94 protein-coding genes (1 of these 94 only partly in view) are annotated in these 115,343 nt (G+C 72.0%); 47 read left to right on the top strand and 47 right to left on the bottom strand.

Annotation, left to right across the window (positions count from 1 at the left end; genetic code table 11):
* The 12 genes from NAEX_RS25495 to NAEX_RS25440 all read left to right on the top strand — a co-directional run.
* Window positions 1–2,708, top strand: the 3' portion of a protein-coding gene (locus NAEX_RS25495; protein ID WP_211302474.1) for a 4Fe-4S dicluster domain-containing protein. The gene continues 88 nt to the left of window position 1, outside the view; 2,708 of the gene's 2,796 nt are visible here — the last part of the coding sequence; its start codon lies off the left edge, out of view; it ends in the stop codon at window positions 2,706–2,708.
* Between the two features lies 1 nt (window position 2,709).
* The gene (nrfD, locus tag NAEX_RS25490) at window positions 2,710–4,068 is read left to right on the top strand and encodes an NrfD/PsrC family molybdoenzyme membrane anchor subunit (protein WP_211302473.1); all 1,359 of its coding nucleotides are present in this window, start codon (window positions 2,710–2,712) and stop codon (window positions 4,066–4,068) included.
* On the top strand, window positions 4,065–4,592 hold the full coding sequence (locus NAEX_RS25485) for a DUF3341 domain-containing protein (RefSeq protein WP_096330083.1): 528 nt from the start codon (window positions 4,065–4,067) through the stop codon (window positions 4,590–4,592). Before nrfD ends, NAEX_RS25485 begins: the two co-directional genes overlap by 4 nt.
* Window positions 4,579–5,145: a c-type cytochrome gene (locus NAEX_RS25480; protein WP_096330082.1), complete on the top strand. Its 567-nt coding sequence runs from the start codon at window positions 4,579–4,581 to the stop codon at window positions 5,143–5,145. The genes NAEX_RS25485 and NAEX_RS25480 overlap by 14 nt, the downstream gene beginning before the upstream one ends.
* A complete protein-coding gene (locus tag NAEX_RS25475; protein WP_096330081.1) occupies window positions 5,142–6,209 on the top strand; it encodes a hypothetical protein in 1,068 nt (355 codons plus the stop codon). The genes NAEX_RS25480 and NAEX_RS25475 overlap by 4 nt, the downstream gene beginning before the upstream one ends.
* Window positions 6,202–6,564: a hypothetical protein gene (locus tag NAEX_RS25470; protein ID WP_096330080.1), complete on the top strand. Its 363-nt coding sequence runs from the start codon at window positions 6,202–6,204 to the stop codon at window positions 6,562–6,564. Before NAEX_RS25475 ends, NAEX_RS25470 begins: the two co-directional genes overlap by 8 nt.
* The gene (gene coxB, locus NAEX_RS25465; protein WP_096330079.1) at window positions 6,561–7,532 is read left to right on the top strand and encodes a cytochrome c oxidase subunit II; all 972 of its coding nucleotides are present in this window, start codon (window positions 6,561–6,563) and stop codon (window positions 7,530–7,532) included. Before NAEX_RS25470 ends, coxB begins: the two co-directional genes overlap by 4 nt.
* Window positions 7,529–9,109, top strand: a complete 1,581-nt coding sequence (locus NAEX_RS25460) for a cytochrome c oxidase subunit I (protein WP_096330078.1) — start codon at window positions 7,529–7,531, stop codon at window positions 9,107–9,109. Before coxB ends, NAEX_RS25460 begins: the two co-directional genes overlap by 4 nt.
* Window positions 9,102–9,782, top strand: a complete 681-nt coding sequence (locus NAEX_RS25455) for a cytochrome c oxidase subunit 3 (RefSeq protein ID WP_096330077.1) — start codon at window positions 9,102–9,104, stop codon at window positions 9,780–9,782. Before NAEX_RS25460 ends, NAEX_RS25455 begins: the two co-directional genes overlap by 8 nt.
* Entirely contained in the window at window positions 9,779–10,078 is a 300-nt protein-coding gene (locus NAEX_RS25450) for a cytochrome C oxidase subunit IV family protein (protein WP_170136003.1), read from the top strand. Before NAEX_RS25455 ends, NAEX_RS25450 begins: the two co-directional genes overlap by 4 nt.
* A 245-nt stretch (window positions 10,079–10,323) precedes the next feature.
* On the top strand, window positions 10,324–11,016 hold the full coding sequence (locus NAEX_RS25445) for a TetR/AcrR family transcriptional regulator (RefSeq protein WP_096330075.1): 693 nt from the start codon (window positions 10,324–10,326) through the stop codon (window positions 11,014–11,016).
* Entirely contained in the window at window positions 11,013–12,215 is a 1,203-nt protein-coding gene (locus NAEX_RS25440; protein WP_096330074.1) for a cytochrome P450, read from the top strand. Before NAEX_RS25445 ends, NAEX_RS25440 begins: the two co-directional genes overlap by 4 nt.
* A 109-nt stretch (window positions 12,216–12,324) precedes the next feature.
* On the opposite strand, the gene NAEX_RS25435 is transcribed toward NAEX_RS25440, so the two are convergent.
* The 5 genes from NAEX_RS25435 to NAEX_RS25420 all read right to left on the bottom strand — a co-directional run bounded on the left by NAEX_RS25435 (window position 12,325) and on the right by NAEX_RS25420 (window position 16,109).
* The gene (locus tag NAEX_RS25435; protein WP_096330073.1) at window positions 12,325–13,986 is read right to left on the bottom strand and encodes a fibrinogen-like YCDxxxxGGGW domain-containing protein; all 1,662 of its coding nucleotides are present in this window, start codon (window positions 13,984–13,986) and stop codon (window positions 12,325–12,327) included.
* A 298-nt stretch (window positions 13,987–14,284) separates the two neighbouring features.
* The gene (locus tag NAEX_RS53915; RefSeq protein ID WP_256254023.1) at window positions 14,285–14,413 is read right to left on the bottom strand and encodes a hypothetical protein; all 129 of its coding nucleotides are present in this window, start codon (window positions 14,411–14,413) and stop codon (window positions 14,285–14,287) included.
* A 153-nt stretch (window positions 14,414–14,566) separates the two neighbouring features.
* A complete protein-coding gene (locus NAEX_RS25430; protein ID WP_096330072.1) occupies window positions 14,567–15,232 on the bottom strand; it encodes a TetR/AcrR family transcriptional regulator in 666 nt (221 codons plus the stop codon).
* Window positions 15,233–15,273: 41 nt separating this feature from the next.
* Window positions 15,274–15,909: an NAD(P)-dependent oxidoreductase gene (locus NAEX_RS25425; RefSeq protein WP_096330071.1), complete on the bottom strand. Its 636-nt coding sequence runs from the start codon at window positions 15,907–15,909 to the stop codon at window positions 15,274–15,276.
* The gene (locus tag NAEX_RS25420; RefSeq protein WP_096330070.1) at window positions 15,909–16,109 is read right to left on the bottom strand and encodes a hypothetical protein; all 201 of its coding nucleotides are present in this window, start codon (window positions 16,107–16,109) and stop codon (window positions 15,909–15,911) included. Before NAEX_RS25420 ends, NAEX_RS25425 begins: the two co-directional genes overlap by 1 nt.
* Window positions 16,110–16,594: 485 nt before the next feature.
* Here NAEX_RS25420 and NAEX_RS25415 point away from each other — a divergent pair, with 485 nt between their 5' ends.
* The 5 genes from NAEX_RS25415 to NAEX_RS25395 all read left to right on the top strand — a co-directional run bounded on the left by NAEX_RS25415 (window position 16,595) and on the right by NAEX_RS25395 (window position 23,696).
* Window positions 16,595–17,494, top strand: coding sequence for an ABC transporter ATP-binding protein (locus tag NAEX_RS25415; protein WP_096330069.1), 900 nt, complete (start codon window positions 16,595–16,597; stop codon window positions 17,492–17,494).
* Complete coding sequence (locus NAEX_RS25410) at window positions 17,491–21,075, top strand: ABC transporter permease/M1 family aminopeptidase (protein WP_096330068.1); 3,585 nt, start codon at window positions 17,491–17,493, stop codon at window positions 21,073–21,075. Before NAEX_RS25415 ends, NAEX_RS25410 begins: the two co-directional genes overlap by 4 nt.
* Before the next feature lie 167 nt (window positions 21,076–21,242).
* Window positions 21,243–21,560 (top strand): ArsR/SmtB family transcription factor, encoded by a 318-nt coding sequence (locus NAEX_RS25405; protein WP_096330067.1) that lies wholly within the window; start codon window positions 21,243–21,245, stop codon window positions 21,558–21,560.
* A gap of 11 nt (window positions 21,561–21,571) precedes the next feature.
* Window positions 21,572–22,594 carry an SRPBCC family protein gene (locus tag NAEX_RS25400; RefSeq protein WP_096330066.1) on the top strand — a complete coding sequence of 341 codons (1,023 nt, stop codon included), beginning with the start codon at window positions 21,572–21,574 and terminating at the stop codon, window positions 22,592–22,594.
* 184 nt (window positions 22,595–22,778) lie between these two features.
* The gene (locus NAEX_RS25395; protein WP_096330065.1) at window positions 22,779–23,696 is read left to right on the top strand and encodes a hypothetical protein; all 918 of its coding nucleotides are present in this window, start codon (window positions 22,779–22,781) and stop codon (window positions 23,694–23,696) included.
* Window positions 23,697–23,926: 230 nt separating this feature from the next.
* Here NAEX_RS25395 and NAEX_RS25390 read toward each other — a convergent pair whose 3' ends face one another.
* The 3 genes from NAEX_RS25390 to NAEX_RS25380 all read right to left on the bottom strand — a co-directional run bounded on the left by NAEX_RS25390 (window position 23,927) and on the right by NAEX_RS25380 (window position 26,734).
* On the bottom strand, window positions 23,927–25,237 hold the full coding sequence (locus tag NAEX_RS25390; RefSeq protein WP_096330064.1) for a tetratricopeptide repeat protein: 1,311 nt from the start codon (window positions 25,235–25,237) through the stop codon (window positions 23,927–23,929).
* 72 nt (window positions 25,238–25,309) lie between these two features.
* Window positions 25,310–26,092, bottom strand: a complete 783-nt coding sequence (locus NAEX_RS48260; protein ID WP_100792793.1) for a DUF4331 family protein — start codon at window positions 26,090–26,092, stop codon at window positions 25,310–25,312.
* A 9-nt stretch (window positions 26,093–26,101) separates the two neighbouring features.
* Window positions 26,102–26,734: a DUF4331 family protein gene (locus NAEX_RS25380; protein WP_170136002.1), complete on the bottom strand. Its 633-nt coding sequence runs from the start codon at window positions 26,732–26,734 to the stop codon at window positions 26,102–26,104.
* Window positions 26,735–27,166: 432 nt separating this feature from the next.
* Here NAEX_RS25380 and NAEX_RS25375 point away from each other — a divergent pair, with 432 nt between their 5' ends.
* Complete coding sequence (locus NAEX_RS25375) at window positions 27,167–27,931, top strand: hypothetical protein (RefSeq protein WP_143140278.1); 765 nt, start codon at window positions 27,167–27,169, stop codon at window positions 27,929–27,931.
* Window positions 27,932–27,991: 60 nt separating this feature from the next.
* Here the strand turns inward: NAEX_RS25375 and NAEX_RS25370 are convergent, their stop codons facing one another.
* Window positions 27,992–28,561 (bottom strand): hypothetical protein, encoded by a 570-nt coding sequence (locus tag NAEX_RS25370; protein WP_096330061.1) that lies wholly within the window; start codon window positions 28,559–28,561, stop codon window positions 27,992–27,994.
* Between the two features lie 379 nt (window positions 28,562–28,940).
* On the opposite strand from NAEX_RS25370, the gene NAEX_RS25365 reads away from it, so the two are divergent.
* Window positions 28,941–30,629, top strand: coding sequence for an IgGFc-binding protein (locus NAEX_RS25365; RefSeq protein ID WP_096330060.1), 1,689 nt, complete (start codon window positions 28,941–28,943; stop codon window positions 30,627–30,629).
* Window positions 30,630–30,696: 67 nt separating this feature from the next.
* Window positions 30,697–31,086 carry a hypothetical protein gene (locus tag NAEX_RS25360; protein WP_096330059.1) on the top strand — a complete coding sequence of 130 codons (390 nt, stop codon included), beginning with the start codon at window positions 30,697–30,699 and terminating at the stop codon, window positions 31,084–31,086.
* Window positions 31,087–31,122: 36 nt separating this feature from the next.
* Here NAEX_RS25360 and NAEX_RS53910 read toward each other — a convergent pair whose 3' ends face one another.
* The 3 genes from NAEX_RS53910 to NAEX_RS25345 all read right to left on the bottom strand — a co-directional run bounded on the left by NAEX_RS53910 (window position 31,123) and on the right by NAEX_RS25345 (window position 34,582).
* Window positions 31,123–32,142: a YdcF family protein gene (locus NAEX_RS53910; protein ID WP_096330058.1), complete on the bottom strand. Its 1,020-nt coding sequence runs from the start codon at window positions 32,140–32,142 to the stop codon at window positions 31,123–31,125.
* A gap of 169 nt (window positions 32,143–32,311) precedes the next feature.
* Window positions 32,312–33,439, bottom strand: coding sequence for a hypothetical protein (locus NAEX_RS25350; protein WP_096330057.1), 1,128 nt, complete (start codon window positions 33,437–33,439; stop codon window positions 32,312–32,314).
* A gap of 93 nt (window positions 33,440–33,532) precedes the next feature.
* Window positions 33,533–34,582, bottom strand: coding sequence for a hypothetical protein (locus tag NAEX_RS25345; protein ID WP_143140277.1), 1,050 nt, complete (start codon window positions 34,580–34,582; stop codon window positions 33,533–33,535).
* 363 nt (window positions 34,583–34,945) lie between these two features.
* On the opposite strand from NAEX_RS25345, the gene NAEX_RS25340 reads away from it, so the two are divergent.
* Window positions 34,946–35,431, top strand: coding sequence for a hypothetical protein (locus NAEX_RS25340; protein WP_096330055.1), 486 nt, complete (start codon window positions 34,946–34,948; stop codon window positions 35,429–35,431).
* Between the two features lie 63 nt (window positions 35,432–35,494).
* Here the strand turns inward: NAEX_RS25340 and NAEX_RS25335 are convergent, their stop codons facing one another.
* The 4 genes from NAEX_RS25335 to NAEX_RS25320 form a co-directional block, all read right to left on the bottom strand.
* Entirely contained in the window at window positions 35,495–36,811 is a 1,317-nt protein-coding gene (locus tag NAEX_RS25335) for a hypothetical protein (RefSeq protein ID WP_096330054.1), read from the bottom strand.
* A complete protein-coding gene (locus tag NAEX_RS25330) occupies window positions 36,808–37,626 on the bottom strand; it encodes a Kazal-type serine protease inhibitor family protein (RefSeq protein WP_096330053.1) in 819 nt (272 codons plus the stop codon). Before NAEX_RS25330 ends, NAEX_RS25335 begins: the two co-directional genes overlap by 4 nt.
* A 33-nt stretch (window positions 37,627–37,659) precedes the next feature.
* Window positions 37,660–39,654 carry a hypothetical protein gene (locus NAEX_RS25325; RefSeq protein WP_096333729.1) on the bottom strand — a complete coding sequence of 665 codons (1,995 nt, stop codon included), beginning with the start codon at window positions 39,652–39,654 and terminating at the stop codon, window positions 37,660–37,662.
* Between the two features lie 289 nt (window positions 39,655–39,943).
* Entirely contained in the window at window positions 39,944–40,357 is a 414-nt protein-coding gene (locus NAEX_RS25320) for a sporulation protein (RefSeq protein WP_096330052.1), read from the bottom strand.
* 148 nt (window positions 40,358–40,505) lie between these two features.
* Between NAEX_RS25320 and NAEX_RS25315 the strand changes: the two genes are divergently transcribed.
* Both NAEX_RS25315 and NAEX_RS25310 read left to right on the top strand, forming a co-directional pair.
* Window positions 40,506–42,071 carry a SulP family inorganic anion transporter gene (locus tag NAEX_RS25315; RefSeq protein ID WP_211302472.1) on the top strand — a complete coding sequence of 522 codons (1,566 nt, stop codon included), beginning with the start codon at window positions 40,506–40,508 and terminating at the stop codon, window positions 42,069–42,071.
* Window positions 42,068–42,679 carry a carbonic anhydrase gene (locus tag NAEX_RS25310; RefSeq protein WP_096330050.1) on the top strand — a complete coding sequence of 204 codons (612 nt, stop codon included), beginning with the start codon at window positions 42,068–42,070 and terminating at the stop codon, window positions 42,677–42,679. The genes NAEX_RS25315 and NAEX_RS25310 overlap by 4 nt, the downstream gene beginning before the upstream one ends.
* A gap of 305 nt (window positions 42,680–42,984) precedes the next feature.
* Here NAEX_RS25310 and NAEX_RS25305 read toward each other — a convergent pair whose 3' ends face one another.
* Window positions 42,985–46,491, bottom strand: coding sequence for a tetratricopeptide repeat protein (locus NAEX_RS25305; RefSeq protein WP_170136001.1), 3,507 nt, complete (start codon window positions 46,489–46,491; stop codon window positions 42,985–42,987).
* Window positions 46,492–47,084: 593 nt separating this feature from the next.
* On the opposite strand from NAEX_RS25305, the gene NAEX_RS25300 reads away from it, so the two are divergent.
* Window positions 47,085–47,729 (top strand): hypothetical protein, encoded by a 645-nt coding sequence (locus NAEX_RS25300; RefSeq protein WP_143140275.1) that lies wholly within the window; start codon window positions 47,085–47,087, stop codon window positions 47,727–47,729.
* A 97-nt stretch (window positions 47,730–47,826) separates the two neighbouring features.
* Here NAEX_RS25300 and NAEX_RS25295 read toward each other — a convergent pair whose 3' ends face one another.
* Together NAEX_RS25295 and NAEX_RS48255 are read right to left on the bottom strand one after the other, a co-directional pair.
* The gene (locus tag NAEX_RS25295) at window positions 47,827–48,381 is read right to left on the bottom strand and encodes an SET domain-containing protein (protein WP_096330047.1); all 555 of its coding nucleotides are present in this window, start codon (window positions 48,379–48,381) and stop codon (window positions 47,827–47,829) included.
* A gap of 191 nt (window positions 48,382–48,572) precedes the next feature.
* Window positions 48,573–49,793, bottom strand: coding sequence for an RCC1 domain-containing protein (locus NAEX_RS48255; protein ID WP_170136000.1), 1,221 nt, complete (start codon window positions 49,791–49,793; stop codon window positions 48,573–48,575).
* A gap of 64 nt (window positions 49,794–49,857) precedes the next feature.
* On the opposite strand from NAEX_RS48255, the gene NAEX_RS25280 reads away from it, so the two are divergent.
* On the top strand, window positions 49,858–50,517 hold the full coding sequence (locus tag NAEX_RS25280) for a DUF1707 SHOCT-like domain-containing protein (RefSeq protein ID WP_170135999.1): 660 nt from the start codon (window positions 49,858–49,860) through the stop codon (window positions 50,515–50,517).
* Between the two features lie 107 nt (window positions 50,518–50,624).
* Here the strand turns inward: NAEX_RS25280 and NAEX_RS25275 are convergent, their stop codons facing one another.
* Window positions 50,625–51,194: a hypothetical protein gene (locus NAEX_RS25275; RefSeq protein ID WP_096330045.1), complete on the bottom strand. Its 570-nt coding sequence runs from the start codon at window positions 51,192–51,194 to the stop codon at window positions 50,625–50,627.
* A gap of 264 nt (window positions 51,195–51,458) precedes the next feature.
* On the opposite strand from NAEX_RS25275, the gene NAEX_RS25265 reads away from it, so the two are divergent.
* Both NAEX_RS25265 and NAEX_RS50675 read left to right on the top strand, forming a co-directional pair.
* Window positions 51,459–52,604 (top strand): hypothetical protein, encoded by a 1,146-nt coding sequence (locus tag NAEX_RS25265; RefSeq protein ID WP_170135998.1) that lies wholly within the window; start codon window positions 51,459–51,461, stop codon window positions 52,602–52,604.
* 82 nt (window positions 52,605–52,686) lie between these two features.
* Window positions 52,687–53,745 (top strand): hypothetical protein, encoded by a 1,059-nt coding sequence (locus tag NAEX_RS50675; protein WP_096330042.1) that lies wholly within the window; start codon window positions 52,687–52,689, stop codon window positions 53,743–53,745.
* 1 nt (window position 53,746) lies between these two features.
* Here the strand turns inward: NAEX_RS50675 and NAEX_RS25255 are convergent, their stop codons facing one another.
* Both NAEX_RS25255 and NAEX_RS25250 read right to left on the bottom strand, forming a co-directional pair.
* The gene (locus NAEX_RS25255; protein ID WP_096330041.1) at window positions 53,747–54,361 is read right to left on the bottom strand and encodes a class I SAM-dependent methyltransferase; all 615 of its coding nucleotides are present in this window, start codon (window positions 54,359–54,361) and stop codon (window positions 53,747–53,749) included.
* A complete protein-coding gene (locus NAEX_RS25250) occupies window positions 54,358–55,482 on the bottom strand; it encodes a DUF3419 family protein (protein ID WP_096330040.1) in 1,125 nt (374 codons plus the stop codon). Before NAEX_RS25250 ends, NAEX_RS25255 begins: the two co-directional genes overlap by 4 nt.
* A gap of 94 nt (window positions 55,483–55,576) precedes the next feature.
* Between NAEX_RS25250 and NAEX_RS25245 the strand changes: the two genes are divergently transcribed.
* From NAEX_RS25245 to NAEX_RS25235, 3 genes are all read left to right on the top strand, one after another.
* Entirely contained in the window at window positions 55,577–56,869 is a 1,293-nt protein-coding gene (locus tag NAEX_RS25245) for a glycosyltransferase (protein WP_143140273.1), read from the top strand.
* Complete coding sequence (locus NAEX_RS25240; RefSeq protein WP_211302471.1) at window positions 56,866–58,182, top strand: DUF6938 domain-containing protein; 1,317 nt, start codon at window positions 56,866–56,868, stop codon at window positions 58,180–58,182. Before NAEX_RS25245 ends, NAEX_RS25240 begins: the two co-directional genes overlap by 4 nt.
* A 73-nt stretch (window positions 58,183–58,255) precedes the next feature.
* Window positions 58,256–58,741: a YbhB/YbcL family Raf kinase inhibitor-like protein gene (locus NAEX_RS25235; RefSeq protein ID WP_096330038.1), complete on the top strand. Its 486-nt coding sequence runs from the start codon at window positions 58,256–58,258 to the stop codon at window positions 58,739–58,741.
* Between the two features lie 6 nt (window positions 58,742–58,747).
* On the opposite strand, the gene NAEX_RS25230 is transcribed toward NAEX_RS25235, so the two are convergent.
* The 4 genes from NAEX_RS25230 to NAEX_RS25215 all read right to left on the bottom strand — a co-directional run bounded on the left by NAEX_RS25230 (window position 58,748) and on the right by NAEX_RS25215 (window position 64,028).
* Complete coding sequence (locus NAEX_RS25230; RefSeq protein WP_170135997.1) at window positions 58,748–60,328, bottom strand: outer membrane protein assembly factor BamB family protein; 1,581 nt, start codon at window positions 60,326–60,328, stop codon at window positions 58,748–58,750.
* A 288-nt stretch (window positions 60,329–60,616) separates the two neighbouring features.
* Complete coding sequence (locus tag NAEX_RS25225; RefSeq protein WP_096330036.1) at window positions 60,617–60,892, bottom strand: PAAR domain-containing protein; 276 nt, start codon at window positions 60,890–60,892, stop codon at window positions 60,617–60,619.
* 11 nt (window positions 60,893–60,903) lie between these two features.
* Window positions 60,904–63,042: a type VI secretion system Vgr family protein gene (locus tag NAEX_RS25220; protein ID WP_170135996.1), complete on the bottom strand. Its 2,139-nt coding sequence runs from the start codon at window positions 63,040–63,042 to the stop codon at window positions 60,904–60,906.
* A 185-nt stretch (window positions 63,043–63,227) separates the two neighbouring features.
* A complete protein-coding gene (locus NAEX_RS25215; protein WP_096330034.1) occupies window positions 63,228–64,028 on the bottom strand; it encodes a helix-turn-helix domain-containing protein in 801 nt (266 codons plus the stop codon).
* Window positions 64,029–64,135: 107 nt separating this feature from the next.
* On the opposite strand from NAEX_RS25215, the gene NAEX_RS25210 reads away from it, so the two are divergent.
* From NAEX_RS25210 to NAEX_RS25190, 5 genes are all read left to right on the top strand, one after another.
* Complete coding sequence (locus NAEX_RS25210) at window positions 64,136–64,888, top strand: SDR family oxidoreductase (protein ID WP_096330033.1); 753 nt, start codon at window positions 64,136–64,138, stop codon at window positions 64,886–64,888.
* A 265-nt stretch (window positions 64,889–65,153) separates the two neighbouring features.
* Window positions 65,154–67,001: a HEAT repeat domain-containing protein gene (locus NAEX_RS25205; RefSeq protein WP_143140271.1), complete on the top strand. Its 1,848-nt coding sequence runs from the start codon at window positions 65,154–65,156 to the stop codon at window positions 66,999–67,001.
* Window positions 67,002–67,132: 131 nt separating this feature from the next.
* Complete coding sequence (locus tag NAEX_RS25200; RefSeq protein ID WP_096330031.1) at window positions 67,133–67,588, top strand: hypothetical protein; 456 nt, start codon at window positions 67,133–67,135, stop codon at window positions 67,586–67,588.
* A gap of 27 nt (window positions 67,589–67,615) precedes the next feature.
* A complete protein-coding gene (locus NAEX_RS25195) occupies window positions 67,616–68,194 on the top strand; it encodes a Uma2 family endonuclease (protein ID WP_096330030.1) in 579 nt (192 codons plus the stop codon).
* 133 nt (window positions 68,195–68,327) lie between these two features.
* Complete coding sequence (locus NAEX_RS25190; protein WP_096330029.1) at window positions 68,328–70,568, top strand: polysaccharide biosynthesis tyrosine autokinase; 2,241 nt, start codon at window positions 68,328–68,330, stop codon at window positions 70,566–70,568.
* Between the two features lie 217 nt (window positions 70,569–70,785).
* Here the strand turns inward: NAEX_RS25190 and NAEX_RS25185 are convergent, their stop codons facing one another.
* The gene (locus tag NAEX_RS25185; protein ID WP_096330028.1) at window positions 70,786–71,454 is read right to left on the bottom strand and encodes a DUF3592 domain-containing protein; all 669 of its coding nucleotides are present in this window, start codon (window positions 71,452–71,454) and stop codon (window positions 70,786–70,788) included.
* A 348-nt stretch (window positions 71,455–71,802) separates the two neighbouring features.
* Here NAEX_RS25185 and NAEX_RS52230 point away from each other — a divergent pair, with 348 nt between their 5' ends.
* On the top strand, window positions 71,803–72,831 hold the full coding sequence (locus NAEX_RS52230; RefSeq protein WP_177325878.1) for an endo alpha-1,4 polygalactosaminidase: 1,029 nt from the start codon (window positions 71,803–71,805) through the stop codon (window positions 72,829–72,831).
* A 44-nt stretch (window positions 72,832–72,875) separates the two neighbouring features.
* On the opposite strand, the gene NAEX_RS25175 is transcribed toward NAEX_RS52230, so the two are convergent.
* On the bottom strand, window positions 72,876–74,723 hold the full coding sequence (locus NAEX_RS25175; RefSeq protein ID WP_096330027.1) for a peptidoglycan-binding protein: 1,848 nt from the start codon (window positions 74,721–74,723) through the stop codon (window positions 72,876–72,878).
* Window positions 74,724–74,732: 9 nt separating this feature from the next.
* On the bottom strand, window positions 74,733–76,148 hold the full coding sequence (gene ltrA, locus NAEX_RS25170) for a group II intron reverse transcriptase/maturase (protein WP_096330026.1): 1,416 nt from the start codon (window positions 76,146–76,148) through the stop codon (window positions 74,733–74,735).
* Window positions 76,149–77,324: 1,176 nt separating this feature from the next.
* Between ltrA and NAEX_RS25165 the strand changes: the two genes are divergently transcribed.
* A complete protein-coding gene (locus tag NAEX_RS25165; RefSeq protein WP_143825619.1) occupies window positions 77,325–79,712 on the top strand; it encodes a tetratricopeptide repeat protein in 2,388 nt (795 codons plus the stop codon).
* Window positions 79,713–79,718: 6 nt separating this feature from the next.
* On the opposite strand, the gene NAEX_RS25160 is transcribed toward NAEX_RS25165, so the two are convergent.
* The 12 genes from NAEX_RS25160 to coaD form a co-directional block, all read right to left on the bottom strand.
* Window positions 79,719–79,982 carry a hypothetical protein gene (locus NAEX_RS25160; RefSeq protein WP_096330024.1) on the bottom strand — a complete coding sequence of 88 codons (264 nt, stop codon included), beginning with the start codon at window positions 79,980–79,982 and terminating at the stop codon, window positions 79,719–79,721.
* Between the two features lie 200 nt (window positions 79,983–80,182).
* A complete protein-coding gene (gene fusA, locus NAEX_RS25155; RefSeq protein WP_096330023.1) occupies window positions 80,183–82,282 on the bottom strand; it encodes an elongation factor G in 2,100 nt (699 codons plus the stop codon).
* Between the two features lie 302 nt (window positions 82,283–82,584).
* Window positions 82,585–84,603, bottom strand: coding sequence for a transketolase (gene tkt / locus NAEX_RS25150; RefSeq protein WP_096330022.1), 2,019 nt, complete (start codon window positions 84,601–84,603; stop codon window positions 82,585–82,587).
* Between the two features lie 252 nt (window positions 84,604–84,855).
* Window positions 84,856–85,434 carry a hypothetical protein gene (locus NAEX_RS25145; RefSeq protein WP_143141388.1) on the bottom strand — a complete coding sequence of 193 codons (579 nt, stop codon included), beginning with the start codon at window positions 85,432–85,434 and terminating at the stop codon, window positions 84,856–84,858.
* A 773-nt stretch (window positions 85,435–86,207) separates the two neighbouring features.
* Window positions 86,208–87,548 (bottom strand): adenosylhomocysteinase, encoded by a 1,341-nt coding sequence (ahcY, locus tag NAEX_RS25140; RefSeq protein WP_096330020.1) that lies wholly within the window; start codon window positions 87,546–87,548, stop codon window positions 86,208–86,210.
* 40 nt (window positions 87,549–87,588) lie between these two features.
* Window positions 87,589–88,056, bottom strand: coding sequence for a 1,2-dihydroxy-3-keto-5-methylthiopentene dioxygenase (locus NAEX_RS25135; protein WP_096330019.1), 468 nt, complete (start codon window positions 88,054–88,056; stop codon window positions 87,589–87,591).
* 18 nt (window positions 88,057–88,074) lie between these two features.
* Window positions 88,075–88,755, bottom strand: coding sequence for a methylthioribulose 1-phosphate dehydratase (gene mtnB, locus NAEX_RS25130; protein WP_096330018.1), 681 nt, complete (start codon window positions 88,753–88,755; stop codon window positions 88,075–88,077).
* A 1,002-nt stretch (window positions 88,756–89,757) separates the two neighbouring features.
* A complete protein-coding gene (locus NAEX_RS25125; RefSeq protein WP_143141389.1) occupies window positions 89,758–90,942 on the bottom strand; it encodes an MYXO-CTERM sorting domain-containing protein in 1,185 nt (394 codons plus the stop codon).
* Window positions 90,943–90,994: 52 nt separating this feature from the next.
* Window positions 90,995–92,257: a hypothetical protein gene (locus NAEX_RS25120; protein WP_143141390.1), complete on the bottom strand. Its 1,263-nt coding sequence runs from the start codon at window positions 92,255–92,257 to the stop codon at window positions 90,995–90,997.
* Between the two features lie 10 nt (window positions 92,258–92,267).
* The gene (locus NAEX_RS25115) at window positions 92,268–92,468 is read right to left on the bottom strand and encodes a hypothetical protein (protein ID WP_096330015.1); all 201 of its coding nucleotides are present in this window, start codon (window positions 92,466–92,468) and stop codon (window positions 92,268–92,270) included.
* Entirely contained in the window at window positions 92,465–93,088 is a 624-nt protein-coding gene (locus NAEX_RS25110; RefSeq protein WP_100793498.1) for a hypothetical protein, read from the bottom strand. Before NAEX_RS25110 ends, NAEX_RS25115 begins: the two co-directional genes overlap by 4 nt.
* 16 nt (window positions 93,089–93,104) lie before the next feature.
* Entirely contained in the window at window positions 93,105–93,629 is a 525-nt protein-coding gene (gene coaD / locus NAEX_RS25105) for a pantetheine-phosphate adenylyltransferase (RefSeq protein WP_096330013.1), read from the bottom strand.
* 21 nt (window positions 93,630–93,650) lie between these two features.
* Here coaD and NAEX_RS25100 point away from each other — a divergent pair, with 21 nt between their 5' ends.
* Window positions 93,651–94,505 carry a tetratricopeptide repeat protein gene (locus NAEX_RS25100; protein ID WP_096330012.1) on the top strand — a complete coding sequence of 285 codons (855 nt, stop codon included), beginning with the start codon at window positions 93,651–93,653 and terminating at the stop codon, window positions 94,503–94,505.
* 84 nt (window positions 94,506–94,589) lie between these two features.
* Window positions 94,590–97,859, top strand: coding sequence for a serine/threonine protein kinase (locus NAEX_RS25095; RefSeq protein ID WP_096330011.1), 3,270 nt, complete (start codon window positions 94,590–94,592; stop codon window positions 97,857–97,859).
* Here the strand turns inward: NAEX_RS25095 and NAEX_RS25090 are convergent.
* From NAEX_RS25090 to NAEX_RS25070, 6 genes are all read right to left on the bottom strand, one after another.
* A complete protein-coding gene (locus NAEX_RS25090) occupies window positions 97,856–98,488 on the bottom strand; it encodes a nucleotidyl transferase AbiEii/AbiGii toxin family protein (protein WP_256254119.1) in 633 nt (210 codons plus the stop codon). The two genes, NAEX_RS25095 and NAEX_RS25090, sit on opposite strands and share 4 nt — an antisense overlap.
* 17 nt (window positions 98,489–98,505) lie before the next feature.
* Window positions 98,506–98,607 carry a nucleotidyl transferase AbiEii/AbiGii toxin family protein gene (locus tag NAEX_RS54625; RefSeq protein WP_256254121.1) on the bottom strand — a complete coding sequence of 34 codons (102 nt, stop codon included), beginning with the start codon at window positions 98,605–98,607 and terminating at the stop codon, window positions 98,506–98,508.
* Window positions 98,608–98,875: 268 nt separating this feature from the next.
* Entirely contained in the window at window positions 98,876–99,475 is a 600-nt protein-coding gene (locus NAEX_RS25085; protein WP_245913794.1) for a type IV toxin-antitoxin system AbiEi family antitoxin domain-containing protein, read from the bottom strand.
* Between the two features lie 24 nt (window positions 99,476–99,499).
* Window positions 99,500–100,555: a phosphotransferase enzyme family protein gene (locus NAEX_RS25080; RefSeq protein ID WP_096330010.1), complete on the bottom strand. Its 1,056-nt coding sequence runs from the start codon at window positions 100,553–100,555 to the stop codon at window positions 99,500–99,502.
* The gene (locus tag NAEX_RS25075; protein ID WP_096330009.1) at window positions 100,552–102,285 is read right to left on the bottom strand and encodes a peptide MFS transporter; all 1,734 of its coding nucleotides are present in this window, start codon (window positions 102,283–102,285) and stop codon (window positions 100,552–100,554) included. The genes NAEX_RS25080 and NAEX_RS25075 overlap by 4 nt, the downstream gene beginning before the upstream one ends.
* Window positions 102,286–102,956: 671 nt before the next feature.
* The gene (locus NAEX_RS25070) at window positions 102,957–103,715 is read right to left on the bottom strand and encodes a tetratricopeptide repeat protein (protein ID WP_143141391.1); all 759 of its coding nucleotides are present in this window, start codon (window positions 103,713–103,715) and stop codon (window positions 102,957–102,959) included.
* A gap of 30 nt (window positions 103,716–103,745) precedes the next feature.
* On the opposite strand from NAEX_RS25070, the gene NAEX_RS25065 reads away from it, so the two are divergent.
* The 8 genes from NAEX_RS25065 to NAEX_RS25030 all read left to right on the top strand — a co-directional run bounded on the left by NAEX_RS25065 (window position 103,746) and on the right by NAEX_RS25030 (window position 114,950).
* Window positions 103,746–104,486 (top strand): hypothetical protein, encoded by a 741-nt coding sequence (locus NAEX_RS25065; RefSeq protein ID WP_096330007.1) that lies wholly within the window; start codon window positions 103,746–103,748, stop codon window positions 104,484–104,486.
* 397 nt (window positions 104,487–104,883) lie between these two features.
* Window positions 104,884–105,732: a hypothetical protein gene (locus NAEX_RS50670; RefSeq protein ID WP_170135995.1), complete on the top strand. Its 849-nt coding sequence runs from the start codon at window positions 104,884–104,886 to the stop codon at window positions 105,730–105,732.
* Between the two features lie 214 nt (window positions 105,733–105,946).
* Window positions 105,947–107,068: an ankyrin repeat domain-containing protein gene (locus NAEX_RS25055; RefSeq protein ID WP_170135994.1), complete on the top strand. Its 1,122-nt coding sequence runs from the start codon at window positions 105,947–105,949 to the stop codon at window positions 107,066–107,068.
* A 395-nt stretch (window positions 107,069–107,463) separates the two neighbouring features.
* Entirely contained in the window at window positions 107,464–109,002 is a 1,539-nt protein-coding gene (locus tag NAEX_RS25050; RefSeq protein ID WP_143141393.1) for a trypsin-like serine peptidase, read from the top strand.
* A gap of 53 nt (window positions 109,003–109,055) precedes the next feature.
* Window positions 109,056–109,730, top strand: coding sequence for a hypothetical protein (locus NAEX_RS25045; RefSeq protein ID WP_143141394.1), 675 nt, complete (start codon window positions 109,056–109,058; stop codon window positions 109,728–109,730).
* Between the two features lie 165 nt (window positions 109,731–109,895).
* Window positions 109,896–110,627 (top strand): hypothetical protein, encoded by a 732-nt coding sequence (locus NAEX_RS25040; RefSeq protein WP_143141395.1) that lies wholly within the window; start codon window positions 109,896–109,898, stop codon window positions 110,625–110,627.
* A gap of 43 nt (window positions 110,628–110,670) precedes the next feature.
* Window positions 110,671–111,312: an RNA polymerase sigma factor gene (locus tag NAEX_RS25035; RefSeq protein WP_170135993.1), complete on the top strand. Its 642-nt coding sequence runs from the start codon at window positions 110,671–110,673 to the stop codon at window positions 111,310–111,312.
* 83 nt (window positions 111,313–111,395) lie between these two features.
* Window positions 111,396–114,950, top strand: a complete 3,555-nt coding sequence (locus NAEX_RS25030; RefSeq protein WP_096330000.1) for a serine/threonine-protein kinase — start codon at window positions 111,396–111,398, stop codon at window positions 114,948–114,950.
* Window positions 114,951–115,343: the final 393 nt, after the last annotated feature.

The following is a 115,343-nucleotide window of genomic DNA, read 5'->3' as shown; positions in this document are numbered from 1 at the left end:
ACCGCGACCCCCCGGAGCGGATCGTCCCTTACGCGCGCCAGCCCGAGTACGTCGTCCCCGGCGTCCCGTTGTTCTTCGCCTCCGCCTTCACCCGCGACGCCTACGCCTACGGGATCCTCGTCGAGACCCACGAGGGCCGCCCGACCAAGATTGAGGGCCACCCCGAGCACCGCGCCAGCCTCGGCGCGACATGTCCTTTCGGTCAGGCCATGGTGCGCGAGCTGTACGACCCGCGGCGCTCGACCGGCGTGCGCCGCGGTCACGAGCCGAGCAGCTGGCCGGCGTTCTTGCGCGAGGCCCGGGGTTGGTTCGGCGGCGGTCGCCGCGTCGCGCTGCTGACCGGGCCGACCACCTCGCGCATGCTCGAGGGCGGCGTCGCCCGCCTCGCCGAGCGCTGCCCCGGCCTGCGGTGGTTCGCGTGGAGCCCGGTCGGCCGCGACGACCTCCACGCCGGTCTGCGGCGGCTGTTCGGCGGCCCGCTCGCCTGTCACTACCGCCTCGACCGCGCCCGCGTGGTGCTGAGCCTCGACGACGATTTCCTGTTCACCGACCCCGGCCGCTTGCGCCACGCTCGCGCGCTCGCGCAGCGTCGGCGGGCCGAGCTCGCCTCCGCCGAGGCGCTGCGGCTGTACGCGATCGAGAGCTTCCCCGGCCTCACCGGCGCCGCCGCCGATCACCGCCTCGCCGCCCGCGTCGGCGATCTTCCCCGCCTCGCCCGCGACGTCCTGCGCGGCGTCCTCGGCGACGCCGTCGACGACCCGTGGCTCGCCACCGCGGTCGCCGACCTCAAGTCCGCCGGCCCGACCGGCCTCGTCGTCGCCGGCCCGCACCAGCCGCCGCAGGTCCACGCCATGGCCCACGCGGCCAATCATTTGCTCGGCGCCGCCGGCCGCACCGTCGTCTACACCGAGCGGCTCGAGCGCCAGCCCGACGGCCCCGAGCACTCGCTGCCGGCGCTCGTCACCGCGATCGCGCGGCGCGAGCTCGACGCGCTGCTGATCCTCGACGACAACCCCGTGTTCACCGCCCCGGCCGACCTCGGCTTCGCCGACGCTCTGGCCGCCGTCCCGTTCACCGCCCACCTCGGCCTCTGGCGCGACGAGACCGGCGAGCGCTGCCGCTGGCACCTGCCGCTGGCGCACCCGCTCGAGGCCTGGGCCGACGCCGCCGCCGACGACGGCGAGGTCACCCTGTCGCAGCCGACCATCCGCCCGCTGTACGACGGCCTCAGCGCGCCCGAGCTGCTGGCCGCGCTCGTCGACGACCCCGCGCGCGGGCGCGACCTGCTCGAAAGGACATGGAGCGACCGCGCCCCAGCCGCCGCCGACCTCGCCCAGTGGTGGCGCGCCGCGATCCACGACGGCCGCCTGCCCTCGCCGGCGACCGCCGTGTCCACCGCGATCCGCGGCGACGTCCTGGCGACATTGCTCTCCGAACATGTCCCCTCGGACATCTCCTCCCCGGACCTCGCGCTCGCCTTCCGCCCCGACCCCGCCGCCTGGGACGGCCGCTATTCGCTCGACCCGTGGTTGCAGGAGCTGCCGCGGCCGATCACCCGCCTCATGTGGGGCAACGCCGCCTTCGTCGCCCCCGAGACCGCGCGCGCCCGCGGCCTCGAGCACGACGCCTGCGTGCGCCTGCGCGTCGGCGACCGCAGCCTCGACGCCGCGGTCTTCGTCCTCGCCGGTCACCCGCCCGACCAGATCACCGTCCACCTCGGGCACGGCCGCCGCGCCCCCGCGGCCGGCCCCGGCTTCGACGCCTATCGCCTGCGCAGCGCCGGCGCCCCGTGGTCGGCGGCGGTCGTCGCCGAGCCGCTCGCGCGGGCCGGGCAGCTCATCGTCGATCGTCACCGCGGCGGCGAGCACGAGCACGGCGACGAGCACGCTCGCTGGTCGCGCCGCGGCGAGCCGGCCCGCCTGCCCCCGCCCGGGCTGCGCCCCGCCTCGCTGCACCCGACCCGCGCCTACGACGAACACGCGTGGGCCATGGCGATCGACCTCAACGCCTGCATCGGCTGCAACGCCTGCGTGGTCGCCTGCCAGGCCGAGAACAACATCCCCAGCGTCGGCCCGGTCGAGGCCGCGCGCGACCGGACGCTGCACTGGATCCGCATCGACACCTACGCCGACGACCGCGGCGAGGGCCCGCGCTGGCGGTTCCAGCCGGTGCCCTGCATGCAATGCGAGCACGCCCCGTGCGAGGTCGTGTGCCCCACCGGCGCCACCCAGCACAGCCACGACGGCCTCAACGACATGACCTACAACCGCTGCTTCGGCACGCGGTACTGCGCCAACAATTGCCCCTACAAGGTCCGGCGCTTCAACTTCTTCGCCTACGCCGCCCGCGACGTCGTCACCCTCCCCCTCCAGCGCAACCCCGACGTCACCGTGCGGACGCGCGGGGTCATGGAGAAGTGTACGTATTGTGTGCAGCGGATCCGCGGCGCCGAGATCGCCGCGCACCGCGAGGGCCGAACCATGCATCCCGGCGCCGTCGTCACCGCCTGCCAGGGCGCCTGCCCATCGCGGGCGATCGAGTTCGGCGACCTCGCGCAGCCCGACGATCCGGTGGTCGCCCTGCGCCGGGACGGCCGCGCCTACGCGCTCTTGCCCGAGCTCGGCACCCGCCCGCGGACCAGCTACCTCGCGCGCCTGGTCCACCCCAACCCTGCCCTGCGCGCCGCGGCGCCGCCCGAGGAGGATTGACGTGATCCGCCGCATCGATCGAACCGGGCGATGGGTCGACGGCGAGCCCGACCTCGCCGCCGTCGACGACCTCGTCGCCGGCGCCGTGCGATCGCCGCGGACGCGGCGGAGCTGGCTCGTCGCGGCCGCGCTGGCCGGCCTCGGCGTGCTCGCTCTGGCCCTCGCCGTGTTCGGCGTGTTCTGGTGGTACGTCGGGATCTGGGGCGTCGACACGCCGGTCTACTGGGGCATCGCCATCACCAGCTTCGTCTGGTGGGTCGGCATCGCCCACGCCGGCACGCTGATCAGCGCGATCCTCCTGCTCGCCGAGCAGCCGTGGCGGCGCTCGATCAACCGCTTCGCCGAGGCGATGACCCTGTTTGCGATCGCCTGCGCCGGCATGTACCCGCTCCTCCACCTCGGCCGGCCCGAGCTCTTCTACTGGCTCCTCCCCTATCCCAACACCTACGGCTACTGGCCGCAATTCCTCAGCCCGCTGGTGTGGGACTTCTTCGCCATCGCCACCTACGGCACCGTCTCGTTGATGTTCTGGTACGTCGGCCTGGTCCCCGACCTCGCCACCATGCGCGACCGCTCGACCGGCCTGCGCGCGCGCGTCTACGGCCTGTTCGCGCTCGGCTGGCGCGGCTCGGCGCGCCACTGGGAGCGCCACCAGACCGCCTATTTGTTGCTCGCCGGCCTCGCCACCACCCTCGTCGTCTCGGTCCACACCATCGTCAGCTTCGACTTCGCGGTCGCGCAATTGCCCGGCTGGCACACCACCGTGTTCCCGCCCTATTTCGTGGCCGGCGCGATCTTCAGCGGCTTCGCCATGGTGCTGACCTTGCTGATCCCCGTGCGCGCGTGGCTCGGCTTGCAATCATTCGTCACCGCGCGCCACCTCGACTACTGCGCCCGGCTCATGCTCACCGCCGGCCTGGTCGTCGCCTACGGCTACGCCGCCGAGCTGTTCTTCGGCTGGTACAGCGGCGACCCGCACGAGCGCGAGCTCGTCGCCAGCCACCTCCACGGCCGCTCCGCCCCGCTGTTCTGGCTGATCGTCGGCCTCAACGTGGTCCTCCCGCAGTCGCTGTGGTGGCGGGGCGCGCGGCGCAGCACCGCCTGGCTGTTCGGGCTGTCGATCGCCGTCAACCTCGGCATGTGGCTCGAGCGCTGGCTCATCGTCATCAGCTCGCTCGAGCACGGCCTCTTGCCCACGACCGGCGGCGACTACTGGCCGACCTTCTGGGACTGGCTCACGCTGGTCGGCACCCTCGGCTTCTTCGCCTTCTTCATGCTGCTGTTCCTCCGCTTCGTCCCGGCGATCGCCCTGTACGAGCTGCGCGAGCTCGTCGCCGATCGCCCCCGGAGGGGCGCATGAGCGGCCTGCGCGGCCTTTTGGCCGAGTTCGTCGGCGCGGGCGACGTCCTCGCCGCCACGCGCGCGGCCCGGCGCGCCGGCTACGTCGCCCTCGACGTGTTCAGCCCCTACCCGGTCGCCGGCGTGGCCGAGGCGCTGGCGTTTCGTTCGCGGCTTTCGCGGGTCACCTTCGTCGCCGGCCTGCTCGGCGGCGCGGCGATGTTCCTGTTTCAGGGGTGGGTCCACGCGATCGACTGGCAGCTCGACATCGGCGGTCGGCGGCCCTTCGCCGCCCCGGCGTTCATCGTCCCGACCTTCGAGGTCACCATCCTCGCCGCCGCGCTCGCCACCGTGTTCGCCATGTTCATACGCAACGGCCTGCCGCGCCTGCACCACCCATTGTTTTCGGTGCCCGCGTTCGAGCGCGCCAGCCGGGACCGCTTCTTTCTGTTCATCGGCGCCGACGACCCCAAGTTCGCCGCGCCGGCGGTGCGCACGTTCCTCGCGTCGCTCGCCCCGCTGGAGGTCCACGATGTCCCGCGCTGACGCCGTCGCCCTGCTCCTCGCGCTCGCCGCCTGCGAGCAGGAGATGCGCGACCAGGCGCGGCTCGACCCGCTCGAGCCGGCCGCGTTCTTCGCCGACGACATGGAGGCCCGCACGTTGCCCGCGGGCGTGGTCCCGCGCGGCCAGGCGCGCCTCGATCGGCACCTGTGGGAGGGCCGCGCCGCCGACGGCCTGTTCGTCGGCACCTATCCGTTCACCATCACCCGGGCCGACCTCGCGCGCGGCGAGCAGCGCTACGCCATTCATTGCACCCCGTGCCACGGCCGGCTCGGCGCGGGCGACGGCGTCGCCGTGCGGCGCGGCTATCCTGCCCCGATCGCCTTCACCGCCGCGCGGCTGCAGGGCGTCCCGGTCGGCCATTTGTTCGACGTCGTCACCCACGGTCGGGCCACCATGCCCGACTATGACCATATCGACGTCCACGATCGCTGGCGGATCGTCGCCTGGGTGCAGGTGCTGCAATTGAGCCAGCACGCGCCGGCCGCGGTGCTCGGCGCCGACGACCGCGCGCACCTCGTGGAGGCGGATCGATGACCCTCGTGCTCGGCGCCACCCTCGTGCTCACCGCGCTCGCGGCCGCGGCCGGCCGCGCCTCGCCGGCGTTCCTGCACGCGTGGCTGCTCGCCTGGCTGCTGTGGCTCGGCGTCGCCCTCGGCGCCTTCGTCTTCCTGTGCATCCACCACCTCGTGCGCGGCCGCTGGGGCGACATCGTCCGCCCCTTGCTCGCCGCCATGACGCGCACGCTCCCCCTGCTCGCGCTCTTGTTCCTGCCGATCGCCCTCGACCTCGACGTCCTCTACCCGTGGACCGACCGCGAATGGCTGCAGGCCGGGCCGCTGCGCGCCGCCAAGGCCGCCTACCTCGATCCGTCCTTCTTCCTCGCCCGCGCCGTCGTCATCCTCGTCGCCTGGAGCGCCCTCGCGTCGCGGCTCGCGCGGCCGGGGCGGCGGCCGGGGCTGGCCGCGCTCGCGCTCGTCGTCTTCTTCGTCACCATCACGATCGCCGCCGTCGACTGGGTGCTCTCGCTCGACCCCGACATGAGCACCAGCGCCTTCGGCCTCGCGCTCGCCACCGGCGACGCCGTGGCCGGCTGGAGCGTCGTCGTGATCGCAGTCGCCCTGGTCCACGGCCGCAGCGCCCGCGCCCGGCTCGTCGTCCCCGAGCGCGCGCAGCAGCTCGGGACCCTGCTGTTCGCCGCCCTGATGCTGTGGGCGTACATCGCCTTCACGCAATTCCTGCTCGTGTGGGGCGCCGACCTCCCGCGCGAGGTCGGGTGGTTCCTGCCGCGGATCCACGGCGACTGGGGCGGCGTCGCCTGGGCGCTGGTCGGCCTGCACTTCGCCGTGCCGTTCGTCCTGCTGCTCCAGCGGCCGATCAAGCGCGCCCTGCCGCGCCTCGCCGCGGTGGCCACATGGCTGCTCTTGATGCACGCCGTCGAATTGCTGTGGCTGGTCGTGCCGTCGCGCGCCCTGCCGCTCGGCTGGCTCGACCTCGCCGTGCCGCCCGGCCTCGGCGCATTGTGGGTGCTCGCCGTCGTGGCGTTGCTCGGGCGCGGGCCGCTCGTCGGCGTGGCGGAGGAGGACATCGATCATGGCTGATCGTGCCTACGAGCGCGAAGATCTCGCCGACCATCGCCGCGGCTTGCGGGTCGCCGGCGCGATCGTCGGCGGACTCTTGATCGGCGGCTTCAGCGTCGCCGGCCTGGCCGCGCGGGTGTTCGGCCCGGCGCCGGGCGAGGGCACCGAGGGCGCGGTGCCGACCGACGCGCTCCGGCAATTGCGAGCCACCGCCGAGGCCGAGTGGGCCGCGCGCGCCGCCGCCTGGGAGTGGCTCGATCCGCGCAACGGGGTCGCGCGGATCCCCGTCGCGCGGGCCGTCGAGCTCTCGCTCGCGCGCGGCTTCCCGACCCGCCGCGACCCGCCGCGACCCGTCACCGCGAGGACGCTGCGATGATCCTCGGCATCCCCTTCGAGCTGCTGCCCGCGGCCGCCAGCGCCACCAGCGGCGCCGTCGACGTCGCGGTCTTCCTCGTGTTCGCGGTGATCGGCGTCGTCAGCCTCGGCGTCGTCGCGGCGATGGTCTACATCGTCGTCCGTTATCGTCGGCGGCCCGGCAACCTCACCGGTCGCGGCCACGACCCTGCCACCATTTGGCGGACCGAGCTCGGCTGGTGCGCGCTGACGGCGACCGTGTTCCTCGGGCTGTTCACGGTCGGCGCCGCCTTCTTCGACCGCATCGAGCGAGTGCCCGCCGACGCCGACGCGCTCGACGTCGCCGTCACTGCCAAGCGGTGGATGTGGTCCTTTCACCACCCGAACGGCCGCCGCGAGCTCTCGCAATTGCACGTCCCCGCCGGGCGCGTCGTCCGCCTCCACCTCGCCAGCGAGGACGTCATTCACAGCTTCTACGTCCCGGCCTTTCGCCTCAAGCACGACGTCGTACCCGGCTGGCTGCGCACCGCCTGGTTCCGCGCCACCGCGCCGGGCACCTACGCGCTCGCGTGCGCCGAGTACTGCGGCACCGAGCACGCGGTCATGCGCGCCGACGTCGTGGTGATGGAGCCGCACGCCTATGACCGGTGGCTGGCGCAGGGCGACGATTCGCGCCCGCCGCTGGCGGCCGCCGGCCGGGCGCTGTTTCAGCGGCTCGACTGCGGCGCCTGCCACGAGTCCCACCGGCGCCGCCGCGCCCCGCCGCTGGAGGGCCTCTACGGCCGCCCCGTGGCCCTGCGCGACGGCAGCAGCGTCATCGCCGACGACGACTACATCCGCCGCAGCATCCTCCGGCCCGACGCCGACGTCGTCGCCGACTACCAGGGCGGCGTCATGCCGACCTACGCCGGCCTCGTCGACGACGACGAGCTGCTCTTGCTGGTCGCCTACATCCGCTCGCTCGCCGACGCCGAGGGGGTGAGCCCATGAGGTCATGGCTGACCACCACCGATCACAAGCGGATCGCCCTGCTCTACCTCGGGACGATGACGCTCTTCTTCACCCTCGGCGGCCTCCTCGCCACCGTCATTCGCGTCGAGCTGGCCACCGCCGCCTCCGACCTCGTCACCGCCGAGACCTACAATCGCCTGTTCACGCTGCACGGCGTGATCATGGTGTTCTTCTTCTTGATTCCGTCGATCCCGACCTTCCTCGGCAACTATCTGCTGCCGTTGATGCTCGGCGCGCCCGACCTCGCGTTCCCGCGGCTCAACCTCGCCAGCTGGTACGTGTTCGTCGCCGGCGGCCTGCTCACCTTGACGGCGATGGTCGCCGGCGGCCTCGACACCGGCTGGACCTTCTACACCCCCTATTCGACCACCTTCAGCGACTCGCACGTGGTCCTCGCGGTGCTCGGGGTGTTCCTCGCCGGGCTGTCGTCGGTGTTCACCGGCATCAACTTCATCGTCACGATCCACCGCCTGCGCGCGCCGGGGCTGACCTGGCTGCGGCTGCCGCTGTTCGTGTGGTCGCACTACGCGACCTCGCTGATCCTGGTGCTGGCGACCCCGGTGCTGGCGATGACGCTGCTGCTGGTGGCGATCGAGCGCGGCCTTTCGATCGGCATCTTCGACCCGGAGGCCGGCGGCAGCCCGCTGCTGTTCCAGCACTTCTTTTGGTTCTACTCGCACCCGGCCGTCTACATCATGATCTTGCCGGGCATGGGCGTCGTCAGCGAGCTCATCCCCTGCTTCTCGCGCAACCGCCCGTTCGGCTACGAGTTCGTGGCCGCCTCGAGCCTGGCGATCGCCGTGTTCGGCTTCCTCGTGTGGGGCCACCACATGTTCGTCGCCGGCCAGTCGTACTTCGCCAGCGTGGTGTTCTCGTTCCTGTCGTTTTCGGTGGCGGTGCCGAGCGGCGTCAAGGTGTTCAGCTGGCTGGGCACGATGCACCGCGGCTCGGTCTGGCTGACCACGCCGATGATCTACGCGCTCGGCTTCGTCGCCCTGTTCACGATCGGCGGCGGCACCGGCCTCGCGCTGGCGATGCTCGCCGTCGACGTCCACCTCCACGACACCTACTTCGTCGTCGCCCATTTTCATACGATCATGGTCGGCGGCATGCTCATGGCCTACCTCGGCGGCCTGCACTTCTGGTGGCCGAAGATCTCCGGCCGCCTCTACTCCGAGCGCTGGGGCCGGATCGCCGCCTACACCCTGTTCATCGGCTTCCTGCTGACGTTCCTGCCGCAATTCGTGCTCGGCACCCAGGGCCTGCCGCGGCGCACCGCCTCGTATCCGCCGGAGTATCAATTCTTGCAGGCGCTGTCGTCCGCCGGAGCGACGATCCTCGCCGTCGGCTACGTGCTGCCGGGCATCTACTTGCTCGCGTCGCTGGTCCGCGGCCGACCCGCCGGCGACAACCCGTGGGGCGCGACCGGGCTCGAGTGGCGCACCAGCTCGCCGCCGCCTCCCCACAATTTCAATAAAGCACCGGTCGTCACGGAGGACCCCTACGATTATCCACGCGCGCCGCAACCCACCTTCATCGGAGCCGGCGATGTCTGAGCGCGCGCCGCGGCCCGCCCGCATCGCGCCGGCGATGTCCGAGGCGGTGCGCGAGCCGTTCGCCGACCCGGCCCACCAGCGCGACGCGGTCGCGCTCGGCATGTGGGCGTTCCTCGGCCAGGAGGTGCTGTTCTTCGGCGTGCTGTTCGTGTTCTACACCCACCTGCGCGTGCGCCACCCCGAGCTGTTCGCGGCCTTCGCCCCGCGCCTCGACTGGCGCCTGGCGACGGCGATGACCGTCGCGCTGCTGCTCAGCAGTTTTACCATGGCGCTGGCGGTCCGCTTCGCGTTCGTGCGCATGCGCGGGAAGCTGCTGTCGTCCTTGCTGGCGACGACGGCGCTCGGGGCCGCGTTCCTGGCGATGAAGGGCTGGGAGTACGCGCACCACGTCGCGCGCGGCGAGTCGCCGATCGTCGACCTCGCCGACGAGCTCGGCCCCGGCCCCGGCCTCTCGACCTTCTTCGGCCTCTACTTCGTGCTGACCGGCTTCCACGCGCTGCACGTGCTCGGCGGCCTCGTCGCGCTCGGCTGGCTCGTCATCGTCGCATGGCGCACGACGGCCGAGGACCTGCGCGGCTCGCCGGTCATGGCGGTCGGCCTCTACTGGCACTTCGTCGACATCGTGTGGCTGTTCCTGTTCCCGGCGCTGTACCTCGCGGGGAGGCCCGCATGAATCATCGGGATGGCAGCTCCCCCGCCCCGAGCGTCGGCGCCGCGCTCGTGGTGCTGTCGGCATTGCTGATCCTCACCGCCACGACGGTCGGCCTCGCGTTCCTCGAGCTCCCCCCGGCGGTGCACGTCGGCCTGGCGTTGACGATCGCCGCGATCAAGGCCGCGCTGGTCGCCGCCGTGTTCATGCACCTGCTGCGTGAAGCCCCAGCGACCCGCCTGGTCGCGCTGATGGCGGCAGTGCTGCTGGCGATCTTCATGCTCATGGTCACCGTCGACGTGCGCCACCTCGGCGGCTGAGCTGTTATGATTCGGGCCGGTGACATCCGCCGCATGGCGACCCGATGACCTCGGCGCACCGCGCATGGCGTGCCGTACCGTCCCCTCAGCCGCTCTGCGCGGTATCGCGCTAGCGCATCTGCCGCGCGTCCGCGGCCGAATTTTTTAAAAGTTTTGTTGCGAGGCCGCAGGCGGGGTGCCATGGTTCTTTGACTTGTTGACCGGATTCGAAATCCGGTCACGAGACCCAGAGGAGAGCTCTCGAGGTGACCGACCGCCCCCAGGACAGCGCCACTCGCGCAGACCGCATTCTCGATGCCGCCGGGGAGCTGCTCCTGCGGCTCGGCTATCGCAAGGTGACGATCGACGACGTCGCGAAGCAGGCCGATGTCGGCAAGGGCACCGTCTATCTGCACTGGCGCAGCAAGGAGCAGCTGTTCACCGCGCTGGTGATCCGGACCTCGCTCGAGCTGACGGAGGAGCTGCTGGCCCTGCTGCGCGCCGATCCGATGGAAGTGCTGCCGCACCGATTCATACGTTCGTCGTTCCTCGCGGCGATGCGGCGGCCGGTGATGTTCGCGCTCTTGACCGGCGACACCGAGCTGCTCGGCAAGCTCGGCCAGGGGCCGCTGCGCCGGCTCAAGGCCCAATCCGGCCAGCAATATTCGCGGATGATGATCGAGCGCGGGCTCTTGCGCGGCGACGTCCCGCAGCTCGACTACGCGATCCGGTCCGCGATCCTCGGTTTTTTCCTGCTCGAGAACCTCGACCGCGAGGCCACCCATTTCGCCGCGGCGGCCAAGGCCGACGCGCTCGCGCACGTCGTCCGGCACGCGTTCGAGCCGGCCGGCGCGCCCGATCCGGCGGTCGTCGCCGACGCGGCGGCCCAGCTCGCGGCCCAGCTCGAGGCATTCCTCGCCAGCAGTCGCGCGTGGATCTACGAAGGAAGGCTACCATGACGAATGTCGCTGATACGTGGGGCATCAACCCCCAACAATTCTGGCTGCGCGGGCAACGACCGGAGCGGCCCGTGGCTTTCGATCCGGCCACCGGCATGTGGAACGTGTACGGCTACCCCGAGACCGTTCACATCCTGGGCAACCCCGCCACCTTCTCGTCCGACACCCTGCGCGTCATGCCCGAGAGCATCGTGCGCCGCGGCAAGGACCTGCGCGAGGGCAACCTCGTGCAGATGGACGAGCCGGACCACAGGAAGCTGCGCCGGCTCGTCAGCGAGGCGTTCACGCCGAAGGTCGTCGCCGACCTCGAGCCGCGGATCGCCGCGCTCACGCACGAGCTGCTCGACGTCGCGGCGCAGCGCGGGCGCATGGAGCTGGTGGCCGACCTGGCCTACCCGCTGCCGGTGATCGTGATCGCCGAGCTGCTCGGGGTGCCGAGCAGCGACCGCCACCTGTTCAAGCAATGGGTCGACAAGATGCTCGAGTACTCCGGCCAGTTCTCGCTGGTGAAGCAGAGCGCGGAGCAGGACCGGGCGATGGACGTCGCGTTCGAGCAGCGGCAGCACCTCCTCGATTACCTCGAGGGCCACGCCAAGGAGCGGCTGCAGCGGCCGCGCGAGGACCTGCTGACGAAGCTGGTCCAGGCCGAGGTCGACGGCGAGCGCCTCACCACCACCGAGGTGGTCAATTTCGCCAACATCCTGCTGCTCGCCGGTCACATCACGACGACGATGCTGCTCGGCAACACCGTGCTGTGCCTCGACGCGCATCCCGAGCACATGGCCCGCGTCCGCGCCGATCGCCGGACGCTGCCGGGGGCGATCGAGGAGTCGCTGCGCTTCCTCAGCCCGTTCGCGGCGATCGGCCGCGCGACCACGGTCGAGACCGAGCTCGGCGGCGAGCGGATCCCCGCCGACAAGGTGCTGATGGTGTGGATCGCGGCGGCCAACCGCGACGAGCGGCAGTTCGCTCGCCCCGACGAGTTCGACCCGACCCGCGACCCGAACCCGCACGTCGCCTTCGGCCGCGGGATCCACTTCTGCCTCGGCGCCCCGCTGGCCCGGCTCGAAGGCCGCGTCGCGCTCGACATCCTGCTCGATCGCTTCCCCGAGCTGCGCACCGACCCCGACGAGCCGCCGCAGTTCATCCCCAGCCCGAACATGACCGGCGTGCGCAAGCTGCCGCTGCTGCTCGCGTAAGCCCCGCTCGCGTCGCCCCGCCTTGCCGGCTGGCGCGGCAATGCTCCGACATGCCCCGCGGGACAGACGCGCGTCGAACACCGCCTGTCCCTCAGGACATGTCACCGATTCAGCGCACCATCACCCAGCGGGCCGCGCCCGCCTTGTGGCAGTCGTGGACCGGGCCCACCGCGTCGATGGTGTTGGGGTCGCTGGCGAACGTGTCGGCCGAGGGCGAGACCACCGCCGCGCCCTTCCACGGGTAGTTGTTCAGGCCGCAGCCGTACTGGTTCTGCGCGACCTCGTCGATGTGCCACGCCCCGGCGCAGCCCTCGGAGGTGCCGACGTGCCAGGTGCAGATCGTCTTGTTCTGCACGAAGTTGCCCTTGAGGCTGGCCTCCTTGTACAGCACCTGCGTCCAGTTGAAGCAGCTGTTCGGCCCGCCCTGCCCGTTGAACAGGTTGGTCGCCGCGGTCAGCAGATAATCGCTCCCGCGGCAGTCGATGCGCATGTCGGTCGACAGGTCGCGCAGCACCGTCATCGTCGCCTTGGTGAGGCGGTGGCGGGCGTCGGCGGGGTCGGCCGCGTTGACCGGGACGTCGTTGTAAAGCGCCTTGCCGATCGTCTGCGCGCCGAACGGGCTGCGCTCGAGCAGGGTCCAGCCGCCGCCGGCGGTGACCATGTCGCAGAACACGGGGAAGCCCGGCTGGCCGCCGACGCCGTCGGGGTCGATCGTGTACACGTCGCTCGGCAGCAGCGGCAGCGCGGCGTGCAGATCTTCGCAGGTCTGAGGCACAATGCAGACGCTGGTGCAGCCGTCGCCGTCGACCATGTTGCCGTCGTCGCACGCCTCGACGCCGACGTGCAGCACGCCGTCGCCGCACTTCGCCGCGGTGCAGTCCGTGAGGCAGGCGTCGCCGTCCTCGGCGTTGCCGTCGTCGCACGCCTCGACGCCCGCCTGCACGTGCCCGTCGCCGCACTTCGCCGCGGTGCAGTCGTCGAGGCAGGCGTCGGTCTGCTCGTCGTTGCCGTCGTCGCACGCCTCGACGCCCGCCTGCACGTGCCCGTCGCCGCAGCTGGCCGCCGAGCAGCTGGTGAGGCAGGCGTCGGTGTCGTCCTGGTTGTTGTCGTCGCACGCCTCGACGCCCGCCTGCACGTGACCGTCGCCGCAGGTCGCCGGCAGGCAGGTGCCGAGGCACGCGTCGCTGTCGTCCAGGTTGCCGTCGTCGCACTCCTCGCCGCGCTGCAGCTTGCCGTCGCCGCAGCTCGCCAGCGCGCAGGCGTTGGTACATTCGTCGTCGTCGATCGCGTCGCCGTCGTCGCACGCCTCGACGCCCGCCTGCACGAGCCCGTCGCCGCACACCGCCTCGGCGCAGGCCAGCGTGCACGCGCCGTCGTCCGCGTTGTCCGGGCCGGCGTCGCAGGCCTCGCCGTCGTCGACGTTGCCGTCGCCGCAGATCGGCGCCGGGCCGGTGCTCGTGCCCGGCTCGGTCGTCTCCGCCTCGGTCGTCGCCGCCTCGGTCGTCGCCGCCTCGGTCGTGCTCGTGGTCGTCGTGCCGTCGGTGCCCGTCGTCACCTCGCTCGCGCTGCCGGTGCCGTCGCTGGTCTCGCTCGTCGTCGGCGCGCCGGTCGTCGGCGCCGGCTCGCTCGTGCTGCCGCCGCTGGTCGTCGCCTGCGTCGTCTCCGGCTCGGTCATCGTCTCGGTCGTCGCCGCGCCGCCGCTGTCCCCGCATCCAGCGGCGACGAGCATCGCCGCGAACGCGCCCCTTCCACCCCAAGAACAAAGATTCATGCGGCAGGATGGTAAGCAGATCGTGCAGCGTCCGGCGAGCCGTCGAAGATCGCGGAGGCCGGCGCTCCCGTCGCGCCCGTCGCGAGTCGGCGATCGAGCTCGGGTCGTTGCTGCAAACTCATTCGGCGCGCCCCGGTGCGAGCGCGACCTCCGGCGAAAAATTTCGCCCGTCGCGCGCGCTCGCTCGAACTCGCTCCGCGCCGCGAGCGAACGGTCACGCACTCCACACAATGGCCACCGGGCCCCGCGACGGTGGCGCTGCCGGACCCGCGCGGTCCGGCAGCGGAGGCGCCCCTCGTCACTCGTTGACGATCAGCTCCCACGTCATGAACGCCGGCACCGTCGGGCAGCCGGGGTTGTCCTCCTTCGGCGCCGCCTCGAGCGAGAACAAGAAGGTCCCGGCCATCGTCGGCGTACCGGCGCGCACGAAACACTTCCTGACACCTCGCCTCTCCGCACGCACCGCATCGCCCACCGCAGCCGCGCGTCGCTCGAGCAAGGCTCGGCGATCGCGGCTCGATCGCCTCACGCCCCCGGCATCACCCCACGGACCTCGCCGCAGCCGCGCGCTCGTCGCAGCTCACCCTCGCTTCTTCTTCGTCGGCTTGCGCCCCGCCGCGTCGTCGCGCAGGAGCGCCGACGCCAGCATCTCCGCCAACCACTCCTGCCAGCGATCGGCCGACCAGCCGCGCTCGAGCACCAGCAGACGGAACAGCTCGCGACCGGTCATCGCCCACAGCACGTCGCGCGCCGCCTCGACGTCGAGATCCTCGCGCAGCTGCCCCGCCTCGGCCAGCGCCTCGACGACCACGCGCTGGGCCTCGCGGCGGTCGAGCTCGCCCTCGCGCTCGAGCGCCGCCAGCTCCGGCGCCACCACCCCGACCCCGCGCAGCAGCTCCATCTCGGCGCGCTCGCCCTCGTAGACGGTGCGGGCGATCTTCGCCGCGAATGCCAGCCGCTGCGCCGGCTCTGCGGTCGACAGCGCCGCCGTCACCGCCGTCTCGTACGCCGGCCCGAACCGCCCCTGATTGATCAGCTCCGCCACGATCCCGCGCTTCGAGCCGAACGCCGCGTACACCGTCGGCGCGGCCACGCCTGCGGCGCGGGCGATCGCGTCGATCGTCGTGCCCTCGTAGCCGTGCGCCGCCAGCAGCGTGCGCGCGGCCGCGAGGATCTGCTGGCGCGTCGCGTCGGCCTGGCGGCGGCGCGCGGGCGAGTGATACGGACGGGCTTCGGGCTTCGCCATCGCGTCGTCTCGGGCGCGGCCACCATACCGCAGCCGCGGCGTCAGTACGCGACCTCGACCACCGCGCGTACGGTCGCCCGGTCGTCGAGGTGCGCCAGCATGGAGTCGGCGAGGTCCGCGCGAGAGATCGTCGTCGCCCGCGCCAGCGGCGTGTCGATCGCGTAACGATAGCGACCGAGCCGCCGCCCGTTCGTCAGCCGCGGCGGCCGCACGATCGTCCACTCGAGCGAGCTCGAGCGCAGCCTCGCCTCCATCGCCCGCAGGTCGTCGAACGGGTGGCGCAGCAGCGGCTGCAGCACGTGGCGCATGAACAGCCGCGCCGGCCACGACTGCAGCGCGCCGTCGCCGAGCGCGAGCGACGAGACGCAGCTGATCCGCCGCACCCCGCAGCGCTCCATCGCCGCCAGCATGTGGCCCACCGCATCCCGGCAGATCGTCGTCGGCGCGCGCGCGCTGCGAGGCCCGAGCGCCGACAGCACCGCGTCGTGACCCGCGATCGCCGCCTCGACGTCGCCCGCGTCGAGCACGTCGCCGCGGCGCACCGTGAGCCGCGCGTGCTGCAGCTTCACCGCCTCCGGCCGGCGCACCACCGCCGTCACGGCGTGCCCGGCCTGCAGCGCCTGCTCGACCAATTGCTCGCCGGTGCCACCCGTCGCGCCGAACACCGCGAGCCGCATCACGATCCTCCTTGCGGCCGCAGCGGCCCGCTCGGCACCCCCGCCACGCCGCGCAGAACCCGTTCGAACATGCGCAACACCGCCGCCTCGTCGGCGGCCGCCACCTCGGTCTCGGTCATCGCAACCTCCTCGCTGCAGGCCGACAGGCACATCACGACCGCGAGCGCCTGCAGCCTGTCGGGCGTGGTGAAGCTGAGCATGCGAAACAATATTCAATATTGTCGACTAAAGTCAAATGTCCGATTTCGCTCGTGTGGCGCTCGTTTCCGCGCCTCGCACCTCGCCGAAACGCCTGTCTTTTCGAACATGTCTCGAAGCGCATCATGTCGCCCGCGCGACTCCCTGAACCCGGTCAGCGCCGGGCCCAGACCCAGCTCACCGCCACAGCGCGACCACGCTGGCCAGCACCCGCGGGCCCCTCGCCGGCATCGTCGAGTCTTCCATGCGTTGAGCCTTGGCGCGGCCCGCGTGGACGCTCGCACGGTGCCGCGCAGGCGCACGAGGTCGAGCACGCCTGTCCTTCGGGACATTGTCGTGACGACAGGGTGTCGACATTCGAATGTCGACACCACGCATCATTCGTTCAGGGGCCGGCCGGGATCGCCCGCGGCGAGTGCGCCGCCCCAGGTCGCCATCCATCGTCATGGCGCGGGAACCACCGCGAGTGCGCGCTGTCAGGACCGCGATGGCTCCCGATGGTTCTCGACTGACAGTCCGCGATCTCTGTAAGACCTATCCCAACGGCGTACGCGCGCTGAAAAACGTCAACTTGGCGATCTCCGCCGGCATGTTCGGCCTGCTCGGACCGAACGGCGCCGGCAAGTCGACGCTGATGCGCACGCTCGCCACGCTCCAGGACCCCGACAGCGGCGCCGTCGAATTCGGCGCCCTCGACGTCTTGAAGCACAAGGAGCGCCTGCGCGAGGTCCTCGGCTACCTCCCGCAGGAGTTCGGCCTCTACCCCAACCTCTCCGCCGAGACGATCCTCGACCACTTCGCCGTGCTGAAGGGCGTGATCGACCGCCGCGAGCGCGCCGCCCAGGTCGGCGCCCTGCTCGAGCAGACCAACCTCGCCCCGGTCCGCAAGCAGGCCGTGGGCGGCTTCTCGGGCGGCATGAAGCAGCGCCTGGGGATCGCCATCGCCCTGCTCGGCCGCCCGCGCCTCGTGATCGTCGACGAGCCGACCGCCGGCCTCGACCCGACCGAGCGCCACCGCTTCCTCGACCTGCTGGGCGAGATCGGTCAGGACATCGTCGTCATCCTCAGCACGCACATCGTCGAGGACGTGCACGAGCTGTGCAGCCAGTTCGCGATCATCAGCCACGGCGAGGTGCTGTACGCCGGCTCGCCGGCGGCGGCGGTCGCCGGGCTGCGCGGGCAGATCTGGCGCCGCGTCACCACCCGAACCGAGCTGCCGGAGCTGCAGCGCGACCTGCACGTGATCGCGACCCGCCTCGTCGCCGGTCGTCCCCTCGTCCACGTCCACCACCCCGAGTCGCCCGGCCCCGGCTTCGAGCCGATCGAGCCCGACCTCGAGGACGTGTACTTCTTCCACATCACCGGCCGGACGCGGAGGGCGCCGTGACCCAGCTCCTGAGCTTCGCCCGCCACGAGCTGGCGTATCACCTGCAGCGGCCCGTCACCTACTTCTACATGCTGGCGGTGCTGCTGCTGGCGTTCCTGTTCACGGCCACCGGCTTCGCCAGCATGGTCTTCGGCGGCGCCGTGAACCTCGACGCGCCGTGGCTGCTGAACCGCAGCGTCGCGCACGTCACCCTGATCGGCTCGGTCCTCGTGTCCGCGATCGCCGGCACCGCCGTCCTCCGCGACTTCGAGTTCAAGACCCACGAGCTGCTGTTCACCACCCGCCTGCGCAAGTCGAGCTTCGTGTTCGGCCGCTTCCTCGGCGCCTACGTCGTCAACCTCCTGGTGTTCTCCTGCAGCGTGATCGGCCTGTGGCTCGGCGCGCACATGCCGTGGCTCGACCCCGACAAGCTCGGGCCGTACGTCCCGGGCGCCTACCTGGTCCCGCTCGTCTTCTACGTCGTGCCCAACACCTTCCTGCTGTCCGCGCTGTACTTCGCCGTCGGCGTGCTGACCCGCAGCTACATGGCCGTGTACGTGCAGGGCGTAATGTTCTTCCTCGGCTACTCGATCGCCACGGAGTCGCTGAGCAAGCTCGACAACGAGCTCTTCGCCGGCCTGCTCGACCCGTTCGGCCTCGCCACCACCGACCTCGCCGAGCGCTACTGGACCATCGTCGAGAAGAACACCCTCGTCACCGCGCTCGAGGGCCTCCTGCTCTACAACCGCCTGCTGTGGATCGGCCTCGCCCTGCTGGCGCTCCTCGCGGCCCACGCGGTGTTCCGCATGGACGCCGCTCGCGGCATCCGCGGCCGCAAGCCGCGGCGCTGGCTGGAGCTCGAAGGCGTCGCACGCCGGCCCGCGCCGCTGCCGGTCGTCACCCCGCGCCGGGGCCTCGCCGTCGACCTCACGCGCCTGCTCGCGCAGGTCCGCTTCTACTACCTCGGCCTCGTGCGCGACCGGACCTTCCTCGCCTTCGCCGCGGTCGGCGTGCTGTTCACCGTCCACGGCTCGAGCTACGCCGACGTCTTGTGGGGCACCCCCACCTGGCCGGTCACGTACGCGATGATCGACGTGATCCGCAACCACGCCCGCCTGTTCTTCATCATCCTCGTCCCGCTCTACGCCGGCGAGTTGATGTGGCGCGAGCGAGCGCTCCGCAGCGACCAGCTGCTCGACGTCACCCCGACCTCGCCGACCGCCGTCCTGGTCGCCAAGCTCGTCTGCCTCGCCCTCGTGTACGCCACCCTGATCGCGGTGATGATCGCCGGCGGCGTCCTGGTCCAGACGATGAAGGGCTATCATCATTACGAGCCGGGCGTCTACCTCGGCGTCCTCTACGGCTTCTACTGGCCCGAGCTGGTGCTGCTCAGCATGCTCGGGGTGTTCTTCCAGGTCGTCGCCGACCACAAGTACCTCGGCCTGCTGCTGGCGTTCGTCTACTGGGTCCTGGTCCAGGCCTTCGGCGCCTGGGGCATCGACCACAACCTCCTGCGCTTCGCCTGGTCCCCGCAGGTCGAATACTCGGCGATGAACGAATACGGCCCGCACGTCGCCGCCGCGGCATGGTTCAACCTCTATCACTTCGCCTCTGCGGTGCTGCTGCTGGTCCTGGCCCGCCCGTGGCTCGTGCACGGCACCCCGGCCGGCCTGCGCGACCGCGTCCGGCTGGCGCGCGCGCGGATGAACCGCCGCTGGGCCGCCGCCCTCGCCCTCGCCTGCGCCGCCTGGCTCGGCGTCGGCGGCTACGTCTACTGGAACACCAACGTCCGCAACATCTACCGCAGCAGCGAAGACGAGGACGCGCTGCGGGCCGAGTACGAGCGCAAATACAGCCTGTACCAGGGCTCGCCCCAGCCGCACGTCGAGGCCATCGACGTCCGCGTCGACATCTTCCCCGAGCGCGGCCACGCCACCGCCGTCGGCCGCTTCAGGCTCGTCAACCGCCACGCCGCCCCGATCGAGACCGTCCACGTGCTGCTCCCCCACGAGCTCGAGATCCGGGCGCTCGAGTTCGACCGCCCCGCGACCCTCACGGAGGCGGACGAGCGCATCCGCTACCGGATCTATCGCCTCGCCGAGCCGCTGGCGCCGGGCGCCGAGATGAGCCTGCGCTTCGACATCGCCGACCTGCGCGAGGGCTTCGGCAACCTCGGCCGCAACACCGCCCTCGTCGCCAACGGCAGCTTCTTCACCCAATTCGCCTTGCTGCCGAGCTTGGGCTACCAGAGATCGCGGGAGCTCGACGACGACGACCGGCGCAAGGAGCAGGGCCTGCCCGAGCGCCCGCGGCTGCCGTCGATCGACGACCCGCGCGCGCGCGACGGCTTCGCCAACGAGCCCGCCACCGACTGGATCGAGTACACCGGGACCGTGTGTACCGCCGGCGACCAGATCGCCGTCACCGCGGGCGAGCTGCAGCGCGAGTGGACCGAGGGCGACCGGCGCTGCTTCGCCTACGCGCCCGACAGCAAGATCCGCGCCTCCCTGCCGTTCCTCTCGGCCCGCTACGAGGTCCTGCGCGACGCCCACGACGGCGTCGCGATCGAGGTCTACTACCAGAAGGGCCACGAATACAACCTCGCCGCCATGGTCGAGTCGGTCAAGCGCTCGCTCGACTATTGCAAGCAGAACTTCGGCCCCTACCCGCACCGCCACTTCCGGATCCTCGAGTTCCCGCGCTACGAGAAATTCGCCCTGGCCACCCCGGGCACCATCCCGTACTCCGAGAGCATCGGCTTCATCGCCCGCGTCCGCGCCGACGACCCCGAAGACCTCGATTATCCGTACTTCGTCACCGCCCACGAGGTCGCTCACCAGTGGTGGGCCTACCAGGTCGCCGGCGGCCACGCCCAGGGCATGTCGATGCTGACCGAGTCGCTGGCCGAGTACACCGCCCTGATGGTCATGGAGAAGCGCTACGGCCCGCAGGCGATGAAGCGGTTCCTCGCCCACGAGCTGCGCGGCTACCTCACCGGCCGCGCCGGCGAGAGCAAGGCCGAGATGCCGCTCGCCCTCAACGAGTTCCAGATGTACATCCACTATCAGAAGGGCTCGCTGGTGTTCTACGCGCTGCGCGAGTACATCGGCGAGGAGCGGGTCAACGCCGCCCTGGCCGCCTTCCGCGACGAGTTCGCCTACAAGCCGCCGCCGCTCCCGACCGCGCGCGACCTGGTCGCCCGCCTCCGCGAGCAGACCCCGCCCGAATACGCGTACCTGATCGAGGACCTGTTCGAGACGATCACGCTCTATGACAACAGGGTCCTCGAGGCCACCAGCGAGCCGCTCGCGGGCGGCAAGCACCGCGTCCGCTTCAAGGTCGCGGCCCGCAAGCTGCGGGCCGACGGCCTCGGCGTCGAGACCGAGGTCCCGCTGGCCGACTACATCGACGTCGGCGTGTTCGCGGCCCCGGGTCCGCGCGACTACGAGATCGGCGCGCCGCTGTGGCAAGAGCGGCGGAAGTTCACCGCCGGCGAGATGGAGCTCGACGTCGTCGTCGAGGGGGCGCCCCACCGCGTCGGTATCGACGGGCGCAACCTCCTGATCGACCGCAACCCGAAGGACAACACCGCGGCCCTGTGACCGCCCGCCGAGCAGGCCCGAAGACCATGTCTTCAGGGACAGCTTCGGCCTTGCTCGCGACCTGCGCATTTCCGCGCATTCACCGCCACGCGGGCTCCTGGGCCCCCCTGGGGCCCGCACGATTTCGCGCTTGCAACATTCACCCAAATGGGTGAACATCTTCGCGCATGAGCCTCGACCACACCCTGTCGGCGCTGGCCGACCCGACGCGACGGGCCATCTTTCAGCGGCTGAGCGGGGGCGAGGCGCGGGTCACCGACGTCGCGGAGCGGTTCCCGATCTCGCTCAACAGCGTCTCGAAGCACATCCGCGTGCTCGAGCGCGCCGGCCTCGTGCGCCGGCGCGTGGCAGGCCGCGAGCACCTCCTCACCGCCGACCGCAGGCCCCTCGACGAGCTGGCGGCATGGGTCGAACAGACGCGCGCGTTCTGGTCCAGCAGGCTCGACGCGCTCGAGGCCCTGCTCGCCGAAGACGACCCCGATTGAAAGGAGCGACGATGAACGACCACGGACAGATCCTCGAACCCGGCACCGTACGCCTCGAGCGGGTGCTCCCCGGCCCCATCGAGCGGGTCTGGCGCTACATCACCGAGTCCGACAAACGCGCCCGCTGGCTCGCCGCCGGCGAGTTCGAGCTGCGGGCCGGCGGTCGCGCCGAGCTCCGCTTCGACCACGCCTCGCTCTCACACGAGAAGGCCTACCCCGAGCGCTACAAGAGCGCCGAGGGGGCGCACGGCGTCGAGACGGTGCTCGCCTGTGACGCGCCGCGGCTGCTCAAGCTCACCTGGGGCGGCGCCGCCGAGGTGTCCTTCGAGCTCACCCCGGTCGACGACAAGGTGCGCCTCCTCGTGACCTCCCGGCGCCTGGCCACCCGCGACGACCTCGTCGGCACCGCCTCCGGCTGGCACGCCCACCTGGCGCTCCTCGACGACGTGCTGGCGGACCAGCCGCCGCGCGGCTTCTGGTCGACGCACGAGGTCGCCGAGCGGGACTACGCCCAGCGCATGGACGTCATGGACGAGTACTTCCGCTGGTCGGCGAGCACCGGCCGCGAGCTCCGCGATCACGGCAGCTCGTGGTCGTCGCTGCTGCGCCGCCGCCTCGACGCGCCGATCGAGCGCGTGTGGGCGGCCTGGACCGACCCCGCGGTGATCCCGAAGTGGTTCGGCAAGCCGAGCGGCGCCTTCGCGGTCGGCGGCACCGTCGTCCTCGACCTGTCGCAGCCGCACCCCACGACTTGCAAGATCCTCGCGTGCGAGGCCCCGACCCTCCTGCGCACCACCTGGCGCTACGGCGACTGCGGCGAGAGCGAGGTCGAGCTCCGCCTCGCGCGCGACGGCGCGGGCACCCTGCTCGAGCTCGAGCACTTCGCCTGTCGCACCGCCGACGAGGCCCGCGGCACCGGCAGCGGCTGGGAGGTCGCCATCCTCTACCTCGACAACTTCCTCCGCGACCTCGCCCAGCCGAGCGACATCATGTTCCCGGCGATGGACCACGTGTGGACCACGGTGCCCGGGTGAACTGCCCGGACGAGCATTGTTGGGAGAATGCGGGCGAGCGGCGGCCTCATGCCCTCGCCCGGTCCTCGGACAATATCACGACATGTCCCATCGGACATGTTCGTGGCCGACGCGCAGGCTCGCGCGCCGTCCGCTGCAGCCGCTTGCGCGCCGCGCCGGGCGCCGGCTATCGTTTCGCCTCGAAATGTCTCCCCTGAGCGACGAGGAGCTGGAGCGGCAGATCGCTGCTGCCATCGAGGCCGAGGAGCCGGCGGCGCTGCTGGCGATCGACCGGGCGCACGCCCTCACGCTCCCGCAGCTCGAGCGGCTCGGCCAGGCGCTCGTCGACCTCAACGACGAGCTCGGCATCGACGACGACGACCCCGGGCCCCTGCTCGTGCGTGCCGCCATCCTCCGCCACGGCCGCGCCGTCCCGTGGACCTTCACCCGCGGCCGCGCCAGCTACACCCTCAACGGCGAGCAGCCGTGGTCGATCCTCGACGCGATCGCCTTCGGCGAGGCCTGGGACGAGGGCCTCGAGCTGACCGCGCCGGCCACCGCTCGACTCCCGTGGCCGAAGGAGCTGGCCGCCCGGCTCGCGCTCGACTACACCGCCGACCTGCTGCGCGACCTGTGCGGCGCCTGCGACGACGACACGCGCAACCTCCTGCTCGCGCGCCTGGCCGACTTCCGCGGCGCGCTCGCCGGCGACGACGTCGAGCGCCAGCGACAGATCGCGCAGGAGGTCCGCGAGCTCGCCAAGAGAGCCGAGCGGATCGCCGAGCGCTGCGCCGACGCGGCCGAGGCGGCCGACACCGACCCCGCGCTCAACGAGCGCGCCTACGCGTGGGAGGGCGCGCGGCTCGCCTGCCTCGCCGTGCAGAGCTGCATCGCCGGCCCGCACGAGGCCCTGGGCGAGCTGTTCGAGCTGCGGCGCCAGGCGATCTATCCGATCCACGCGGCCGAGCACGACCGCGACCGCTGGTACTCGCGGGCGATGGCCGAGTACGATCAATTGCTTTACGGCGACGAGCTCGTCCCGCACGCGCTCGCGCGCATCGGCCAGCTCTTGCGCGCCGCCCTCGACGACTACATCGCCGCGCTGCCGCTCGCCCCCGCCTGACTTCAAGGGCGCTCCCCTCGGCCGCGTGCCAGGCAGTCCTTTCGGACATGCCCGTTGGGACAGGCTCGATCGCGACCGCCCAGGTCGCAGCCGCAGGCGAGGAGCGGGACCGGGCGGAGCGACGCGATCAACTCATCAGCCCATCGACGCCGGGCGCGCGCTCGCGTGTACGCTCGTGCGAGCTCGCGCGACGGGTGCGGGAGATCTCGCTGCGGCCGCGCGCGGCCGCGTCAGTGCGAGTGGTCGTCGCTCGAGTAGCGCGGGTTCATCGCCAGCAGCAGCGCCGTCTGCTCCTCGGCCGCCTGCGTGTGGCCCAGCATCGCGTGGGCCTTCGCCGCGACGTCGTGCAGCCGGGGCGTGCGGTACGGCGAGGCGAGCGCTCGCTCCGCCACGGCCAGAGCCTCGGCCGGCTGGCCCATGTTCAAGAGTGCATGCGCGAGGGACACCTGCGCGTCGCCGCCCGGGCGGTTCGCGTGGTTCGCCCGCGCCAGCTCGAGGGCTCGCTCCGGCGGGCCGAATTGCAGGTAGTGGTGCAGCGCGTGGCCCATCGCCGACTCGGGGAAGCTCGCGAGCTGCTGCTCCCAGCGCGCGGCTGCTCGCGCGATCAGCTCCTCGGCCCGCTGTGACTCGCCGGTGTGGCGGTACAGCGACGCGAGCGCGTCCATGTGCTGCGGCAGGTCGGCCGTGCGGACCAGCTCTTCGTAGATCTCGATCGCCCGCGCGTGGTCGTCGCGACGATTGTGGATCTCGGCGATGTGCTCCTGCACCAGCCACCAGCCGGTGAGCTCGGCGTCGGCGTCCTGCAGGTGCTTCAGCCCGAGCCGCAGATCGCCGCGCTCCATCGCCACGATCCCGAGCTGCAGCTTCATCCACGCCCGTCGCCGCGGGTCGTTGGCGCCGGTCGCCTCCAGCGCCTCGGCCAGCAGCGCCTCCGCCTGCGCCGGATCGCCGGTCTTCGCGTGGTACAGCGCGAGCTCGGCGGTCGCCGCCACCGGCGCGGCCGCGGCGACCGCGGACAGCTCCGCGAACGCGGCCTCGTACTGGCCGCGCTGCACCGCGATCTCTGCGCGCAGCACTCGCGCGCTCGTCTGCTCGTCGCGCCGGGGCACCGCGCGGCGGTCCATCATGTCGAGGTATTTCTCGGCCTCGCCGAGGCGATGGATCGAGAAGTTGAAGCGGGCCGCCAGCAACAGCGGACCGCTGCCCGGCGGCGCCATCGAGAACGCGTCGTCGAGGACCGCCTGGACGCGGGCGAAGTCGTGGACCTGATGGGTCAGCCCGGCGCGCTCGAGCAGCGCCGAGCCGAGGTGCATCCGCGTCAACCAGTCGCCGGGGCGGCCGTTCGCGCGCTTTTGCAGGCCGTCGATGCGCCGGTCGATCGCGTCGAGCAGCGCCGCATAGCTCGGACCCGCCGACGCGGCGCGCGCTTGCGTGGCGACGACCGACGGCGCCGACGTCCCGCCGCGGAAGACGAGCTGTGAGACGAGCGCCGAGGCAGCGAACGCGAGGACGGCCGAGACGAAAATCGTTTTGCGGTCCATGACTGTCGCTTCGAGGCCGCGAAAGGCTCCCCGGGAGGTTGGCACACCCGGGGAGCGGTCGACAAACGCCGGCTACGGCGCGGGGTGCGGCGGGGCCAGGAACGGGAACTCGGCCTTGAACGGCACGTCGTTCTCCGGCGGGTTCAGCGGCAGGTCGGCGAACAGCGTCAGCGGCTGGTCGGGACCGAGCTTGAGCAGCACGGCGGCGAGGGTGATGTCGACGACCGGGTCCGTGAGCGCGCGGCCGTTCGGGTAGCCGGTCGGCATGCTCGGGTCGTACTTGATCGTGTCGGGCACGATGACCGGCCCGGCCTGCGCGACCGTCTCGTCGATGGTCGCGGGCACCAGGCCCAGCGCCATCAGGTCGTCGTCGAACGAGTCGTGGAAGAACTGCACGCTCATGGCGATCTCGGACAGCCACATGCCCGCGGCGTCCTCGACCGGGTTGCTGGCGTTGTAGTCGTCGCGGATCGAGAGGTCCCCGCCGCCCAGGCCCAGGCCCAGCGCCGCGGCGATGCCGGCCGTACCGGCCTCGACCGCGCCGTGGCGGTCGATCTGCGTGTAGGCGTCGAACGGCTCGGTCGGGAACACGAACCCGTCGTCGCCGGTGTCGGTCGTGCCGTCGGTGGTCGTCGGCGACGTGGTCGTCGGCGCCGTCGTCGTCGTCTCGTCCTGCGTCGTCTCGGTGCCCGTCGTCGGCCCGGTGGTGTCGGTCGTCGGCGCCGTGGTGTCGGTCGTCTCGGCCGTCCCGGCGGTCGCGTCGGTGTCGGTGCTGGCGCCGCCGTTGTCGCCGCACGCGGCCGCGAAGAGCAGCGCCGCCGTGAGGACTGCGTGGATGGATCCGTGGTTCTTCATGGTGGCCTCCTACTCCTTCCTCGCGGAGGTGGCCCACACCTGGATCGGGTTCCCGCCGGTGAGCACGTCCGTGTCGATCTCGATCGCCGCCGCGGTGACGTTGTACCCGGCCAGGAAGTCGCGGTTGTTCATGAAGCCCACCATCCCGCTGTCGAGCGCCTCGAGGTAGCCCTGAGCGTCGAAGAAGAACGGGTCGTCGGCGTGGCCCGTCCACACGCGGGCGAACTGGCCGGCGTCGAAGACCGTCTCCACCGGACCGACCGCCGGCGCGTCCGTGCCGGGGATGCCCGTCCACTGGATGCCGATCTCGTCCTTCGCGTTGGTCCCGTAGCGCCAGTAGAAGGTGAGGTCCGCCTCGTTGTCGCCGTCGTTGTCGACTTTGATGGCGTAGAGGGCGTTGCCGTCGTACAGCGCCGAGTCGTCCGGCTGCGGGCGGCTGTCGTTGAAGCCGGCCCAACAGACGATGATCGTCGTCTTGTTGTCGCCGCTCTCGAAGACATACACGTCGGTGAGGTCCTGCGCGGCGTCCATCTTCACCAGCGGCGACTCGTCGTGGTCGGACGCGCGGACGTTGGAGGTCCACCAGCTCCCCCCGCAGATCGCAGCCACGGCGACGACCGCCAGCCCCGTTTTCGCTCTCAAGTTCTTGTACATCGAGCCTCCTCGTCCGGCCGGGCCCGCCAGAGCCGCGACCGTCGTCAAGTCGAGAGCATCCTACTCCTCTGCGAGTGCTTTGGATCTCCGGCCGGCGCGACGCCTGTGAAATTCTCTCGGGCGACGACGCGCTTCGGCTCAATCGCGCGACGCGACCGCGCAATCGGCCGCGCCCGCGCCGAGTCCGCCTGCGTCGGCCGATGCGGGCCAACATGGGAGTACGAACGTGACGGCCGAACGGATCGGTAGCAGGCTCAACAAAATTTTTGCCGGTACCCACCGGCCGAATACGAGCATTCGATCGCACATTCGTAAACCTTGCGAAGCGCAAGCGCGCGGCCGACGGGCCGGTTCGGAGCGTGTAACGTCCGGCGCCTCGTTACGATATCCTCCCCGACACACCTACGAAGGATGCTCCTGATGCGAAAGGCAGCTTGGATTTTCATCTCCCCGCTGATTCTCGGCCTCGTCGCCTGCGGCGACAGCGGGAACGCAACCACCGAGTCCACCACAGACGGCACGACGCAGCCGGCCACCATGGGGACGACGGACACGACCACGGACGACACCGCGACGACCACCACCGGCACGGACACCACGAATCCGACGACCGGGCCGGACACGACGACGACGTCCCCGACGACGACCATGACGGCGACGACCGACGACACGACGACCGACACGACGACGACCGGCGGCGAGCTCACCTGCGAGGCGTACTGCGGGATCTACATCGACGCGTGCGTCGACTTCGCCGAGTACGACAACATGCAGGCCTGCCTCGACCAGTGCGGCCAGTGGCCGGTCGGCACGCCCGCCGACACCGCCGGTGACACGCTCGGCTGCCGCCTCTACCACGTGACGGTCGCCAGCACCGTCGACGCCAACGAGCACTGCCCGCACGCCAGCCCGAACGGCGCCGGCGTGTGCGTCGACGCGGCCGCGCCGACCTGCGAGGAGTACTGCACCGAGTACTTCGCCAACTGCACCAACGACCTCAACCTCTACAACGACGAGGCCGACTGCCTCGATCAGTGCAGCCACTGGTACCCGGGCACCACCGCCGACACCGCCGGCGACACCGTCGGCTGCCGTCTGTACCACGCCGGCGTCGCGGAGACCGACGACGCGACCCACTGCCCGCACGCCGGCCCGGGCGGCGCCGGGGTGTGCGTCATCCAGTGATCGCCGCGCGACGACGATGAATGACGCGAGCGCGACGACGAGGTCGTCGCGCTCGTTTTTTTAATGGGGCCGATTGCCCACACCCGATCGCGGAGTGTGGTCAATCGATGACGAGGCCGCCACTACGGCTCTGGCGCGGCCGACGACGATGGAGCGAGAGGCCACCAGCCACCACAGCAGCACATCATCATAATTCCAGTTCGTCGCCGCCGCCGCCGCGACGTGGAGCGAGCGTGCGGCGCATGTACGCCAGCTTGAAGATCGCCAGGCCTCGTCGCCGACCTGCGGCAGCCCGGTGACGTCGCGGTATCCGTGGGTCCACACCTCGTCGGCGATCCCGATCTTCCCGGCCAGGTCGCTGAGCGCGTGCAGCATGCCGCCGGCGACGACGGTCATCGCCCCGCCGACGACGTCGCCGACGCGGCGCAGCGGCTCGAGCCATTGCGAGCGAGCGGCCGGCGGCGCGTCGCCGTCGCACGCCGGCGTCGACGGCCGCGGCCCACTCGCCAGCCGCTCCGCCGCCACGAGCTCGAAGAAGTGCTCCGGCGGAGGGATCGCCGCGTCGGCGCCGGCCAGCGCGCACGGCCACGCGCGCGCCGCCCTGGCCTCCCAGTCGCCGGCCGCCGGCACCCCCGTGAGCGCGGCGCGGTAGCACGCCGCAGCCTGCGCATGCCGCCCCTGCAGGAAGTACGCGTCGCCGAGCAGCGCGGCGGTGTGACCGCTCGCGTCGTCCTCGGCGCAGCCGCACAGGAGCGCCTCGGCGCCGGCGTCGTCGCGGCCGCGGAGCCGGGCCGGGGCCTCCGTCGTCAGAAGCGATCGGGCCCGTTCGTCGACGGCTCGGGTTGCGCCATCGAGTCTTCCACGCCGAAGCGGCGACGAGGGCTAACCACGCCGCCTCTACCGGCGAAATCCCGACGCCCGCGCTCGCCCGCGCGCATGACCGTTCGGCCAGGTCCGAAACCACTCGCGGGCGATCGCATCGAGACGATGTTCGGCCTACCATCTGCACATGCGCCGCAGCTTACCCCTTGGCCTCCACGTCCTCGTCTGTGCCTGCGCCGCTGCGCCCCCCGCCACCACCGAGGGCGGCACGACGACCGGCACGACCTCGCTCCCCGCCACCACCGACACGACCACGAGCCCGGCCACCACCGAGGCGTCGACCTCGACCTCGACCGTGAGCCCGCCCACCACCTCGACCACCGCCGAGCCGACCTCCACCAGCACCACCGGCAGCGGCGCCAAGTTCGACCTCGGGGCCATGCCCGACATCAACGACACCGGGCCCGTCGACGAGAGCACCTGCGAGCTCGCGGCGATGAACCTGACCAGCGCCGGCTGCCTGTTCGCGCCGACCGTGGGCGACAGCGACACCGACCTGCCGTGGGCCGTCGTCGCCGCCAACACCAGCGGCAACGTCGACGCCAACGTCACCCTCTACGGCGCCGCCGGCGAGGTGATCGAGGCCGCCGTGGTCGCGCCGAAGCAGCTTCACACCTTCATCCTCCCGGCGCTGTCGGCCGCGCTGACGCAGCACGCGATGCCGGTGCAGACGGGGATCCTCAAGCAGGTCCTGCGGCTCGAGAGCGACGTGCCGGTGGTCGCCTATCAATTCAGCCCGTACTCGTCGTCGCAGGTGGCGACCGCCGACGCCTCGCTGCTGCTCCCCGCGCACGCGTGGGGCCAGGACTACCTGGTGCCGAGCTATCACAACAGCGACTTCTCGGCGAGCTGGGTCAGCATCATCAGCATGGTCGACGGCAATCAGGTGACCGTCGAGATGCCGGCGACGATGCAGGGCGGGACGGAGGGCGGCGGCGGCGTCCCGGGCCTCGGCGGCGGCGGCAGCACCACGCACACCGTCGACGCCCAGCAGGCGCTGCGGATCGTCTCGCCGAGCGGCAGCGTCGCCGACTTCACCGGCATGCGCGTCAGCAGCACCGCGCCGGTCGCCGTCATGACCGGCTCGCCGGCGATGAGCCTGCCCGGCCCCGGCATGAATTATTATAAAGACTACCTCGAGGAGCAGGTGCCGCCGCGCACCGCGTGGGGCAAGGACTACGCGGTGGTCAAGTTTCGCCCGCGCAGCGACGAGCCCGACCTCTACCGCTTCATCGCCGACAAGGACGGCACCGTCCTCACCTTCACCGGCGACCACCAGGGCGAGGTCACCCTCGACGAGGGCCAGTTCCACGAGCTGCTCACGCCCGCCTCGTTCCGCGTCGAGGGCACCGAGGCGTTCATGGTCGCCCACTACATGCTGAGCCAGGACCAGTCGAGCGGGCCCAAGAACGACGCCGAGTACCCCGGCGCCTTCATCTCGAAGAACTGCGACATCCCCTCGCAGGACACCACCGAGCTCGGCGACCCCGCGATCACCTTCATCCCGCCGACCGCCCAGTACCGCAACAACTACACCTTCCTCACCCCCGAGACCTACGGCTGGGACATGCTCACGGTGGTCGCCCCCGAGGCCGGCTGGGACACGCTCGAGCTCGACGGCGCCGCGCTGCCGGCCCCGACCCCGCTCGGCGTCGGCGACCTCGCCTACGCGCGCTTTCTGATCCCCGACGGCCCGCACGACATCCGCAGCCAGTCGGTCAAGTTCGGCATCGAGGTCTACGGCTACGATTGCCGGATCAGCTACGCCTACCCCGGCGGCCTCAGCCTCGGCGAGATCAACCAGCCGCCGGGTTGACGCCGATCGGCCGCGCGCGAAAGATCTTCGCGACCGGCGTCCGCCCGGGCGGGCGCTACACTGAGACATGCTCCCGCCCGCCCTCAGCCCGCGCTGGCTCGTCGTCCTCCTCGTCACCGCCGCGCTCTGGACCGGTCTGGCGATGCTGGCCGCCTACCTCAACACCGGCCAGCCGCCCACGCTCGAGACCCTGCGCGGCGCCTCGCTGTCGCTGCTGCTGATCGCCGGGCCGCCCGCGCTCCTCGGCTTCCTCGGCGCGCGCATGGGCTTTTTGTTCGCGCAGATCGGCCTGCTGATCGGCTACCTGCTCCTGCTGCGCGCCTTCGCCGGGCCCAACACCGGCGGCTTCGAGGACCTGGCGGCCGTCGCCACGTTCCTGATGCTCGGCGCGATCGGCCTCGGCCTCGGGACGGTCCTCGACATCGGCCGCTGGTTCGTCGGCAAGCGGCGCCCGTGATCCCGCCGCGATCGCCGATGGTCCTCCGCGCCCCGTCTACCGCCCCGGCAGGAACGGCGCCAGCCAGGCCGCATAGTACGCCAGCACCTCGCGGCCGACGAACCACGGCTCCTTGAGCAAGCGCCGGCTCATCGTCGCCGGCACCGTGTATGCCAGCACGCCGGCGCGCTCGAACAGCAGCTTCACGCGCGGCTGATGATAATAGTGGCTGACGGCGAGCACCCGCCGGACCCCGCGCTGCTGCAGCCATTCGGCCGTCTGTTCGACCGTCGCCGCCGTGTCGACCCCGAGCTCGTCGAGCACGATCGCCGACGCCGGCACCCCCGCCGCGACCGCGCGGGCCTTCATCGCCTCCGGCTCCGAGGCCCCGTGGCCCTCGTCGATCGCCCCGCTCATGATCACGACCGGCGCCAGCCCGCGGTGGTACAGCCGGATGCCCTCGTCGACGCGGTCGGCCAGCGCGAGCGACGGCGTGCCGTCCGAGTAGACCCGCGCGCCGAACACCACGATCGCGTCGGCCTCGCGGGCGTAGCGGGTCGGGCCGAACGTCAGCATCAGCAGCAGCGGCAGCGCCAGGGCCACCGCCGCCGCCGTCGCCAGGCCGCGCGCCACCTGTCCCGAAGACCATACCCGAGGCGGCCCCGGCCGCGCCGCCGCGCGGGCCAGCGCCAGCGACAGCGCCAGCACCAGCACCGAGCTCGGGAACGGCAGCGGCGTGGCGATCCGCCCGCCCACCAGCAGCGCGAAGTAGACCGCCGTGTCCCACGCCGCCGCCGCCGCGACCGCCAGCAGCGTCGCGACCGCGAGCACCCGGACCGAGCGCCGGCGCAGCGGCCCGAGCCCGCGGGCGATCAGGAGCGCCGCCAACATGGCCTTGAAGACAGATGAACCTGTCCCCTCGGGCAGGCTGATCCACGCCCCCGTGACGTCGAAACGCGGCCCCGCGACCAGCGACCCGAGCGCGTTGAGGCCGACGAACACGCCGAGCGCCAGCGCGACGTCGGGCAGCCACGCGCGGGCGCGAGCGCGGGGGCCGTCTCGGTCGTCGGGGCGCATCGTCGTCCCCTACCACGCGCCGGCGCGCGCCGACATTCCCGGCGCGGCGGCGATCGGGTGAATCTCCTCGTCTGCGCCGGCCGGCTGTCGAGATCTGCGCAGGCCGGGCGGCAAGCGCGCCTCCTCATTGTCTCTCAAGACACGCTTGAAAAGATATTGAGGCCCCAACTCACGGCGGGAGTGGGCGGAATTCTAGCTTCAAGTTCGCGATCATCCCCGGCTCGGCGGCGTCCGCCGGGAGACCTACTCGTAGTAGATGACGACCAGGGCCCAATCGATTGATACCTGGAACTCCGTCGCTGACGAGGATGTTTCCAGACTCCGTCCCGACGCAACCATCGAGTACGGCGAAAATTCCCGCCGTCTCGCTCGTCACCGTGCTGGCCGTGAGCGTGTAAATTCCAGCCTCCGGCACGTCGAGCACGAAGTCCTTCCACCGGCTGGGGACCCCTTCTACGAGCCCCTCGCTCCAGAAGAAGCCGTCTCCGCAGGAGCCACGCAGCGTTACCTCCAGATCGCCTGGGTCCGGCCATGGAACCTCCTCGCCGTCGCAGTACCATGGGAATTGCCCGGTAATCGGCTGCAGTTCCATCTCCATCAACGCCGAGCCAAGATTTTCCCCCAAGGCTCGCTGATAGGCCGCCGTGAATTCCTGTAAACGCGCGTCCCACGGCACCTCCTTCCGGAGGCGTTTGAAGCCATCCACTCCGTGCTTCTGGATCACAGAGCCCACGAAATGCATGGCGAGCCCGTACTGGGTAATCCCCTCCTCGAGCATTGCCGAGAATTTCTCGGCAAAGCCGTCCAGAGTGCTCGTGCCCATGCTCGCACTTGTGCGGCTCAAGTACTCCGCCAGTCCTTCGGCGAAAATGGAATGGCCACGACCCAGACCTGCGTTATCCACGGCATGCACGAATTCATGGAACGTCGTTTGCACCCCGAACGGTAGGGTCGAAGGAATGTACCCGTTGCTCGAGATTGTGGTATAACAAGCAGTGTCGGATGAACAGGGCCAATCCTCCTCCTCGGGTAGGATCGGATACCATACATAGACGATCGGCTCGGCGGGTACGGCGACCTCGAGGAACTCGGCGGTCTCCTCGATGAAGCGATCCATCTCTGCCAGCTTCTCGCTCATGCATACCTGCGAGGGCTCGGCCCAGGTGCCGTATTCGATGTATTTGCTGGTCGCTACGATCTCGGGCAACGGCCACGGCGACGCGTCTGGCTCCCGGCAAGCACCGGTGACGCTCGCGACGAGCGCGAGGACGAAGGCGTGCGTGAGGCTCCGGGTCAAGGATCTTTTTGTGCCAGGATGATGCGACGAGGTCAAGCCTCCGGGTGCGTCGGGAGCACCCGGGCGGCTGGCGTGGGGCGTTTTTGGCGACTGCTACGGGGCGAACTCGGCATGCACACTGAAGTCGACCAGCGAGTGCTCGCCTTCGGCCGAGAAGGTCAGCCCGCCGTCGAGCGTCCCGAACACGTATCCACGGACGATGTGCTCCTCCAGGTAGCTCCCATTCTCCCCGGCAACCTCGGTACCCGACACGCTGCCCGTCACGGTGAACACCAGTGAATCGGGCGGGAAGATCGCATACTCGAAGTTCGGCAACCAAATTCCCAGCGTCGGCTGCTTGAGGTGGATCTCAACGTCACTGAAGGTTTTCGTGACGGTCCCAGCGCCGGGCACCGCGATCGTCGCCGAGAACGCCGAGGCTGCCGACAGATCGAGTTGCGCGAGGTAGATGGGACACGCGACCTCGCCAACCCCGCAAAGCGGCGCCGTGTAGGCGGCCTCGCCGGTCAGAGCTCGGGTCGTCGGGGCGGTCTGGGCGTTGCCCAGCACCGTGACGGAGGACGCCGAGGGCACGGTCTCGAGCAACGTGTCCGCCGTGTACCGCACGGTGGGGGTCGGCGGAGTACTAAGTGCATCTTGGACTTCAAGACTGAAGAAGTCGAAGCAGTCCTCCCACAAGTCGCACGACAGTGCCGATGCATCGTTGGCAGCGAGGGTTCCCAGCTCCTGTTCGACCACCAGCATGTTCAGTGTATCCGGAGCTGTACATGTCTGGGGCCCGGGCTCCTCGTCCACGCCGGACCAGTTCTCCTGCTTGCACACGTATCCCTCCTCGGAGATGTTCTTGCAGCGTGCGACGCATGCGTCTTTGGCCTCGGTTTCCCAGCCAACAGCCGGATCGACGTAGGCACAGCCGTTGTACCAATCCGGCTGTTGTGCAATCCCACCGATCACATGATAATTCTTGTTCGGACCTTCATTCCAACAGCGGAAGTTGTAGATCGCCGGAGGGCAGAGTGAAAAATTTGTTTTACAGCTCTCCACCGGCTCGGGTTCGGCCGTGTCGCTCGTCTTTGGGCCACCACCCCCGCAATTACAAAGTCCGACCACCATTACCCCAAGAACCACCATATTCGACTTCATGTTCCTCCGATCATCCTCGCCATCGCGGGCGCTCCGACGACCACTGCCGTCGTGTTCCGCGAAAGCGGGCTACCAGCGATCGAGCCGGAAGCGATAGCTCGATACGAATTGACAACATGCATTTTCTCACAGCCTCCGAAGGCCACGCATTTAGCCCATTGCCGATCTCACCGCGTTGGCGAAATGAAGGCACTTCACTTCCTGTGTATCGCCTTCTCCGGATTTTTCCTTGCCCAATCATCCGCGGCCCCCCAGCTTGACGGCTGAGAGGGACTCGCGCGACCACGGATGCCTATTCTCTAACAACCTAAGCCTACTAAAACACGAAGATGGACCGCCGTAGGTCGCCAGTTTGCCCCCCGTGTGTATGAGTGCCTCGACTCGATCAACCACGTGATCGCGTGGACGTCGATGATGGACAACACCAGCACGTTCCAGCACAGCTACGCCAGCGCGGTCGCGGGGATGGACAACACCAAGATCACGGTCACGCCGAGCACGGTCACCGCCGCCGGCCCGGGCGTGCCGGCCGGGCAGCCGGGCGTGCCGTTCGAGCTCACCCTCAACGAGGGCGAGGTGCCCTCGACGTGGATCAACGATGTCGGGGTGTTCACCCGCGAGGCCGGCGCCACCGTCACCATCGACGGCGTGCCGATCCCCGACGCCCAGTGGAACCCGGTGGCCGACAGCAACTACGAGGTCGCCCGCGTCCCGCTCGGCGACGGCGTCCACGTCCTCGACGGCGGCGACGTCCCGTTCAGCGTCATCATCATCGGCTGGGACCAGCACGACAGCTACTCGTACCTCGGCGGCACCGGCACGAAGATCGTCAACCCGACCACGATGTGACTTTAAGACATGTCCTGAAAGGCATGGCGCATCGGCCATGCCCTTCAGGACATGCTCTTTCGCTCAGCCTCCCGACAGGCGGCCCAGCCACGGCCGGGAGCTGCTGCCGTCCTCGCCGAGGAAGCTGCCGCTGACGACGACGGCGCCGCTGCTGGTGAACGCCGCGGTGTGGCCGCCGCCCCAGCTGAACGGCGGGCCGAATTCGTGCTCGAAGCTCCACAGCAGCGCCCCGTCGGCTCCCATCAGCCCGACCCACAGGTCGCGCCGCTGGCCCCACTCGTTGTCGGGCTGGGGCGGCTTGTCGGTACCGCCGACCAGCAGCAGCGCCCCGTCGCAGCGGAGCGCGCCGCCGAAGCGGATGTCGTCGGTGCTCTCGACCGGCAGCGGCTGGCTCCACTCGACCGCGCCGTCGCCGGCGAACTTGCGCAGCGAGAACGTGAGGCCCGGGTTCGCGTCGAGCGACCCGGTCAGGTAGGCCGCGCCGCCCGGGACGGCGAACACCGAGCCCGGCTTGAGCTCGTCGCCCTCGAACTCGACCGACCAGGCCGGGGCCCCGTGGGCATCGAAGCGGCCGACCCACAGGCGTTCGGGGCTCTCGAGGGTGTCGGCGAGCACCGCCGAGCCGTCGGCGCCGACATCGAAGCGGACGCGGTAGCTGAGGAAGTCCGGCGTCGCCAGCGGCACCTCGGCTTGCAGGTTGCCGAACGCGTCGAGCCGGACGTGCTGGACCGGCTGGTTGTGGGCCCACTCGACCACGACGATCGACTCGCCGTCGGCCGCCAGCCTGCCCTCCGGGAAGTACGTGCCCCACGGCTCGACGGGCGCGCGCTCGCGCTCCCAGCGCCACACGTGCGCGCCGTCGGGCGCGTAGCGCAGCACCACCAAGCGGGCGTCGAACGTGCCCATCGTCTCGGCGACGACGTTGAGGATCACCTCGCGCACCAGCACGTGGACGAACCCTTCCGGGTCGACCGCCACGTCGAGCAGGTCGTCGTCGTGGCCGTGGGCGCCGGCGTAGACGTCGCTCCACACCTTCGCCCCCTGGGCGTCGCGCAGCTCGACGAACGCGTCGTCCGTCGTCGTGCCGCCGGCGAGCACCACCGAATCTTCCGGCCCGGCCGCCAGCGCCGGGAGGAAGCCCGGCAGCATCGCGGCCGACTGCGACCACTCGAGCGCGTCGCCGAGGTCGCCGGGCTCGCAGGCCGGCGCCGGCTCGCCGGTGCTGCTCTCGCCGTCGGTGCTCGTCGGCGCGCCGCTGCTGCCGTCGGTCTCGGAGCCGCCGCTGCTCGTGCTGCCGTCGTCGGTCTCGGACTCGCCGCCCCCGCCGCCGCAGGCGAGCAGGAGCGACACGGAGAGCGCCGCGTATTTCGCCGACGTCATGACCGCAGCCTCCGCCGCCGCGCCGCCAGCACGAGCAGCAGCGCCAGCGCCGGCGCGCCCGCGGCGTCCTGTCCCAAAGAGCAGCCCGACTTGCGCTGGTGCTCGCCGTCGTGCCCGTCCGACTCGGAACCGGACCCGCTCGAGCTGCCCGGCTGCTCGCCGCTCGAGTCACCGCCGCTCGACTCGCCGCCCGTCGAATCGCCGCCCGTCGAGTCGCCCGGGCCGGTGCTGGTGCCCGCGTCGGGCCAGTCGCTCGTGGTCTCCTCGGCCTTGCACACGCCCTCGTGCGCGATCGCCACGTTCGCGCACGTCTCGGCGTAGCAGGCGTTGCCGTAGGTCTTGCCGTCGACGCCGCAGACCGGCGCGTACTCGTCGCCGCAGCCGCAGTACTCCGGCTGGATCCGCGCGCACTCCTCGGCCGTCAGGCCGCTCTGGGCGATCCACCCCGACAGGGCCGGGTGGGTCATGGCGAGCAGGCGGGCGTTGTTCTCGCGCTCGGCGATCTCGCCGGCCACCTCGGCGAAGCCCGACTCGATGACCAGGTGCCCGACGGCGCACGCGACCCCGTCCTCGTCGATGAAGAACGGCACCCGCTCGCCGATGAAGTCGGGGTTCTTCGGGAACAGCCCGCCCAGGCGATACGCGTGCAGGCGGTCGAGGTTGCGCGCGCGCTCGGCCTGCAGCGCGGGCGGCAGGTGCGACGTGTCGCGCGCCCGCAGCTCCGTCTCGACCGTCTCGAGGTGTTTTTGGATACGCGCCCGGTCGGCGTCGACCTGGCCCGTGACTTCAAGTACCAAAAAAATCAATCCAAGCATTCCGCCACAGCGAAGCACCCCGGGGCGGGCGCGTCAAGGCGGGGGCGCGCCGGCGCCCTCGAGCGCGGCCTCGGTGGCGCGCAGCAGCGGCTCGGCGGCCACCGGCGCACCGGTCGCTTGCGTCATCCACAGGTCGGGCGTCAGCGCCCCGAGCGAGGCCATGCGCTCGAACTCGGGGCCGAGCTTGCCGGACTTCTGGATGTGCTCCTCGATCTGGAACGCGATCAGGTGGCCGAGCGGGTAGTCGGACAAATACAGCGGATACGAGATCATGTGGCTGTAGATGCCGAGCAGCGGCGTGCCGGGGCTGCCGAGCACCGGCGCGTAGTAGCGGTCCCACACGTCCTGGGCGATCTTCACCACCGCCTCGCGCAGCTCGGCCGGGGTCGCCTCGGGGTGGTCGTACATCCAGTGCCAGGCGGCGACGTCGACCAGGGCGACGCCGGCGATCTCGAAGGTCGCCCAGAAGTCGGCGAGCACGCGCTCGCGCTCGCTCGCCGGGTCGGGCTTGCCGACGCCGAGCAGCTCGAGGTCGCGGGCCTGGAACACGAACGCGAGCGCCTCGGTGAACGCGTTGTTCGGCACGCCGGCGAGCAGCGTGTGGTCGACCGAGTACAGCGAGAACACCTGCTCGACGTTGTGGCCGAGCTCGTGGACGGCGATGTTGTAGCCCTTGTAGTCCATGCCGCCGGCGCCGACGCGGGTGCGCAGGTGGGGGAAGTCGCCGCGGCGCAGCGACTGCAGCGCGTGCCCGGCCCCGCGCGACGGGTCGACGAGGATGTGCTCGGCGAGGAACTTGGCCTTCGCCGGCGCGAACCCGAGGCCCTGGAGGAGCCGCGGCATGTCGCGGGCGAACGCCTCCGCGGTCGGGTAGCGGGCCTTCGTCCGCTCGTCGAGCTCGGCCTCGGCGTGGGCCGCGTTGCCGCGGAAGCCGGCGTACCACAGGTCCTGCGGCCCGAGCTCGCGGCCGAGGCGCTGCTTCATCAGCGCGGCCGTGCGGGCCACCAGCGGCGACGTCAGCACCTGCTCGAGCAGCGCCCTGACGCGGGCCTCCGGCAGCTCGCGGCCGAGCTCGAAGCTGCGGGCGATCGCCGTCGGGGCGATCGGCACGTACTTGTCCTCGTGGCGGGCCGCGTGGAAGTTGGCGAGCAGCTTGCGGTAGCGGACGTCGTCCTCGCGCGCGCCGTCGAGGACCACCGCGCGCGGCGGGGCGTCGGCCTCGACCTCGCTCGCGGGCGCGGCGCTGACGGCGTTGGTGAACGGGTCCCAGTCGACGTGCGGGTTGTCGATCACCGCCGCGGGGATCGTCTGGGTCACGATCCGCTCCATCACCTTGACGATCATCTGCTGCTTCTTCAGCCCGTCGGGGTCGGCGTAGCGGCCCTTGAGCTCGTCGCGCAGGTTCCAGTGGCTGATCAGGCGCAGGCCGGACGGGAACGGGCGCGCACCTGTCTCATCGACCAGGTGGTGCATCCAGATGTTGTACTGCGAGATGTACAGGTCGGCGTCGGCGGTGGCGCGGGTGACGGCCTGGCGCACCTCGGCGGGGACGCGGCGGCCGAAGCGGGACCCGAGGCGGACCTCGGCCCACTGCTGGCGGCTGTACTTCGGGCCATGTTCGCTGCGCTCGGCCAGGGTCGTCAGCGGGAAGTTGAGCAGGACGACGAAGCCGACCTTGGCCTGGAACAGGTCCTCGGTGACGTGGGCGAACGGGTCGTAGGTGGCGAGCAGCGGGTCGACCGCCAGCAGCGGGCCGGTGTCGACGTCGGTCGCGCGGCGGACCTCGCGGCCGACCTCGTGGGTGTGGCCGTCGATCTGCTCGAACACCGACTCGAGGCGGGCGAACGTGGCCGCCAGCGCGACCGGCTCGCTGATGAAGTGCTCGCGCACGAACGCCGCCAGGTCGCCGTCCTCCGGGCGCCACAGCGCTGCCACTTGCGACAGGCCGCGCTCGATCCGCGCGCGCTGGCCCTCCCCGTGCTGGCGCAGCAACTCGGACGTCAGGGCCGTGAGGTCGGGCGGGGTCATCGGCGGGCTCTCCGGCGCCGCGGGGGTGGCCTCCGGCGCCGCGGCGACGGGCGGCGGGGGGGCGGCCGGCTCCGACTTCGCCGGCGGCGGACCCGCCGCGGGCCCGCGGTCGCACGCGAGCGCGAGCACGAGCGGGGCCAGGGACCGGAAATTGCAGCGACGAAAGGGAGCGGGGGCGGACACGACCGGGCGAGTGTATCCAACCGGGCGCGTCTCGGACCTGTCCGAAGAGACAGACCTGCAGCGAACGGCCGGCGAGCTCGAGCGGGCGGCGCGGCCGCGGAGAACTTCAGGCGACCACGTCGACCAGGGCGCTGGCCTTGGGGTGGCGGCCGGAGGCCTGCAGTTTGGCGGTGACGCGGTAGCGGCGGTGGGTGGCGGAGGGCTCGAGGTCGGGGGGCAGGCGGAGCACCACCGGCACTTGCAGACGCTCGCCGGGGGCGAGGGAGCGGCCGAGGGGGATGGTGACGGCGGCGGCCTCGCGCCAGAAGTCGAAGTCGCCGTGCCTGGGGTTGTCGTAGATGAGGCGCTCCTCATCGAGGCGGAGGAGCACGCCCTCGAGGTTGACGTCATGCTCGCCGCCGACCAGCTCGAGGGTGCCGCGGAGGTCCTCGCCGGCGCGAACAGCGGTCTGCAGGTCACGGAGGGCGATCCCTTCCCCGTTGCCGACGATCGCGTGCTTGATCCGGTCGATGAAACTCATGGCTACCCATGGCTCTGTAGCACCGCATGATGCATCCTTCATCTGAACCTATCTTCCTGTATTTCTTATCGGTGGACTCTTCTCCGGATTCTTGCCATCACATTCGCCCTCGCCGCCGATTAAGCCGACTTCATCCTCGATGCCGCCCTTGACTCCAGACAAACAGCCCTGGCACACGCACCTGGCCGCCGACATTCCGGCCTCGCTCGTCGTCTTTCTCGTCGCTCTGCCGCTGTGCCTGGGGATCGCCCTGGCGTCGGGTGCGCCGCTCCTCGCGGGGCTGTTCGCCGGGTTCGTCGGCGGGCTCGTCGTCGGCACGCTGAGCGGCTCGCCGCTGAGCGTCAGCGGGCCGGCCGCCGGCCTCACCGTGGTGGTCGCGGCCGGCATCGCCGAGCTCGGCGCCTACTCGGCCTTCATCCTCGCGGTCGTGCTCGCGGGGGTCATGCAGCTCGGCTTCGGCCTGCTGCGGGCCGGCGCGGTGGCCCACTTCGTCCCGGTCGCGGTGGTCCACGGCATGTTGGCGGCGATCGGCTGCATCCTCGTGCTCAAGCAGGTGCCGCACGCGCTCGGCTACGACGTCGACTTCGAGGGCGACGAGAGCTTCGTCGGCCAGGGCGGCGGCAACACCTTCACCGACATCGTCGCGGCCGTGCAGAACGCCGACCTCGGCGCCTTCATCATCTTCGTCGCGGCGCTGGGGGCCCTGCTGCTGTGGCAGAAGGTCGGCAAGAAGATGGTCGGCTCGTGGATGCCGCCGGCGCTGGTGGCGGTGATCGTCGGCGCGCTCACCAACGAGCTGTTCAGGCTCTACGCCCCGGACCTGCACCTCACCGACGCCACGCACCTCGTCACCATCCCCGACCTCAGCGGCCTGTCCGGCATCCTGTTCGCGCTGCCGTTCCCCGACTTCTCGCGCATCGGCGACCCGGCGGTGTGGCGGGTCGCCGCCACCATCGCCGTCATCGCCAGCGTCGAGTCGCTGCTGTCAGTCGGCGCCTGCGACAAGCTCGACCCGTTCCACCGGATCACCCCGACCGACCGCGAGCTCAAGGCGCAGGGCGCGGGCAACATCGTCTCGGGCCTGCTCGGCGGCCTGCCGATCACCGCCGTCATCGTCCGCTCGTCGGCCAACATCGACGCCGGCGCGCGCACGCGCGTGTCGGCGATCCTCCACGGCGTGCTGCTCCTGCTCAGCGTGCTGGTGCTGGCGCCGATCCTCAACCACATCCCGCTGTCGGCGCTGGCCGCGGTGCTGATCGTGATGGGCCTGCGGCTGGCCAGCGTGCGGGTGTTCCACGCGCAGTACCAGCGCGGCAAGGGCCAGTTCGTGCCGTTCTTGATCACCCTGGGGGCGATCCTGTTCACCGACCTGCTGGTCGGCGTCGCCATCGGCGTCGGCGTCGGCATCTTCTACGTCATCCGCAGCAACTTCAGGTCGGCGATCGTCGTCGCCCACGAGGACCACGAGTACCTGATCCGGTTCGCCAAGGACGTCTCGTTCCTCAACAAGCCGGCGCTGCTGCGCGCCTTCTCGGCGATCCCGAACGGCTCCGCCGTGCTGATCGACGGCACCCGGGCCCAGTTCATCGACCCGGACATCGTCGACGCGATCGACGACTTCCTGCTGTCGGCCAAGGCCCGCAACATCACGGTGGAGCTGCGCCGCAGCGCCACCAGCCTCAACACCCACTTCAAGCAGGAGGCCGCCGCATGAACCCCGCCCGCCGCTTGCTCCTCGCCAACAAGTCGTGGGCGCAGGAGCGACGCGCCATCGATCCCGAGTTCTTCCAGCGCCTGGCCGCCGGCCAGCAGCCCGAGTTCCTGTGGATCTCCTGCTCCGACAGCCGGGTGCCCGAGACCCAGCTGACCGTCACCGACGCCGGCGAGCTGTTCGTCCACCGCAACGTCGCCAACCTCGTCCGCGCCGACGACGCCAACGTGCTGTGCGTGCTCCAGTACGCGATCGAGGCGCTCAAGGTGCACCACGTGATCGTCTGCGGCCACTACGGCTGCGGCGGCGTCAAGGCGGCGATGAACGGGGCCCCGCCCGGCCGCCTCAGCCAGTGGCTGGCGCCGGTCGCCGACATCTACCAGCGCCACCGCCAGCAGCTCGACCTGCTGAGCGAGGACGAGCGCTGGGCCAAGCTCGTCGAGCTCAACACCGTCGACCAGGTCCACCGCCTGGCCGAGACCGACGTCATCCGCAACGCCTGGGCCAAGGACGTGTACCCGTACCTGCACGCGTGGGTCTACTCGCTGCCGGAGGGCCTGATCCAGCCGCTGCTGACGCTGAGCCCCAAGGGCCCGCAGAAGCTGCTGTGAGGGGCTGGTGTCTCGGAAGACATGCTTCGTAAAGCATGTCCTCCGAGACATCTTTCTATTTGGCGAAGCCGTCTCGCCCCGGCTCGGGCCGCAGGCGTCCTTCGACGATTCGCCTGCATCGTCGGCGCCGGCCGAACCCGGGCGAGCCGGCGCCCGAGGGCTGGCTGCCGCCGTGGACGCCGGACATGGGCGACGCCGAGGCGCCCGCGCGCCCGCGCTGACGCTCGCTACCGGTGCGCTTCCGGCTGTCCTTCGGGACATGCGATGATTCACCCGCCGCGCCGGCGCCCGCTTCGACCTGTCCTTCAGGGCAGCTTGTGCGCCGCCAGCCAGGCCGTCACCTCGGCCCGGCGCACCCGCACCTGCGGGTCGCCGTCGTCGATCGTCGCCGCGGCCTGCGCGGCCTCGCGGAGGGCGCGGGCCCGGTCGTCGCGCCCGCCGAGCTGCCACAGCGCCTGCGCCAGCAGGAAGCGGGCCTCGCCGGCGCGGCTCGGCCGGTCGTTCGCGGTCCACAGCGCGAGCGCCCGCTCGAGCGACGGCGCGGCCTCGCGGGCGCGTCGCTGCAGCAGCAGGGTGCGGCCGAGCCACAGGTGTTCGGTCGCGTTCTCGACGTGGTCCGCGCCGACGCCGGCGGTGGTCAGCGCGAGCGCGCGGCGGAACAGCGCCTCCGCGCGGGGCAGGTCGCCGGCCGCCAGCACCGCGGTGCCGAGCCCGTGGACCGGGAACGCCACGTCGTAGCGGTCGGGCCCCAGCGTCTTCTCGTAGATCGCCACGCTGCGCTCGAACAGCGGCAGCGCCTCGGCCTCGCGCCGGGCCTTGCCCAGCACGCTGGCCAGGTTGTTGAGCCCGAGCGCGGTGCGCGGGTGATCGGGGCCGAACTCGCGCTCGAAGATTTCGACGGCCTTGCGCGCCGACGCCTCGGCGCGCGCCAGGTCCCGCTTGTCGACGTAGATGTCGCTGAGGTTGTTGTAGACGAACCCGGCCGCCGCCGCGTCCGGGCCGATCGAGCCCTCGATCAGGCGGATCGCCTCGAGGTAGGCCGCCTCCGATTCGTCGATCCGGCCGAGGTCCTCGAGCACCGCGCCGAGGTTGTGCGAGGCGTGGGCCAGCATCGGGTGGTTGTCGCCGAGCCGGGCGCGGAAGATCTCGCGGGCGCGCGCGTAGTCGCGGTGGGCCTCGGCGAACAGCTCGTAGTTGCGGCGGATCCGCCCGGCCGCCCCGAGCACCTCGGGGATCAGCAGATCGTCGGGCGCGACGATCCGCTCGGCCAGCGCGACCGCCTCGTCGCTCAGCCGCAGCGCCTCGTCGCGGTCCTCCTCGAGCAAAGCGAGCTGGGCCATCCCGGTGCGCAGGGCCACCCCGTCGCGCGTGTCCTCGCCGCCGAGACGGCGCACCAGCGCCCGGGCCTGCCCGCGCCACAGCGCGCCGTCCCTGGCGTCGGCCAGCTCGTCGGCCGCGAGCGCCAGCAGCAGCAGCGCCGCCGTGGCCGCCGACTCGACGTGGTCGACCTCCAGCGCGGCCCACAGGGCCTGCAGCGCCCGCTCCCGCGCCTGGCGGAACTCAGCCAGCCCGTGGCAGGCGTACGCGGCGACCATCTCCGCCTCGGCGACCACCGCCGGCTGCGCCAGCGCTCGCGCGGCGATCGCCGCGCCGTCGGCCGCCGCCAGCGCGACGTCGTAGTGCCCGGCCGCGTGCTCGGCCTCGGCCGCGACCAGGCGCTCGCGCACGGCCGCGACCTCGGCCGCGACCCTGGCGTCGGCCGGCACCAGGCGCTCCGGCAGCAGCTTGGCCGGGTCGGCGCAGTCCTCCGCCGGCGGCAGGCCGTCGACCAGCACGGCCGCGCGCTCGACCGCGGCCGCGTCGGCGCGCGCGAGCACCTCGACGCGCGCCGCCACGCCTCTCAGCTGTCCCTTGAGACACATCATCTGGCGGTCGAACAGCGCGTCGGACAGCTCGCCGCGCTGATGCGCCTGGCAGGTCGCGGTGTGGACGGCCGCCCAGCGCCCGGCCAGCGCGTCGAGGCGCGGCCCGACCCGCGCCAGCGTCTCGGCCGCGTAGGCCAGGCCCGTCGCCGCGAACGCGCGCTCGACCGCCGCCCGGCGGTCGTCGTCCCACACCGCCGCGACTTCGGCCGCCGCCCCCGAGCAGGGCGCCTCGGCGGCCGGCGGGGTCACGCGCGTGGCCGCGAACACGCCCGCGGCGACCACGACCGCCGCCCCCGCGGACCCCAAGCCGCGGCGCACTCGCCCGCGGTCGCGCGTCAGCTCGGCCAGCAGCGCCGGCATGTCGGGGAAGCGCGCCCGCCGATCGACGGCGAGGCCGCGCTGCAGCGCCCGCAGCAGCCACCGCGGCACCTCGGCCCCGCGCGGCGGCGGCCGCACGGCCCCCGCCGTCACCGCCAGCGCGTACTCGGCCGGACTCTCGCCGGCGAACGGCCGCTGCCCGCACACCGCCTCGTAGAGCGCGACGCAGAAGCTGAATTGGTCGGTCGCGGCGTCGAGCTCGGCCCCGGCGTACTGCTCCGGCGACATGTACGCCAGCGTCCCCATCAACGCGCCCGCGGCCGTCAGGCGGCTCGCGAGCAGGCTGGCCTTCGGGACATGGGAGCGCGCCGTCGTGACGTCGCCGACCGGTCCCGGGCCGCGCGTCACCACCGCCCCAGAAGCCGGCCCTGCCGGCGGGCCGACCGTCGCATCGCCCACCGTCCCCCGCCCCGCGAGCATCGTCGCCGCATCACTCCCCGGCCCCCGCGAGGCGAGCATCGTCGCCGCATCACCCACCGACCCCCGCGACGCCATCACCGTCGCCGCATCACCCACCGACCCCCCGCGCGCCGCGAGCACCGTCGCCGCATCACCCACCGACCCCCGCGACGCCATCGCCGTCGCCGCATCACCCACCGACCCCCCGCGCGCCGCGAGCACCGTCGCCGCATCACCCACCGACCCCCGCGACGCCGGCATCGTCGCCGCATCACTCTCCGCTCCCCTCGACGCGAGCATCGTCGCCGCAGCATTCACCGACTCCCGCGACGCCATCACCGTCGCCGCATCCCCCCCCGACGACCCGCGCGCCGCGAGCATGAGCGCCGCATCACTCCCCGACCCCCGCGACGCCGGCACCGTCGCCGCTTCACTCTCCGCTCCCCTCGACGCGAGCAGCGTCGCCGCATCACCCCACGTCGCCGCCCCACCCACTGGCCCCCGCGCCGCGAGCATCGTCACGGCCTCACTCCCCGACCCCCGCACCGCCGCGTCCGGCCGCGCCGGCGCGCCCGCATCGGCCGCCGTCCCGGCCAGCGCCGCCAGCCCGAAGTCGAGCACGCGAGCCCGACCGTCACGCCCGACCACCACGTTGTCCGGCTTGAAGTCGCGGTGAATCAGCCCCACCGCGTGCGCGGCCGCCAGCCCGCGACCTGCCTGAATGAACATGTCCAAAAGTTCTCGCAGCGATCGCCCGCGCCCCAGCCAGGCCCGCAGCGACTCGCCCTGCACGTACTCCATCGCCACGTAGACCTGGCCGTCGATGAGCCCGACGTCGTGGACCGCCACCACGTTCGGATGCGCCAGCCGGGCCAGCGCCTGGGCCTCGCGCAGCAGCCTGGCCTGGCGCGTCGGGTCGCCGCCGTCCCCCGCGAGGACCTTGACGGCGATCTTGCGATCCAGCTCGGGGTCGTAGGCGCCGAACACCGCCCCCATGCCGCCGCGCCCGAGCTCCTCCAGCAGCACGTAGCGGCCGAGCCGGCGCGGCGCCAGCACGGGCTCCGGGCCCGTCTGCTCGCCCCCCGCGATCGTCGCCTCGTCGCCCGTCACCCCGCCAGGGTACCGGCTCCACGCCAACCGCGGCGAGCCCTCGCCGCCCCCCACCACCCGCCGCCGGCCTGAAATCGCACGAGCCGTCCGTCGCCGGTCGCGGCGATCCCCCGGCTCTCGCGCGGGGCCCGAATGCCGCGCACGAACATGGTGACGCCGGCGACGATCCGCGGGAGGCCGACCGCGGGACCGATCGCGGCGTTGCGAGCGGCCCGCCGCTTCGCCGCCTCGCGCTCGGTTGACGACGACCCCCCACGCCCCGCCATGGATGGCCGACCCCTCGTCCGGCTGAGGACGCCGAACCAATGCACATACCGGCCGCGTCGACATACGCGTCGACCGGCGCCGCGAATCACGAACCCGGCGGCCGCACCCCGCATCTGTCCGCTGGCGCAAGCGCCTCTCCGGCTCGCGGCGCGCCCCCTGCGCGGTCTCGCGTCTTCGGCCTGGCCGCCGCGACCTCGCCCGCTCGCCGTGACGCCGAGCCCATCGGGCGCCGCGAGAACGACGATTCTCCCCGCGGGCCTCCAGGCCCCACCGCCCGCGCGACCGGGCTGCGGGCGCAGCCTCGCGGGACGCGATATCGTGGGGCGATGTTTGCTTCGCTTACCTCGCTCGTGGTCGCGTCCAGCCTCCTCGTCGCCGCCCCCGGCGACCCGGCCCCCGCCCCCGCCGAGGCCGCCAGCGCCCCGAGCTACATGCAGCCGATCTACGTCGACCCGCCGGCGGGGTACTACGATCCGCCGCCCGGCTACTACGATCCGCCGCCCGCGTATTACGAATCGGACACGCCCGGCGGCGCCCCTGTCCATAAAGATCCGCCGGCCGGGTACTACGATCCGCCGCCCGGCTGGTACGACCCTCCGCCCGGCTATTACCTCCCGCCCGCCGGCCTGCCCGCGCCGCTGCCGGTCCCGAGCGAGCCGGCCGCCCTGGCCGACGACGCCTGGCAGAAGTGGGCGAAGCGCCATGATCAGCTGCGCGGGCGCCAGATCGGCTGGGGCGTCGTGCTCGGCCTCAGCGTCCTCACGCTCGGCATGATCGCCGCCTTCCCCCCGTCCGACTGCCGCGATTGCGGGATCTTCGGCCGCCCCGTCCTCGGCCTCGGCGCCCTCGTCATGGGCAAGATCTCCCTCGTCTCGAGCATCGTCAACGGCGTCGCCCTCGCCCGCCACGACCGCAACCGCCCGAGCGCCAACCTGAGCTTCGGCGCCGGCTCGGTGCAGATCAATTTCTGATCGCTCCCTGTCCCGCTGAGCATGTTTTCAAGAACATGCCCTTCTGGCCATGCCCCCGAGGACATGCCGGAGACAACATGTCCCCGAGGCCCGGCGCTCACCCGCGCAAGTACGCCAGCGCGCGCGGGCGCAGGCGGGCCTGGGTGCCGGGCGGCAGGTCGCAGAAGCTGGCGATCCGGCCGCGGCAGCTCGGCGCGCCGCAGCAGCAGGCCACGCTCCAGCCCGGCTCGCACATCGACGTGCTGTAGTCCCACAGCACCTCCTCGCCGGCGCGGATCGGGCGCAGCGCGTGGAGGGTGACCGAGCCGTCGACGAACCCGAGGTTGGGCTCGCAGCCGTGGTTCATGAAGTCCTCGAGGTCCTCCGAGCCGGGCGGGCTGACCAGCCACAACGCCGGGCCGACCTGCATCGCGTAGAGATCGTCGGAGACCGTGGGCGCCGCCACCAGCATCCCGCCGAAGGTCAGCACCGGCTCGCCCGGGTCGATGTCACGGCGGGCATAGACGCCGCGCCCGTGGACCTCCGACCCGCGGACCTCGAGCAGCTGCCGGCTGCGCGCCGGGCTCACCGCTCGCGGTGACAGCGAGCGCCGCAGCGCCGCCTCCGCCCCGTCGTCGCCGCTGCTTCGCGTCGCCTCGTCCTCGTCGTACACGCGCGGAAGGTAGCAGCAATTGCAACGACGCCGCGGTCCCGTCGATCATGCCTGCACCGCGACCCGCGAATGTACATATCCCACCCCGGTCGAGCCCGATCGGACTCTGAGGACATGTCTCGCGACAAGCGCACGCCCCGCCGCCCGTCGTCACCGCCTGAAGCCCCGATCGCGGCGCATCGCCGCGGCGCTCACCACGCCACCGGCATCGGTTGCGGACGATCGTCGACCCCGCCGTCGCCCACCCCGCCGTACGCGTCGCTGCCCCAACACAGCACTTTCCCCGCGTGGGTGAGGGCGCACGCGTGCAGCAGCCCGACCACCACCTGGCTCGCGCCGGCCACCGGCAGCATCGCCGGCGCCGCGCAGTACGGCTCCGGCGGCGCTTGTCGGGGCGACGCCGGCTTCGCCTCCGCCACGTACTCGCGCGGCTCGCCGCACTCGGGCCACAGCAGCCGCTCCGGGCCCCACTCGCGGCCCCAGCCGCGAGCTGTCCCATCGGCCAGCAGGGCGGTCGTCCGGAACTGCCCGGCCGACAGCCGCTGCGCCGCGCGCAGGCCGACCACCGGCGCCGGCGGTCCGACCGTCGCCTCGCCGCCGTCGCCGCGCTGGCCGAACGTGTCGCCGCCCCAGCACACGGCTGTCCCATCGGACAGGGAGGCGCACGCGTGGTCGAAGCCGGCCGTCAAGGCTCGCGCCCCGACCACGCCCTCGACCGGGCTCGGCGTCAAGTGGTCGCGCCCCGACGCGTCGCCGCACTGCCCGTACTCGTTCCAGCCCCAGCACAGCACCTCGCCGGCGTGCGTGCGCGCGCAGCTGAAGCCGTAGCCGACCGCCACCTCCGCCGCCGACTCGAGCCGCACCACCGCGACCGGGCCGGTCGAGAACATCCCGCCGTCGCCGAGCGCCCCGTGCGAGCCCTGACCGCGGCACACCACGCCGCCGCTGCCGACCACCGCGCAGTCGTGATCGAGCCCGAGCGCGAGCTGCCGGACGTCGCGCCAGCCCGCCACCGGCTGCGGCAGGGCCCGCACAGGCGGCGCCCCGGCTTCGACCTCCACCGCCGGGCTCTGGCCCCAACACCACACGCTGCCGTCGCCTCGCACCGCGCACGTGCGGTCGCCCTCCGCCGCGATCTGCACCGCATCGTCGATGCCTGCCACCACCACCGGCCGCTCGCTCCGCGTCGCCGTCCCATCGCCGAGCTGACCGCTCGCGCCCATGCCCCAGCAGCGGACCTGCCCGCCGCGCAGGCGCGCGCACGTGTGGAACGACCCCGCCGCCAGCTCCTCGACCACCGGCTCGGCGGCGCTCGTCGCCGGCTCGTCGCCGACCTCGACCGGCGCGCGGCCCCACCATCCCGGTCCGCAGCCGGTCAGCGCCGCTGTCACCATGGTCCACACCCACCGCACGCGCCCGCAGCATACCCGATCGGCGCGGCCCTGGCGCGGCGGCCGGCATGGTACAAGGCGCCTCGTGGACTCGCCGGCAGGACAGCTGCAACGCGCGCGCGAGCAGGCCCGGACCCGCCTCGGCGACGGCTACGCGCAGGACCTCATCGACCAGGACACCCTCGACGAGCGCCTCGAGGCCGTCGAGCGCGCCACCACGGTCGCCGAGATCGACGCGCTGACCGCCGACCTGCGCCCGGCCCCGACGGCCGCGCTGGTGCCCGCCGCCGCCGCCCTGGCCGTCCCCGCGACCCCGGCCCGGATGCGCGTCCTGTTCAGCTCGATCGACCGCACCGGCGCGTGGCACGTCGCCGCCCGCACCCACGTGCGCGTCGTGTTCGGCAACGCCACCCTCGACCTGCGCCAGGCCGTCCTGCCGGGCGGGCCGATCGAGATCGACGTCAACGTCGTGTTCGGCAACCTCGACATCATCATCCCGCCCGGCTGGCAGCTCGACAACGAGTGCGGCGCGATCCTCGGCTCGGTCGAGCAGCTCAGCGGCCCGCCCCCGCCCGGCCAGCCGCGCCAGCTGCTGCGCCTGCGCGGCCGCGTGGTCTTCAGCAGCCTGACGATCCACGAGCGCCTGCCCGGCGAGAACGCCTGGGGCGCCCGCAAGCGCCGCAAGCGCGAGCACAAGGCCCTGGCCCAGCGCAGCGCCCGCGCCCTCCCGGCCGGCGACGATTGATCCGCCTGGCTGTAAAGCCATGTCTTGGAAAGCATATCCTCATGGACATGCCACGCGGGACATAACCCCGAGAACATGTCCGGGAGCACCACGTCCCTCGCGGCGCGTCACTCGCAGTTCTCGACCCGCGGCGCGCACTCCGACAGCGCCGTCATGACCGGCTCCTGCATGCACTGGAAGCTCCCCAGCGGGTCGGGCTCGGCCAGGCAGCCGTCGAAGTAGGCGGTGTCCTTGAGCAGGACTGTCTCGTCGGGGCCGGACGCGGCGGGGGTGCCCTCGACCTGGCAAGGAGCGGTGGCGCGGCGGAGGATCGCCGCGCTGCCGTCGGCGAAGATCCGCACGCCCGTCCAGCTCCAGCTCGGCGCCGCGTCCTGGGTGAAGACCCAGGCGACGAAGCCCGGCGTGCGGTCGCGCAGCGCCGTGAGCACGCATTGCATGTGCTCGATCTCCTCGTCGGGCTGGTCCGTCACCTCGCAGCCCTGCTCGCAGTGGAGGAACGCCACCGGGCAGAGCTGCGGCCCGCAGGACTCGTCCTCGGCCTCCGGGTCGCACTCGCACGCGCCCTCGGCCTCCACGGTGGTCGTGCTCCCGTCGGAGGTGGCGCTCTCGTTCGTGTTCCCGGCGCCCGAACAGGCGGCCAGGCAGCAAAACAGGGTGGTGAGCAAGCTTCGCGTCATGGTCGCGGCCGAAGTAACCGGCCCCGGCGAAGAAATTGCCGGTCTCTCGCCTCGTCGTGTGCGCTTTGCCGGGGCGCCCGCGAGACCCGGCGCGAGCCGCAGCCAGACGCCTGCGAGCGCGGCCCGTGTCTCCCTCGGACCGTGGCCTGAAGGCCCCGCGAAACCTGTCTCTCCGGACAGATTGACGTCGCCTCGACGGCCGGGCGATCCTGCCCGGAAATGACGAAGCGGATCATGCGCGAGCGGAGCCTACGAACGAGCGCCATGGCGGGCGCGATTGCATGCAGCGTCGGCTGCGGTCCGGCCGAGGACGGGACGGCCAGCGCCAGCGGGGCCACCGGCGTCACCGGCGTCACCGGCGTCACCCAGGGCAACACGCAGGGCAGCATGACCGGCGTCACCGGCGTCACCGGCGAATCGACCGGCACCGACTCCGACTCCGGCGTCCCGACCAGCTCGGGCGGCGTCGCCACCGACGACCCGACCGCCGGCGTCACGAGCAACGACTCCTCCAGCCCCAAGCTCGACCTGGCGATGGCCGACTTCGGCGCCCCGCCGACCGGCGACGGCTGCACCAAGGTCGACTTCCTGTTCGTGCTCGACAACTCGATCTCCATGGGCGACGAGCAGCAGAACCTCGCCAACAGCTTCCCCGGCTTCATCAGCACCATTCAATCGCAGGTGCAGGCCCAGGACTACCACATCATGGTGATCGACACCGACGACCAGGACAAGTGGGGCGAGAAGTGGGACAAGTGCCATGAGAAGTGCATGACCGACGATCCGGGCGACGGCTGCCTGACCGTCTATTTCCCGGACATCATCTGCGGCATGGAGCCGCCGCCGCCCGAGCCCTGCGATCAATCGCTCGGCGCCGGCCGCAACAAGGGCGCCGGCGGGCCGCCGGTCGAGTGCCCGGTCGACGGCGGCCTGCGCTACATGACGCAGGACCAGGCCGACCTGCCCGGGGCCTTCGACTGCGTGGCCAACATGGGCGCCACCGGCAATTCCAACGAGCGCCCGGCCGAGGCCCTGCTGACCGCCCTCGGCCCGCAGACCCAGGCCGGCGGCTGTCACCCCGGCTTCTTGCGCGACGACGCCGTCCTCGTCGTCACCATGATCTCCGACGAGCAGGAGAACGGCTCGCCCGGCACCCCGCAGAGCTGGTACGACGACCTGCTGGCGCTGAAGGGCGGCAACGAGACGGCGATCGTCATGCTCTCGCTCAACGGCGACGCCGAGACGATGGGCCAGGAGTGCATCCCCACCGCCAAGATGGTCGAATTCGTCGGCTACTTCGGCGACCGCGGCATCATCGACAGCATCTGCGCCCCCGACTACAGCCCGTTCTTCCAGGAGGCCGTCGGCGTGATCGACTACGCCTGCGACGAATTCGTCCCGCCCGGCTGAATCGCCCCTCGTACGCCCCCGGGTGACATGTCCCGCAGGACATGTCGACACCGCCGGGCGACGTGTGCTACGCCTGCTAGCAATGCTGGAGCGCCTCGACACCGTCGACTGGACCGCCGTCCACCACGCCTACGGTCCGGCCACGCGCACGCCCGACGTCCTGCGTGCGCTGCTCGACGACGACCCGGAGCAGCGCCAACAAGCCCGCCGGCAGCTCTACGCGACCCTCCTCGACGACAGCCTGCGCAATTACGCGACCACCGCGGCGGCCCCGTTTCTGGTCGAGCTCGTCGTCGACGCCCGCACCCCCGACCGCGCGCAGGTGCTCGACATCCTCACCTGCAGCGTCGCCGGCACCCTCAGCATCGCCTCGCCGCCGGTCCTCGACGACGGCGGCCCCGACGTCCACCCGATCCTCCGCGACATCTACCGCGCCGCCGAGGCCGCGGTCCCGGCCTGTCTGCAGCTCGTGGGCTCGAGCGACGAGCGGCTGTGCGTGGCGGCCATCTACTTCCTCGCGACCATGTGGCGGCGCGCGGACGAGATCGTGCCGGCCCTGCACGCCCGCCTGTCGCGCTCGCCCGCGCCGGTGGTTCGAGGCATCCTCGCCTTCGCCCTCGGCCACCTGCGACCCGACGATCCCGCGCTTTCGCAGTTGCACGCGGCGGACCCCGATCCCGCTGTCCGCGTGATCGCGGCGGTCGGCCTGCTCCGCGGCGCGGACGGCCCGTCGGAGCCCGCCCTGAGCACCCTCATCGCCGCGCTCGCCGGCCCCGACGCCGTGCCCGGGCTCGAGCGACTCCCGTGCGTCGAGATGGGCGTCGCCGACCTCGGCCGCGTCCTCTGCGACCTGCCGAAGGGTCACGTCGCGCGCGCCTTGCCGACGCTGTGCGCCGCCCTGCGCCGCACCGACGGCTTCGCCGTCCTCGGCCTGGTCGAGCCGCTGCTGTACATCGCGTTCGACGGCGACACCCCGCCCGAGGCGAACACGCTGACCTCCGCGCAGCGACAGGCGCTCACCGCCATGCTCGACAATCCGAGCCTGTGGCAGCTCGGCGACGGGCACTTCCTCCTGCGCGACTATCACCTGCCGACGACGCGCTCCGCGATGGCTGCGCTGCTCCGCGCGCCGGAATCATGAGTCACCGCGGCCGGCGCAGGCGCGCGAGCACGTAGTAGCGACCTGGCCCCAAGACCAGCTCGGCCCCCTGCGCCGCCAGCCAGCCCGGGTCGAGCGGCGTCACGCGGTACAGCTCCAGCCACGCGCGCAGGCCGGCGGCGAGCGGGCGCGGCAGGCCGCGGAGGTCGGCGAAGTCGACCACGTGGACCTCGCCGCCCGGCGCGACTTCATGCAGCGCGTGCTGCAGCGCCTCCTCGCGGCGCTGCACCATCGACAGGCAGTACGAGAAGAAGATCCGCTGCGGCGGCACCCCGAGCACCGACCTGTAATCGGCGTCCTCCGCGAACGCGCGCTGGAAGTGGGCCCACGGGCAGCGCGCCGCGGCCCGCTCGAGCATCGCGTCCGCCGCCTCGATCCCGCCGTACAGCGCCCATGCCCGGCGGCGTTGCAAGATCTCGAGGTTGCGGCCCGTCCCCGGCCCCACCTCGACGAGCGACGCCCACGGCGCCGCCAGCAGCTCGTCGAGCGCGCGGTCGCGGCCGAACAGGTAGTACTTCCGCGTGACGTCGTAGATCGACCGCGCCGCCTTGTAATAGCGGTTGAGGAACACGCGGTGTTCGGTCTGTTCGGGGGTCAATGGACGATCCTGTAGTAGTTGACGCCCTGGTACTGGCGCGAGCGGTCGAGCCGCGCGGCCGCGGAGCTGCGGGCCGACAGCGGCTGCAGCCGGCGCTCGAGCCCGTGGCGGGCGATCAGCGAGTGCGGCTCGACGCTGCGGTACATCACGATCCCGCCGTCGCGGCTGGTGCGGAGGATCTCCGCGAACAGCTTGTGCTGCGCCGGCGCCGGCATCCAGTCGGGCGCGTCGCACAGCGTGTAGTGCGACCACGTGTTCGGCCCGGCCTCCTTGAGCACGTCGAAGATGTTGCGCCGGTGGAACCGCGTCCGCGTCGGCGCGCCGAACGAGCGGGCGTGGCGATCGCGGCGCAGGTACGGCGGCACCGCGTCGGGCTCGTCGTGATTGTAGTGACCGGCGATCGCCGTCCACGCGAACCAGTTGCGGGCCAGGTCGGTGGTCGCCACGCGCTTGACGTGGTCGACCAGGAAGTCGACGATCCCCGTGCGCGAGGACTCGAGGATCCGGTCGCGCTGGGCGAAGTTGACGCCGATCGCCACCAGGTTGAGCGGGCTCTGCAGCACCGGCGCGACCAGCGGGTGGCGCATCACCGGCGTCAGCGTGGCGTCGATCATCGCCTCTCGCTGCTCGACCGGCGTCGCGCACAGCCGCCGCAGCCACGCCCCGTCGATCCCGGCCAGCCGCGTCAGCGCCGTGAACATCCGCGCCGTCAGGCCCTCGCGATAAAAGGCCCGGCGGAACAGCGAGTGCCGCCGCTGCCAGTAGCGCTGGACCCACTCGGGCAGCGTCCCCACCAGCCAGCGGACCACCGACTCGTGCTCGGGGTGCGCGCCGCGGCCGAGCAGATCATAGAAGAGGTCGTAGCTGCGCAGCCGCTGGGCCGCCGCGGTCTTGAGGGCGGCCAGGGCCAAATGATGGGGGTTGATGTCGACGGCGTCGATGCTCCGCGGGTGGGCGCTGAGGTGGCCGGCGATCCGGCAACCGGCGCCGGAGATCCCGAGCACCGTGCTGGTCTCGTCGAGCTCGAGGAACTGCTCGTCGACCTCGCTGTCCTCCCACAAGATGTTGTAGACGAACAGCCGCGAGAAGATGTGCTGAAAGGCCAGGTCGCGCAGGTGCATCCGCGACGCAGGAGACCACGCGCGCGTCACCGCCGGGCCGCATCGCCGCAAATCTTCGGCGCGCGCGATGTGACGGCCGGGCCACGTGCGCGAGATGTCGTCGGCTCGCGACGACCTCGCCGCGCGGCTGTCGATCGCGCGTGACCCGGGCGCGCGAGCGTGCGTCCACGTGGATTTGTCACCTGTCCTTCACGCCTGGTCGCTGGTGTGCGGCGCGGCGCTCGCGTTCACCGCGGTCGCCCACGTCAGCACGCACGCGCTGCTCGGCCGCCGCCCGCGCCCGCCCGGCCCGCGCCCGCCGATCTCGATCCTGCGGCCGGTGCGGGGCCTCGACGACGGCCTGCGCGACAACCTCGCCGCGCTCGCGGCCCAGGACTACCCGCAATTCGAGATCCTCGTCGGCGCCGAAGATCCCGACGACCCCGCGCTGTCGGTCGCGGCCCAGGTCCGGCGCGACTTCCCGCGCACGCCGATCCGGATCGTCGCCGGCGGCCCGGCGATCGGCCACAACCCCAAGGTCAACAACCTCGCGCAATTGCTGCCGCTGGCGAATCACCGGTACGTCCTCGTCAGCGACTCGAACGTCCGCCCCGACCCGGGCTACCTGGCCGCGCTGGCCGACGAATTGGCCGACGAGCGCGTGGGCCTGGTCCACAACGTCCTCGTCGGCGCCGGCGAGCGCAGCGCCGGCGCGCTGCTCGAGAACCTGCACCTCGCCAGCTTCGTCGTCGCCGCCGTGTGCACCGCCGAGGCGATCGCCGGCATCCCGGTGGTGATCGGCAAATCGATGCTGATGCACAAGGACGACCTCGAGCGCGCCGGCGGCCTCGCGGCGGTCAAGGACCTGCTCGCCGAGGACTATCAATTGGCGCGCCGGATCGCCGGCGCCGACCGCGTCGTCCGCCTCTCGACCTTCCCGCTCACCACCTTCAACGTCCGCTGGGACCTGCGGCGATTCCTCAGCCGTCATCTGCGGTGGGCGCAGATGCGGCGTCGGCAGCACCTCGGCTATTACGCGCTCGAGCTGCTCGGCCAGCCGACCCCCCTCTTGCTGCTCCTGCTGGCGCTCGCGCTGGCCCGGCCCGAGCTCGCCGTGGCCGGCCAATCGCCGGCGCGCCTGGCCCTGGCCGGGCTCGTGCTCAAGTTCGTCGCCGACGCCGCGCTGTGGCAGCGCCTGCGCGGCGAATCATGGCCGCTGCGCGCCTTCGTGCTCGCGCCGGTGAAAGATCTGCTGATCTTCGCGCTGTGGTGGATCGGCCTGTGGCGGCGGCGCGTCGAGTGGCGCGGCCACTGGATGCGGATCGGCGCCCACTCGCGGCTCGAGCCGCTGCCGCGCCACGCCCCGCTCCCGGCCGCCCCGGCCGCCTCCCAGGCGAGGTCGCCGTGACCTACGATCGCCGCCCCGCCGTCGTCGCCATCGACATGGGCTACGGCCATCTGCGGGCCGCCCACGCGCTCGCCGAGCCGCTCGGCGTGCAGGTGCTGCACGTCGACCGCGCGCCCCTGGCCGACCCGCGCGAGCAGGAGCGCTGGGCCCGCTCGCGGACCTTTTACGAGTTGATCTCGCGCGGCTCGCAGGTCCCGGTGGTCGGCCGGCCGCTGCGCGCGGTGCTCGACGCATTGACGGCGATCCCGCACCTCTACCCGTACCGCGACCTCAGCGCCCCCGATCTGTCGATCCGCGCGTTGCGACGGATGATCGACCGCGGCCTCGGGGCCGGCCTCGTCGAGGAGCTGAAGCGCAGCGGCCGGCCGCTGCTGACGACCTTCTACGCGCCGGCGCTGATCGCCGACCACGCCGGCCTCGACCGCATCGACTGCGTCGTCACCGACACCGACATCCACCGGATCTGGGCCCCCATCCTGCCGCGGCGCAGCAAGATCCGCTACCTCGTGCCGAGCCAGCGGGCCATGCGACGGCTGCGGGTCTACGGCGTGCCCCCGGCGCAGATCGTCGTCACCGGCTTCCCGCTGCCGCCCGGTCTGCTCGGCGGCCCCGACCTCGCCGGCCTGCGCGCGCGCCTGCGCGAGCGCCTCGTCCGCCTCGACCCGACCGGCAGCTTCCGCGCGATGTACCGCGACGAATTGCGGCTGTTCCTCGGACATGTCCCCGAGGGCAGGTCGAGCGCGCCGCAGCTCACCTTCGCCGTCGGCGGCGCCGGGGCCCAGGCCGAGATGGTCGAGCTGTTCCTCCCGCGCATGCGCCCGGCGATCGAGGCCGGCCGGCTGCGCCTCGCGCTGGTCGCCGGCGTGCGCAAGCCGGTCGCCGAGTTTTTCAAGGAGCAGATCCACCGCGCCGGGCTCGAGGGGCACGAGGCCGTGCGCGTCCTGCAAGCCGAATCGGTGCCGGCCTATTTCACCGCCTTCAACACGCTGCTCGCCGAGACCGACATTCTCTATACGAAGCCGTCGGAGCTGAGCTTCTTCGCGGCGCTGGGGATCCCGCTGGTGTGCGCGCGGCCGGTGGGCCACCACGAGCGGCTCAATCGTCGCTTCTTGCTCGAGGCCGGCGCCGGCTTCAAGCAGTGGGATCCGCGGCACACGGCGCAGTGGATCGACGAATGGCTGCTCGACGGCACGCTGGCCGCCGGCGCGTGGTCTGGCTTCATGCGCCTGCCGAAGACCGGCACCTACCGGATCCTCGAGCTGCTCGGTTACAGCGTCGACGGCGACGGCCGCGCCCGATCGCCGAGCGCTTGACCCGCCCGGCCAGCGCACCGCCTGGGCCCTTCGCAATCGGCGCGCTCGCCGACCTGCGTACACTCGCGCCGCCATGCAGCTCCGTTCTCCCGCGTTCGAATCGATGGGGCCGATCCCGCGCGCCTACACCTGCGAGGGCGACGACACCTCGCCGCCGCTCGAGTGGAGCGACGTGCCCGCGGGCACCCTCAGCTTCGCGCTGCTCGTGCAGGACCCCGACGCGCCCGACCCCGCCGCGCCGCGCCGCATTTGGGTCCACTGGATCGTCGTCGACCTGCCGCCCGACCTGCGCGCCTTGCCGGCCGGCGCGTCCGCGAAGCTGCCGCCCGGCGCCCGCCACGGCAAGAACGACTGGAACCGCGCCGCGTGGGGCGGCCCGTGCCCGCCGATCGGTCGCCATCGCTACTTCTTCGCCCTCTACGCGCTCGACACCCGCCTCGACGCCCTGCACGCGCCGACCCGCGCCGAGCTCGAAGGCGCGGTCGCCGGGCACATCCTCGCCCGCGCCGAGCTGATCGGCACCTACGAAAAACAGCTCGCCTCGCGCCGAGCGGGTTGATCGCCGTCACTCGCGCGCGACGTACTTGCGCAGCCCGCCGACCGGGTCGCGCCCGGCCGGGTCGAGCGTGAGGATCTCGTACAGCCCGAGCGCGGTGAGGAACAGTTCGCCGCGCGGCGACAGCACCAGCTCGGTGAGCGACGAGTCCGGCGTGCTCTCGCGGTGGACGACGACCCCGCTCTCCTTGTCGATCACCACCGCCTCGTTGCGGACCGACTTCGGCAAGGTCAGCGCGCCGACGGTCACGAGCGGCTCGACCTGGCTGAGCACCCCGTAGATCGCGTCGTCGGTCACGGTCAGCACCGTGGTCATCTGCGCGATCGGCCCGAAGTCGCTGGCCCACTTCAAGTCGTAGCGGTCGCCGCGGTCGCGCAGCGCGTAGATCTCCTCGACCCGCTCGGCCCCGGTGGTGAACGCGTAGACCGTGCCGTCGTCGTCGAGCGCGACGGTCCCGAGCAGCTTCCCGCCCGGATGCTCGAACACCCACGCCGGCGCGCAGCGGTCGGGCTCCGGGTCGGCGTCGGTGTTGTCGTCGCAGGCCGGCACGTCGATCATGTGGATGTGGCCGTTGCCGTCGCCGAGCACCGCCCGCTCGCCGTCGCTGCTGGCCACCACCGAGCTCGCGCTGCCCGCCGCGAGCGGCATCGCCCACCTGAACTTCAGGCCAGGTTCATCCACGGTCCCGACGATGTCGAGCGCGACCGCGGCCCCGGTGAACTTGTCGGGCCCGCCGCCGACCGTCAGCACCTGCCGCCGCGCCGTCGTACACACGGTGTTGTCGGCGAACCCGCCCGAGGCCCCGAGCAGCCCGCCGAGGCCGGCGATCGCCTCGTCGTAGTGCTTGTCCCCCACGAGCAGGCGCAGGCGCGCCAGCACGTAGGCCGGCGTCATCTCGACCGGCAGCGTCGTCGGCTCGGCCGGCACGAACCCGGTCTCGCCGGGGACCGATAGCTCGGCGAGGATCTTCCCGTCTGTCCTTTGGACCAGGTAAACTGTCCCGTCGGGCACCTGGGTCACGAGGTGGCCGTCGACGGTGAACTTGAGGCCGTAGGTCGCGCCGGCGCCGCTGGTGTTGGGCAGCTCGGTGACCCAGCGGTCGGCGCCGGTGTTCGGGTCGAGCGCGCGCGCGGTGTTGCCGGCGGTGACGAACAGGTCGCCGCGCTCGTCGACGTCGATCGTCGACGCCAGCACCCCGAACGGCAGGTCGCAGCGCTTCCACACCACCTCGCCGGTCTCGGTGTCGACGGCGAACGCGTTGCAGCCGTCGTCGCCCGGCGTGGTGGTGAGGTAGGTCGTCTTGCCGTCGGGCGCGAAGGTGTTCGGCTGCGCCGAGGCGTGGGTCTCGAGCACGTGCCACTCGAGGTCGAACGCCCGCGGGCCAGCGCACGGGATCGCGTTGCTGTTCTCGCGCCCGACGTGGTTGCTCATGTACGTGCCGGTCGGCGGGTACGGCGCGGGGTTGGCGAGCCGGCAGTGCTCGTCGGCCCACAGCGGCTCCGCTTCGGGGTCGTTCGGCGGCTGGGACCCTGCCCCGCCGCAGCCCGCGAGCGCGGCGACGAGGACGGACGAGGGCGCGGCGATTCGCATGGGCTCCACGCCCCGCATAGCGGATCGGCGGCGCGCTTGGAAGCGGACCGCAGACCTCAGCGGCCCGCCAGCGGACCGCGAGACACCAGGGCCGCCGGCGCGATCTCCGGCCGCATCTCTCAGGGCGGTGGACTGGGCGCCATCGCCGCGATGCCCCGGCATCTGCGCAGTCGAAATCGCGACCGCCGGGACGGGCCTGTCCGCGAGGACAGGCAGGTTGCCCGTGTAGACCTACGGCCTGTCCGCGAGGACATGCCGGCTGTCCGCGGGGACAGGCCGCCTCGCCGGCTAACCGCCGATGAGGATCTGCGGGAACCCGGCCACGATCGTGCCGCCGTGGCTGGTGGCGTCGCCCATGCGCGCGGCCGGCTTGCCGCCGACCAGCACGGTCGCCGAGCCCGCGGCGATGCTGTCCTGGCCGATCGCACAGACGGCGGGGTCGCCGACCCGCGCGGCCGGCAAGAAGCCGATCAGCACTCGGGGGTCGCCGGCGGCGATCGGGCCGCCGACGTGAAGCGGGATCGGGCAGGTATGAAGGTCGGTGACGCGGGCTGCCGGGGGCATGGGTCCTCGTTTCAACCGGTGGGGGCCTGTTCGGCGGGCGTGGGCGCCGTCGGCGAGGTGGGCGTGGTGACCGAGGGCGAGCTCGGCGAGGCCGGTGACGTCGCAACGCCGCTCAGCGCCGCGCCGCCGCTGTTGAGCTTGAGCAGGACGCCCTCGATGCTGACGCCGCCGGCGTCGATGGTGACGAAGCCGCCCGGGCCCTGCAGGGTGATGCCGGCGCTCGCCTTCAAGATCAGCGTCATGCCCTCGACCACCACGCTGCCGGTCGCCTTCACGCTGGCGCTGCCGCCCACGCTGACGGTGCTGTCGGCCGTGGTGCTGAGGTCGTGCGCGCCGACGACCGAGACCCGCTGGGCGCCGACGATCTCGAGGTCGAGCCCGCCGGTGATGCCGACCGTCGCCTTGCCCGAGGTCTCGAGGTCGACCGAGCTGGCGAAGCTGGCGCTCGCCGCCCCGCCGACCTTCGTGTGCGCCGCGCCCACGACCTCGGTGTGCGCCGCGCCGCCGATCTTCGTCATCGCGTCGCCGCCGACGGTGCGGTGCTCGTCCTTGACGACCTGCGCCTTGCGGTCGTTCATCACCTTGTGGTGCTCGTCGTGGCCGACGGTCTCGCGGCGATCGTTGCGCACCGTCAGGTCCATGTCGCGCTGGGCGTGGACGAACACCTGCTCGGCGCCCTTGGCGTCCTCGAAGCGCAGCTCGTTGAAGCCGCCGCCGGTGTAGGTCTCGCTCTTGATCGTGCTCTTGGTCTTCTCGTCGGGCAGCGGGTACGGCGTGGCGTTGAGGCCGTGGTACACGCGGCCGGTGATGATCGGGCGGTCGGGGTCGCCCTCGATGAAGTCGACGATCACCTCGTGGCCGACGCGGGGGATGAACATCGCCCCGTAGCCGTTGCCGGCCCACGCCTGGCTGACGCGGACCCAGCACGACGACTTGTCGTCGGACTTGCCCTCGCGGTCCCAGTGGAACTGCACCTTCACGCGGCCGTGCTCGTCGACGTGCACCTCCTCGCCGGCCGGGCCGACCACCGTCGCCGTCTGCACCCCGCGCACCTGCGGCCGCGGGGTCGCGCGCGGGGCCCGGTAGGGCACGGCGCTGGGGATGCACGTGAACTCGCTGCGGTACACCAGCGCCTGCTCGGCGGTGTGGTCGATGGTGCCGGGCTGCTCGCCGAAGTGATGCACGCGCAGCACGCGGTACTCGCCGTCGAGCTCGACGCGCGGGTGGTCGACCAGCTTGAACGCGAACCCCGGCGTGAGCCGCGGCGAGTCGCTGGTGCCGCGGCCGACCCGCTTCAGCGCCTGGGCCGCCTCGAGCTCCGACTTCGCCAGCCGCTTGCCGAGCCCTGGGTCCTGGAACTCGCCGGGGAAGTCGTAGAGCTCGAAGTTCGGCTTGGCCGCCGCGTGCTCCGCCGCGAGCAGCCGGTCGGGCTGGTGCAGGTTGAAGTCGCGCAGCGTCACGTGGTCGGGCCGGATCTCCTCGCTCATGCGGAACAGCCCGACGTGCTCCTTGTCGCGGATCATGTCGTCGATGCGGAACGGCAGCGTCGGCTCGCCGGCGATGAGCGGCGCCCCGGCGGCGCGGTCGCTGACCACCATCACGTGGCGCGTCGTCGCGTGATCGAAGTAGTAGACGATGCCCTCTTCCTCCATCAGCCGGCTGATGAACTGGAAGTCGGTCTCGCGGTACTGCACGCAGTAGTCGCGCGGCTCGTACGTGCCGGTCAGCTCGAACTGCTGGCGGCGGCGGGGGATGCCGGCCCCGTCGAGCACCTTGCGGATGATGTCGGGGGTCGACATCTTCTGGAAGATCCGCGAGTTCGTGCGAAAGAGCAGCGTGTAGTGCTGCGGCACCAGGGTGATGCGGTACATCGCCCGCGGCCGCATCTCGCCGGTGTACTCGGCGCGGAGGACGATCCCGTGGACCAGCCGCGGCTCGCCGACGCCGACCACCTTGAGCAGCGCGCTGCGCCCGACCAGCTGGCCGACCTCGATGTGGCGGGCGACGACGTCGAGGTGGAACTCGTACAGCGACGAGATGCCCTCGCTGCCGCTGAAGCGCACGACCCAGAAGTTGTCGGTGAGCCCCTCGATCTCGAACGTACACGAGCGATCTGCTTGACGTGCGACCAGCAGCAGCTCCGACTCCATCGCCGACCTCCAGCCCGCTCTTATCACGCGCGCGAGCGCCGGTGCAACGAGCCGCGGCCGTGCGGGCTGTTCCGCGCGCGCCGGGCGGGACCGCGCCGCCGCCCGTGCGCGAGCGCCTGAGCCGACCTCGACATGTCTCTTGCGACATGCCCTTCGAGACATCCACGCGCCCGCGCCCGCCGCGCTCACGGTCGCGTGGCGCGGGCGACCCGCTCGCCACGCTCGACCCGGCGTTTCCCGTAGCGGGCCGGCGTCGTGCCGGCGATGCGCCGGAAGTGGCGCGTCAGCTGCGCCTGATCGTAGAACCCGACCAGCGGCGCCACCTCCGACGCCCGTACGCCGCGCAGGAGCAGCTCTTTGGCCCGGGCGATGCGCAGTTGAGTCAGGTACGTGTGCGGCGGCATCCCGACCTGGGCGCGAAACGCCCGGCACAGGTGGAACTTGTCGAGGTCCGCGTGCCGGGCCAGGTCGTCGAGCCTGATCGAGTCGGCCAGTCGCTCGCGCAGATACTCCATCGCGCGCCGCACCGGCCGCGTGTGGTCCGGCTTCGCGCTGCGGATGACCGCGAACGCGTCGATCGCCTCCGCGAGGACGACCTCGAGCGTCAGGCGCTCCGCGCCCGCGCACACCGCGTCGAGCAGGCGCTGAAACGGCTGGGCGCGCCCGTCGTTCGCCTCGAGCTGCGGGGGCGCCATCGCCTCGCCGGCATCCCGCACCCGCGCGACGTCGTTCGCCGGCAGCGTGACGATCGTACACGTCGTCGCCCCGTCGCGCGCGAGGTCGCGGTACACGTCGCCGGGCTGCTTGATCTGGATGCTGCCCGGCGCGCTCCGCCAGACCTTGCCGCGGCCCCACCACTCACAGCGCCCCTGCTCGACGCGCCCGACCGCGTAGTAGTCCTTCGTGCACGTGTGGAGCGCGTCGCTCGTCCAGCGGACCGCGCGCAGACCCGGCAGCGAAACGGGGAGATCGACCACCACCGTCATGGCCGCAGTGTACAGCGCGGGGCCGGCCGCGGCTTGTACGTTCTTGGCGGACCGATCGCGCCAAGGATCGACAAGTGCCGCCGGCCGTCCAGCCCTAGAACGGGGGCATGCATGACAAACGCGTCGCCCTGATCACCGGGGCCAACAAGGGAATCGGTCTCCAAATTGCGAAGGACCTCGCGGCGCACGGCTTCACCGTGCTCGTCGGCGCTCGCGACCACGAGCGAGGCATCGCGGCCGCGAAGGCCATCGGACCCGACGCTCGCGCCGTCCAGCTCGACGTCACCAGCAAGTCGTCGATCGACGCCGCGGCGGCACGGATCCGCACCGAGCTCGGCCGGCTCGACGTGCTCGTGAACAACGCCGGCATCTCCCACACGGGCAAGCCCGGCCGCTCGGTCGCGGAGGTCTTTCAGTCGACCCGCCCCAGCGTCGCGTCGCTCGACGAGGTGCGGGCCGTCTTCGAGACGAACGTGTTCGGCGTCATCGCGGTCACGCAGGCGATGTTGCCGCTCCTCCGCGAGGCCCCGGCCGGGCGCATCGTCAACGTGTCGAGCGGGCTGGGCTCGCTGACCCTCAACGCCGACCCGGGGTTCCCGTACCGCGGGGCGTCCAACGTCACCTACAGCCCCTCGAAGACCGCGCTCAACGCGGTCACCCTCGCCTTCGCGTTGGAGCTCGCGTCGACCCGCATCAAGGTCAACGCCGTGTGCCCCGGCTTCACCGCGACGGACCTCAACAACTTCGAGGGCACGCGCACCGTGGAGCAGGCCGCGCGCGAGCCCGTGCGCCTCGCGCTCCTCGACGCGAACGGTCCGACGGGCACTTTCTCCAATGAGGATGGCCCCTTGCCGTGGTGAGCCCGTCTCCTTGGTGAGCCTCGCGTCCCGCCGTGCTGAACCTGCCTGAAAGGACAGGTCGCCGTCCGGCCCGCCCGCCGCAGCAGAAGCCGCGGCCGCGAGGTCGAAGGAACGGCTCGCGGCGCGCCGGCGGACCGACGAAGCGCACGCGGGCCGGGCAGAACCCGGACGGAGAGCACGGCGCGCGCCTCTGCTTCGTCTTGCGCCGCCGACGCGCCTCGCTTGCGGCCACGGCGCGAGCGCGCGTTGTGCCATCATGGCGCTCGTGCCCTCCGCCGCGTCCCGCGCCCCGCTGATCGCCGTGGCCGCGTTCGCGCTCGCGGCCGCGGCCGCCTCGATGGCAGGCCGCGTCGGCGCGCACCACGAGCGGCGGCGCAGCCACGACGAGCTCGTGCGGCACACCCCCGCGATCGGTCGCGCCGGCTACGTCGGCTCGGCCGCGTGCGCCCCGTGTCACCCGGCCGCGCACGCCACCTGGGCGGCCACCTATCACCGCACGATGACCCAGCGCGCCGGCCCGGCCAGCGTGCTCGCCCCGTTCGACGGCCGCGTCCTGGACGGCCCCGGCGGCCCGCACCGTCCGCTGCGCCGCGGCGACGAGTTCTGGGCCGAGCTGCCCGACCCCGAGGACAAGCTCGCGCGCGCCGCCAGTGGCTTGCCCATGGAGCATGTCCCGAAGGTCATGCGCCGCGTCGTCATGACCACCGGCGCCCACCACATGCAGGTCTACTGGGTCGAGAGCCCGCGCGACCGCCGGCTGCACGCCTTCCCCTCGGCGTGGCTGACCGACGAGCAGAAGTGGGTCCCGGTCGAGAGCACCCTGCTGCGGCCGCCGCAGGGCGACGTCGTCTACACCTGGAACCGCGCCTGCGTGCCGTGCCACGCCGTCGCCGGTCAGCCGCGCGTCGACGACGAGCGCGTCGACACCCGCGTCGCCGAGCTCGGGATCGCCTGCGAGTCGTGCCACGGCCCCGGCCGCGCCCACGTCGACGCCCGCCGCAGCCCGCTCGCGCGCTACGCCCTGCACCTGTCCTCCGCGCCAGATCCATCGATCGTCCACCCGGCCCGGCTCGACCACCGCCGCAGCGCCGAGCTGTGCGGCCAGTGCCACGGCGTCGCTCGCTTCGCCGACGAGGAGGCCTGGCTGGCCCGCGGCGACGCCTACCGCCCCGGCGAGCCGCTCGCGCACCACCGGCAGTTGGTCCGCCACCCCGTGCGCGAGGCCCAGCCGTGGCTCGACGCCGTCCTCGACGAGGACCCCGAGTACCTCGCCGGTCGCATGTGGTCCGACGGCCACGTGCGCGTGACCGGCCGCGAGTACACCGCCCTGCTCGAGACCCCGTGCTTCCAGCGCGGCGAGCTGTCGTGCCTGTCGTGCCACCAGCTCCACGGCGCCGACCCCGACGACCAGCTGGCCGGGTCGGCGCGCGGCGACGGTGCCTGCACTTCGTGCCATGTCCTTCCGGACATCCAGGCACACACCCGTCACCCGGCCGGCAGCGTCTCGTGTTACGACTGCCACATGCCGCGGACCACCTACGGCCTGCTCAAGGCGATCCGCAGCCACGTGATCGACAGCCCCGACCTCGCCGTCACGCTCGTCACCGGCCGCCCCGACGCCTGCAGCCTGTGTCACGTCGATCGCCCGCTGGGGTGGACCGCCGGCCACCTGCGGGCCTGGTACGGCCAGCCCGAGCCCGAGCTCGACGGCGACCAGCGGACCGTCGCGGCGGCTGTCCTTTGGGCCATCTCGGGCGACGCCGGCCAGCGGGCCCTGGCCGCCGACGCGCTCGGCCGCGGTGAGGTCGTCGGCCCCGACTGGCGCGCGCCGGTCCTCGCCCACCTGCTGGCCGATCCTTATGATGCGGTGCGCCAGATCGCCGCCCGCGGGCTGCGACGGCTGCCGAGCGCCGCCGGTGTGCCGATCGATCCGCTCGCACCGGCCGACGCGCGCGCGGACGCGGCGGCCGAGGTGCTGACGCGCTGGCGCGCCGCCCCGCGCCCAGCGCCCGACCCCGCGCGCCTCGTCGACGCCGCCGGCGATCACGACGTCGCCGCCCTGCAGGCGCTGGCCGCCCGCCGCGACGAGCGGCCGATCGACCTGAAGGAGTAATCGATGCCGACCTTCGAAATCGCCGCGCCATCGACCCTCACGACGCGTCGCGACGACGGATCGCTCGACCGCTCCCCGCCGTCGCCACGTCCCCGGCACTCGCCGACCGATCGCCCGCCGAGGAAGCATCGATGACGACCTCCGACCGCCCGCCCGCCGAGCGCTACGCCGCCCGTCACCTGCGCCGCGGCTGGTCGTGCCTGCTGGTGTTCCTCGCCGCCGGCCTCGCGCTCGAGTCGCTGCACGGCCTCAAGGTCGCGGCCTACCTCGACCTCGACCAGGCGGTGCGGCGGCACATGTGGACCCTCGCCCACGCCCACGGCGCCCTGCTCGGCCTGGTCCACCTCGGGCTCGCGGCCACCGTGCGCGCCAATCCGTCCCTTTCGACATGCTCTCAAGGCCATGTCGCATCGGTCAGCCTCGACCTCGCCAGCGTGCTGCTCCCGCTCGGCTTCTTCCTCGGCGGCCTGTGGCACTACGCCGGCGACCCCGGCCTCGGCGTGCTGCTGGTCCCGGTGGGCGGCGCGCTGCTGGTGGTCGCCGCGCTGCTGGTGCTGCTGGGCCTGCGCGCCGCGCCGGAGGCGTGAGCGCGCGGCCCGTGCTATGGTGAACGGGTGTCGACCGCCCGCAAGCTCGCCACCTACGACGACCTGCTCGCCTACCCCAGCGAGGACAAGACGGAGATCCTCGACGGCGAGATCCACGTGCAGCCGAGCCCGCGGGCCGGGCACAGTCGGGCGCAGCGTTCGCTCAGTCACTTCGTCGGCGGCCCGTTCGACGACGACACGCAGGGCCCCGACGGCTGGTGGATCTTGATCGAGATCGACGTCCGCTTCGACGCGCACAACATCGTCCGGCCCGACGTCGTCGGCTGGCGGCGCGCTCGTCTGCCCGAGCCGTGGGACATGCGCCCGATCGATGTCGTGCCCGACTGGATCTGCGAGGTCCTCTCGCCCTCCACCGCGAAGATCGACCGCGTGCGCAAGCAGCAGCTCTACGCGCGTCACGGCGTGCCGCACTACTGGCTCGTCGACCCGAGCGAGCGCGTGCTCGAGGCCTACGTCCTCGACGGCCCGCAGTGGCGTATCGCCGGCACTTACGACGACACTGCCCTCGCCCGCGTCTCCCCGTTCGAGGCGATCGAGCTCCCTGTCGGGCGCCTCTTCCCACCCCCGCCCCCGCCACCCGCTTGACGCTCGGCCCCTGCCGCCGCACGCGCCGCGGGTCGTCGCCGGCACGCCGGCGATCCGTCACTGCTGGCGCGCGTCGTTCCCTCCGCGTCGCTCTCTTGGCGCTGCGGCGCGCTCGGCCTAAGCTGTCTCGACCGTGACGCCCCCGCCCGGAACCGCGCCTGCGCCCGACCCGACCGGCCCCGACGAGGCCGACCGGGCCATGGAGCAGCTCATGCGCTTCCTGGCCATCCTGCGCCGGCGCTGGCTGGTCGTCGCCGTCATGACCGTGCTCGCTCTGGCCGGGGCCGCGATCGCCATCACTGCTTTGCAGCCGCGCTGGCGGGCCAGCGCCACCGTCGTCCTCCACCTCGGCGGCCCGCAGGTGCTCGACAAGGTCAAGAACGTCACCGAGGACACCGAGTCGCGGCTCTTGGCCTACAAGGAGTACTACCAGACCCAGCGCGAGATCATCGGCAGCCGCACCGTCGCCGAGCGGGCGCTGGCCACTCTCGGGCTCGCGCAGGACCCGGTGTTCCTCGGCATCGCCGACATCGGCTCGGAGGCCGAGCGCGTGGCCAGGGCCGCCGAGGTCGACCCGATCGAGCGCCTGCGCGGGATGGTGTTCGTCGAGGAGGTCCGCGGCTCGCGGGTGCTGAAGATCTCCGCCGACTACCCCGACCCGCAGATCGCCGCCGACATCGCCAACGCGCTCGCCGAGGCCTACCTCGCCCACGTCGACGCCTCGCGCGCCCGCACCGGCGACGCCGCCAAGGCCAACGTCGAGACCGAGCGGGCCAAGGCGCTCGCCGCCCTCCAGCAGGCCGAGAAGGCCCTGTCCGACTTCAAGCAGCAGCACGGCATCAGCTCGATCTCCCTCGCCGACCGCCAGAACGTCATCACCGAGGCGATCATCAAGACCACCGCCAACCTCAAGGACGCCGAGGCCGAGTCGTTCGCCGCCGGCGCCGTCCACGAGGAGGCCGAGCGCCTGCACAAGGCCGGCAGCATCGCCGGCGCCAGCCTGCTGCCGCCGCTCGAGCGACGTGTCTTCGAGGACATGCGCGCCGAGGAGCTCGAGGCCGAACGCGAGGTCGAGCAGCTCGCCGTCAAGTACGGCGACAAGATGCCCGAGCTGCAGCAGGCCAAGAAGCGCCTGCGCGTGATCCAGGGCCGGATCGCCCGCGAGGAGAAGGAGCTGCTCGCGGGCCTCAAGGCCCGCGCCAACGCGGCCCGCAAGACCGAGGCGCGCCTGCGCAGCTCGCTCGACGACGAGAAAGAGAAGGCGCTCGGCCTCACCCTGCTCGAGCGGCAGTACCGCGAGCTCGAGCGCGAGGCCAAAGCCGCCGCCGAGGCCTACGAATTGGTGTCGAAGCGCGACACCGAGATCGAGATGCTCGGGCGCATGCAGTCGGAGGACATCGAGATCCTCGACCGCGCCACCAAGGGCCGCGCCCCGGTGTTCCCGCCCAAGGCCCTGCTCGTCGCCGTGGCGCTGGTCAGCGGCCTCACGCTCGGCGCCCTCTTGGCTCTCGGCGTCGACGTCCGCGACAACCGGATCCGCGGTCTCCTCGACCTCGAGCGCGCCCTCGCGGGCCTCGGCCTGCCGGTGCTCGGCCAGCTGCCGCTCTTGCCCGCCGACGCCCGGATCGGCGTCAGCAACTTGCGGGCTCAGCGGCGCCAGCGCGACCTCCACACCCTGCTGTTCCCGCAGTCGCTCATGGCCGAGCGCGTCCGCGGCGTGCGGACCTCGCTCGGCTTCGCCGCCGGCAAGGACGGCCTGCGCACCCTCGTCGTCACCTCGCCCAACTCGGGCGAGGGCAAGAGCTCGACCGCCGTCAACCTGGCGATGAGCTTCGTCCAGGCCAAAAAGCGCGTCGTCCTCATCGACGCCGACATGCGCCGCCCGCGGCTGCACCAGGTGTTCGAGCCGCCGATCGGCCGCGAAGCCGACGGGCTCGCGCGCGTGCTCGCCGGCAAGTGCACGCTCGACGAGGCGCTGATCACCGGCGGGGACGTGCCCGAGGGCATGTCGCTGCTGCTGTGCGGGGAGATCCCGCAAAACCCGTCGGAGCTGCTCGAGAGCCCGCAGACGCGCAAGCTGCTGGCCGAGCTCGGCGAGCGCTTCGACCTCGTGGTCCTCGACACGCCGCCGGTGCTGCCGGTCAGCGACCCGCTGATCCTCGCCCGCATGGCCGACGGCGTGGTCGTCGTCGCCCGCTGCCAGGCCACCACCCGCGCCGGCCTCCAGCGCGCCCTCGCCACCCTCCGCCGCAGCGAGGCCAACCTGCTCGGCGTGATCCTCAACGAGGTCGACGCCCGCCGCGAAGAGGCCGGCTACGGCGCCGGCTACTACTCCTACCACGCCGACCCCAAAGCCGCCGCGCCGCAGATCTAGCCGCGCGCCCTTCCCATGACTGAATGGACATGTCCCTCACGACATGTCCTCTCGAATCCTGGCTTGAACGCCTGGCGAGCGGCGGACGCACCGCCGGCTGCCGGGCCTCGTTGCGATCGACGCCCTCGCCTCGACGTGCCCCTCGAAAAGGAGCACAGTCACCGCGAGGTTTTCTTTTTTTTAGAACAATAATCGATGCCGATTTGGGCCGCGTCGGTCACGGGTCCGGCGGCAGCGCGCGGGTGTCGATCACCACGCGCTGTGGGTCGCGCGGGTCGTAGCAGATCGGCAGCGTCGGGCTGGTGAGGTGCGGCCGTGGGTCGTACCAGAACCGCTGGCTCTTGACGATCCGCAGCCGCGGATCGCCGGGCACCACGAACTGGCACAGGATCACCCACGGATGGCTCTCGGCCTCGTCGTCCGACCGGTCCTGCTCGACCGAGAGGACCGTGCCGTCGACGCGCGCGCCGTGGCGGAGCAGCGCCTCGATCGCCCGCTCGTGCCGGCGCGCGATCAGGATCCACACCAGCGCGCAGAACACCAGCTGCCCGCCGGCGCCGATGAAGATCAGCGGCAGCAGCCAGCGCGCCCCCCAGGTGTCGATCTCGGCCCACTCGGCGTCCGCGAGGTCGTAGACGATCGGCACCTCGACCCCGATCGCGTACGGCGGCTGCGTCGTCGTGCCCGACTGGAGCAGCCGCGACTCGCCTGCGCGGGTCACGTAGGCGATGTCGGGCGCGTACAGCTCATCGACCGCGCGCAGCGACACGACCCGCCCCTCGACCTGTTCGGTCGTGGCGAGCGCCCGCGAGCCGAACACGGCGATGACGAGGCCGGCCACCATGAGCACGAGCCCGAAGAAGCCGACGACCGTCGAACCCCGCACGATCCCAGAGTGACCCGCAAGACCGCCTTGCACAAGCGCGATCGACGAATCGCTCGATCTTCGCCCGCGCCCGCGAGCGCGCCGCGTCGCCCCCACGCGACCTGGCGAGCGCCGTGTGTCCTGTTCGTCGCGGCCCGTCCGGCCGGCGCGCCGGCGCTCGCGGGTCGCCGGCCGCGCTCGAGGTCAGGCGACCACCGTGGTCCGATCATATGTTCTTTCGGACAGATCGCATCCGCCGCGACGCGCGGGACCCACTCGGTCTCCCGCGCGCACCGCCGGAGAGTCCGCGCCGCGCGCGGGCCGGCCCCCGCGCGCTTTCGCCGGGCGTCATCGTGCTACCGTCGCGCCATGACGAGACGTTCGCAGGCGTGGTCCTTGTCGGCGCTGCTCTTGGGGGCCTGCACCGGCTCCGGCTCCGACGACAGCTCCGGAGGGCCCTCCACCGCCACCGACACCGAGGTCGCCACCGAGCCCGCCACCGCCACCGACGCCACGGACACCTCGCCGGGCGCGCCGACCTCCGGCACCAGCGACGACCCCACCGGCGCGACCACGAGCACCACCGTCGACCCCACCGGTGAGACCACCACCACGACGAGCGAGCCCGGCACCAGCACGGGGCCGACGACCGAGACCACCGAGGGCACCACCGGGGCCGTCGAGGTCGAGCTGCCGCCGCCCGACGGCGAGTTCGACTACCAGCTCGGCGAACCCTACGACCCGCCGATGACCGTGCAGATCGTCTCGCGCGACCGCAACGCGCCGCCCAAGCCGGGCCTCTACAACATCTGCTACGTCAACGGCTTCCAGGTCCAGCCCGACGAGGAGGACTTCTGGCTCGACGAGCACCCCGACCTGGTGCTGCGCGACGGCATGGGCAACCCGGTGATCGACCAGGACTGGGACGAGATGCTGCTCGACACCAGCACGCCGGAGAAGCGGGCCGCGCTGGCCGAGATCGTCGGCGGCTGGATCGCCGCCTGCGCGGTCGACGGCTTCGACGCGATCGAGATCGACAACCTCGACTCCTACTCGCGCTCGCAGGACCTGCTGACCCAGGACCACGCGGTCGCCTACATGGCGCTGCTGTCGGCCGCCGCGCACGCCGAGGGCCTGGCGATCGCGCAGAAGAACTCGACCGAGCTGCTCGACCGCAAGGACGAGATGGGCACCGACTTCGCGGTCGCCGAGGAGTGCAACACCTATGAGGAGTGCGACGATTACATCGGCACGTACGGCGACGCGGTGCTGATGGTCGAGTACGTCGAGGCCGACTTCATGACCGGCTGCGAGCAGTACCCGCAGATGTCGATCGTGCTGCGCGACCTCGAGCTGAACGCCCCGTGGACCCCCGGCTACGTCCGCGACGCCTGCTGACCGCGAGCAGCCGCCGCGGTGGTCCGTGACCCCGACCGCCGCGCTCACCGTCCGCACAGGCGCTCGGCGAGCTGGCGCTCGTACAGCGACTCGGGCACGAGGCCCGCTTGATCGCTGCCCTCGATGTAGCCGGCGGGCTGGTCGAACGGCGCCGGCGGCTTGTCGCCCGAGAACGTGCCCGAGCCGCCGATCGCGTAATTTTGGGCCGTAGGCGGGCGCTGGACGACGGCGACGCCGTCGCCGGTCGCGTAGTTCCAGGCGACCGAGTGCGCCGAGGCCCAGCCGTGGCCGGTGCCGTAGTCGCCGCGGTTGTAGAGGCCCAGCACCACCAGCCCGTCCTTGGCCGGCGCCGACTCGACCACGTTGTCGTAGAGCAGCCCCATGCTCCACCGCCGGTGGCCCTCGCTCGACGCGTTGGGCCCGGTCGACGTCGAGCGGTGGAACACCACGCCCGAGGTGTACGACGTCCCGTTGGACACGAAGTGGTGGCGCCCGTTCGTCGCGTGGCAGCCGGTGAACAGCACCTGCTGCGCGTTGCTGACGTCGAAGTTGTACATGCGCTCGCCCGTGATCTGCGCCACCGGGTCGAGCGCGCGCGCGTCGGCGACGGTGACCTGCGTCCCCGTCTGCACCGTGACCGCGGCGAAGCCGAAGTGCAGCGCGGTGAACCGGCGCACCCACGCGTCCTCGACCCCGCGCATGGCGATCGCCGACCACGCGTGGTCCTCGTCGTCGCCGCCCTGCGTCTCGATGTCGATGCGCAGGTCCTCGACCCCGACCTCGGTCACCAGCCCCTCGCGGTCGAGCTTGTACACGTAGGACTGCGACAGCGAACGGTCGAGGTGATTGAACACCGGCGCGTCGATCGTCAGCGCGGCCCCGTCGATCGCCAGGATCTGCCGCTTGAACACCAGCGGCTGGGAGTCGACCGTCCACGGCGCGTCATCGCCGGTCCCTCCGTGGTCGACCGCCGCCAGCCACGCGTCGGTGCAGGGGTGGACGATCACCACGTGATCGCCGACGGCGTAGAGCGACGGATCGGCGACCTCGAAGGTCCGCGCGCCGACCGGCACCCGCTCGCTGACGATGTCGCTGCGCGTGTCCGGCAGCTCGGCCTGCCAGCGGTCGTTGTCCCCGCTGCCGACCACCAGCACCACCCGCTGGTGCGGCTCGTCGCCGATCGCCCGCAAGATCGTGCTGGTGGCCGGATCGTCGCCGTCGCCGGCCCCGCGCAGCACCACCCCGCTGTGCCGCAGCCGCACGGTGCCGTGGATCTCGTACTCCCCGGGCGCCAGCAGCAGCGCGCCGCGCAGCCCGTCGACCCCGAGCGGGGTCGCCCCGAGCTCGTCGATCGCCTGCTGCAGGTGCGCGGTGTTGTCGCCGGCGACAGGCTCGATGCCGAGGACCATCGGCACGTCGGGGATCGGCGCCTCGCCGCGGTGATAGCCGGCCCAGCTGAAGTCGGGGATCCGGTTGCCCTGATCGTCGGCGACGTAGGTCAGAGCGTCGCCCTCGACCGGGACGATCTGCGACGTCCAGCTCCCCGGCGGCTGCTCGAGCGGCGGCGGGCACTGGGCCGCGCCGGTGGTGCCGTCGTCGCCGGTGCTGCTGGCCTCGCTGGTCGCGCCGCCGAGGTCGGGCCCCGGCGCGGTGGTGGTCGGCCCCGAGGTCGTGCCGTCACCGACGGTCGGGTCGGCGCTCGCGGTCGGCACCACCGTCGTCCCGGTCGTCGCAGTCCCGGTCGTGGGGGTCGGGTCACCGGTCGCCGCGGTCTCGCTGCCGCTCGCGTCTGTGGTCGCCGCTCCGCCCCCGGGACAGGCGGCGCTGCCGACGAGAAAGAGGCCGCACACCAGGAAGCAGCGACGCGGGCCGACCGCAGGCGAGGACAGCATTGGTAGATCCTATGACTTTCTGGGCGTTGCACCGCCCTGAGGTTGCCCAGGACCCCCTGTCAAACCGTGCGTGCGGTTTTCCCGCACACGGCTTACCGACGGTCTTGGAGGAGTGGCGTGCGCCGGATAGCGCACGGATGTGCGGAGTTGGTGGAGGCCCATCTCGTAGAGGCGCTCGTGGGTCCACTTGCTCGGCCGACAGCGCGGGCGTTGTCCGCCACGTCGCCATACCCAGCGCGCGATTCGGGCGCGCACGTAGTGGTCGACCTGGTTGAACTTCGCGTCCGCGTTGCCTGTCCTGAAGTATTCGGCCCAGCCACGAAGCACAGGGTTCAAGGCCGCGATGATCTGCTTCACGTCCTTGGCCTGGTTGCCTCGCACCGAGGTCAGCGTGTGGACCTTCTCGCGGATCCGCTTCATCGCGCGCGGCGAAGGCCACCGCTGCATGAAGTGGAACTTCGGCGCACGTTGGATGCTGCGCCGCTTGCGAAAGGTGCAGCCGAGGAAGTCGAAGCTCCCGCGGCCGTACCGCATGTCCACCAGGCGCGTCTTGTCCGGGTGCAGCTCGAGTCGCAGTCGCGCGAGGAGCTCCCGCGCCTTCTGCATCGCCGCCTTCGCCGCCGACTGTCTGCGACACATGATCACCAGATCGTCGGCGTAACGCACGAGCAGGCCCAGGTGCGAGCCCTCGGCCTCCCACGCACGGTCGAAGGCGTGCAGGTAGATGTTGGCCAGCAGCGGCGAGATTACGCCGCCCTGGGGCGTTCCCGCGAGCGTCTCGCGGATCCTCCAGTTCTCCATCACACCCGCTTCGAGCCATTTGCGGATCCGCTTCAACACCCGCCGATCCGATACACGCTCCTTCACCAGCTCGATCAGGATCTCTTGGTCGATGTTGTCGAAGAAGCTCCGGATGTCCGCGTCGACGACGAAGACGTGGCTCTGGTTGCCGGCCTCGCGGACGACCTCCATGGCCTGCTGCGCGCACCTCTTCGGACGGAACCCGTGGCTGCACGCCAGGAAGTCCGCCTCGAAGATCGGCTCCAGCACGATCTTCGTCGCTGCCTGCACCACTCGGTCCCGTACAGTCGGAATCCCGAGCGGCCGCTGCCCCCCGTCGCCCTTCGGGATGTACTGCCGCCGCACCGGCTGCGGGCGGTAGCGTCCCTCACGCAGATCGACCGCGAGCTCGCCGAGCCACTTCGTGACCCCCGTCTGCTCGATCGCCTCGATGGTCACCCCATCGACGCCGGCCGCCCCGCGGTTCCTCCGCACACACTTCCACGCCTCCAGCAGGACGTCATCCCTGTGGATCCGGTCGTACAACGCGTGGAAGCGCCGTGTCTTGCTCGACTTGGCACACTCCCCAAGCTTGCGCTGAAGTTCTCGTACTTTGAACGCGGGGTCGTTGGGCCTCGCGGCCATGCCCTCGCACTTACCCTCAGCGTCAAGCGCGACCGAAGCAGGGGCCCTTCCCTCCACGGCGTTGTCCGCCGCTTCGCAGGTACTACGGCCCCCTCGGACTCCCTCCTGGCGCGACAGGACTTCACGCTCCGCGCTTATACCTGCCGCTTCACCCGACGCAGGCCGCCAGGGAGGGTCTCTCCTGTTCCGCACGGTTCCTTCGCTACGTGCCGCCGCCACTACCCCGGGGAGGTCCAGCGCACTTTCCGGAACTGACACGCTGTCCGTCGCCTTCGCCCTGTCATGACGGGCTCGGCCCTCCCGATCACCTTTCGGCTGAGAATCTGACGAGGCTTGCTCGGCGTTCACTGCGCGTTGCGGCCCGCAGCTTCGCTCCCTGTCTCCAAGGACAGGCTTTCGACACCCCGCTCGGGCCGCAAGGATCTCTCCCTGGACCTGGGGTCTGCTTCCGGGTGCTCCGGCGCTTACCCGGGCGGGACTCTCACCCGCTGAAACCGTGCGACATGATGACGAGTCCTCGCCCCCTGCGGGGGTCCGATCCTCGTCGTCGTCAGGACGCACCATGCCGGCAACCTATCAACCGCCCCCCGAGCGAACAAGGCGCTGGCCTGCTCGCCTCGGCCGTCGTCGAAGCTCGCCGCCGTCACGCTGCCGCCACGAATTTTGTGGTCACGTGAGGCGCGAGCTGGGGGCGCGCGCCTGCCGAGGTCGTCACACAGGCTCAGGGTGCGCGCCTCGCCCGACCGTTCGGCACGAGGCGCTCGCAATAATATGTCCCTTAAAACATGTTTTTTCATACATGTTCGTTGCGTCATTGAGTCGAGCGACGGCGGCCCCCGCGGTGCGGCGGTGTGCGACGCCGACGCGCAGGGTCGGGACCGCCCGTTGGCTCCCGGTGGCGGAGCCGCACCGGCCGATGCCGAGCGGGCGGGGCCCTCGCGGGCGAAATGCCGGCGAGGACTGTGGGGTAGATCTCTGCGCCACGGACACGGGGCGCCGACCCGCCGGAGCCGTTCGTTCGCCCTGCACACGCAGGTCCGAAGCAGCGCGGCAGGCCGGGTCCCGCTCGGGCTAGTATCCTTGTCACGTGCGCCGGACCTCCGCCGACTCGACCTGACGCGCGTTCTTGCGACCTCCTATATCGCGCCCGCCCCCCCCCCGTCGCGGCCTTCGCCGATGTCCCCTCCCAAGATCCCGTCCGTGGTGGTTCGCGGCCTCGAGCCCGAGGCCGCGGTCAGCTCGATCGCGCGCGACCGGCCGTCCCAGCCGCCGTGGTCGCGGATCTTGCTCGGCCTGGCGATCGCGGGCCCGGCCCTGTGGCTGGGCGGGGTGCCGTCGATCGTGGTGCCCGGCTTCTGCGCGCTGGTGCTGGCGCTGTGGATCCGCCTGTGCACGCGCAGCGAGCAGCCGCTGCGCGTGCCGTCGGGCGCGTTCATCGGCCTGTTCGCCGCCGGGCTGACGCTGCTGCAGTGGATGCCGCTGCCGCTGTTCGTGCGCGAGCTGTTGGCGCCCGGGCTGACCGCGAAGGTGGCCGCGGCGCTGACCGGCAGCGGCGCGACGGCGTGGCCGGGCATCTCACCTGTCCCCGGGGACAGCGCGCTGGAGGCCGCGCGCCTGCTCGCGCTGACCGGCCTGTTCGTCGGCGCCGCGCAGCTGTCGTGGCGCGTCAGCGCCGGCCTGGTCGCGCTGGCCGGCTCGCTGGTGGCGCTGATCGGCCTCACGCAGGCCGCGTTCGGCGTCGAGGCGATCTACGGCCTCTATCAGCCGCTGCAGGTCGACCCGACGGTCACGCCGGCGCTGCTGACGACCTTCGTCAACGCCAACCACCAGGCCGGCCTGTTCCTGCTCGGGATCTTCAGCGCCGGCGCGCTCGCGGTCCACATGCGGCTGCAGGGCCGCACGGCCGCCGACGCGGCGCTGGTCGGCCGCCTGCGCGAGCGCCGGCTGGCGGCCCTGGCGGCCCTGGCGATCCAGGGCGCGGCGCTGCTGCTGTCGCTGTCGCGGGCGGCGATCGTCGCCCTCGCGGTGGTCGCCCCGGTGGCGCTGATGCTCGCCTGGCGGAACGGACCTGTCCCTGCGGGCAGGTCACGCTCGCGCGACCCGGAGGGCCGGCTGTGGCTGCAGCGCGGGGCGCTGGCGGCCGGGCTCGGGCTGCTCGCGCTGGTGGTCGCGCGCCAGGGCGCGTGGGCCGAGCTGGCGACGCTGTGGCACGTCAACGAGGCCGAGACCAAGTTCCGGATCGCCTCCGACGCGGTGGCGCTGATCAATTTGTCGCCGGTGCTCGGGGTCGGCCGCGGCGCCTTCCTCGACCTGTTCCCCGCCGTCGACTCGCGCCCGCTCGGCGTGGTCCACACCCACCTCGAGTCGGCCCCGGCGGCGATGCTGATCGAGTGGGGCCCGGTCGGCGGCAGCCTGATCGCGCTGGGCCTCTTGTGGTGGTGGATCGCCGCCGTCTACAGCACGGGCAGCGGCCGCCACGTCAGCGCCCGCCGCGTCGCCCTGTGCGGCCCGCTGGCCCTGGCGATCCACAACCTCGCCGACTTCAACCTCGAGTTCCTCGGCGTCGCCGCCCCGCTGTGCGCCCTGGCCGGCGCGCTGTCGGAGCGCCGCGGCTTCTTCCGCGCCCCGGCCCGCCCGGCCATCCTCGTCGGCGGCCTCAGCCTGGCCGGCGCCGCCGCCCTGGCGCTGTGGGCCCAGCCGTACACGTGGCAGAACCGCACCGCGGGCGACGCGGCGGTTGCCTCTGGGGACATGTCCCCCGAGGCAGCTCAGCGGATGCGCCCGCTCGACGCCTCGCTGCACATCCTGCTGGCCCAGCGCGCGCTCGAGATCGAGGACTGGGCGCAGGCGCGGGCGCGGGCGACCGTGGCCAGCGAGCTGCAGCCGGCCAATTCGGACGCGTGGCTGCGGCGGGCCCACGCGGCGCGCGAGCTCGGCGACGCGGCCGAGTCGGCGAGCGCGCTGGCGCGGACGCTGGCGACGATGCGCCACCCGCCCGACCTCGACCTGACGCGCTACCTGCTGGGCCGCTACCCCAACGCGGAGGAGCTGGCGCCGCTGATGCCGAAGGAGCTGGCGCCGTGGACGGTGGTGATGGAGTCGCTGATCGCCGAGGCGCCGGCCTACGCGGCGATCCTCGCGGCCGCGCGCAGCCAGGTCGACGGCCGCGAGCCCCCGGTGCTGCACATGCAGGTCCGCCTGGCCCTCGCGCTCGACAACCCCTCGCTGGCGCTGCACTACGCCCGCCTGCTCCGCGTGCTGGCGCCGCACGAGGTCCACAGCCACCTGCTCCTGGCCCGCGCGCTCGAGAGCCAGCGGGTCCCGCGCGAGCGCGAGCTGCAGCACGACCTCGAGGAGGCGCTGGCCCAGAGCCTCATCACCGATCCGGCCCAGATCGCCCTGCTCGAGGAGAAGCTGCTCGGCTCGTACCTCCGCGACGGCCAGCCCGACGCCCTCGCCCGCGCCCGCGACCTGCTGCCCCGCCTCCTCGCCCGCCCCGGCGACCGCGCCGCGCTGCAGCGCCGCCACGCGCTCGAGCGGGCCCTGGCCCAGGCTGGCCGTTAGGACAGGTCAGTCCTGCAGCTCGTCGAGCCCCTCGCCGCGGTTGAGGCGCTCCCACTCGCTCGGGCTGTCGGTGAAGATGAACTCGATGTCGACGCCGGCTCGCAAGCCGAACTGGCCGCGAACCCGCTCCCACACCTGAAACTGCCGCTCGGCGCCCTGCATCCCTTCGAACTGCGGAGACACGACGTGCGCGACGAAGCGACCGTCATCCTCCTCGGACTCCGTGGTGCCGAGCTGGTCGAGAGCCTGCCTCAGTTCCTCTGCCTTCACGACGACCTCCTCGCAGCGATGAGAGCAGCTGTTCCCCGAACTTCTCCGCCGTAACCAGCCGGCGTCGGCATCATCACGTTCGTGGGCCGAGGGAAGCGGGGGTTCCGGTCGGCTCGGTGAGCGATACCGCAGAAAGCGCCGAAGGCGGCGCGATCGCTCGCGCCGCCTTCGAATGTGCGGACCTGACGGCCCGGCGGGCCTCAGCCCTTCTTGTTGCCGGCGTACTTCTTGATGAGCTCGTCCTGGACCTGGCGGGGGACCGCCTCGTAGCGCTCGAACTCCATCGTGTACTCGGCCTTGCCCTGCGACATGCTGCGGAGCTCGGTCGAGTAGCCGAACATCGTCGCCAGCGGGACGTGGGCCTCGATGACGCTGATGCCCATGCTCGACTCCGAGTTGACGATGTTGCCGCGGCGGCGGACGAGGCCGCCCTGGATGCCGCCCTGGAACTCCTCGGGCGTCTCGACGACGACCTTCATGATCGGCTCGAGCACCTGCGGACCGGCCTTGGGCATGGTCTCCTTGAAGGCCGCGCGGGCGGCGATCTGGAACGCCATGTCGCTCGAGTCGACCGCGTGGGCCGCACCGTCGTTGACCTCCATCTCGACGCCGACGACGGGGAAGCCGATGAGCACGCCGCGGTCGAGCGACTGGCGGAAGCCGTTGTCGCACGACGGGATGTACTCGCGCGGGATCTTGCCGCCGACGACGTTGTCGACGAAGCGGTAGATCTTGTCGGGCGCGTCCTCGGGCAGCGGGCGCATCACGCCGCCGATCTTCGCGTACTGACCGGAGCCGCCGGTCTGCTTCTTGTGCGTGTACGTGAAGGGCACCTCTTGCGTGATGGTCTCGCGGTAGGCCACCTGCGGCTCGCCGACGGTGGTCTCGACCTGGTACTCGCGCTTCATGCGCTCGATGTAGATGTCGAGGTGCAGCTCGCCCATGCCCTGGATGATGGTCTCGCCCGACTCCTCGTCGCGGTGGACGCGGAAGGTCGGGTCCTCCTTCGAGAAGCGGTTGAGCGCCTTCGAGAAGTTGGCCAGCATGTCCTTCTTGGTCGGGGTGACGGCGTAGCTGATGACCGGCGCCGGCACGAACATCGAGCGCATCGAGTAGAGGACGTCGGGGCCGGTGAAGGTGTCGCCCGACGCGCAGTCGATGCCGAAGAACGCGGCGATGTGACCCGCGCCGACCTCCTCGATGTCGACCATCTCGTCGGCGTGCATGCGCACGAGGCGACCGACCTTGTTCTTCTTGCCCGTGCGGGTGTTGAAGATCGTGTCGCCCTTCTGGACGTGGCCCTGGTAGATGCGAATGTAGGTCAGCTGGCCGTACTTGCCCTCTTCGAGCTTGAACGCGAGGGCGCACAGCGGCGCGTTCTCTTCGCTCTTGAGCTCGACCTCGGTCTCCTTGCCGTCGGCGGCGACCTGGAACGCGACGTTCTTGACCTCGTACGGCGCCGGCAGGTACTTGACCACGCCGTCGAGCAGGTGCTGCACGGCCTTGTTCTTGTAGGCCGAGCCGACGAACACCGGCGTGAAGTTGAGCGACAGCACCGCCTTGCGCAGCACCGGCTCGATCTCCTCGGCGGTGACCGCGGCGGCCTCGCCCTCGAGGAAGCGCGACATGATGTCGTCGTCGAAGTCGCCGAGCGCCTCGACCAGCTTCTCGCGGTACTCCTCGACCACCGCCTTGAGGTTCTCCGGGCACGGCTCGCGCCGGATCTTCTCGCCGTTGTCGCCGTCGAAGTAGAGGGCGTCACGGGTGAGCAGGTCGACGACGCCCTCGAACTGGTCCTCGGCGCCGATCGGGTAGGTGACGAGGTGGGCGTTGTGGCGCAGCTTCTCGCGCAGCTGGCGGGTGACCTTGAACGGGTCGGCGCCCGAGCGGTCCATCTTGTTGATGAACGCCAGCCGCGGCACGCGGTAGCGCTTCATCTGCCGGTCGACCGTGATCGACTGCGACTGCACGCCGCCGACCGAGCACAGCACGAGGATCGCGCCGTCGAGCACGCTGAGGGCGCGCTCGACCTCGATCGTGAAGTCGACGTGTCCGGGGGTGTCGATCAGGTTGAGGAAGTGGTCCTTCCACTCGAGGAAGGTGGCAGCCGACTGGATCGTGATGCCCTTCTCGCGCTCGAGGTCCATCGAGTCCATCGTCGCGCCGACGCCTGACTTGCCCTTGACCTCCTCGATCTTGTGGATCTTCCCCGAGTAGAACAGGATGCGCTCCGAGAGCGTCGTCTTGCCGGAGTCGATGTGCGCGGAGATCCCGATGTTTCGGACCTTTGCGAGTTCCATGGTAGTGCTCTGCTGACCTTGCCGATGACGTGTGCAGGTGTCGGGGTTCCGGGCGTCCCGGCAAATGGGTGCGAAGCGAGTCCGCCGCCCGGCCCTCCGAGCCTGTTGTGCTGCTCAACCCCGCGATCCTCGGGCCTGGATGGCCCTCGGCCGGGGGGTTGAAGTTTTGCCCTGGAGCCCGAAAGACAACCCCTTGGGGTGCTTTTGAGCGCGCGGAGCATGCCACAAGGTGCCTCGCTTGGCCGCTTGAGGCTGCCCGGCGGGGCGTGATCGTCCGCACCCCCCAAGCGCGCCGCGAGCGCCTAGGGGAGCTCCAGCCAGCGCTTCACCACCGCCGCCGGCGTGAAGCCGAACCGCTCGGCGAGCAGCTTGCCGGGGGCGCTGGCGCCGTAGTGGTCGAGGCCGTGCTGGTGGGCCGCGAACCGGTCCCACCCGAACGTGGTGCCCGCCTCCACCGACAGGCGGCGCGAGATCTCGGGCGGTAGGACGCTGTCCTGATAGGCCTTCGGCTGGGCGAGGAAGGCCTCCCAGCACGGCATCGAGACCACCCGCACGCGCTTTCCGTGATCGGCGTGGAGCGTCTTGGCCGCGGCCAGCGCAGTCGCGACCTCGGAGCCGGTCGCCACCAGGATGCCGTCGAGCGGGCCCTCGGGCTGCCACAGCACGTAGGCGCCTTCGTCGATCTGCTCGCGCGTCTCGGCCATGATCGGCAGGTCCTGGCGCGTCAGCAGGATCGCCGTGGCGCCGTCGGCGTGCCCGCGCTGCAGCGCCAGCCGCCACGCCGCCGCCGTCTCGCGCGCGTCCGCCGGCCGCACGACGTACAGGTCGGGGATCAGCCGCAAGCTCATCAGCTGCTCGATGGGCTGGTGGGTCGGGCCGTCCTCGCCGACCCAGAAGCTGTCGTGGCTGAAGACGTAGACCACCGGCGCCTTCATCAGCGACGACAGCCGCAGCGCCCCGCGCAGGAAGTCGGAGAACACCAGGAAGGTCGCGCCGTAGGCCCGCACGCCGCCGTGCAGCGCGAGGCCGTTGCAGATGCCGGCCATCGCGTGCTCGCGCACGCCGAAGTGCAGCACGCGCCCGTCGGGGCGGGTCCGGCTCTGGGCCGGCAGCTTGAGCTCGACGCCGTTGGAGCCGGCCAGGTCGGCGGAGCCGCCGATCAGGGTCGGGTGCACCTTGACCAGCGCCTCGAGGATCTTCTGGCCGGCCTTGCGGGTCGCCACCGCCGAGCCCGGCTCGAAGCTCGGGATCGCACTCAGGACCTCGGCGGGGACGACGTCGCCCTGCAGCGCCTCGAACTGCGCGGCGAGCTCCGGGTGAGCCTCGCGGTAGGCGGCGAGCTTGGCCTCCCAGGCCTTGCGCTGCTCGCCGAGCGCGCGCCGCTGCTCGGCCAGGGCGGCGCGGACCTCGTCGGGCACGCGGAACGACGGGTCCTCGGGCCAGCCCATCGCCTTCTTGGTCGCCGCGATCTCGGCGTCGCCGAGCGGCGCGCCGTGGGCCCCGTGGGTGCCGGCCTTGTTCGGGCTGCCGGCGGCGATCACGGTGCGGCAGGCGATCAGGCTCGGCCGCGCCGTCTCGGCGCGGGCGAGGACCAGCGCCGCCTCGACCTGGGCCGCGTCGGCGCCGTCGACTCGCTGCACGTGCCAGCCGTAGGCGGCGAAGCGGGCCAGGACGTCCTCGGTGAACGCGAGGTCGGTCGAGCCGTCGATCGAGATCTTGTTATCGTCATACAGGAACACCAGCTTGCCGAGTCCGAGGTGACCGGCCAGGCTCGCGGCCTCCGAGGCGATCCCCTCCATCAGGTCGCCGTCGCTGCAGATCCCGTAGGTGAAGTGATCGACGATGTCGTGCCCCGGCCGGTTGTACGTGGCGGCCAGGAAACGCTCCGCCAGCGCCATGCCGACGGCCGCGGCGAATCCGGTGCCGAGCGGACCCGTGGTCACCTCGACCCCGACGGTATGTCCGTACTCGGGATGGCCCGGGGTCTTGCTGCCCCACTGACGAAACTGCTTCAGCTCGTCGAGCGGCAGATCATAGCCGGTGAGGTGCAGCAGCGCGTACAGCAGCATCGACCCGTGGCCGGCGCTCAGCACGAAACGATCGCGGTCGGGCCAACGCGGGTGCTCGGGGTCGTGGACGAGGAATCGCGTCCATAGCACCGAGGCCATCACGGCGGCGCCCATCGGCATCCCCGGGTGGCCCGAGTTCGCCTTCTGCACGGCGTCGATGGCGAGGGTCTTGATCGTGTCGACGAGGAGCCCCGAAAGACGGGGATCGGAGCTCGAGGTCGCAGGGAACTCGCGGGGCGGCACGGCAGGCATGGCCGGGTGCCTATCACGATTGCGAGGGCGAGAACCGACCAGGCCGCGGGGCCGCGGCGTGACCGAACGCGGGACTGTCGGTCGACGCCGGCGAATCTACCGCATGGTCCGCGAAGTTCGACTCGCGCGGACACAAACGGGACCCGCCGGACGCCCGATGGCCCGGACGACTCACGGGGCAGCAATGGCGGACCCGGCGCAACCCCGGCGGCCTCGAGGACGAGGCGAGGGCCGGCGCCGGACGGCGATTCCTCAGACGGCGGTGTAACGAGTGCCGCGGGCCTGGCCCGTCCACGACACGAGGCCGCGCTCGATGAGGCGGGCGAGGGCGGTGCGGACCTGCAGCGGGGTGCCGCCGACCACGGCCGACAGGTCCGGCGCGGCCTGCGGCCCGGTGGCGTTCTTGAGGGCGTTCAGCATCGCCTGGTCGTAGGCGTCACGGCCCGCCGGGGTGCGGGTGTCGACGACCGCCTTGGAGCCGCCACGCTTGGCCGCCGGCGCCGGCGCCTCCTTGGCGGGCGCGGCGGCGCCACGGCCCTTGCGGCCGGCCTTCTCGGGGGCCTTGGCCAGCGCCTGCGGGACCTTGACCGGCTTCCCGGCGCCCCGACCGCGCGGGCTGGGGGCCGCTGCGCCGCCGCCCTGACCCAGGAGCTCGCCGATCGTGATCCCCTTCAGGAGCGAGCCGAGCTCGCCCGTCGCCAGCTTGCCGAGCTCAGCGAGGCTCATCTGGGGATTTGAACGGATCTGTTCGATCATCACGTCGCGCTCGGCATTCGCGACGGCATTGCGGAAGGTCGTCTCGAACCTAGACATCGTCTTAGCTTTTTGCATGACCCGAGATCCAAGGTCAATCCATATTCGGCAGGGAGGCCCAAAAATCTTCAGTCACCGCACTTTTTGTCCCCCCTCACTTTCCCCGCCTGCCTTTCCCCCGTCCCCCGCGTCCTTCCCGGTCGCCTCAGTTCCCCCCACTCCTCAGTTCCCCCCACTCCTCAGTTCCCCCTCTCCTCAGTTCCCCCTCTCCTCAGTTCCCCCCGCGCCCAGTTGCCCCAACCGTTGGGGTCCCCCCAACCGTCAGGGTCCTCCCATCGGGTGTCCGCAACCGATCGGCCCATGCGGAGCGATTGGATGTCCCGCGTTTACACGGCCGTTTCGTTTGCCCGTCCGCTCGGCCCGAACCGCGTCTTTGCGCCCCGCCGGCACCGGCCGCTTTGGCCCCGCGGAGCGCTTTGAAGCGCTCGCCCGGCCGGCCTACGAAATCGGCAGCGGTCGTCCGCCCGCGACACTGTTCATATCGGCGGCACTGCCGACTGCCGACTCGTCGGCATCGGGCGGCGACCTGCGCGGCAGCCCGCGCGCCCCGTCTGTGCAGTATCCCGCGAACGCGCGTCAGTCCGATGTTAGCTGCGCCTGTACTCCGTTTCAGCGGACGCTCGTCCGCCCGACCGCAGCGTATGCGCGGGCGCGCGCAGACATTCTCTTGATGCCGACTCGCTACCGACTACCTTTTAAAGGCCGCACAAAAGCGAAGAGGGGGACGGTCGCGGCCGCACCCCTCTGTCGGGACATCGGCGCGCCAGGCGAGCCCGGCGCGGCCGTCCGGGTCAGTACCGGTAGTGCTCGGGCTTGAACGGACCCTCTTGCGAGACCCCGAGGTATTCGGCCTGCTTCTCGCTCAGGCGGGTGAGCTTGGCGCCGAGCTTTCCGAGGTGGAGGCGGGCGACCTCCTCATCGAGGCGCTTCGGCAGCACGTACACCTTGCCCCGCGCATAACGGCTGCGCTCGGTGTAGAGCGACAGCTGGGCGAGGACCTGATTCGTGAAGCTATTGCTCATCACGAAGCTGGGGTGGCCGGTGGCGCAGCCGAGGTTCACCAGGCGGCCGCGGGCCAGCAGGATGATCGCGTGGCCGTCGGGGAACACGAAGCGGTCGACCTGCGGCTTGATGTTGATCTCGCGCACGCCCTTGTCGGCGACGAGGCCGGCGACGTCGATCTCGCTGTCGAAGTGGCCGATGTTGCAGACGATCGCCTCGTCCTTCATCCGCCGCATGTGCTCGAGCGTGATGACATCGCAGCAGCCGGTGGCGGTGACGAAGATGTCGGCGACGCTGGCCGCCTCGTCCATCGTCGTCACCTGGAAGCCCTCCATCGCCGCCTGCAGCGCGCAGATCGGGTCGACCTCGGTGACCAGCACGCGGGCCCCGAAGCCGCGCATCGACTGGGCGCAGCCCTTGCCGACGTCGCCGTAGCCGGCCACGACCACGACCTTGCCGGCGACCATGATGTCGGTCGCGCGCTTGATGCCGTCGGCCAGGCTCTCGCGGCAGCCGTACAGGTTGTCGAACTTGCTCTTGGTCACCGAGTCATTGACGTTGATCGCGGCGATCTTCAGCTCGCCGCGCTCCGCCATCTGATACAGGCGGTGGACCCCGGTGGTGGTCTCCTCGCTGACGCCGAGGCAGTGCTCGAGCGAGCCGAGGTGCTCCGGCCGGTGCAGCACCAGCGTCAGGTCGCCGCCGTCGTCGAGCAGCAGGTTCGGCGGGCTGCCGTCGGGCCAGCGGATCGTCTGCTCGACGCACCACCAGTACTCCTCCTCGGTCTCGCCCTTCCACGCGAACACCGGCACGCCGGTGGCCGCGATCGCGGCCGCCGCGTGGTCCTGCGTCGAGAAGATATTGCACGACGACCACCGCACCTCGGCCCCGAGGTGCGTCAGCGTCTCGATCAACACCGCCGTCTGGATCGTCATGTGGAGGCAGCCGGCGATCTTGGCCCCCTTCAGCGGCTTCTCCGCCCCGTACTTGGCGCGCAGCGCCATCAGCCCGGGCATCTCCTTCTCGGCCAGGGCGATCTCCTTGCGCCCCCAATCGGCCAGGCCCATGTCGGCGACCTTGTAGTCGGGCGTGGTGGGCGGTTGAACCTTCGACACAGTGCTTGCAGTCATCGTCTACCTTGATCCTCTCGCGAACAATGCGAATCCATCGTCATCCGGCGCGGTACTCCGGCACCCAGCCCGCGGCGTCCTTGAACAGACGCACGCAGCGGATCTGCCGCCGCTCGGTCAAAAAGAAGCGGTGATACAGGTCGGCCGGGACGACGATCAGATCGCCCTTCTCGACCTGGACCCGGATCCACCGCTCGCCCTGCCCGCGGATGTCGAAGATCCCCTCGCCCTCGAGCACGAAGCGGACCTCGTCGTCGCGGTGCAGGTGCTCGTCCTTGAACTTGGCCAGCAGCCCGTCGAGGTTCGGCGTGTCCGGCCGCAGCTCGATCACGTCCTGCGCGACGTAGCCGCGGGCCGCCTTCAGGCGGTCCAGCGCGCCCTGGTAATCGTCGTCGGGCAGGCGCTCGTAGAGCACCCCGACGGCCGCGAGGTCGGCCAGCGTCGGCCCCTCGCTCGGTGCGCCCAGGCCCGAAGGGCCGTGGAGTGAGTCGAGCCAACCGAGCTGCATGTCCCCTCCGCCTCCGCGTCACGCCCCGCCGACCGGCAGGCCGAGCCGATGCGACTCGACCACCGCGCGGAACAAATAGTCGTAGCTCTCGGCCTGCGTCTTGGCCTGCACCCAGTCGCGGCCCCACACGTACACCCCGTGCCCGGCCACCAGCACCGCGTCGACGTCGGGGTACGCCTGCATCGCCTCGGCCATGCTCGCCGTCAGCTGCGACTCGCGCGGCGTGTTGGCGATGATCGGCACCCGCAGCGTGTCGAAGCAGCCCATCCCGCGCAGGCCCTTCTGCATCTCGAGCCCCGTGCACACGAACTCGCCCGGCCCGCCCTGCGGCGCGAACAGCCGCGCCGCCAGCACCGCCCACACCGAGTGCGAGTGCATCACCGCGCCGGCGTCGCGCAGGCGATAGGCGTTGAAGAACAGCGGCCGACACTCGCTGACCTTGAGCCCCGTGGCCGGCCCGCGCACCACCTGGCAGTCGTGCTCGCCGGTGGCCTGGTCGCTCAGCAGGAAGATGTCCTCCGGCCGCAGGCGCTCTTTCTGCACCCCCGAAGGCGCCATATAAATGCCCTCGGGCCCGCGGATCGAGATGCCGCCGCCGGTGCCGCTGACCCACCCGAGCTGATAAAACAAGCGGCAGAGCTCGCAGATGAGCTCGGGAATCGGCTGGTTCGACGCGTGGTCGCGGGGCGCTGCGGACATCGAGGCGCGGGGAGTCTACCCCGCGTCCCCAGGCCCGTCACAGCCGGCCGAGTGTGGATCCTCGCTTCCCGCGCCGACCGCTGCCGACCCCCTCGCGCCGCCCGCCGCGCGGCCCGGAAGCCCTGCCCCGCGCCGCAGTCCCATCCGATTGCGACCGCGGTGAATGTCACGCCCGCGCGGCCCGGACGTCCGACCGGCCCACGATCGCCGCCGCCCCTTTGATTCGTCGCCGCGCTGGCAGATCGATCACCGCCGCCGATGTGCAAGCTGTCTCTCGGGACATCTTGCCGGAGCATCGACGGCCAATCCTCAGAGCGCCGCGGCCCTCGCCGATCCGCCCGAGCCGCCACGAGCAGCGCCCGCCGGGCCCGTTCGCGGCCCGCGCGCAGCCGGCCGCCGGGTCGCCCGTCCGCCCGCCGGGTCGCCCGTCCGCCCGCCGGAGCCGCCGCCGCTCATCACCGGTCCGCCCGGTCGTCGCCGGTGTCGCTGTCGCGCGCGCGCCGACGCTGCGGGTCTTGCCCGGCAGGATCGCCCGGCGATCCGCGAGCCGCCGAATGTGCGTCGCAGCGGACCGCCGCCGTGAAATCTTCTCGATCGGGTTTCGCGGGCCAATTGCAGCAGCCCGCTCGCGCCCGCGATCGTGGCCGCGAAAGCTGCGATCGCGGCGAGTCGAGCGGCGATCGCCTCGGCCGTCAAACCCACGCGTCACGGCCGTCCAGACGCTCCGACGCTGCCTCGAGCGCGCACGAGCACGCCCGCGGGCCGCGTCCGGAATCCTCGCTCGCCGACCCGTTGTATGAAGACCCGGACGGCGAACCGACGTCCGCGACCGAGACGGTGTCATCGCAGTTCAGGACGCTGGTCTCGCAGCGATCGACCGCCGTCGTGCACGGCGCGTCGCGGCCAGGTCCCGAGCGTCGAGGCTGGCGGTGATACCGAAGCGCAGCAAGCCCGCGAGCCTCGCCGCGCGCCCCTCGCGTCGCCTGCGTCCCGCGCAGGTCGTCACGCGCGCGTCACCCGCCGGCGCCGCGCGAAACCCAGGAGCAGCAGCGCCGCCCAGCCGGCCGACCCGCCGCCGCTGCGGCAGCCACAACCCGACGGCTCGGTCCCGGTCCCGGGCGCGGTCGTCGCCTCGTCGCCGGTGCTCGAGCTGCTGGTGCTCGCGCCCGGGCCGGCGCTCGCGTCGGTCGTCGGCGTGTCTCCGTCCGTCGTGCTCCCGCTGGTCCCGCACGTCTCGTCGCCCTGCAGGAACGAACCGCTGTCGCTGCAACCACCGGTCGACGTGCCCGCCGGCTCGAGCACCGACAACAGCGACACCGGGTACGTCGAATAGGTGCGCTGCATCGGGTCGGTGATGTCGACGCGCAGGACCACGAAGTCGGGCGCGATCTCCGGCGGCGGCGTGAACGCCAGCGAGATCGACTCGCCGGTGAGCGGCTCGCTGGCGAACTGCTGCCACTCGAGCGTGTCGGCCAGCGCCCAGTAGCCGGTGATCGTCGAGCCGGGCATCGCCCGCGCGCAGCCCTCGAGCACGTACGATTCGCCGGGGAACACGAACGCGCCCTCGGGATTGGTCAGCGCCGCCGCGGGCGGGGCCGAGGCCGGGTCGGGGTCGTCGACCACGTGGACCACCCCCGGGCGCCGCGACCAGCGGTTGAGCTCCGGCTCCCACGTATAGCCGTCGATGCGCCAGGCGCCCGCGGGCAGCCCCGTCGTGTCCCACACCACCGGCTTCATCGCCTCGGCCTCGGTGATCGGCCGCCGCTCGTCGTCGGCGGTGATCCGGACGAAGCAATCCTTGTAGAGCGGATGGGTCTCGAGGACGTCGTCGTCCTCGATCACGGCCGCGTCGATCATCTTTTCGGCCGCCCAATCGAGCCAGAGATTGGCGTCGGTCCACGACAGCCACACGGGCGGCGGCGTCTGCGGGCTGTCGTCCCGGCAGAAGGCGATGAATTGATGGCGCCGGCTGGTCGGCAATTCGTCGGGGGTCAGCTCGGTGTCTTCGTAGGGGATCGCGTAGTCGAATTGCAGCGTGCTCGACTGGCTGCGATCGATCACCGTCATGCACGCGACGCCGTCGGGCCAGACCACCGGCGTGCGGGGGTGACCGCCGTTGGCCGCGTGCGCGAGCCCGGGGAGCCCGAGGCCGGCGAACACGAGGGCGACACGAACGAGACCTCGCACGCCGGGAGTGTACTCCGACGTCGCCCGCGGCGCCGCCCGCGGCCGCGGCCGCTCACGCGCGCGAGGGTGCGAAAACCCCACGTCGGCGCCGACGCAGCCCGAGCAGCACCAGCCCCGTCCACGCCCACGAGCCCGCCAGCCCGCCGCTGTGACAGCCGCACGTGTCGCGCGTCGGCACCTCCTCCGACGTCGTCGACGCCGACTCGCCGGTGCCGTCGCTCGCGGCCCCGCCGCTGCTCGTCGTCGTCGCGTCGGGCTCGGTGGTGCTCATCGGCGGGTCGCCGCTGCTGCCGTCGCTGCCCGTCGAGTCGCCGCCGCTCGTGCCCGAGCCGCAGCTCTCGTTGCCGATGAAGGCGCCTGTGTCGCTGCAGCCGTCGCCGGTGGTCGCCTCGCCGCTGCCCGGCAGCACGACCACGAGCGCCCGCGGGTAGGCCGAGAAGGTCCGCTGCATCGGGTCGGTCACGTCGACCCGCAGCGCCACCGTCTCGACCAGCGCCTCGGGCGGCGGCTTGAACGGCAGCTCGAGCGTGTCGCCGTCGATCGGCACGCCCTCGGCGAACGGCTTCCAGTCGAGCGCGTCGGCGCCGGTCACCGCCCAGTACCCGCTCATCGTCGAGCCCGGCATCGCCCGCACGCAGCCGTGCAGCACCAGCGTGTCCTCGCCGAACAAGAAGTCCTCGGTGTTCATCAGCGCCGCCGCGGGCGCGACCGCCGACAGGTCGGGCCCGTCGACCACGTGGACCACGCCGGGCCGCTTGCTCCAAATGTTGAACGCCGGCTCCCAGGTGTAGCCCTGCAGGATGTAGGGCCCCGGCGCCAGCTCGGTGGTGTCCCAGTCGAAGCCCTTGGCCGCCTCGGCGAAGGTGATCGGCCGCCGGTCGTCGTCCGCGGTGACGCGGAAGAAGCAATCCTTGTAGATGGAATGCGTCTCGAGCACGTCCTCGTCGGTCGCGTCCTCCTTGTCGGAGATCCCCGCGGCGTCGGCGATCTCGACGTCCTTCCACGACAGCCACACCGGCAGCGGCTCCTGCGGGGTGTGATTGCGACAGAAGGCGACGAATTGGTGACGGCGGCTGTCGGCCACCTCGTCCGCCGTCACCATCGTGTCCTCTTGCGGGATCTCGTAGTCGAAGTGGACGATCGAGCCCTGGCTGCGATCGATCACCGTCATGCACGCGGTGTCGTCCGGCCACTTCACCGGGGTGCGCTCGTGGATCCCGTTGCCAGCCCGCGCGAGCGCCGGCGTGAGCAGCGCCGCCAACACCGGCAGCAGGCCCGCGGGCAGGCCGAAGATGCAGAGACGGACGGGGCGCATCACCGACAATCTACTCCTGCGCCGGGCCCGCGGGAACCTCGCCGGCGACGAAACGACTGCAGCGCAGCACCGGCAGGCGCGGGTACTTCGGCCAGCTCGGATCGCGGTCGTGCTCGGCGCAGCGCCAGAACGTCGACCCCTTGGCCGAGTCGATGCGCCGCCCCGACACGCAGCGCGCGCACAGCCCCGGCGGCGGTGAGACGACCGTCACGACCCGCCCCGATCGGCGGGCGGCAAGATGAGCTGCTCTTCATGGGCGAGGATCCCGAGCCCCACCGCGAGGCGGGCCGCGAGCATCGTGCGCCCGCTGACCTGCCCGCGCCGCAGCGCCGACGCCCCGACGAGCAGGCCCACGCCCCACGCCAGCAGCGCCGCCATCTGCGAGCCGCCCTGGAGCAGGGCGAAGCCGATGAGCCCGCTGGCGATCCAGATCAGCAGCACCATGCGGACCGCGCCCTGCACCGGCTCGCTGGCGTCGGCGGCCTGCCCGGCCACGCGCAGCTCGAACTCGCCCTCGACCACGCGCAGGCCGATCGCGTCGGGCCCGATCCGCAAGAACCGCAGCATCGGCTTGAGGCTGCGCATCATCTCCTCGGCCCGCAGCACCGTGCGCCCGCGCAGCACGATCGCCCCGTCGGCCGGGTCGCGCTCCTGCAGCCCGCGGCGGAACCCCTCGGTGTAGAGGTCGATCGCCGTCTGCCCCGCCGGCAGCCCGGCCTCGCGCGCGGCCGCCACCTGCAGCGCGTGCTCGTCGCCGCGCCACGGCCGGTCCGCCCGTGCGAGCTGTCCCTTGAGACCTGCCTCATTGGACATGTCGTTCGAATCAGTCATGATCGAACATGTCCTTTCATTCACCCCGCAGGCGCCGCTGCATCGCCGCGGCCACCGGGGCGGGCACGTAGCGGGCGAAGTCGCCGCCGTGGCCGGCGATCTCGCGGACCAGCGAGCTCGAGACGAACTGGTGGGCCGGGCCGGGGATGAGGAACACGGTCTCGACGGCCGGCTGGAGGTCGCGGTTGGCCGAGGCGATCTGGAACTCGGGCTCGAAGTCGCCGTGGGCGCGCAGACCGCGGACGATCGCGCGCGCGCCCTGCTGCATACAGAATTCGATCATCAGCCCGTCGAACTTGGCGGCGCGGGCGCGCGGCAGGTGGGCGATGCACTCGGCGATCAGGGCCACGCGCTCGTCGACGCTGAAGTAGCCGGTCTTGGTCGGGTGGCGCCCGACGGCGACGATGACGTGGTCGAACAGTCGCAGCGCGCGCTCGACGATCTCGACGTGTCCGCTGGTGATCGGGTCGAACGAGCCGGGGTACACGGCCGTGAGCGGGCGCGAGAGTTCGGTCGACGAGCCGGGTTCGGTAGCAGACACCGGCGCAGTATACTCCGCCGCATGCTCCGCCCCGCCGTCCTCGTCGCCGCCCTGCTCGCCGCTTGCGGCGGCACGCCGACCCCGCCGCCGCCGACCAAGGTCGAGGTGTCGTCGCACCCCGCGGAGCCCCAGCCGGTCGCCCGCGACGCCCACAACCCGTTCCGCCGCGCCGATCGCGACCCGCCCCCGCCGCGCTCCGAGCCGCAGCTCCCGCAGGCCGAGCTCGACAAGGCCCTCGCCGCGGCCGCCGCCGCCCGGGCCGCCGGCAACGACGTCGAGGTCACCCAGGCGCTGCTCCCGTGCGCCAACAAGATCCCCAAGAGCACCCGCTGCGAGGGCGAGCTGGCGCTCGTGCTCGCCAAGTCGCCCGGGCACAAGGCCGAGTCCGACTACTACCTCAAGCACGCGATCGCCGACGACGACCCGAGCGCCGACGCCGACTTCTACGGCCGGCTGGCCGAGGCCCTGCGGGTCGCGCCGATGCTGCCCGAGGCGGCCGTCGCGCTGCAGCGGCGGATCGCTCGCCTGCCCGAGCCGTCGGCCGCCGACTGGGTGGCCCTGGCCGAGGTGCTGCAGGGCGTGCCGCGGCGCGAGGCCGAGGCGGCCGAGGCGCTGCAGCGGGCCTTCGAGCTCGACCCGAGCCAGCTCAAGTACTTGCGCGACGCCGGCGAGCTGCTGTCCCAGGTCCCGGGGCGAGGTGCGGAAGCGCTCGTCATCCTCGAGCGCTACCGCGACTCGATCCGCACCACGGAGCCCGAGGCGCTGCGGGAGCTGGACCGGCGGATCGCGCAGGTGCGCGCCGAGACGGGTCAGCCGCCCGCCCCGAGCACGCCGCCTGCGCAGGGCAAGCGTGCGAAGCCCGGCACCCCGAAGTAATCGCCGCCAATCGGGGCAGCGGCCCCGCCGGAAGGCGGCTAGTTTGACCAGTCGCCGCGCGGTGTGCGACCCTTGAGCGCCCCCGTGGACAATAAGCGCAACGGTTCCGGTCCTCCTCCGCCCCCGCGGAACGGAGGTCATCAGCCTCCGCCTCCGGGCCGACCGGCGACGTTTCAGTTCACCGACGACGACGACGAGCCGCTGGCCCCTCCGCAGGAGTCGGGGGAGAGCTTCCCCGAGCTCGCCGCCGACCTCGTCGACGAGGCCGCGCCCGAGGAGGGCGAATCCCTCGATTCCGGCCTGAATCAGGACGCCCCGCGCCCGCCGCCCTCGCCCCTGCGTGAACGCCGCGGCGCGTTCCTCGACGACGGCGAGATCGCGCTCCCGCCCGGCCTCTCGCAGGTCGTGCGCAGCCAGGCCAGCCGCTTCCCCTTCCGCGCCGTCGTCGACGACGACGACGCCGAGCTGGGCGCGGCCTTGACCCCCGCCGACGACGAGCCCGCGCCGCCGTGGGCCGACGACGACGACGACGCGCCCACCACGGCCATGCCGGTGCAGGCGAGCGCCAGCACGAGCTGGCCGAAAGCACATGGCCCAAAGGCCAGCTCCGTCGCCGACGACGACGACCTCGACGAGCCGACGCGGCGGCACGCGGTCGACGACATGGTCACCGTCCAGCGCCGGGCCGCGCGCGAGGAGGACGACTTCGGCGACCTCAACGAGCCGTCGCGGGCCTTCCCGGCCGCGAAGCCGAAGCCGGCCCCGCAGGTCGAGCTCGACGCACCGACGATCAAGCGCCGGGTCGACTCCACGGCCGTGGGCGCCGCGATCGATCGCAGCGGCCTCGCGCCGGTGCTCGAGGTCACCCTCCACCCGGTCGACGACGGGCCGCTGCCGCCGCCGCCGATGGCCGCGCTGGCCGACAACGACCTGCCGCCGCTGATCGCCACCGGCTCGGCGCAGAGCGGGGTCGGGTTCGCCCGCGCCGAGGTCGCGGCGGCCCTCGCCGAGGAGCCGGCCCCGCCGCCCGAGGAGGCCGAGGTCGACCAGCCGCTGTCCGCCCTGGCTGTCTCTCAGGACAGGCCGCGCACCGGCGTGCTGACGCCGATCCGCGTCAGCGACATCGACGACGACGACGACGAGCTGGGCGACCCCGGCGACAGCATGATGACCGCCCCGGTCAAGCTGGCGCCGCCGCCCAGCGAGCCGCTCGGCGAGCCGTTCCCGCTCGACCTGTGGAGCGACCCCGACGAGCTGATCGGCCGCGACATCGACCGCTGGCGCCTGGTCAAGCCGCTGACGCGCGGCATCACCACCCGGGTCTACGCGGCCGTCGACGAGCAGAGCGGCCGCCACGTGGCGATCCGCGTGCTCGGCCCCGACCACTCGCCGGCCAGCCGCCGCGGCCGGCAGTTCCTCTACGAGGCGCAGCAGCTGATCAAGCTGCGGCACGAGTCGCTGGTCGAGGTCATCGACGCCGGCATCACCGCCGACCACCTCACGTATTACGTGATGGAGCAGGTCGACGGCGACCCGCTGGGCGCCGTGCTGCGGGCCGAGGGGCCGCTGCCGTGGCAGCAGGTGGCGATCCTGGTCACGCAGATCTGCGAGGCCCTGATCGTCGCCGCCGACCGGGGCGTGATCGCCACCGACCTCAACCTCGGCAGCGTGCTCCGCCTGCACGCCGGCGACGACGAGGCGCGGCGGCGCCAGCCGATCAAGCTGCTCGGCGTCGGCATCGCCCCGGTCGCCAGCATCTACCGCTCGCTCGACGGCAACCTGGTCGAGTCGAAGGGCACCCCGCCCGGCCAGGCCGAGTACATGGCCCCCGAGCTGGCCAGCGGCGGCTTCCCGGGCGAGAGCACCTCCGTCTACGCGCTGGGCGTGATGATGTACGAGCTGCTCACCGGCCGGACCCCGTTCCGCGGCGACAGCTTCCTCTCGATCATCAAGAAGCAGATGTACGACGAGCCGAATTCGCCGCGGCTGGTCGTCCCGCAGCAGGAGATCGCCGAGCCGTTCGAAGAGGTGGTCCTGCGCGCGCTGGCCAAGGACCCGTCGAAGCGCTACGGCTCGATCCGCGAGCTGCACGAGGCCGTGCTGGCCGCCCGCGCCCGCGAGGGCGAGCTGCGCCGCGCCACCGCGATCCTCGCGCTCGACCCGACCTTCTGGGACGAGGAGGCCGCGCGCAACGCCGAGCCGCCGGAGGCGCGGGCGGTCGCCGCCCAGAGCGAGCCGCAGCCGCTGGCCACCTTCACCGCCGACCTGCGCCAGCGCAACCCGGCGCTGGCGAGCGCCGTGCTCGACGCCCCGCCGCCGCCCGCCTCGCGGCCGGTCCGCAGCACCCCGGTGCCGCAGCCGCGGATCTCCGCGCCCTCCGAGCCGCGTGCCATCCCGATCCCCCCCGAGGTCAGGAACGCCGCCCCGCCGGCCGTCACCCCCTCGTCGTCGTCGCGGCCCGAGCCGAGCATGATCCTCGCGCACCTGGCGCCGCCGATCCGCGCGCCCGAGCCGGTCCTGCCGCGGCCGAAGACCGCGCCGCTGCCGGTCATCGTCGTCGCCCCGCCGACGGCCGCCGTGCCGGCGACCAACTTCGTCCGCAACGTCAGCATCGCCGTCATCCTCGGCGCCGCGCTGCTGTTCCTCGTCATCCTCGTGTCGCGGCGGCAGAACCCCGCGCCCGCGCGCAAGGACGACCCGGTGGCCGCCGAGGCCCCGCGGCGGGCCAAGGAGGCCCCGCGCCCGAAGAAGCCGACGCGAGAGACCCGCAAGCAGGTCGAGGACGAGCCCGAGCCGATCGTCGTCGGCGCCTCGCAACCTGTCCCCGAGGCCATCCCGCCGCAACCTGTCCCCGAGGCCATCCCTCAGCCGCCGCCGCAACCTGTCCCCGAGGCCATCCCTCAACCTCCCCAGCCGACCCAATCGACGGCGGTCTCGCCCGAACCTGCGCCCGCCAAGGTCGAGCCGGTGCCCGAGCCCCCGCCCGCCAAGGTCGAGCCGCCTCCGCCCGCCAAGGTCGAGCCGCCTCCGCCCGCCAAGGCCGAGCCCAAGGCCAAGCCCAAGCCGAAGGCGCCCGACAGCGACCTGCCGCTGCGCATCGAGCCGATCCGCCTGAAGTCCTACTTCACCGCGATGGAGCCGCGCGTGGTCAAGGCCTGCTCGAGCAGCCCGGGCGCGGCCGGTGCCCGCGTGTCCGTCAAGATCACCGTCGACGTCCGCGGCAACGTCAAGGCCGTCGCCCAGGACAGGTTCAAGGGCACCCCGCTCGGCAACTGCGTCGAGAACTTCGTCGAGACCAGCCGCTTCAACGAGAGCCAGCAAGGCGGCTCGCGGCTCCACGTGTTCGCGTTCTAGCGGCTCTCGCGGCGCCACGCCCAGGCCGCCGGCTCCCACACGGCGGCCTCGGCGTCACCCCGCAGCACGGGCTCGAGGAACGTCCGCGCGGCGCTCGTGACAGTGGCGAGCGTCGGCCACGGCAAGTCGTGCTCGCCCGCCATCCGGGCGTACGGCCCCTCCCACGCGCCTGGCGGATCGGGAAGCTCTGCGGGCAACGGGTGCGTACGCCGGAACGAGAACGTCAGCTCGAGCGCCGCGCGCACGCGGGCGCCCGCGAGAGTGCGAACGCTCGCCAGCAACGCCAGGTCAGGAAGGTCTTTGACCCGCGAGTTCATGCGCGTTCGGGGCAACGTATAGGCGTGCAGCTTCTCGGCGATGTGTGTCTCGAGCGGGTAAGCCCGGACGCTCGTCGGCGGCACACCGATGAAGTCGAGCGCGTCCGAACCGACGATCATCTCGGGCTCCCCGAGGATCGGCTCGCCGAAGCCGACGTCAACTCCGAACGGATCTCCGAACCGCTTTCCGGCCAGGCTGCATACGACCTTGAACCGCCGACCGCCGTAGATCGCGCCGTCATTGTCGATCTCCGGTCGCTCGAGATCGTCGTGGACCTCGAACTGCAAGAAATCTCCGCAATCGGAGGTCATGGCCGCGCGGAGCCTCGTCAGCAAGTCTTCGGAGCCCCCATCCACCGCAGATCGATGTCTCTCGTCGCCCGTGCTGGGGCGATCCGCAGCTCCAGCGAGACACCGCCCTTCAACGTCACGGCGGTGGAGAACGCGGCGAAGACTCGCGCCAGGAACCGTTCGAACACCAGCCGCTGTCGCCGTCTCGTCAGCGGATGCTTCGATGTCGCCGCGGCGCGCAACCTCGCATCGAGCGCCTGCTTGAACCCACGGGGGAGTCGTACTTCTTGAAGTTCACGGCTCGAGCCCGCCGTAGGGGAGCAGAGCTTGCTCGACGTCGCCGATCTCGCTGCGGGCGACGCGTCCGCGGTCGATTGCTTGCATCGCAGCCTGCTTTAGCAGCTCCGGTCAGAGCCCGCCCGTCGCACAAGCTCGCAGCGTGCGGCGCACCGACGTCACGGGCACCGCCCCGAACCAATCACGGTCCTCCGGCGGTACCTCGGCGTAGTGGACGACTGCCCCGTCGGGTTGTCGTCGCCGTCGCCAGCTCGTCGGCAAGGTGATGTGGATCCGCGCAGGCAGGACATCGGAGAGGTCGTAGAGCGACAGCGCGGTCTCATGGGAGAACACGCCCTCCTGATCGGACTGCAGCCAGATCTCCGCCAGCTCCTCGTGGTCACTCACCGGATAGCGCACGAGCCGGTACACCCCTCGACGGGGCCGCAGCACGTGCCCGCGGTGGAGATGCGCCTGCAGGTTCGGCCGCGAAATTCCGACCGACTGCGCTTGGTCGACCGAGAAGTAGCCGTCTTGCGCGGCTGCGATCTCGAATAGCCGGTCCCAGTCGGGCCCGTTTTCGCGCTTCCGCATGCATAAAAGTTCAATGTCGTTGAACTTTTCTGCAAACAGACCTGGCCGCGCATCCGGCGCAGGCAAAAAAGCTAAATGGGATTTTGCTTTTCTGTCGAAGTCGAGGCGGTCGGCTCCGCGCCCCGAGCGCCGGCTCACCGCAAAGCTGTCTCGCGCCGTTTTTCAGCGCAGCAGCAGTTGGGCCCGCAGCTCGCGGGTCGCCAGCGTCGCCTGGTGCAGCGCCCACTGGCCCTTCGCGCGGTGCAGGTGGTGTTCCCCGGCCGCCGGGAAGCGCTGCGGGTCCCAGCCGAAGTATCGCTCGTGGAGCGCGTCGGCGGCGAAGCGGGCCGTCAGCTCGAGGGCGATCCACTCGACCCCGTGGACCAGGTTGCGGCGCTCGACCGGCTCGAGCGGGAACGTCAGCGCTTCGAGCCAGCCTGCGAGCGCGGCGGCGAAGATCTCCGCGTCGAAGCTCGACGTCCCGCGCTCCTCGCCGGCGGGGTTGCACCACGAGCGCCAGGCGTCGCCGAGCTCGTGGTGGAGCGGCATCGGGGCCACCGAGTCGAGGTCGATCAGGCAGCGCGCCGCGCCCTGTCCTTCGGGACCTGTCTCATCGAACAGCAGATTGTTGAACTTCAGGTCGCCGTGGCCGACGCGCAGCGGCGCCGGCGCGAGCGGCGGCAGCGTCTCGGCCGCGGCGAACACCGCCTTCGCCAGCGGCTCGACCTCGGCGAACAGGCGGTGCCCGCGGTGCTGCGCGACCGCCTCGGCCAGCGTGCGCAGGTGGGCCGGCGTGTCGTGGAGCGTGCGGCGGACCGTGAACGGGTGGTCGAGGTCGGCCAGCGTCGCGTGGAAGCGGCCGACCAGCGCCCCGGCCGAGCGGGCCTGCGCCGGGCTCCTCACCGCCTCGAAGCTGACCCCCGGCACGCGCGTCATGGCGCGCCAGATCCCCAGAGCGCCGAGGTCGGCCCAGCGCGCGCCCGTCGTCGTCGTCAACAGGCGCGGGCTGGTCTCGCCGCGGCGGCGCAGGTGCTCGGTCACCGCGGCGATGTTGTCGTGGATCTGCGGGGCGAAGATCGGGTGCAGCCGCTGGAGCACGAACTCGCCGGCGGGCGCGCGGACGGCGAAGGTCGCGTTGATGAGCCCGCCGGTCAGCGGGCTGGCCGCGCCGTCGGCGAGCTCGGGGAACTGCGCGAGCGCGCGGGCGATCGCGGCCGCGTCGGGGGGCGGCCGCGTCATCCGAGGTACTTGTTCATGACCCGGCGCAGGCGCGGGAGCATCAGCACGATCAGCAGCGACGCGACCAGGGCCCCGCCGAAGTTGATCAGGAACACCGCCGACTTGTGCTCGAACAGGGTGAACAGGCCGGAGAGGATGCCGGACAGCTTGTTGCCGATCGACGTCGACAGGAACCAGCCGCCCATCATCAGCGCGGTGAGGCGGGCCGGGCTGAGCTTCGACACCAGCGACAGGCCCATCGGCGACAGGCACAGCTCGCCGACGGTGATCACGCCGTACGTGCCGATGAGCCACAGGGCCGAGCCCTTCTCGGCGCCGTTGTGGGTGACGAAGGTGGCGGCGACCATCACCAGGGTCGACAGCGCGGTGATCGCCAGGCCGATCGAGATCTTGGCCGGCGTCGACGGCTCCTTGTTCTTGCGCCGCATCCACGCGAAGAAGCCGACCACGAACGGGGTCAGGAACACGACGAAGAACGCGTTGACCGACTGGAACAGCTCGGTCGACACCAGCTTGGTCTGGGCCGCCTTGCAGCTCGCCTCGGTCTCGGGCGTGAGCACCTCGGCCTTGCAGGCCGGGGCCGGCGGCGGCGGCCACTCGCTCTTCGGCACGTTGTTGAAGTACGGGTCGGGGCCGAGCTCCTTGGCCGGCTTGCCGTCGGGCCCCAGGACGGGGTTGCCGTGGTCGTCGGTGATGGTGATCTCGCGCAGGCCGGTGTCGACGCGCTGGACCCCGCCGACGCTCTCGAGCAGCGGGGCGGCGGCCTCGGGGATCTCGCGCCGCGTGTAGCGGTCGGCCCAGGTGGTGAGGGCGTCGCCGTTCTGGTGGAAGATCGCCCAGAACGCGATCACGGCGGCGAACAGCGGCAGGAGGGCGCCGATCCGCTCCTTGTCCTCGCCGTCGGAGCCCCTCCACAAGCGGTAGTAGAACCACGTCACCGGCACGCAGGCGAACAGGAACGCGTCGTTGGACTTCGAGCCGAACACCGTCCAGCCCTCGCCGCCGACCAGCGACGGGATGAACCAGCCGAGCGCGGCGAACACCGCCGCCGGCCCGAACACGGCCGCGAGGATCTGCCCGACCGGCTGGTCGCCCGGCTTGGTCGGCTTGAGCACGTCGGCCTCGGCCGTGTGCTTCATGCCGGTGAGGAACCAGCCGACGCCGAAGAACATGCCGATGCCGGCCGCCAGGAAGGCGTAGCCCCAGCCGTAGGTGTTGCGCAGGTACGCGGCGACGAAGTTGCAGACGAAGGCACCGATGTTGATGCCCATGTAAAAGATGTTGAAGCCGGCGTCCTTGTACTCTTTGTACTGCTCGTTGTTGTACAGGTTGCCGACCAGCGTCGAGATGTTGGGCTTGAAGAAGCCGTTGCCGATGATGATCAGCAGCAGCGACAGGAAGAACCACGGACCGTAGCCCGGGATCGCCAGCCCGGAGTAGCCGAGTCCCATCAGCACGCCGCCGATCACGATGGCGCGGCGATAGCCGAGGATGCGGTCGGCCAACAGGCCGCCGATGAACGGCGTCAGGTACACCAGCGCGATGTAGGTCCCGTAGATGTCGCTGGCGTGCTGCGGCGCCAGCCCCAGGCCCGACTTCGCCGGCACCGCCGCGTCCGCACCCGCCTTCATGTACAGGGTGAAGATCCCGAGCATGAGGTAAAAGCCGAAGCGCTCCCACATCTCGGTGAAGAACAGGACCGGCAGACCGCGCGGGTGGTTCTTGAACATCGGGCCAACGATAGGGCCCGACAAGCCCGCGCGACAAGTGCGAATCCGTTGCCCGGCACCGGACCGCGGCGCGCCCGCAGCGGCCTCTCCGCTGCACACCGCCCGCGACGCCCGGCGCCGCCCCCAGCGCCCACGCCGACTCACGCGCCGAACGGCGTGCGAAGGCCGGTTCGGGCGAACACCGGCGAACCGCCGCGCAGACCCACCGCCCACGCGGGCTGCGAACGTGCATTCACCGTCGACCTCACGCCGCCGCACCTCTCCCCGACGGATCGCCGTCACCCGGCGATGATTCGATGCTCCGGCGCCGAGCCCTCGCGGGGCTCGCCGAACGCCGGAACTACCGACGTTCCCATCCTGCGCCTGCCCAACCGCGCAGGACGGCGATGCTTGTCGCGGACAAGTCACCGGCCCGACCTCCGCCGTCGACCTCGCCACCTCGGTCTTCGCCGAACGCTCGCGCCCGCCGGCGACGCCGTTCCCTCGCCGCTTCGCCGAACGCTCGCCACCTCGCGCCCGCCGGCGACGCCGTTCCCTCGCCGCTTCGCCGAACGCTCGCCACCTCGCGCCCGCCGGCGACGCCGTTCCCTCGCCGCTTGGCGGTACGTTTCGACCTCGCCGGCCCGTTCGCCCGGCGGCCCGCGCTCACGCCGCGAGCGGCGCCTGCCGGCTCACTTCTGCGGCCCGAGGCGGGCCTCGAGGGCACGGATCCGGGCCAGCACGTCGGCGTGCTCCGAGGACTTGGCCCAATTGGCCTGGATCGACGCCATCTGCTCGTCGTACTGGCGGTACATCACTCGCGCGCGCCGCAGCCGCTCGGGGTCCGGCGTGACCTCGTAGCTGCGCTCGTAGACCACCGCGAGGTTGAAGATCACCGCCCCGAGCACCTCCGGCGCGGCCGGGTCGTTGCTGCTGCGGATCAGCTCGTAGGCCGCGCGGAACTTCTCGATCGCCACGTCGAAGTCGGTCAGCTCGTAGGCCTTTTGGCCCTCGTCGTAGAGCTTGCGTGCCTTGGCCATCGGGTCGCCGGGGCCCGGCGTGACCGTCGACGGCGGCGGCGGCAGCGGCCCCCCGAGCTGGGAGTCGGGTGCGACCGGCGCCGGACCCGGCGGCGCGCCCGGAGCCATGCCGACCACGCGGGCCCCGACCACCTGGCCCGGCTCCCCGTCGCGGCGCAGGGTGATCTTCGCGTCGTGGTCGATGTAGACCTGCGCGCTGACCTGGTGCCCGTCGGGCCACTTCGCCAGCAGCGTGGTCGGGTCGTCGTCCGACACCGACCAGCGCTGTTGGCGGCTGGTCTCGCCGTTGACGGTGACCTCGGCGCCGGCCGGCACGGTCTCGACGCGGACCACGGGGCGCGCACAGCCGAGCGTCGCCACCAGCGTGAGGCACCCGAGGGTCGAGGCGATCGCAGAGCGTGGGCCTGGCATGCGCGGGGTCAGGATACACTCTCGCCGGCGATGGAGAAACCCGGCCCGTGGCCGCCCCGGCCCCAGCTCGACGCCCTCCACGCGCGCTACGTGGTCGAGGTCGTCGAGGAGCTCAGCCTGTGCCCGTTCGCTCGCAAGTGTCGCGAGCTCGGGCGCCTGCACCGACCGACCTTCCCGAGCCCGCCGAGCCCGCACGAGGCCGCGCGCCGGCTCGCCGACCTCGCGACCGCGCACCCCGACGCCGAGGTCGTCCTGCTCACCTTCATCACCCGCGGCGCCGTGCCCGGCACCCCGCCGGCCCCGAGCCCGGCCGAGCGGGCCTTCGCCGACACCGAGCTGTTCGAGGAGTACGTCCGCGAGGTCCGCGACGTCTACGCCGGCCTGCCGCGCGTCCCCGCGCGCTTCTACATGGTCGCGTTCCACCCGGCCTACACGCGCGTCGACACCCGCCGCCCGCTGACCCCCGACTCGCTGGTCCCGCTGCTGCGCCGCACCCCCGATCCCGTGATCCAGTGCATCCGCGCCGACCTGCTCGACCAGATCCGCCGCCAGGCCCAGACCGCCGCCGAGGCCCGCTTCCGCGAGGAGATGGCCCGCCTCGGCCCCGAGTTCCTGATCCTCGCCGAGCGCGCGATCAAGGCCGACCCCGAGCTCAGCCAGGACATCGCCCGCCACAACTTCGACAGCGTCGGCGCCGGCCCCGGCCGCGAGCGCCTCGAGGCGACGATCGCCGACATCCTCGCCCGGCGCCGCGCGCTCGAGCCCGAGTGAACATTCTTCAAAAAGACATGCCCTTGAGGGCATGTCCAGGAGAGCATGCTCTCGAGGACATGGCTCTCCAGACACCCTGCGCCGGCCGGCCCGGGGACCAGGATCGGTCGACCGAGCGCTGCAGCGAACCGGCACGGTCGAGCCCGCCGTCGCGCTCCGTGGCGGGCAGCATCGCCGGCGCTGCGCGGGTCGTCGGCGACGCTCTCCTCGCTCCTGACCGCGACCGGCGAATCGCGCGAGACTGCGATCCACCGCCCGCCGCTCCCCGTCCGGCCCGCCCCCCGGAGAACCCCACCCGGGGACGCTGCGCCGCTCTCCAGCGCGCCGGGAGGCCGGCGCTCGCCGGGCCGGGGCGACCTCGTACCGCCGCCGCGCGGACGCGCTATCCTCGGCGCGCATGTCCGAACGTCACGTGCAATGCAGCGCCTGCGAGGTCCTGCGCCCCGAGAGCGAGGCGCACAACATCCCGACCCTCGCCGGCGAGCAGTACGTCGACGGCTACTACTGCAGCGCCCACGCCGGCGCCGCCCTCGACGCCGCCCGCGCCCACGTCGCCGGGCTCGACTTCGAAGACGACACGCGCGACGACATGATGCCGCTCGTCACCCTGCACGCGCTGGTGCGCGCGCGCGGGCTGATGAGCGAGTCGCTCGACCCGCCCGCGCCCGGCGAGGGCCTGGAGCGCGTGCGCAACGAGGCGCTGGCGCTGCTCGACCTGCTGAGGCACACGCGCCTGCCGATCGTCGAGCCCTCGGCCCTGTGCTCGGGCTGTTACCGCGCCGTCCCGGCCTCGCAGGTCCGCGTGATCCCGTGGTTCAACGACCACGCCGCCGCCTTCGTCACCACCTTCCGCTGCGGCGACTGCTTCGCCGCCTCGCTCGCCGACACCCGGGCCCGCCTGACCTTCGGCGGCCCCGGCGAGGTCGCCCGCCTGGCCGAGTTCTTCCACCGCCACGCGGTCACCATCCACGAGCACCGCCGCGGCGACCCGCCCGAGGCCGTCCGCCCGCTGCTGGCGCTCGCCCTGGACCACCTGGCCGCCGGCACGCTGAAGCTGCAGATCGGCGAGACCGTGCCGCTGAATGACGTTCGGTCCGCGCCATCCGGCCCGCCGCCCGCCGCCGCGCCGGCGCCCTCGACCCCGCCCGAGCCCGCCGCCGCGCCGCCGCCCGCGGCGCCCGAACCGCGTCCCGGCCCGTCTCTGTGGCAGCGGATCCGCCGGGCCTTCGGCCGCTCCGGCGATTGACCTCATGGACATGTCCTCTCGGACATTGTCATCGGGGCATGTCCGGTGAGACATGCACTGACCTGCGCATCGGAGGCCTGAGGGCTTCCGGCGACACACGCCTCGCGCGCCAGGCCACACGAGGTCGCACTGGCGGAACTTCGCCGCGGCCGTCGACGGGGTCGGGGCTGGCGTACACTGCGACGCGGTCATGGCACCGGATGAAATCGAACCGATGGTCGACGCTCCGCTGCTCGAGGCCGTGCGCACCGGCGGCCTCGAGGATGTCCGCCGGCAGATCGCCGCGACCTCCGACCTCGACGCACGGGGCCACGCGTATGGTTACACCGCGCTCGAGCTGGCGCTCGCGCTCGGGCGGGTCGACGTGGCCCGGCTGCTGCTCGACGCCGGCGCCGACCCGAACGCGCCCTCGCCGAACGACACCGACGCCCTGACGGTGGCGATCGAGGAGTTCGCCGAGGCGGCGCACCCCTTGATCGATCTGCTCCTGGACCACGGCGCGCGCCCGACCGACGCGGCGCTGTGGGCCGCGGCGCAGGCCGGCGACCTGTGGGCCGTCGATCGCCTGCTCGCGGCGCTGTCCGCCGAGTCGGCCTCGAGCCGCGACCTCGAGGCGCTCGAGGGCGCCCTGCTGGCGGCCGCGGTCCGGCGCGGCGACGCGGCCCTGTTCGAGCGCGTGCGCGCCCGCAGCGACGAGATGTCGGCGAACTCGCTCCAGTGGGCGTTCGAGGCCGCGGCCGACAGCGGTCAATCGGGCATGTGGGGCCGGCTGCGGCAGCTCGGCGAGCCCGACCTGCCGCGCGCCCTGCAGTCGGCCGCGCTCGCGTTCCTGCGCAACGGCACCCCCGCCCAGTACGACCTGCTGCGCCGGATCACCCGCGAGGCCGGACCGGACGCGGCCAGCCGGCTGTTCGCGTTCGCCGTCACCTGCGGGCTCGACGTCTCCGACCGCACCGAGGCCCTGCTGACCCTCGCCCGCGAGTGCCGCGGCGACCTCGAGGCCCGCGACGCGAGCGGCATGACCGCCCTGCTGATGGCCGCCGACCGCCATCACATCCAGCACATGCGCCGGCTGATCGCCCTCGGCGCCGACCGCCACGTCCGCGACCTCGCCGGCCGGGGCCTCAGCGCCCACGTCGAGCGCTGGCCGCAGAGCGTGCGCCTGGCCGAGGCCCGCGCCTACCTGGCCGAGCTGGGCGTGCCGACCGAACGCCCCGCCGCCTCGCAGCACGCCGTCCCGCGCGACCCCACCGGCCTCGCCGTCCTGCTGGGCCTCGCGATCGGCGTCGGGGTCCTCGCGGTCGTGCTCCTGCTGCACGGGCTCGGGCTGCTGTAACTCGCGGCAGCGCCCGATGACGTGGCCCCGAAGACATGTCTTGATATTCGTACTCGAGTGCGCCGGCGAGCGGGCACCGTCCGGCTGACGCGAGCGATCGGGCTCCAGCGCTTGTGACCTGCCTCGACGATCCTCGGCGCGGCCCGGAGTCTGGCCAGAGCGCCGGCGTCCCGTCTGCAGATTCGGCGCCGCCGACGTGAGTCGTTGCCGCGACCTCCGGGCCGCTCTCGAGCGGCGAGCGTCACCCCATCGGCCCGCTCCGGCCCCTGGCGTTCATGCCACGGCCGGCGACGAAACTCGTGACCGGAGGTCGCTTGAATCCTCGCGGTCGAGATGCTCCACTGAGACGGCGGCGGGTCTTGGCGCCGCCGCTGGGGACAAAAAGTATGAAAACAATGATGGGTCTATGGGCCACGGCGCTGGCGACGTGCGCGGTGTTGCAAGCGAGTTGCATCGACGAACCGATCGACGCGGAGGAGCGGGCCCTCGGCGACGACGACGACGACGCGCTCGAAGTGGCGGCGGCGCAGCCCCGGGCCGCGCGGCTGCGCGAGGCGTTGGCGATCGCCGCCATGCGATCGTCGGAGGCGGCGACCGAGGCGCAGATCCTGGATCTGATCGACGAAGCGGACGATTACAGCGAGGCGGCCTTGCTCGCCCGCGTGGCCGGCGGGGCCTTCGCGGGCGCGGTCCCACCCATCCCGCAGGAATTCATCGACGAGATCGGCCCCGGAGCGGCCGACGTGTACGTGTTCGAGAGCTGGAACGTCATCCATTCAGAGGCGGTCAGCGAACGGCTCCGGCTGCTGCGCGAGGCTCGGGATGCCTGGCTCGAGACCCTCAGCGACGCGGATTTCGCCGCGTATGCGAGCCAGGCGGAGACCGAGCACGAAGGACGGCGCCGCGATCTCGCGCTCGAGCTGGGACGAGCGTTCGACGCCCGCCCCGACATCGCCGTGGTCGAGGCGTCGGACGGATCGATCTGGCGGCGCAAGCAGGTCATCGCGACGCTGACGAACGCCGCCCCGCGCGGCGGCGAGCCGGGCGGCGGTCCGCTGAGCCAAGAGGACCTCGAGCTGGCGCAGCTCGGCGAACCGGACATCTTGCTGTCGCCGCCGCCCGGGGCGGTCAAGTTGAGCGCGAAGCCGCTGGGCCCGGTGCGGCAGATCAACGGCAGCGACCAGCGAGACCTCCGCAGCGCCTTCAACGGGCACACTCTGGCCAGCTCGGTGTGGGGGCCGCAGATGCTCCTGACCGGCGTGAACGCCGACGTCGATCCCCCCAACGGTGTGCCGATCGACGTCCGGTGCTCGGGGACCAAAATCTCGGAGCGGATTGTCGCCTCGGTCGGACACTGTCTGTTCAGGGACGGGGCGTGGAACGACACCCGGCGGCTCGTGCCGATCGCCGACGGGATCGCCGACAGCCAGCTCGGGACCGACCCCTCGCCGGAAGGCACCACGACGTCTCAGAACCGTCACGTGCGCAGCACGTGGTTCGACCACGAATGGGCCAACCACGACTTCGGCGTCCTAGTCCTGTTCGATACCTCGGCGTTTCGCTGCTGGTGGTGGCACGGCTGGCAGGAGAACACCAGTGGTCTGACTCAGGACAACGTGTTCATCTACGGGTACCCCGGCGAAGGGCAGCCCTGCGCCGCCTCACCGCGAGGCGACGGCGCCTGCTGGGGCTCGCTCTACGGCGCCGGCGGCTCGGTCCAGACCGAGGGCGCCTATCGGTTCCACTATTACATCGACACCCAACCGGGCCAGAGCGGCGCCGGCGTGTACAAGACGTCGGCGAGCGGCCGCTCGCTGGTCGGCTCTCACCGCGGCGAGTACGGCTGCTGCATGAACGACGCCTCGCGCTTCAACGGCAACAACACGGACGTGATCCAGGGCGCCCAGGCGGACAACCCTGCGACCCCGTGTTAACCTCCCTCCACTCCCCTTGGGCCCGCGAGCACGGGCCAGAAACGAGCGCCTCGATGGCGAACGCACGGCGAAGATCTCCCTGGCTCACCTCTTCGAGCGCGACGGCGTCGGTGTGCGTCCTGCTCCATACGGCGGCCTGCACCCCCGAGGGGGGCCGCTGCGAGGTCGTCGAGACCAAGACGCTCGCCGACGACGAGGCCTCGCCGCAGGGCATGAGCGCCCTCGACGTCCTGGCGCTGGCCCAGCCGCACGAGGCCGCCTTCCAATGGGACCTGACAGCTGACGGTGACAACCCGACCAACGCCGATCCGCAGGTTGCGACCAGCGTCTCGGTCACGGTCGAGCGCGGCCCCGGCGATGTCCGTTACGTCGTCACCGAGCAGCGCGGAGACACCGAGGAAGACGCCGGTTGCGGCCCGAGCCTGTACGTCCCGATCCGCCTGCGGATCGTCACCGGCGACGGCGCGCTGGACGACACCTTCACCGGGGACCTCGTGTACGGCGCGGAGAAGCCCGGGATCGCGTGGATCACCGCCGCCTTCGCCTTCGACGACCTCGCGGGCACGCTGCGTCCGAGCGTCAGCGGCTCCGCGGGCGAGGTCCACGTCGAGTTCGGCGCCGAGCCTCGCGGCTGGATCGCCGTCCGCGACGAGACGCAGGGTGCCAACGCCGTGACCGAGGCCTGGGCCATGGCCGGCCACTGGGGCGACGTGCCGCCGCTCGAGTGAGGCACGAGCGCGCGAGCCGTCGCAGGAGGGCCTCGCTTCGCGGCCGCAGTGAGCCCCGCGCCTCTCCGCGGATACATTCACGCGCCGCTGGCGGGTCGCCCTGCGAGCAATTGTGCCCCCGCGACGCCGGCGGTCGACGGCCCGCCGCGGGCTATGCTGCGGGGCATGCAAGGCTCCGCGCTCGCGCTGCTCGTCCTCGCCTACCTCGCCGCGCTCGGCGTCGCCGTGTGGAGCGACGTCTCGCCGGGGACGCTGCTGACCTGGGGGGCCGGCGGGGCGGCGCTGATCTGGCTGGTCGTGCTGGTCACCTTGCCGTGGAACCTGCACTTCCGGGCGCGCGAGGTGCTGGCGGAGATGCGGCGCTCGCGGGAGGCCGGCATCAGGGTCACCGACGAGCAGCTCGCGTTCGCCGAGCGGGTCAAGCGCTGGACCCTCTTCACCAGCCTGACGATCCACTTCGTCTCCGCCGGCGTCGCCCTCGCGGTCGCGCTGCTCACCCGCTCCGACCTCGGCTATCCGTTCGCCGGCTTCTATTTGTTGTCGTGCCTGGTGCGCCCCGCCGCCGCGTCGATGCAGCAGCTCCGGCGCCGCCTCGAGGCGCTGGCCGAGGACACCCGCTTCCCGCGCGACGACGTGATGAAGCTGCGCGGTCAGGTCGGCCGCCACGAGGCCGTCGTCGAGCGGCTCGAGGAGGCGCTCAAGCAGCTGCGCGAGGAGCACGACGCGCTGGTCGCCCGCGCCGATCGCCAGCGCGCCGAGCTCGAGCAGAAGATCGCCGGCCTGGCCCGCAAGTTCGAGGACAGCCTCGACCGCCTGACCGACAACCGCGAGCTCATCGCCGGCATCAAGGCGTTCTTGCGGATGATCCGCGAGGGCGACGCCGACGCCCGCACGTGATCGGCCTGGCGGGCCCGCGCCGCCCCGCGCTATCCTCCTCGGCGTGGACGACCGCGATCGACTCCTCCTCGACGCCTGGCGGGCCGGCGATCGCAAGGCCGGGCAGGAGCTGGTCGAGCGCCACTACGCCGCGGTCTACCGGTTCTTCTTCGGCAAGGTCCGCGACTCGGTGTGCGAGGACCTGTCCCAACAGACATTCGAGGTCGTGTGCCGCCGGCGCGACGCCTACCGCGGCGACGGCAGCTTCCGCGCCTACCTGTTCGGGGTCGCCCGCTTCGTCCTGATCGGCTGGGCGCGGCGGCAGCGGCGGTTCGAGCCGACCGAGGACAGCCTGCCGGCCGACGCCGAGTCGCTGCCCGGGCTCTTGGCCGACCGCGAGCTGGTCAAGATCGTCGCCACCGCCCTGCGCGGCCTGCCGCTCGACGACCAGTTGGTCATCGAGCTCAAGGACTGGGAGCACCTCACCCAGGCCGAGCTCGCGGCGCTGTTCGAGGTCCCGCAGGCGACCGTCGCCCGTCGGCTCCAGCGCGCGCGCGCGCGCCTGCGCGCCGCGGTCGAGCGGCTCGTCGACGACCCGGCCCTGCGCGACCGTACCCTGCGCGGCCTCGAGAGCTGCATGGAGAGCATCCGCCTGGAGGTCGATCGCCGGTTCGGCCCGGCACCGCGCGGCCAGGACCCGCAGTGACCGACGACGAAAAAAAATTCGCGAGCCCCGGGGATCAGCCCCCACGGTCGCCGCACTTGGCGGCCGTACCCCCGGAGTTCGTCATGCCGCCCGTCACCGCCCGCCCCGAAATCCCCGCGTCTCACGTCGTCCGCGCCGCCCAGGCCCGCCTGCTCGCCCACATCGGCGAGGCCGACCTCGACTCCTCGCGCTCGCCGACCATGGCCGGAGCCAGCGCCCCCTCGGTACTCGCCGACCCGACCTCGTGGCCCGGCCCGTCGCGCGCGCCCGGCCGGCCCGAGAGCGACGAGCGCTACGAGTTCGGCGAGGCCTTCGCGACCGGCGGCCTCGGCGTGGTCCGCCGCGCCCGCGACCGCCGCCTCGGCCGCGACGTCGCCGTCAAGGAGCTGCTGCGCACCGACCCCGCCGCCGAGCACCGCTTCGCGCTCGAGGCCGCGATCACGGCCCGCCTGCAGCACCCGGGCATCGTCCCGCTCTACGACATCGGCCGCCACTCGACCGGCGAGCCGTACTACTGCATGAAGCTGGTCGAGGGCCAGACGCTCGAGCACCAGATCCGCCAGCGCCCGCGGCTCATCGATCGGCTGGCGCTGATCGAGCACGTGATCGCCGCCGCCGACGCCGTCGCCTACGCGCACCGCCACGGCGTCCTCCACCGCGACATCAAGCCGGCCAACATCCTCGTCGGCGAGCTCGGCGAGGCGGTGGTGATCGACTGGGGCCTGGCCAAGGACACCACGAACCCCGGCCCCGAGCCGTCGACCGACGCCGGGTCGCCCGCGGGCGCCAGCGGCGTCGTCTCGACGATGACCGAGCACGGCACGATCCTCGGCACCCTGCGCTACATGCCGCCGGAGCAGGCCCGCGGCGAGGCCGTCGACGCCCGCGGCGACGTCTTCGCGCTCGGCGCGGTGCTCTACCACGTGCTCGCCGGCGTCCCGCCCTACGCCGACGTCGACAGCCGCGCGCTCGCCTCGCGCGTGGTCGAGGGCGCGGTCGACGACCTGCGCGAGCGCGCCCGCGAGGCCCCGCGCGAGCTGGTGGCGATCGCCCAGCGGGCCATGGCCCTGCGCCCCGAAGATCGTTACGCCAGCGCCGAGGCGTTCGCCGAGGACCTGCGCCGCTTCCTCACCGGCCGCCTCGTCGACGCTCACCGCTACTCCGCCGGCGAGGTCGTGCGCCTGTGGCTGCGCCGCCACCGGGCCGTCGTCGGCGTCGCCGCGGCCTCGCTGGCCGCGCTCGCGGCCGGGGGCGCCTACGCGGTGCAGAACATCCGCCACCAGCGCGACGCCGCCGAGACCGCCCAGCTCCACGCCGAGGCCGCCCGCGGCGAGGCCGAGGCGGCCCTCGTCACCGCCCGCCGGCAGACCAACGAATCCTTGCTGGCCCAGGCCCGCGCCGCCCTCGACAGCGACCTCGCCGACAGCCTCGGCGCGCTGGCGCGGGTCGACCTGTCCGAAGAGACAATCGCTCGTCGGGCCCGCCTGCTCGCCCTCGCGGCCGAGAGCCGGGGCGCGCCGACGCGGGTGCTCCGCGGCCACGCGCGGCCGGTCGCGCAGGTCGTCGGCCTGGCCGACGGCAGCCTCGTCAGCGTCGACCTCGCCGGCGACGTGTGGCAGTGGGACCCGCAGCAGGGCACCGGCGCGCGCCTGTTCGACCTCCACGAGCAGGACGTGCAGCTCGTCGCCGCCCGCGACGTCCCGGCCTTCGCCGCGATCGGGGCCCGCAGCGCCCGCACCTGGCGCGACGGCGCCGCGCAGGAGATCGACGTCGGCATGGTCGACCGCGGCATGTACCGCGCGCTGCACTACCGCTGGCAGATGTCGGCCGGCGGCGAGGCGCTGGCCGCCCTCGGCGAGCCGAGTTCCTCCCACGGGCGCCCGCCCGGCCCGCCGGCCTACGTCTGGGACCTGTCCCAAAAGCCAGCCAAACTCGACGTCGTCCCGGGCGCCCGCGGCCTCACCGCCGCGCTCAGCCCCGACGGCCGCACCGTCGCCTACGACGACGCGACGCACGCGGCCTTTATCCGCACCGGCGGCGCGTCGAGCCCGACGCCGGCGATCGCCGGCGCGCTCGAGTTCTCGAGCAGCGGACAGCACCTCGTCGCCTGGGCGCCCGACCAGCCGCCGCGGCACGTCGCCTACACGCCGGCGACCAGGGAGGTCCGCCCGCTCGGGCGCTGGACGCTGGCGATCGCCCCGAACGACCGCGCGCTGGTCCTCGACGCCGACGACTTCACCGGCATGATCTCGCTGTCGATGCGCTCGCTCGCCACCGGCGAGACGCTGTGGACCGGGGCGCCGGTCGAGTCGGGCAACCTCGTCGAGTGGGGCCCGACGCAGGAGTACGACGTCGTCGTCGACCCGCACGGCGACGGCCTCGCCCTGCGCACCCCCGACGCCTGGCTGCTCGGCTCGCAGGCCGACGGCGACCTCCCGCGCCGCCTCGACACCGGCGACCGCCGCCACGGCACCTACGCCGGCGACGGCCGCTTCGCGCTCGCCCATCACGACGACATCCACGTGTGGGACGCCGCCCCGCCGAGCCCGAGCGCCCAGGGCCTCGCCTCATTGCACGTCGGCATGGTCTCGGTCGACGGCCGCCGCGGGGTCGTCTACTCCGAGAAGAGCCCGCCCCGCCTTCGGAACATGTTCTCCGGGACATATGATGATTCCTGCGTCGACGGCCTCAGCGTCGAGCAGCTCCTCGACCGCGAGGCGCGGGCGGCCGTCGGCGGCAGCGGCCGGGTGCTGTTCGTCGACAAGGCCGGCAAGGCCTGCCTGAGCGACGCCGCCGGCCGCCACGCGTTCGCCGTCGCGCCGGGCATCACCAGCGCCGCCCTGGCCGACGCCGGCACCGCGCTGACGGCCGGCTTCGGCGACGGCGCCGTCCTCACCTGGCGCGACGTCGACGCCGCCCCGCGCAAGTGGGAGCTCGGGGCCGAGGTCGTCGCGCTCGCGGTCACCCGCGGCGGCGACGGCGTGGTCGCGCACACGCGCACCGGCAAGGTCTTCGCCCTCACCGACAGGGCCGACAAACCGCTCGAGATCGCCGCCGTCGACCCGGGCCCGCAGAGCAGCTTCTACCGCCCCCCGCAGACCGTCCTCCACCCGCACGCCGCGGTCGCCGTGGTCCCGCTGCCCGGCCAGGACGCGATCGCCGTCCACGACTTCGCCAGCGGCGCGACCGCCCGCCACGCGCTGACCCTCCCGGCCGTGCCGACGGCCGCCTACAGCCCGAGCGGCGCGACCCTGGCCGTCGCGGTCGCCGGCCGCCGGGTCCTGCTCCTGCAGGGCGGCGACGAGCCCGGGCGCGAGCTCGCCCTGCCCGACGAGGCCCGCGGCCTCGCGTTCGTCGGCGAGGACGAGCTCGCGGTGCTCGGGGCCACCGGCGCGCTGCTCCGCGTCGACACGCGCATCGGCGAGGCGGCCGTCATCCGCCGCGGCTGGACCCCGCCGCTCGACGGCTTCGTCGCCCAGACCCGCACCGTCCTCGCCACCGACGAAGGCGGCACGACCCTGGCCTTCCAGGAGGCGGACTTCACCGTCACCGTCCAGCCGGCCGAGTCCGTGCCGCGCGACCCCGCCGCCCTGGCGACCTGGCTGCAGGCGCGCGGCCGCCAGCTCGGCGGCTCGTGAGCCCGACGCATGTCCCGTCGGACATGCCCTGAAGGCCATACGCGAATGCGCTCGCCGCGGGCCCGCGCGCGGCACTTCGAGTCCGACGCCGGCTCGGGGCCCTCGCGCCAGCGTATGCCGCAGACGAGGAGCCGCGATGAAGACGCAGCCCGATCGCTCGCAGCAGCACCCGCTCCAGTCGGGCATCCGCGCCGGCAACGACATGGCGATGAGCGCCATCGCCAACCGAGGCGATGGATCCTCGCGCGGACGGAGCGAGGTGGCGAGGGCGCCGTCGCCCACCGAGGCGACGTTCTCGCGCCGGCGCCGCGCGCCGACCCGAGACGGGATCGACGAGCGCCCGCCGACCAGGCGAATCGCGTGCCGCGCTGCCCTCGTGAGGCCGCGCCACGG

The sequence above is a fragment of the Nannocystis exedens genome, from assembly GCF_002343915.1.
GTDB lineage: Bacteria > Myxococcota_A > Polyangia > Nannocystales > Nannocystaceae > Nannocystis > Nannocystis exedens.
Note: the sequence above shows the minus strand (reverse complement) of the source record. Positions and strands in the feature narration are given on the sequence as shown.

Bases quoted from the DNA above. Each gene is read 5' to 3' on its own strand.
- NAEX_RS25080 (WP_096330010.1), bottom strand. From the start codon at position 100,555: ATGACGCGGCCGCCCCCCGACGCGGCCGCGATCGCCCGCGCGCTCGCG.
- NAEX_RS25090 (WP_256254119.1), bottom strand. From the start codon at position 98,488: ATGACCTCCGATTGCGGAGATTTCTTGCAGTTCGAGGTCCACGACGAT.
- NAEX_RS25210 (WP_096330033.1), top strand. From the start codon at position 64,136: ATGCATGACAAACGCGTCGCCCTGATCACCGGGGCCAACAAGGGAATC.
- NAEX_RS25070 (WP_143141391.1), bottom strand. From the start codon at position 103,715: ATGCCAGGCCCACGCTCTGCGATCGCCTCGACCCTCGGGTGCCTCACG.
- NAEX_RS25395 (WP_096330065.1), top strand. From the start codon at position 22,779: ATGTCTCCCCTGAGCGACGAGGAGCTGGAGCGGCAGATCGCTGCTGCC.
- NAEX_RS25415 (WP_096330069.1), top strand. From the start codon at position 16,595: ATGGCTCCCGATGGTTCTCGACTGACAGTCCGCGATCTCTGTAAGACC.
- NAEX_RS25425 (WP_096330071.1), bottom strand. From the start codon at position 15,909: ATGCGGCTCGCGGTGTTCGGCGCGACGGGTGGCACCGGCGAGCAATTG.
- NAEX_RS25235 (WP_096330038.1), top strand. From the start codon at position 58,256: ATGCAGCTCCGTTCTCCCGCGTTCGAATCGATGGGGCCGATCCCGCGC.
- NAEX_RS25435 (WP_096330073.1), bottom strand. From the start codon at position 13,986: ATGAATCTTTGTTCTTGGGGTGGAAGGGGCGCGTTCGCGGCGATGCTC.
- NAEX_RS25100 (WP_096330012.1), top strand. From the start codon at position 93,651: ATGCTCCGCCCCGCCGTCCTCGTCGCCGCCCTGCTCGCCGCTTGCGGC.
- mtnB (WP_096330018.1), bottom strand. From the start codon at position 88,755: ATGTCCGCAGCGCCCCGCGACCACGCGTCGAACCAGCCGATTCCCGAG.
- NAEX_RS25040 (WP_143141395.1), top strand. From the start codon at position 109,896: ATGCAAGGCTCCGCGCTCGCGCTGCTCGTCCTCGCCTACCTCGCCGCG.
- NAEX_RS25045 (WP_143141394.1), top strand. From the start codon at position 109,056: ATGGCGAACGCACGGCGAAGATCTCCCTGGCTCACCTCTTCGAGCGCG.
- NAEX_RS25430 (WP_096330072.1), bottom strand. From the start codon at position 15,232: ATGGCGAAGCCCGAAGCCCGTCCGTATCACTCGCCCGCGCGCCGCCGC.
- NAEX_RS25135 (WP_096330019.1), bottom strand. From the start codon at position 88,056: ATGCAGCTCGGTTGGCTCGACTCACTCCACGGCCCTTCGGGCCTGGGC.
- fusA (WP_096330023.1), bottom strand. From the start codon at position 82,282: ATGGAACTCGCAAAGGTCCGAAACATCGGGATCTCCGCGCACATCGAC.
- ltrA (WP_096330026.1), bottom strand. From the start codon at position 76,148: ATGGCCGCGAGGCCCAACGACCCCGCGTTCAAAGTACGAGAACTTCAG.
- NAEX_RS25365 (WP_096330060.1), top strand. From the start codon at position 28,941: ATGCGCCGCAGCTTACCCCTTGGCCTCCACGTCCTCGTCTGTGCCTGC.
- ahcY (WP_096330020.1), bottom strand. From the start codon at position 87,548: ATGACTGCAAGCACTGTGTCGAAGGTTCAACCGCCCACCACGCCCGAC.
- NAEX_RS25110 (WP_100793498.1), bottom strand. From the start codon at position 93,088: ATGACTGATTCGAACGACATGTCCAATGAGGCAGGTCTCAAGGGACAG.
- NAEX_RS53910 (WP_096330058.1), bottom strand. From the start codon at position 32,142: ATGCGCCCCGACGACCGAGACGGCCCCCGCGCTCGCGCCCGCGCGTGG.
- NAEX_RS52230 (WP_177325878.1), top strand. From the start codon at position 71,803: ATGACGAGACGTTCGCAGGCGTGGTCCTTGTCGGCGCTGCTCTTGGGG.
- NAEX_RS25360 (WP_096330059.1), top strand. From the start codon at position 30,697: ATGCTCCCGCCCGCCCTCAGCCCGCGCTGGCTCGTCGTCCTCCTCGTC.
- tkt (WP_096330022.1), bottom strand. From the start codon at position 84,603: ATGCCTGCCGTGCCGCCCCGCGAGTTCCCTGCGACCTCGAGCTCCGAT.
- NAEX_RS25400 (WP_096330066.1), top strand. From the start codon at position 21,572: ATGAACGACCACGGACAGATCCTCGAACCCGGCACCGTACGCCTCGAG.
- NAEX_RS25325 (WP_096333729.1), bottom strand. From the start codon at position 39,654: ATGACCCCGCCCGACCTCACGGCCCTGACGTCCGAGTTGCTGCGCCAG.
- NAEX_RS25075 (WP_096330009.1), bottom strand. From the start codon at position 102,285: ATGTTCAAGAACCACCCGCGCGGTCTGCCGGTCCTGTTCTTCACCGAG.
- NAEX_RS25320 (WP_096330052.1), bottom strand. From the start codon at position 40,357: ATGAGTTTCATCGACCGGATCAAGCACGCGATCGTCGGCAACGGGGAA.
- NAEX_RS25145 (WP_143141388.1), bottom strand. From the start codon at position 85,434: ATGCAAAAAGCTAAGACGATGTCTAGGTTCGAGACGACCTTCCGCAAT.
- NAEX_RS50670 (WP_170135995.1), top strand. From the start codon at position 104,884: ATGTCCGAACGTCACGTGCAATGCAGCGCCTGCGAGGTCCTGCGCCCC.
- NAEX_RS25450 (WP_170136003.1), top strand. From the start codon at position 9,779: ATGAATCATCGGGATGGCAGCTCCCCCGCCCCGAGCGTCGGCGCCGCG.
- NAEX_RS25275 (WP_096330045.1), bottom strand. From the start codon at position 51,194: ATGACGCGAAGCTTGCTCACCACCCTGTTTTGCTGCCTGGCCGCCTGT.
- NAEX_RS25480 (WP_096330082.1), top strand. From the start codon at position 4,579: ATGTCCCGCGCTGACGCCGTCGCCCTGCTCCTCGCGCTCGCCGCCTGC.
- NAEX_RS25420 (WP_096330070.1), bottom strand. From the start codon at position 16,109: ATGCTCAGCTTCACCACGCCCGACAGGCTGCAGGCGCTCGCGGTCGTG.
- NAEX_RS25120 (WP_143141390.1), bottom strand. From the start codon at position 92,257: ATGCGCCCCGTCCGTCTCTGCATCTTCGGCCTGCCCGCGGGCCTGCTG.
- NAEX_RS25470 (WP_096330080.1), top strand. From the start codon at position 6,202: ATGGCTGATCGTGCCTACGAGCGCGAAGATCTCGCCGACCATCGCCGC.
- NAEX_RS50675 (WP_096330042.1), top strand. From the start codon at position 52,687: ATGCTGGAGCGCCTCGACACCGTCGACTGGACCGCCGTCCACCACGCC.
- NAEX_RS25300 (WP_143140275.1), top strand. From the start codon at position 47,085: ATGTTTGCTTCGCTTACCTCGCTCGTGGTCGCGTCCAGCCTCCTCGTC.
- NAEX_RS25245 (WP_143140273.1), top strand. From the start codon at position 55,577: ATGTCGTCGGCTCGCGACGACCTCGCCGCGCGGCTGTCGATCGCGCGT.
- NAEX_RS25065 (WP_096330007.1), top strand. From the start codon at position 103,746: ATGGAGAAACCCGGCCCGTGGCCGCCCCGGCCCCAGCTCGACGCCCTC.
- NAEX_RS25030 (WP_096330000.1), top strand. From the start codon at position 111,396: ATGCCGCCCGTCACCGCCCGCCCCGAAATCCCCGCGTCTCACGTCGTC.
- NAEX_RS25200 (WP_096330031.1), top strand. From the start codon at position 67,133: ATGACGACCTCCGACCGCCCGCCCGCCGAGCGCTACGCCGCCCGTCAC.
- NAEX_RS25390 (WP_096330064.1), bottom strand. From the start codon at position 25,237: ATGGACCGCAAAACGATTTTCGTCTCGGCCGTCCTCGCGTTCGCTGCC.
- NAEX_RS25405 (WP_096330067.1), top strand. From the start codon at position 21,243: ATGAGCCTCGACCACACCCTGTCGGCGCTGGCCGACCCGACGCGACGG.
- NAEX_RS48260 (WP_100792793.1), bottom strand. From the start codon at position 26,092: ATGAAGAACCACGGATCCATCCACGCAGTCCTCACGGCGGCGCTGCTC.
- NAEX_RS25215 (WP_096330034.1), bottom strand. From the start codon at position 64,028: ATGACGGTGGTGGTCGATCTCCCCGTTTCGCTGCCGGGTCTGCGCGCG.
- NAEX_RS25050 (WP_143141393.1), top strand. From the start codon at position 107,464: ATGATGGGTCTATGGGCCACGGCGCTGGCGACGTGCGCGGTGTTGCAA.
- NAEX_RS25475 (WP_096330081.1), top strand. From the start codon at position 5,142: ATGACCCTCGTGCTCGGCGCCACCCTCGTGCTCACCGCGCTCGCGGCC.
- NAEX_RS25345 (WP_143140277.1), bottom strand. From the start codon at position 34,582: ATGAAGTCGAATATGGTGGTTCTTGGGGTAATGGTGGTCGGACTTTGT.
- NAEX_RS25265 (WP_170135998.1), top strand. From the start codon at position 51,459: ATGGCGGGCGCGATTGCATGCAGCGTCGGCTGCGGTCCGGCCGAGGAC.
- NAEX_RS25250 (WP_096330040.1), bottom strand. From the start codon at position 55,482: ATGCACCTGCGCGACCTGGCCTTTCAGCACATCTTCTCGCGGCTGTTC.
- NAEX_RS25440 (WP_096330074.1), top strand. From the start codon at position 11,013: ATGACGAATGTCGCTGATACGTGGGGCATCAACCCCCAACAATTCTGG.
- NAEX_RS25165 (WP_143825619.1), top strand. From the start codon at position 77,325: ATGTCCCCTCCCAAGATCCCGTCCGTGGTGGTTCGCGGCCTCGAGCCC.
- NAEX_RS25330 (WP_096330053.1), bottom strand. From the start codon at position 37,626: ATGCTTGGATTGATTTTTTTGGTACTTGAAGTCACGGGCCAGGTCGAC.
- NAEX_RS25230 (WP_170135997.1), bottom strand. From the start codon at position 60,328: ATGCGAATCGCCGCGCCCTCGTCCGTCCTCGTCGCCGCGCTCGCGGGC.
- NAEX_RS25485 (WP_096330083.1), top strand. From the start codon at position 4,065: ATGAGCGGCCTGCGCGGCCTTTTGGCCGAGTTCGTCGGCGCGGGCGAC.
- NAEX_RS25055 (WP_170135994.1), top strand. From the start codon at position 105,947: ATGGTCGACGCTCCGCTGCTCGAGGCCGTGCGCACCGGCGGCCTCGAG.
- NAEX_RS25375 (WP_143140278.1), top strand. From the start codon at position 27,167: ATGCGAAAGGCAGCTTGGATTTTCATCTCCCCGCTGATTCTCGGCCTC.
- NAEX_RS25460 (WP_096330078.1), top strand. From the start codon at position 7,529: ATGAGGTCATGGCTGACCACCACCGATCACAAGCGGATCGCCCTGCTC.
- NAEX_RS25335 (WP_096330054.1), bottom strand. From the start codon at position 36,811: ATGACGTCGGCGAAATACGCGGCGCTCTCCGTGTCGCTCCTGCTCGCC.
- NAEX_RS25175 (WP_096330027.1), bottom strand. From the start codon at position 74,723: ATGCTGTCCTCGCCTGCGGTCGGCCCGCGTCGCTGCTTCCTGGTGTGC.
- NAEX_RS25310 (WP_096330050.1), top strand. From the start codon at position 42,068: ATGAACCCCGCCCGCCGCTTGCTCCTCGCCAACAAGTCGTGGGCGCAG.
- coxB (WP_096330079.1), top strand. From the start codon at position 6,561: ATGATCCTCGGCATCCCCTTCGAGCTGCTGCCCGCGGCCGCCAGCGCC.
- NAEX_RS25225 (WP_096330036.1), bottom strand. From the start codon at position 60,892: ATGCCCCCGGCAGCCCGCGTCACCGACCTTCATACCTGCCCGATCCCG.
- NAEX_RS25220 (WP_170135996.1), bottom strand. From the start codon at position 63,042: ATGGAGTCGGAGCTGCTGCTGGTCGCACGTCAAGCAGATCGCTCGTGT.
- NAEX_RS25455 (WP_096330077.1), top strand. From the start codon at position 9,102: ATGTCTGAGCGCGCGCCGCGGCCCGCCCGCATCGCGCCGGCGATGTCC.